This is a genomic window from Burkholderia dolosa (assembly GCF_902499135.1).
Taxonomy (GTDB): domain Bacteria; phylum Pseudomonadota; class Gammaproteobacteria; order Burkholderiales; family Burkholderiaceae; genus Burkholderia; species Burkholderia dolosa.
In genome coordinates this window covers 1-115,343 of the sequence record NZ_CABVPR010000007.1, presented here as the reverse complement: position 1 = coordinate 115,343, position 115,343 = coordinate 1, and the positions used below count along the sequence as shown (strand labels likewise).

Annotated in this window: 84 protein-coding genes, 6 pseudogenes and 2 riboswitches (1 of these 92 running past the window's edge); of the genes and pseudogenes, 48 read left to right on the top strand and 42 right to left on the bottom strand. The window is 65.4% G+C overall.

The window, feature by feature from the left end; translation table 11 throughout:
- Nucleotides 1-2,908, top strand: partial view of a YDG domain-containing protein gene (locus BUB20358_RS05635; RefSeq protein WP_006767148.1) — the final stretch only. 3,242 nt of this gene lie to the left of the window's left edge; only the last 2,908 of its 6,150 coding nucleotides appear in the window; its start codon lies beyond the left edge, outside the window; the stop codon is at nucleotides 2,906-2,908.
- Between the two features lie 162 nt (nucleotides 2,909-3,070).
- Here BUB20358_RS05635 and BUB20358_RS05630 read toward each other — a convergent pair whose 3' ends face one another.
- Complete coding sequence (locus BUB20358_RS05630) at nucleotides 3,071-3,568, bottom strand: P-loop NTPase family protein (protein WP_045552349.1); 498 nt, start codon at nucleotides 3,566-3,568, stop codon at nucleotides 3,071-3,073.
- A gap of 161 nt (nucleotides 3,569-3,729) precedes the next feature.
- Entirely contained in the window at nucleotides 3,730-4,755 is a 1,026-nt protein-coding gene (locus BUB20358_RS05625) for an ABC transporter substrate-binding protein (RefSeq protein ID WP_035976111.1), read from the bottom strand.
- A 135-nt stretch (nucleotides 4,756-4,890) separates the two neighbouring features.
- Nucleotides 4,891-5,014, bottom strand: a riboswitch (guanidine-I (ykkC/yxkD leader).
- A gap of 456 nt (nucleotides 5,015-5,470) precedes the next feature.
- A riboswitch (guanidine-I (ykkC/yxkD leader) is annotated at nucleotides 5,471-5,604 on the top strand.
- Between the two features lie 58 nt (nucleotides 5,605-5,662).
- On the opposite strand from BUB20358_RS05625, the gene BUB20358_RS05620 reads away from it, so the two are divergent.
- The 8 genes and pseudogenes from BUB20358_RS05620 (at nucleotide 5,663) to BUB20358_RS05585 (ending at nucleotide 17,189) form a co-directional block, all read left to right on the top strand.
- Complete coding sequence (locus tag BUB20358_RS05620; protein ID WP_035975563.1) at nucleotides 5,663-6,418, top strand: urea amidolyase associated protein UAAP1; 756 nt, start codon at nucleotides 5,663-5,665, stop codon at nucleotides 6,416-6,418.
- Nucleotides 6,419-6,429: 11 nt separating this feature from the next.
- A pseudogene (locus BUB20358_RS05615) lies at nucleotides 6,430-7,080 on the top strand (urea amidolyase associated protein UAAP2); the annotation flags it as partial.
- 83 nt (nucleotides 7,081-7,163) lie between these two features.
- Nucleotides 7,164-10,757: an urea carboxylase gene (uca, locus tag BUB20358_RS05610; RefSeq protein WP_035975565.1), complete on the top strand. Its 3,594-nt coding sequence runs from the start codon at nucleotides 7,164-7,166 to the stop codon at nucleotides 10,755-10,757.
- Nucleotides 10,754-12,622 carry an allophanate hydrolase gene (gene atzF, locus BUB20358_RS05605; RefSeq protein ID WP_035975567.1) on the top strand — a complete coding sequence of 623 codons (1,869 nt, stop codon included), beginning with the start codon at nucleotides 10,754-10,756 and terminating at the stop codon, nucleotides 12,620-12,622. Before uca ends, atzF begins: the two co-directional genes overlap by 4 nt.
- 49 nt (nucleotides 12,623-12,671) lie before the next feature.
- Nucleotides 12,672-13,646, top strand: a complete 975-nt coding sequence (locus BUB20358_RS05600) for an ABC transporter permease (RefSeq protein WP_006767153.1) — start codon at nucleotides 12,672-12,674, stop codon at nucleotides 13,644-13,646.
- 45 nt (nucleotides 13,647-13,691) lie between these two features.
- A complete protein-coding gene (locus BUB20358_RS05595; RefSeq protein WP_035975569.1) occupies nucleotides 13,692-14,606 on the top strand; it encodes an ABC transporter ATP-binding protein in 915 nt (304 codons plus the stop codon).
- A 446-nt stretch (nucleotides 14,607-15,052) separates the two neighbouring features.
- Nucleotides 15,053-16,351, top strand: a complete 1,299-nt coding sequence (locus BUB20358_RS05590) for an MFS transporter (protein WP_006767155.1) — start codon at nucleotides 15,053-15,055, stop codon at nucleotides 16,349-16,351.
- A gap of 55 nt (nucleotides 16,352-16,406) precedes the next feature.
- Nucleotides 16,407-17,189, top strand: a complete 783-nt coding sequence (locus BUB20358_RS05585; protein ID WP_035976115.1) for a substrate-binding domain-containing protein — start codon at nucleotides 16,407-16,409, stop codon at nucleotides 17,187-17,189.
- A gap of 40 nt (nucleotides 17,190-17,229) precedes the next feature.
- On the opposite strand, the gene dctA is transcribed toward BUB20358_RS05585, so the two are convergent.
- A complete protein-coding gene (gene dctA / locus BUB20358_RS05580) occupies nucleotides 17,230-18,591 on the bottom strand; it encodes a C4-dicarboxylate transporter DctA (protein ID WP_045552383.1) in 1,362 nt (453 codons plus the stop codon).
- 34 nt (nucleotides 18,592-18,625) lie between these two features.
- Complete coding sequence (locus tag BUB20358_RS05575; protein WP_006767158.1) at nucleotides 18,626-19,546, bottom strand: LysR family transcriptional regulator; 921 nt, start codon at nucleotides 19,544-19,546, stop codon at nucleotides 18,626-18,628.
- Nucleotides 19,547-19,741: 195 nt separating this feature from the next.
- Here BUB20358_RS05575 and BUB20358_RS05570 point away from each other — a divergent pair, with 195 nt between their 5' ends.
- The 4 genes from BUB20358_RS05570 (at nucleotide 19,742) to BUB20358_RS05555 (ending at nucleotide 24,554) form a co-directional block, all read left to right on the top strand.
- Complete coding sequence (locus BUB20358_RS05570) at nucleotides 19,742-20,761, top strand: helix-turn-helix domain-containing protein (protein ID WP_006767159.1); 1,020 nt, start codon at nucleotides 19,742-19,744, stop codon at nucleotides 20,759-20,761.
- A 79-nt stretch (nucleotides 20,762-20,840) separates the two neighbouring features.
- On the top strand, nucleotides 20,841-21,827 hold the full coding sequence (locus BUB20358_RS05565) for a SphA family protein (protein WP_035975573.1): 987 nt from the start codon (nucleotides 20,841-20,843) through the stop codon (nucleotides 21,825-21,827).
- Nucleotides 21,828-21,841: 14 nt separating this feature from the next.
- Nucleotides 21,842-23,071 carry an MFS transporter gene (locus BUB20358_RS05560; RefSeq protein ID WP_035975575.1) on the top strand — a complete coding sequence of 410 codons (1,230 nt, stop codon included), beginning with the start codon at nucleotides 21,842-21,844 and terminating at the stop codon, nucleotides 23,069-23,071.
- 40 nt (nucleotides 23,072-23,111) lie between these two features.
- Nucleotides 23,112-24,554, top strand: a complete 1,443-nt coding sequence (locus tag BUB20358_RS05555) for an amidase (protein ID WP_006767161.1) — start codon at nucleotides 23,112-23,114, stop codon at nucleotides 24,552-24,554.
- A 21-nt stretch (nucleotides 24,555-24,575) separates the two neighbouring features.
- Here BUB20358_RS05555 and BUB20358_RS05550 read toward each other — a convergent pair whose 3' ends face one another.
- Nucleotides 24,576-24,746, bottom strand: coding sequence for a hypothetical protein (locus tag BUB20358_RS05550; protein WP_165802979.1), 171 nt, complete (start codon nucleotides 24,744-24,746; stop codon nucleotides 24,576-24,578).
- A gap of 304 nt (nucleotides 24,747-25,050) precedes the next feature.
- On the opposite strand from BUB20358_RS05550, the gene BUB20358_RS05545 reads away from it, so the two are divergent.
- Complete coding sequence (locus BUB20358_RS05545; RefSeq protein ID WP_006767162.1) at nucleotides 25,051-25,713, top strand: UdgX family uracil-DNA binding protein; 663 nt, start codon at nucleotides 25,051-25,053, stop codon at nucleotides 25,711-25,713.
- Nucleotides 25,714-25,731: 18 nt separating this feature from the next.
- Here BUB20358_RS05545 and BUB20358_RS05540 read toward each other — a convergent pair whose 3' ends face one another.
- Nucleotides 25,732-26,640, bottom strand: coding sequence for a DUF72 domain-containing protein (locus tag BUB20358_RS05540; RefSeq protein ID WP_035975577.1), 909 nt, complete (start codon nucleotides 26,638-26,640; stop codon nucleotides 25,732-25,734).
- Nucleotides 26,641-26,850: 210 nt separating this feature from the next.
- Nucleotides 26,851-27,201: a BON domain-containing protein gene (locus BUB20358_RS05535; protein ID WP_035975578.1), complete on the bottom strand. Its 351-nt coding sequence runs from the start codon at nucleotides 27,199-27,201 to the stop codon at nucleotides 26,851-26,853.
- Nucleotides 27,202-27,932: 731 nt separating this feature from the next.
- Between BUB20358_RS05535 and BUB20358_RS05530 the strand changes: the two genes are divergently transcribed.
- The 6 genes from BUB20358_RS05530 (at nucleotide 27,933) to BUB20358_RS05505 (ending at nucleotide 33,605) form a co-directional block, all read left to right on the top strand.
- A complete protein-coding gene (locus BUB20358_RS05530; protein ID WP_006767165.1) occupies nucleotides 27,933-28,838 on the top strand; it encodes an AraC family transcriptional regulator in 906 nt (301 codons plus the stop codon).
- Nucleotides 28,825-29,034: a hypothetical protein gene (locus BUB20358_RS05525; RefSeq protein WP_006405746.1), complete on the top strand. Its 210-nt coding sequence runs from the start codon at nucleotides 28,825-28,827 to the stop codon at nucleotides 29,032-29,034. The genes BUB20358_RS05530 and BUB20358_RS05525 overlap by 14 nt, the downstream gene beginning before the upstream one ends.
- 44 nt (nucleotides 29,035-29,078) lie before the next feature.
- Nucleotides 29,079-29,504, top strand: coding sequence for a DUF3331 domain-containing protein (locus BUB20358_RS05520; RefSeq protein WP_006405745.1), 426 nt, complete (start codon nucleotides 29,079-29,081; stop codon nucleotides 29,502-29,504).
- 552 nt (nucleotides 29,505-30,056) lie between these two features.
- Complete coding sequence (locus tag BUB20358_RS05515) at nucleotides 30,057-31,061, top strand: chemotaxis protein CheB (RefSeq protein ID WP_035975580.1); 1,005 nt, start codon at nucleotides 30,057-30,059, stop codon at nucleotides 31,059-31,061.
- Nucleotides 31,062-31,575: 514 nt separating this feature from the next.
- Entirely contained in the window at nucleotides 31,576-32,610 is a 1,035-nt protein-coding gene (locus tag BUB20358_RS05510; protein ID WP_081293520.1) for a DUF262 domain-containing protein, read from the top strand.
- Nucleotides 32,607-33,605 (top strand): RelA/SpoT-related domain-containing protein, encoded by a 999-nt coding sequence (locus tag BUB20358_RS05505; protein ID WP_158380461.1) that lies wholly within the window; start codon nucleotides 32,607-32,609, stop codon nucleotides 33,603-33,605. The genes BUB20358_RS05510 and BUB20358_RS05505 overlap by 4 nt, the downstream gene beginning before the upstream one ends.
- A gap of 357 nt (nucleotides 33,606-33,962) precedes the next feature.
- Here BUB20358_RS05505 and BUB20358_RS05500 read toward each other — a convergent pair whose 3' ends face one another.
- From BUB20358_RS05500 to BUB20358_RS05485, 4 genes are all read right to left on the bottom strand, one after another.
- Nucleotides 33,963-34,406: a putative quinol monooxygenase gene (locus BUB20358_RS05500; RefSeq protein ID WP_223297006.1), complete on the bottom strand. Its 444-nt coding sequence runs from the start codon at nucleotides 34,404-34,406 to the stop codon at nucleotides 33,963-33,965.
- A 98-nt stretch (nucleotides 34,407-34,504) separates the two neighbouring features.
- On the bottom strand, nucleotides 34,505-35,530 hold the full coding sequence (locus tag BUB20358_RS05495; protein WP_035975582.1) for an aldo/keto reductase: 1,026 nt from the start codon (nucleotides 35,528-35,530) through the stop codon (nucleotides 34,505-34,507).
- A gap of 133 nt (nucleotides 35,531-35,663) precedes the next feature.
- The gene (locus tag BUB20358_RS05490; protein WP_006767168.1) at nucleotides 35,664-35,963 is read right to left on the bottom strand and encodes a hypothetical protein; all 300 of its coding nucleotides are present in this window, start codon (nucleotides 35,961-35,963) and stop codon (nucleotides 35,664-35,666) included.
- Nucleotides 35,960-36,520, bottom strand: coding sequence for a flavodoxin family protein (locus BUB20358_RS05485; protein ID WP_035975583.1), 561 nt, complete (start codon nucleotides 36,518-36,520; stop codon nucleotides 35,960-35,962). The genes BUB20358_RS05490 and BUB20358_RS05485 overlap by 4 nt, the downstream gene beginning before the upstream one ends.
- Before the next feature lie 158 nt (nucleotides 36,521-36,678).
- Between BUB20358_RS05485 and BUB20358_RS05480 the strand changes: the two genes are divergently transcribed.
- A complete protein-coding gene (locus BUB20358_RS05480; RefSeq protein ID WP_035975584.1) occupies nucleotides 36,679-37,635 on the top strand; it encodes a LysR family transcriptional regulator in 957 nt (318 codons plus the stop codon).
- 382 nt (nucleotides 37,636-38,017) lie between these two features.
- On the opposite strand, the gene BUB20358_RS05475 is transcribed toward BUB20358_RS05480, so the two are convergent.
- Nucleotides 38,018-38,464, bottom strand: coding sequence for a carboxymuconolactone decarboxylase family protein (locus BUB20358_RS05475; protein WP_035976122.1), 447 nt, complete (start codon nucleotides 38,462-38,464; stop codon nucleotides 38,018-38,020).
- Nucleotides 38,465-38,607: 143 nt separating this feature from the next.
- On the opposite strand from BUB20358_RS05475, the gene pdxR reads away from it, so the two are divergent.
- Nucleotides 38,608-40,068, top strand: coding sequence for a MocR-like pyridoxine biosynthesis transcription factor PdxR (gene pdxR, locus BUB20358_RS05470; RefSeq protein WP_035975585.1), 1,461 nt, complete (start codon nucleotides 38,608-38,610; stop codon nucleotides 40,066-40,068).
- 284 nt (nucleotides 40,069-40,352) lie between these two features.
- Here pdxR and BUB20358_RS05465 read toward each other — a convergent pair whose 3' ends face one another.
- From BUB20358_RS05465 to BUB20358_RS05455, 3 genes are all read right to left on the bottom strand, one after another.
- On the bottom strand, nucleotides 40,353-41,207 hold the full coding sequence (locus tag BUB20358_RS05465) for a haloacid dehalogenase type II (protein ID WP_223297007.1): 855 nt from the start codon (nucleotides 41,205-41,207) through the stop codon (nucleotides 40,353-40,355).
- Nucleotides 41,208-41,255: 48 nt separating this feature from the next.
- Complete coding sequence (locus tag BUB20358_RS05460) at nucleotides 41,256-42,464, bottom strand: MFS transporter (RefSeq protein WP_223297008.1); 1,209 nt, start codon at nucleotides 42,462-42,464, stop codon at nucleotides 41,256-41,258.
- 92 nt (nucleotides 42,465-42,556) lie between these two features.
- Entirely contained in the window at nucleotides 42,557-43,288 is a 732-nt protein-coding gene (locus BUB20358_RS05455; protein WP_035975588.1) for an SDR family oxidoreductase, read from the bottom strand.
- Between the two features lie 121 nt (nucleotides 43,289-43,409).
- Here BUB20358_RS05455 and BUB20358_RS05450 point away from each other — a divergent pair, with 121 nt between their 5' ends.
- On the top strand, nucleotides 43,410-44,321 hold the full coding sequence (locus BUB20358_RS05450) for a LysR family transcriptional regulator (protein WP_006767173.1): 912 nt from the start codon (nucleotides 43,410-43,412) through the stop codon (nucleotides 44,319-44,321).
- An 18-nt stretch (nucleotides 44,322-44,339) separates the two neighbouring features.
- Here BUB20358_RS05450 and BUB20358_RS05445 read toward each other — a convergent pair whose 3' ends face one another.
- The 3 genes from BUB20358_RS05445 to BUB20358_RS05435 form a co-directional block, all read right to left on the bottom strand.
- Complete coding sequence (locus BUB20358_RS05445; RefSeq protein WP_035975590.1) at nucleotides 44,340-45,362, bottom strand: LLM class flavin-dependent oxidoreductase; 1,023 nt, start codon at nucleotides 45,360-45,362, stop codon at nucleotides 44,340-44,342.
- 102 nt (nucleotides 45,363-45,464) lie between these two features.
- Entirely contained in the window at nucleotides 45,465-46,322 is an 858-nt protein-coding gene (locus BUB20358_RS05440) for an oxidoreductase (RefSeq protein WP_006767176.1), read from the bottom strand.
- Nucleotides 46,323-46,830: 508 nt separating this feature from the next.
- Nucleotides 46,831-47,382, bottom strand: coding sequence for a GNAT family N-acetyltransferase (locus tag BUB20358_RS05435; protein ID WP_035976126.1), 552 nt, complete (start codon nucleotides 47,380-47,382; stop codon nucleotides 46,831-46,833).
- 197 nt (nucleotides 47,383-47,579) lie between these two features.
- Between BUB20358_RS05435 and BUB20358_RS28760 the strand changes: the two are divergent.
- The 12 genes and pseudogenes from BUB20358_RS28760 to BUB20358_RS05380 form a co-directional block, all read left to right on the top strand.
- Nucleotides 47,580-47,684 (top strand): annotated as a pseudogene (locus BUB20358_RS28760) (integrase); the annotation flags it as partial.
- A 103-nt stretch (nucleotides 47,685-47,787) separates the two neighbouring features.
- Nucleotides 47,788-48,066, top strand: coding sequence for a hypothetical protein (locus BUB20358_RS05430; RefSeq protein WP_123806785.1), 279 nt, complete (start codon nucleotides 47,788-47,790; stop codon nucleotides 48,064-48,066).
- Between the two features lie 516 nt (nucleotides 48,067-48,582).
- Complete coding sequence (locus BUB20358_RS05425; protein ID WP_006767178.1) at nucleotides 48,583-51,303, top strand: TonB-dependent receptor; 2,721 nt, start codon at nucleotides 48,583-48,585, stop codon at nucleotides 51,301-51,303.
- 63 nt (nucleotides 51,304-51,366) lie between these two features.
- A complete protein-coding gene (locus BUB20358_RS05420; protein WP_006767179.1) occupies nucleotides 51,367-52,080 on the top strand; it encodes an energy transducer TonB in 714 nt (237 codons plus the stop codon).
- Nucleotides 52,081-52,140: 60 nt separating this feature from the next.
- Entirely contained in the window at nucleotides 52,141-53,040 is a 900-nt protein-coding gene (locus tag BUB20358_RS05415; RefSeq protein WP_006767180.1) for a MotA/TolQ/ExbB proton channel family protein, read from the top strand.
- 13 nt (nucleotides 53,041-53,053) lie between these two features.
- Nucleotides 53,054-53,479: an ExbD/TolR family protein gene (locus tag BUB20358_RS05410; protein WP_006767181.1), complete on the top strand. Its 426-nt coding sequence runs from the start codon at nucleotides 53,054-53,056 to the stop codon at nucleotides 53,477-53,479.
- 9 nt (nucleotides 53,480-53,488) lie between these two features.
- Nucleotides 53,489-53,917 carry an ExbD/TolR family protein gene (locus BUB20358_RS05405; RefSeq protein WP_035975593.1) on the top strand — a complete coding sequence of 143 codons (429 nt, stop codon included), beginning with the start codon at nucleotides 53,489-53,491 and terminating at the stop codon, nucleotides 53,915-53,917.
- 9 nt (nucleotides 53,918-53,926) lie between these two features.
- On the top strand, nucleotides 53,927-55,144 hold the full coding sequence (locus tag BUB20358_RS05400) for a tetratricopeptide repeat protein (protein WP_006767183.1): 1,218 nt from the start codon (nucleotides 53,927-53,929) through the stop codon (nucleotides 55,142-55,144).
- A 113-nt stretch (nucleotides 55,145-55,257) separates the two neighbouring features.
- A complete protein-coding gene (locus tag BUB20358_RS05395; RefSeq protein WP_045552387.1) occupies nucleotides 55,258-57,114 on the top strand; it encodes an extracellular solute-binding protein in 1,857 nt (618 codons plus the stop codon).
- A 7-nt stretch (nucleotides 57,115-57,121) separates the two neighbouring features.
- Nucleotides 57,122-58,168, top strand: coding sequence for a microcin C ABC transporter permease YejB (locus tag BUB20358_RS05390; protein WP_006767185.1), 1,047 nt, complete (start codon nucleotides 57,122-57,124; stop codon nucleotides 58,166-58,168).
- The gene (locus BUB20358_RS05385) at nucleotides 58,122-59,228 is read left to right on the top strand and encodes an ABC transporter permease (RefSeq protein WP_035975595.1); all 1,107 of its coding nucleotides are present in this window, start codon (nucleotides 58,122-58,124) and stop codon (nucleotides 59,226-59,228) included. The genes BUB20358_RS05390 and BUB20358_RS05385 overlap by 47 nt, the downstream gene beginning before the upstream one ends.
- Entirely contained in the window at nucleotides 59,225-60,877 is a 1,653-nt protein-coding gene (locus tag BUB20358_RS05380; RefSeq protein WP_035975597.1) for an ABC transporter ATP-binding protein, read from the top strand. Before BUB20358_RS05385 ends, BUB20358_RS05380 begins: the two co-directional genes overlap by 4 nt.
- Before the next feature lie 395 nt (nucleotides 60,878-61,272).
- On the opposite strand, the gene BUB20358_RS05375 is transcribed toward BUB20358_RS05380, so the two are convergent.
- The 13 genes and pseudogenes from BUB20358_RS05375 to BUB20358_RS05285 form a co-directional block, all read right to left on the bottom strand.
- Complete coding sequence (locus BUB20358_RS05375) at nucleotides 61,273-62,784, bottom strand: acyl-CoA dehydrogenase family protein (RefSeq protein ID WP_052688637.1); 1,512 nt, start codon at nucleotides 62,782-62,784, stop codon at nucleotides 61,273-61,275.
- Nucleotides 62,785-62,798: 14 nt separating this feature from the next.
- The gene (locus tag BUB20358_RS05370; RefSeq protein WP_052688638.1) at nucleotides 62,799-63,122 is read right to left on the bottom strand and encodes a cupin domain-containing protein; all 324 of its coding nucleotides are present in this window, start codon (nucleotides 63,120-63,122) and stop codon (nucleotides 62,799-62,801) included.
- Between the two features lie 474 nt (nucleotides 63,123-63,596).
- On the bottom strand, nucleotides 63,597-64,583 hold the full coding sequence (locus tag BUB20358_RS05365; protein ID WP_035975599.1) for a DUF937 domain-containing protein: 987 nt from the start codon (nucleotides 64,581-64,583) through the stop codon (nucleotides 63,597-63,599).
- Nucleotides 64,580-66,403 (bottom strand): tetratricopeptide repeat protein, encoded by a 1,824-nt coding sequence (locus BUB20358_RS05360; RefSeq protein ID WP_006767189.1) that lies wholly within the window; start codon nucleotides 66,401-66,403, stop codon nucleotides 64,580-64,582. Before BUB20358_RS05360 ends, BUB20358_RS05365 begins: the two co-directional genes overlap by 4 nt.
- On the bottom strand, nucleotides 66,400-67,263 hold the full coding sequence (locus BUB20358_RS05355; RefSeq protein WP_105773888.1) for a peptidylprolyl isomerase: 864 nt from the start codon (nucleotides 67,261-67,263) through the stop codon (nucleotides 66,400-66,402). The genes BUB20358_RS05360 and BUB20358_RS05355 overlap by 4 nt, the downstream gene beginning before the upstream one ends.
- Nucleotides 67,264-67,293: 30 nt before the next feature.
- Nucleotides 67,294-68,439, bottom strand: a complete 1,146-nt coding sequence (locus BUB20358_RS05350; RefSeq protein WP_006767191.1) for a DUF2827 domain-containing protein — start codon at nucleotides 68,437-68,439, stop codon at nucleotides 67,294-67,296.
- 35 nt (nucleotides 68,440-68,474) lie between these two features.
- Nucleotides 68,475-69,578 carry a DUF2827 domain-containing protein gene (locus tag BUB20358_RS05345; RefSeq protein ID WP_006767192.1) on the bottom strand — a complete coding sequence of 368 codons (1,104 nt, stop codon included), beginning with the start codon at nucleotides 69,576-69,578 and terminating at the stop codon, nucleotides 68,475-68,477.
- Nucleotides 69,575-70,717 carry a DUF2827 family protein gene (locus BUB20358_RS05340; protein ID WP_035975600.1) on the bottom strand — a complete coding sequence of 381 codons (1,143 nt, stop codon included), beginning with the start codon at nucleotides 70,715-70,717 and terminating at the stop codon, nucleotides 69,575-69,577. The genes BUB20358_RS05345 and BUB20358_RS05340 overlap by 4 nt, the downstream gene beginning before the upstream one ends.
- Before the next feature lie 164 nt (nucleotides 70,718-70,881).
- Nucleotides 70,882-71,580: an OmpA family protein gene (locus BUB20358_RS05335; protein ID WP_006767194.1), complete on the bottom strand. Its 699-nt coding sequence runs from the start codon at nucleotides 71,578-71,580 to the stop codon at nucleotides 70,882-70,884.
- A gap of 84 nt (nucleotides 71,581-71,664) precedes the next feature.
- Nucleotides 71,665-72,078, bottom strand: a pseudogene (locus BUB20358_RS28755) (YadA family autotransporter adhesin); the annotation flags it as partial.
- A 108-nt stretch (nucleotides 72,079-72,186) separates the two neighbouring features.
- Nucleotides 72,187-78,876: pseudogene (locus tag BUB20358_RS28655) on the bottom strand (ESPR-type extended signal peptide-containing protein); the annotation flags it as partial.
- A 483-nt stretch (nucleotides 78,877-79,359) separates the two neighbouring features.
- A pseudogene (locus BUB20358_RS28750) lies at nucleotides 79,360-80,169 on the bottom strand (ESPR-type extended signal peptide-containing protein); the annotation flags it as partial.
- Nucleotides 80,170-81,817: 1,648 nt separating this feature from the next.
- Nucleotides 81,818-82,219 carry a hypothetical protein gene (locus tag BUB20358_RS05285; RefSeq protein WP_123806782.1) on the bottom strand — a complete coding sequence of 134 codons (402 nt, stop codon included), beginning with the start codon at nucleotides 82,217-82,219 and terminating at the stop codon, nucleotides 81,818-81,820.
- Nucleotides 82,220-82,366: 147 nt separating this feature from the next.
- Here BUB20358_RS05285 and BUB20358_RS05280 point away from each other — a divergent pair, with 147 nt between their 5' ends.
- The 3 genes from BUB20358_RS05280 to BUB20358_RS05270 all read left to right on the top strand — a co-directional run bounded on the left by BUB20358_RS05280 (nucleotide 82,367) and on the right by BUB20358_RS05270 (nucleotide 87,334).
- On the top strand, nucleotides 82,367-82,633 hold the full coding sequence (locus tag BUB20358_RS05280) for a hypothetical protein (protein WP_035975603.1): 267 nt from the start codon (nucleotides 82,367-82,369) through the stop codon (nucleotides 82,631-82,633).
- Nucleotides 82,634-83,163: 530 nt separating this feature from the next.
- On the top strand, nucleotides 83,164-83,565 hold the full coding sequence (locus BUB20358_RS05275; RefSeq protein WP_123806781.1) for a hypothetical protein: 402 nt from the start codon (nucleotides 83,164-83,166) through the stop codon (nucleotides 83,563-83,565).
- Between the two features lie 1,060 nt (nucleotides 83,566-84,625).
- Complete coding sequence (locus BUB20358_RS05270; RefSeq protein WP_035975605.1) at nucleotides 84,626-87,334, top strand: GMC oxidoreductase; 2,709 nt, start codon at nucleotides 84,626-84,628, stop codon at nucleotides 87,332-87,334.
- A 224-nt stretch (nucleotides 87,335-87,558) separates the two neighbouring features.
- On the opposite strand, the gene BUB20358_RS05265 is transcribed toward BUB20358_RS05270, so the two are convergent.
- From BUB20358_RS05265 to BUB20358_RS05240, 6 genes are all read right to left on the bottom strand, one after another.
- On the bottom strand, nucleotides 87,559-88,299 hold the full coding sequence (locus tag BUB20358_RS05265) for an SDR family oxidoreductase (RefSeq protein ID WP_006767198.1): 741 nt from the start codon (nucleotides 88,297-88,299) through the stop codon (nucleotides 87,559-87,561).
- A 143-nt stretch (nucleotides 88,300-88,442) separates the two neighbouring features.
- The gene (locus BUB20358_RS05260; protein ID WP_006767199.1) at nucleotides 88,443-89,348 is read right to left on the bottom strand and encodes an SDR family oxidoreductase; all 906 of its coding nucleotides are present in this window, start codon (nucleotides 89,346-89,348) and stop codon (nucleotides 88,443-88,445) included.
- 45 nt (nucleotides 89,349-89,393) lie between these two features.
- Complete coding sequence (nicT, locus tag BUB20358_RS05255) at nucleotides 89,394-90,506, bottom strand: Nickel transporter NicT (RefSeq protein WP_081293523.1); 1,113 nt, start codon at nucleotides 90,504-90,506, stop codon at nucleotides 89,394-89,396.
- Nucleotides 90,507-90,578: 72 nt separating this feature from the next.
- A complete protein-coding gene (locus tag BUB20358_RS05250; RefSeq protein ID WP_174484782.1) occupies nucleotides 90,579-91,610 on the bottom strand; it encodes a DUF4331 family protein in 1,032 nt (343 codons plus the stop codon).
- A gap of 265 nt (nucleotides 91,611-91,875) precedes the next feature.
- Nucleotides 91,876-93,192, bottom strand: a complete 1,317-nt coding sequence (locus BUB20358_RS05245; protein WP_035975607.1) for an MFS transporter — start codon at nucleotides 93,190-93,192, stop codon at nucleotides 91,876-91,878.
- Nucleotides 93,189-94,508 (bottom strand): sensor histidine kinase, encoded by a 1,320-nt coding sequence (locus BUB20358_RS05240; RefSeq protein ID WP_035975608.1) that lies wholly within the window; start codon nucleotides 94,506-94,508, stop codon nucleotides 93,189-93,191. The genes BUB20358_RS05245 and BUB20358_RS05240 overlap by 4 nt, the downstream gene beginning before the upstream one ends.
- Nucleotides 94,509-94,859: 351 nt before the next feature.
- On the opposite strand from BUB20358_RS05240, the gene BUB20358_RS05235 reads away from it, so the two are divergent.
- Nucleotides 94,860-95,681 (top strand): alpha/beta fold hydrolase, encoded by an 822-nt coding sequence (locus tag BUB20358_RS05235; RefSeq protein ID WP_006405778.1) that lies wholly within the window; start codon nucleotides 94,860-94,862, stop codon nucleotides 95,679-95,681.
- A gap of 52 nt (nucleotides 95,682-95,733) precedes the next feature.
- Here BUB20358_RS05235 and BUB20358_RS05230 read toward each other — a convergent pair whose 3' ends face one another.
- Nucleotides 95,734-96,066 carry a DUF4148 domain-containing protein gene (locus BUB20358_RS05230; protein ID WP_006405777.1) on the bottom strand — a complete coding sequence of 111 codons (333 nt, stop codon included), beginning with the start codon at nucleotides 96,064-96,066 and terminating at the stop codon, nucleotides 95,734-95,736.
- 370 nt (nucleotides 96,067-96,436) lie between these two features.
- Between BUB20358_RS05230 and BUB20358_RS05225 the strand changes: the two genes are divergently transcribed.
- The 5 genes from BUB20358_RS05225 (at nucleotide 96,437) to BUB20358_RS05205 (ending at nucleotide 101,815) form a co-directional block, all read left to right on the top strand.
- Nucleotides 96,437-96,823 carry a response regulator transcription factor gene (locus BUB20358_RS05225; RefSeq protein WP_006405775.1) on the top strand — a complete coding sequence of 129 codons (387 nt, stop codon included), beginning with the start codon at nucleotides 96,437-96,439 and terminating at the stop codon, nucleotides 96,821-96,823.
- A 45-nt stretch (nucleotides 96,824-96,868) separates the two neighbouring features.
- Entirely contained in the window at nucleotides 96,869-99,061 is a 2,193-nt protein-coding gene (locus BUB20358_RS05220; protein ID WP_165802980.1) for a PAS domain-containing sensor histidine kinase, read from the top strand.
- A complete protein-coding gene (locus BUB20358_RS05215; RefSeq protein ID WP_035975612.1) occupies nucleotides 99,051-99,725 on the top strand; it encodes a response regulator transcription factor in 675 nt (224 codons plus the stop codon). Before BUB20358_RS05220 ends, BUB20358_RS05215 begins: the two co-directional genes overlap by 11 nt.
- 202 nt (nucleotides 99,726-99,927) lie before the next feature.
- The gene (locus tag BUB20358_RS05210) at nucleotides 99,928-100,983 is read left to right on the top strand and encodes an alpha/beta hydrolase (protein WP_035975614.1); all 1,056 of its coding nucleotides are present in this window, start codon (nucleotides 99,928-99,930) and stop codon (nucleotides 100,981-100,983) included.
- A 154-nt stretch (nucleotides 100,984-101,137) separates the two neighbouring features.
- Nucleotides 101,138-101,815, top strand: coding sequence for a heavy metal response regulator transcription factor (locus BUB20358_RS05205; protein ID WP_006767205.1), 678 nt, complete (start codon nucleotides 101,138-101,140; stop codon nucleotides 101,813-101,815).
- Nucleotides 101,816-101,849: 34 nt separating this feature from the next.
- On the opposite strand, the gene BUB20358_RS05200 is transcribed toward BUB20358_RS05205, so the two are convergent.
- The 3 genes from BUB20358_RS05200 to BUB20358_RS05190 all read right to left on the bottom strand — a co-directional run bounded on the left by BUB20358_RS05200 (nucleotide 101,850) and on the right by BUB20358_RS05190 (nucleotide 109,531).
- Nucleotides 101,850-103,010 carry an NAD-dependent formate dehydrogenase gene (locus BUB20358_RS05200; RefSeq protein WP_006767206.1) on the bottom strand — a complete coding sequence of 387 codons (1,161 nt, stop codon included), beginning with the start codon at nucleotides 103,008-103,010 and terminating at the stop codon, nucleotides 101,850-101,852.
- 176 nt (nucleotides 103,011-103,186) lie between these two features.
- The gene (locus BUB20358_RS05195; RefSeq protein WP_006767207.1) at nucleotides 103,187-108,796 is read right to left on the bottom strand and encodes a trifunctional serine/threonine-protein kinase/ATP-binding protein/sensor histidine kinase; all 5,610 of its coding nucleotides are present in this window, start codon (nucleotides 108,794-108,796) and stop codon (nucleotides 103,187-103,189) included.
- Between the two features lie 78 nt (nucleotides 108,797-108,874).
- Nucleotides 108,875-109,531 carry a response regulator transcription factor gene (locus BUB20358_RS05190; protein ID WP_006767208.1) on the bottom strand — a complete coding sequence of 219 codons (657 nt, stop codon included), beginning with the start codon at nucleotides 109,529-109,531 and terminating at the stop codon, nucleotides 108,875-108,877.
- A 265-nt stretch (nucleotides 109,532-109,796) separates the two neighbouring features.
- Between BUB20358_RS05190 and BUB20358_RS05185 the strand changes: the two genes are divergently transcribed.
- The 4 genes from BUB20358_RS05185 (at nucleotide 109,797) to BUB20358_RS05170 (ending at nucleotide 115,112) form a co-directional block, all read left to right on the top strand.
- A complete protein-coding gene (locus tag BUB20358_RS05185) occupies nucleotides 109,797-110,264 on the top strand; it encodes an MEKHLA domain-containing protein (RefSeq protein ID WP_035975618.1) in 468 nt (155 codons plus the stop codon).
- 180 nt (nucleotides 110,265-110,444) lie between these two features.
- Nucleotides 110,445-110,759, top strand: coding sequence for a DUF4148 domain-containing protein (locus BUB20358_RS05180; protein WP_035976153.1), 315 nt, complete (start codon nucleotides 110,445-110,447; stop codon nucleotides 110,757-110,759).
- Between the two features lie 621 nt (nucleotides 110,760-111,380).
- Nucleotides 111,381-112,040: a response regulator gene (locus BUB20358_RS05175; RefSeq protein WP_006767211.1), complete on the top strand. Its 660-nt coding sequence runs from the start codon at nucleotides 111,381-111,383 to the stop codon at nucleotides 112,038-112,040.
- Between the two features lie 87 nt (nucleotides 112,041-112,127).
- Nucleotides 112,128-115,112, top strand: coding sequence for a sensor histidine kinase (locus BUB20358_RS05170; RefSeq protein WP_081293525.1), 2,985 nt, complete (start codon nucleotides 112,128-112,130; stop codon nucleotides 115,110-115,112).
- 105 nt (nucleotides 115,113-115,217) lie between these two features.
- Here BUB20358_RS05170 and BUB20358_RS28225 read toward each other — a convergent pair.
- Nucleotides 115,218-115,343 (bottom strand): annotated as a pseudogene (locus BUB20358_RS28225) (MFS transporter); the annotation flags it as partial.

Sequence of the window (115,343 nt, the reverse complement as noted above, 5' to 3'; positions counted from 1 at the left end):
CCGAGCGGACCTCGTGCAAATCCTGAACGGCGACCAGGCGGGCAAGAACGGCTACCTGTACTCGCGTTCGGCGGTCCTGACCGGCAAGCTGGTCGGCAGCGTGACGAAGACGTATGACGGCACGACGGCCACGCAAACGGGCACGACCGTCGTCACGGATGCAAACGGTACGCAGACGGGCAACACGGTCACGCTCGGCAACGTCGCGGTCTCGGGCCTGGTCGGCATCGACGGCGACAAGGTTCCGCTCACGATCCTGAACGACGCGAACCTCGCGAACGCTCAATTCAGCGACAAGAACGCGGGGACGGGCAAGACCGTGACGCTGTCGGGCGTGAAGCTCGGCGTCGCGCAGAACCAGGGCAGCACGAACCCGGACGGCTCGAAGATCGTGCAGGTCTATGGCTATCGTCTCGCGGAAGACACGCTTTCGGGCGACATCGGCACGATCACGCCGAAGACCCTGACGAGCGCGACGACCGTGGACGGCAAGGTCTACGACGGCAACACGGCAACCACGGCTCACACGACCGTTACCGGCGTGATCGCCGGCGACAACGTGAGCGCGGCGGCAAGCGGCCAGTTTGCCGACAAGAACGCGGGTGTCGGCAAGGACGTGACGGTCACGACGTCGCTGACGGGCAGCGACGCGGGCAACTATGTGCTGTCGTCGGGGTCGCAGAACGACACGCTGCACCTGACCGCCGATATCACGAAGCGCGCGATCACCGGCACGGCTGCTGCTCAAGACAAGGTTTACGACGGCACGACCCATGCGGACCTGACGAACGTCGCGCTCGACACGGCCGGCATCGTCGCGGGCGACAACGTGTCGATCTCGGGCAATACCGGGTCGTTCTCGGACAAGAACGTCGGGACGGGCAAGTCCGTCGTCGGTTCGGGGCTGTCGCTGGCCGGCGCGGACGCGCAGAACTACGATCTGACGACGACGGTCACCGGCGCTTCGATCACGCCGAAGACCATCACCGCAAGCGCGACGGCCGACAACAAGGTCTACGATGCGACGACCGCGGCCACGATCGGTGCAATCACGCTGAACGGCACCATCAACGGCGACAACGTCGGTTCGACTGCGACGGGCGCGACGTTCGAAGACAAGAACGCGGGCATCGGCAAGGTTGTCCACGCAACGGGCCTCGGTCTGACGGGCGCCGATGCCGGCAACTACGTTCTCGCGAACGACGAGGTCGCGCACGCCAATATCGACCGAAAGACCATCACGGCCACCGCGAACGCAAAGGACAAGACCTATGACGGCAACGTGACGGCCGACCTGAGCAACGTGAAGCTGGTCGGCGTCCTCGGCAACGACGTCGTCGCCGCAGACGGCACGACCGGCAAGTTCGACACGAAGAACGTCGGGAAGTCGAAGTCGGTCAACGGCGAAGGTCTGTCGCTCGTCGGCGACGACTCGGGCAACTACGTGCTGGACACGAAGCGCGCGGTCGCTACGGCGGACATCACGCCGAAGTCGATCACGGTGACGGCGACCGCATCCGACAAGGTCTACGACGGCAATACGGTCGCGGAACTGAAGAATGCGCACGCGAACGGCGTGGTGGCAGGCGACGATCTGCGCGTGGACGGCACAGTCGGCACGTTCGCGGACAAGAACGCAGGCAACGGCAAGTCGGTGAACGGCAGCGGCTTGACGCTCGCGGGCGAGGACGCGCAGAACTACGTCTTCGACAACCGCGCGGAAGTCGGCAAGGCGGCGATCACGCCGAAGACGATCGAAGCGTCCGCGAAGGCCGATAACAAGGTGTACGACGGCAACACCAGCGCTCACCTGTCCGACGTGAAGCTCTCCGGTCTGGTCGACGGCGACGACATCCGTGTGGAAGGCTCGAACGGCGACTTCGACAACCGCAACGCAGGCAAGAACAAGTCGGTGAACGGCTCCGGTCTGGTCCTGACGGGCAACGACGCGAACAACTATTCGCTCGACACGTCGAAGGAAGTCGCGAAGGCCGACATCGGTCAGAAGGTCGTCACGGCGAGCGGTTCCGCGAAGGACAAGTCGTACGATGGCAATCCGGTCGCAGCAGTGAGCGATCTGGTGCTGCATGGCGTGATTGCGGGCGACCAGGTTGCGGTCGTCGGCAATACCGGCAGGTTCGACAACGGCAACGTCGGCACGAAGAAGCCGGTGAACGGCGAAGGCCTGTCGTTGGCCGGCGCGGATGCGGGCAACTACATCCTCGACACGTCGGCCGTCGTCGCCCAGGCGGACGTTCGCCCGGGCTACGACCCGGCTGCGGTCGTCGCCGACGCGACGGGCGTGAACGGTACCGCGCAGGCGACGAAGAACGCGGGCAAGGTCGTCAGCGACCAGGCAATCGCGAAGACGGACGCGCCGGCGCTCATCGTCGGTCTGCCGGCGAACTCCGCTCAACGTGGCGACGCAGTCGATATCGCCGACGGCGCGCTGTCGACTTCGGTGCTGCGTATGGACGGCAAGGCGAGCCTCGCGCTGAACGACGCACACGAAGAACGCGAGCAACGCAATACGCTCGTCGTGTTCCGCTCCGATCGTCCGGAAGCGCTGGACAACCGCGGCACGTACCACGTGGTCGATCGCGGCAACGCCATTGAACTGGAAGGTACGCCGAGCCTGATCAACAAGACGCCGGACCTGAAGGGCAACGGCAGCGACTGGAAGAACGGCACGGTCGTTCGTGCGGACGGCGCGGTGACGGAATACCGCGTTCGGATGCTCAACGACGGTACGCTGGTCGTCATCGTTCCGAACGGCGTCAACGACAGCGACGAAATCGCGGCGAGCTACGGTCTGGCCGTCGCGAAGAAGCAGCTCGGTATCGGTGTCAAGGCAGTGAAGGCCGTCGTGATCGAAGCACGCAGCGGTAACGGCGCGAACAACGCCTGATGCCGTCACCGCCGAACCCCGGCGGCTCTGGAAGCCCGGCGAAGTCGCCGGGCTTTTTTGTTTGATTTTTACTCGAGCGACGTCGGCGTCTGGCGCAGGCCGCGTTGGCACTACCGGCTCGATACACGCGCGTTCTGTGCAGGGCGGAACCGCGACGGCCGGCTATGTTGCCCAACGATCCAGGAAGGCCGATATAGCGCCGCGCGATCGCAGAACCTGCTTGTCTGCCCCATAGTCGTCAAACAGTTTCTGGTGGCCAATGTATGAACTCGATCCCTGACGGCTTCGATATGTCGCAGCCCAATCGAGCAACGCGGCGAATGAAGCCGCGTCTCCTCCGCGACGTATACCGCGCCGGCGAATGTTCTCGATGCATTCCCCTTCGTCGAGACACAGCCAGATCAGGGCAGTGGAGTCGGTACGGATCTCATCGACAAGCGAGCCGTAGATTCCTTCGATCACCCAGCGCTCGGCTTTCGCGGCATCCCGCAGCAGCCGTACGGCCTCGTTGCGCTCGCGGGCAACGTTGTACCCGCCCGGAAGCCAATGAATCGAATCCAGATCGATACAGGTCGATCCCATGCGGCCTGCAATTCGTTCGGCAAGCCAGCTTTTTCCCGAACCGGAATTTCCCACTATCAGCGTTCTAAGCAGATTCATATGGACGCCCGTTTCGTGGGAGCGCAGTGGCCGCTCCCGGTGTATGTGCGCGAGTCTCGCCACTGCCCCAGTGCCGACAGTACCCGATCGCCGGCGCGCCGCCGCGGACTGCGCAGCGAAGCGCGCGCCGACCGACGAGCCGCCTGTCGCGCGCGCCGCCGTCAGTGCGATTCGACGAGACGCGGATCGATATACGCGTCGATGTCCTGCGACTGCTTGTAGACCGCGTTGCGCACGTTAAACGCATTTGCGTTGCGGGTCGACCCGTAGATCGAATCGAGGCCGTCGCCCTTGCGGAACGCCTGCTTCGCGGCCGCGGCATCGAGCAGGTGCGTGCCCTTCAGCAGCGGCAGGTATTGCGCCGGCGTGAGCCCCACGCGCGCGGACATGATCTTCACTGCATCGGCCTGCGTCTTCGGATCGTTGATGTACGCGACGCAGCGATACCAGACCTTGACGACCTTCGCCCAGTCGGCGCGGCGCGCGGCGAGGCTGGCCGGCGTGACCGTGATCGCATCGTAGATCAGCCCCGGCGCATCCGCCGACGTGAAGATCGCACGCGCGCCCGGCGCGCGTTTCAGCGCCTCGCCGGCGTTCGGCTGCCACGCGGCGATCGCCGCGATGTCGGGCGATGCGCCGAGCACCTGCGGCAGTTCATTGGTCTTCGCGTTGACGAGCGTGACGTCGCCGTTCTTCAGCCCGTGCTTTTGCAGCGCGGTTTCGAGCAGCAGGTGATCGACGAGCCCGAGCTCGACGCCGACCTTCCTGCCTTTCAGCCCTTCGACGGTTCGCAGCGGCGGCTTCGCGACGATCATGTCGTTGCCGGCCGAATAGTCGGTGAGCAGGATCATCACGTTCTTCGCGCCGGACGCGCCGGTGACGAGCGCATCGCCGTTGGTGGCCGCGACCGCGTCGAGCTTGCCCGCGGAGAACGCGTCGAGCGACGCCGAGTAATCGAACCATTCGAAATCGACGTCGACGCCGGCCTCCTTGAACCACCCCTTGTCGATCGCGACCTGGAACGCGACCCAGCCGGGCCAGTCGCTGTAACCGATTTTCAGCGGCGGGGCCGCGTGCGCGGGCGCGACGAACAGCGACGCCGCGGCGGCGACGGCGGCCAGCGCATGGCGGAGGGAACGGCGAGGGGAGGACATCAGGCGGCGGAACGGCGAGTCGAGGCGGGTCATCGTTTTCTCCAGGAGACCGGGATCGGGATCGTCGGCACGGTCGCGCATGTGCGCGATCCGGCCGCGTGACCGGTTCCTGCGGATGCGGGATGAACGACCGGCCACGGAGAGGCGCGACGGCCGCCGCCATCGCCAATCTCCCGGGCTTTTGTCCCGCCGTGTAGCGCCATGCACGTACGGTCCGACGACCGTACGTGCATGGCACCGGGCTGCTCTCGGACCAGACGTTCGACGAACCGGAACCCTAGCATCCCTAAGATGCGACGCCGCCGCACCTCTCGGCATCGGAGCGAGCGAGAAGCGTGCCAGCGGTGCGAGCGGACCGCCGACGCGTGTGGGAGAACGCGCGCTTCAGCGACGCCGCGCCGCGCGCTGCAGTTCGATGAAGCGCGCGGAAAACAGCGCAGCCAGTGCGCGCCGAAGCAGGTCGAGTTTGTTCATGAGCGGGCAGCCGGCAGCGTGGAGGTGGCCGTATTCAGCAATGGCCGTGCCATTGCGATGCGACGCGGCGTGCCGCGCATCGCTGCCCTGCGCTGGTGCCGCGCCGCGTGCACGTGGTGCGCATGCTGCCCAACCGGAGGGCAGCGCGCGGCCGCGCGTCGCGCGATGCGCGATTGCGCCGGCCACGCCGGGCGGGGCGCGGCGCGTCGGCCGATGCTTCTGGCACGCAACTCGCTTATTCACCGGCCGAGAGGTGCGAAGCAATTTGCATCATCTTCAGGATCGCTAGGGTTCCGGTCGCACGGCGTCACACGCCGAGCGACGTCTGGTCCGAGAGCAATCCGGTCTTGCCGCCTGCCTTTGCGAGGCCCCGGCGAGGCTCCACGGAGGGACAAAAGCCCGGGAGGTCGCGATGTCGTTCGGTCGCCCTCTCGCGCCTTTTGTCCAACCGATCCGAGGAGTCGCCATGTCGCCGCGCCCCCCAGCCCCGCTTGCTCCGTTGCCGCACGTCGTGTGGGAAACGCTCATCCCCGCCGGAACCCACTGGTCCGGCATCCTGCGCCGCGGCCTCGCGCTGCGCGTCGTCGATCTCGACGGCGGCGCGAATCTGTCGGCCGTGTTTCACCGTCACGAAGATCCGCTCGAACGCTACAACATGGCCGACACGCTGAAGGCGCAGCACACCGCGCACCTGACGCGCGGCCACGCGCTATATACCGACATGGGCCGCGTGATCGCGTCGATCACCGGCGACACGCTCGGCTGGCACGACCCGCTCGGCGGCGTCGGCGACGCGCAATCGTTCGCGCGCAAGTACGGCCGATCGTCGTATCAAGCCGATCGCAACGCGATGATCCGCAACGGCCGCGACAGTCTCGTGCTCGAACTCGCGAAGTACGGGCTTTCGGCGCGCGACCTCGCCGCGAACGTCAACTTCTTCAGCAAGCTCGCGCCGCACGACGACGGCTCGTTCGAGTTCGTCGCCGGCCACTCGCCGGCCGGCAGCGCGTTCGACCTGCGCTTCGAAATGAACACGCTTGCCGCGTTCTCGACCGCGCCGCATCCGCTCGATCCGCAGCCTGCCTATGCGCCGAAGCCGGTGAAGCTGATCGCGTACCGCGCGTATCCGGCCGACGGCGCCGCGCCGGACGACGATCCGTGCCGCACCGCGTGCGCGGAGAACGCGCGCGGCTTCATCAACACCGACCGACTGTTCGCGTAAGGAGACCCGACATGCCGATCGTCGAAAGCCGCCTCGATCCGCGGCACGCGATTTACGACACCACGCTGAACGCCGGCGAACCGTGGCTGCACGACCTGAAACGCGGCCAGATCCTGCGCATTCTCGATCTCGAAGGCAACCAGGCCGTCGACACGCTGTTCTATCGCACCGATGCGCCCGACGAACGCTACAGCGCGCAGGACACGATCCGCGAGCAGCGCAACCTGTACCTGAGCGCCGGCAGCGTGCTGCTGTCGAGCCTTGGCAATCCGATGGTGACGATCGTCGCCGATACCTGCGGCCGCCACGACACGCTCGGCGGCGCATGCGCGGCCGAAAGCAACACGGTGCGCTACGCGCTCGACAAGCGTTACATGCACAACTGCCGCGACAGCTTCCTCAACGCGATCGCGCATTGCACGTGCGGCACCGGCGCGCGGCTGACCAAGCGCGACCTCGTCGGCAACGTCAATTTCTTCATGAACGTGCCGGTCACGGCGCTCGGCGGGCTGACGTTCGAGGACGGCATTTCGGCGCCCGGCAAGTATGTCGAGATGCGCGCGGAGATGGACGTCACGGTGCTGATCTCGAACTGCCCGCAGCTGAACAACCCGTGCAACGGCTATAACCCGACGCCGGTGCGGCTGACGATCTGGGACGCATCGAGCGACCGCGGCGCCGACGAGCGTGCGCTGCGCGGCGAGCACGCGGCCGCATCCGTCGCGGCGGTCCGGCGGGAGGCGACATGAGATTCGCGAAAGTCCTCGTCGCGAACCGCGGCGAAATCGCGTGCCGCATCATCCGTACGCTGAAGCGGCTCGGCATCGCGTCGGTCGCGATCTACTCGGAGGCCGATCGCGATGCGCGCCATGTGACGCTCGCCGACGAAGCGATCTGCGTCGGCGCCGCGCCGGCGGTCGACAGCTATCTGAACGTCGCCGCGATCCTCGCCGCCGCGCGCGCGTCGGGCGCGCAGGCCGTGCACCCCGGTTACGGGTTCCTGTCGGAGAACGCCGATTTCGCCGACGCGTGCGAGGCCGCCGGCGTGCGCTTCATCGGCCCGAGCGGCGCGCAGATGCGCGCGTTCGGCCTGAAGCACACCGCGCGCGAGCTGGCGCGCGCGCACGACGTCGCGCTGCTGCCCGGCACCGGGCTACTCGGCGACGTCGCGACGGCGCTCGCGCAGGCCGACGCGATCGGCTATCCGGTGATGCTCAAGAGCACGGCGGGCGGCGGCGGCATCGGCATGTCGCTGTGCCGCGACGCCGTGCAGCTCGAGGCGGCGTTCGAATCGGTCGTGCGGCTCGGCGCAGCGAACTTCGCGCATGCGGGCGTCTATCTGGAGAAGTTCGTCGAGCATGCACGGCACGTCGAGGTGCAGATCTTCGGCGACGGCCGCGGCGGCGTGATCGCGCTCGGCGAACGCGACTGCTCGGTGCAGCGGCGCAACCAGAAGGTGATCGAGGAAACGCCCGCACCGGATCTGACCGACGCCGAGCGCGCCGCGCTGCACGCGAGCGCGGTGCGGCTCGCGCGCGCGGTCGCCTACGCGTCGGCCGGCACCGTCGAGTTCGTGTTCGACGCGTGCACGCGCCGCTTCTATTTCCTCGAAGTGAACACGCGGCTGCAGGTCGAGCATTGCGTGACGGAAGCGGTGACCGGCATCGATCTCGTCGAATGGATGATCCTGCAGGCCGAAGGCGATCTGCCGCCGCTCGATACGCTCGCGGTCGAGCCGCGCGGCGCGAGCATCCAGGTGCGGCTCTATGCGGAAGACCCGCACAAGCAGTTCCGGCCGAGCGCGGGCGTGCTCACGCATGTCGCGTTTCCGGACACGGCGCGCGTCGATACGTGGATCGAGCCGGGCACCGAAGTCAGCGCGTATTACGATCCGCTGCTCGCGAAGCTGATCGTGCACGCCGACACGCGCCGCGATGCGCTCGCGGCATTGCGCGACGCGCTGGCCGCCACCGAGCTGTACGGGATCGAGACGAATCTCGATTACCTGCGCGCGATCGCCGGTTCCGACACGTTCGCGCGCGGCGCGCAAACGACCGCGTTCCTGTCGCGTTTCGCGTTTGCGCCGCATACGATCGACGTGCTCGACGGCGGCGTGCAGACGACCGTGCAGCAGACGCCGGGCCGCGTCGGCTACTGGGCGGTCGGCGTGCCGCCGTCCGGACCGATGGACGATCGCGCATTCGATCTCGCGAATGCGCTGCTCGGCAATCCGCGCGATGCGGCCGGCCTCGAATTCACGATGGTCGGCGCGACGCTGCGCTTCAATACCGACACGCTGTTCGTGCTCGGCGGCGCACCGTTCGCGGCGACGCTCGACGGCGAGCCCGCGCCGTTCTGGCAGGTGCTGCGCGCGTCGCGCGGTGCGGTGCTGAAGCTCGGCGGCGTGACGGGCGCCGGCGTGCGCGCATGCCTCGCGGTGAAGGGCGGGCTGCAGGTGCCCGACTATCTGGGCAGCAAGGCGACCTTCACGCTCGGCCAGTTCGGCGGCCACGCGGGCCGTGCGCTGCGCAAGGGCGACGTGCTGCACGTCCGGGCGGACGCAGCGCGCGGCGACGCCGGCAGCACGCTGCCCGAAGCCGAGCGGCCGGTGCTGACGCACGCATGGACGCTCGGCGTGCTCGACGGTCCGCACGGTGCGCCGGATTTCTTCACCGACGACGACATCGCGATGCTGTACGACACGCGCTGGACCGTCCATTACAACTCGAGCCGCACCGGCGTACGGCTGATCGGCCCGAAGCCGCAATGGGCGCGCGCGGACGGCGGCGAAGCGGGGCTGCATCCGTCGAACATCCACGACAACGCGTATGCGATCGGCGCGGTCGATTTCACCGGCGACATGCCGGTGATACTCGGGCCCGACGGGCCGAGCCTCGGCGGCTTCGTATGCCCGGTGACGGTGGTGCGCGACGAGCTGTGGAAGCTCGGGCAGCTGCGGCCGGGCGACACCGTGCAGTTCGCGCGCGTGGCCGCGACGGCCGCGCACGCGTCGCCGGCGCGCGCTTCGTCGTCGAGCGCGGCTGCGCCGGGCGACTGCGTGCTCTATCGCGATCCGGCGGCCGGCAACGGCATCGGCGTCGTGTACCGGCGCTCCGGCGATCGCAACGTGCTGATCGAATACGGCCCGCTCGTGCTCGACCTGAACCTGCGCTTTCGCGTGCACGCGCTGATGTGCTGGCTCGATGCGCACCGGCTGCCCGGCATGCTCGACCTCACGCCCGGCATTCGTTCGTTGCAGGTGCATTTCGATGCGCAGGTGCTGCCGCTCGATGCGCTGCTCGCGCACCTGCAGGCGGCCGAGCGCGAACTGCCGGACGTCGCCGACATGCGCGTGCCGAACCGGATCGTGCATCTGCCGCTGTCGTGGGACGACCCGTCGACGCGCATCGCGATCGAGCGCTATATGCAATCGGTGCGGCCCGACGCACCGTGGTGCCCGAGCAATATCGAGTTCATTCGCCGGATCAACGGCCTCGACCACGTCGACGACGTGAAGCGCATCGTGTTCGACGCGCGCTATCTGGTGCTGGGGCTCGGCGACGTCTATCTCGGCGCGCCGGTCGCGACGCCGATCGATCCGCGGCACCGGCTCGTGACGACCAAGTACAACCCGGCGCGCACGTGGACGCCCGAGAACGCGGTCGGCATCGGCGGTGCATATCTGTGCGTATACGGGATGGAAGGGCCCGGCGGCTATCAGTTCGTCGGCCGCACGGTGCAGATGTGGAACCGCCACCGGACGACGCGCGCATTCGAGCCCGGCAAGCCGTGGCTGCTGCGGTTTTTCGACGAGATCCGCTTCTACGAGGTCGACGACGCCGAGCTCGCGGCACTGCGCGCGGATTTCATCGCGGGCCGTGCGGCGCTGAAGATCGAGGAATCCGTGTTCGATCTCGGCGCGTACAACCGCTTCCTGCACGACGAGGCCGAATCGATCGCCGCGTTCAAGGCGATGCAGCAGGCCGCGTTCGATGCCGAGCGCGAGCGCTGGCGCGCCGCCGGCCACGCCGACTATGTCGGCGAAGCCGCGGCGGGCGAGGCCGGCGCCGGTGCGGCAGCCGGCGACACGCTCACCGGTGCGCAGCGCGGCATCGCCGCCGACGTGTCGGGCAGCGTATGGAAGGTGCTGGTCGAACCCGGCGCGCGCGTGACCGAAGGACAGGTGGTCGCGATTCTCGAATCGATGAAGATGGAGGTGTCCGTGGTCGCGATGGAAGACGGCGTGATCGAGACGGTCGATTGCGTGCCCGGCGCGGCGGTCGTCGCGGGCCAGCGGCTGATGGTGATGAAGGCCGGCGCGGCCGAGGAGGTCGCATGACGCCCGTCGATCGTCAACGGCTGCCCGGGCTGTGCTCGATCGCCGCGCTGCGCGCGCGGTACGAAGCGGGCAGCCTGACGCCGCACGCGCTCGTCGACGCGATTGCCGCGCACTTCGACGCGGGCGATCCGCATCATGCATGGATCCGGCCGCTGACGCGCGACGAGATGATGCGTTACGCGGATGCGCTGGCCGGACGCGACATCGCCGCGCTGCCGCTGTACGGCGTGCCGTTCGCGATCAAGGACAACATCGACCTCGCCGGCATTCCGACGACGGCCGCGTGTCCCGCGTATGCGTATGTGCCGTCGCGCAGCGCACCGGTCGTCGAGCGGCTGATCACGGCCGGCGCGATCCCGATCGGCAAGACCAATCTCGACCAGTTCGCGACCGGGCTGTCCGGACAGCGCTCGCCGTACGGCGCGTGCCGCAACGCGCTCGATCCGCGCTATGCGTCCGGCGGTTCGAGTTCGGGCTCGGCGGTGGCCGTCGCGCTCGGCGTCGCCGCGTTTTCGCTCGGCACCGATACGGCCGGGTCGGGCCGCGTGCCGGCCGCGTTTCACGGGCTCGTCGGGCTCAAGCCGACGAAGGGCGTGCTGAGCACGCTCGGCGTCGTGCCGGCGTGCCGGTCGCTCGACTGCGTGTCGGTGTTTGCGCATACGCCGGCCGACGCACGCACGGTGTTCGCCGTCGCGCACGGCGTGATCGACGGCGATCCGTACGCGCGCGCATGGCAGCCGCTGCTCGGCGCGGACGGCCGTCATGCGCGGCACGCCGCGCGGCTCGCCGACATGCGCTTCGGCATCCCGCGCGCCGATCAGCTCGAGTTCTTCGGCGACACGTCGTATCGGGCCGCGTGGCACGCGGCCGTCGAGCGCATGCGTGCGACCGGCGCGCGCATCGTCGACATCGATTTCAGCGCATTTCTCGCGACCGCGCGACTGCTGTACGAAGGGCCGTGGGTCGCCGAGCGGCGCGCGGCGCTCGGCGCGTTCTTCGCGCAGCGGCCCGACGCGCTGCATCCGGTGATTCGCGAGATCGTCGGCGGCGCCGCGCGCTACAGCGCGGCCGACGCGTTCGCCGCGTTCGACCGGCTCGCCGCGCTGCGCGTCGATGCCGCGCGCGCGTGGGACGGCATCGATGCGATCGCGATGCCGACGTCCGCGACGACCGCGACCGTCGACGCACTCGAAGCCGATCCGATCGGCATCAATGCACGCTTCGGCTACTACACGAATTTCGTCAACCTGCTCGATCTGTCCGCGGTCGCGGTGCCGGCCGGCCGCTGCGACACCGGTCCGCATGCGGGCTTGCCGTTCGGCATCACGTTCGTCGGCCGCGTGCACGACGATGCGATGCTGCTCGATCTGGCCGACGCGTGGGTCGATGCGCGTGCACACGACGACGATGGAGCGCGCGCCCGGCCGCTTGCGGTGTCGACGGGCGTCGTACGCGTGGCCGTCGTCGGCGCGCATCTGCGCGGCGAGCCGCTGAACGGGCAGCTGACGCAGCGCGGCGCGCGCTTCGTCGCCGCGACGACGACGGCACCTGCGTATCGGCTGTACGCGTTGAGCGCGGCCGTGTCGGGCGGCGTCGCGAAGCCGGGCCTCGTGCGCGTGAACGACGGCGGTGCGCCGATCGCGGTCGAGATCTGGGAGATGCCGGTCGCCGGATACGGAAGCTTCGTCGCCGGCATCGGCGCGCCGCTCGGCATCGGCACGCTGACGCTGGCCGACGGTACGCAGGTGCAGGGCTTTCTATGCGAGCCCGCCGCACTCGACGACGCAACGGACATCACGCACTTCGGCGGCTGGCGCGCGTACCGCGCAGACGGCACGAACGGTACGAACGGCACGTCGCAGTGAACGTCCGGCCGCCCGCGGCCGGCAAGCAATACCGATACGGAGATTCACCATGTCAGTGACACGCAATACGACCGACTGGCTCGCGGTGCGCCGCGAGCTGTCGACCCGCGGCAAGTGGACGCTCGGCGTCGCGTCGTTCCTGCTGCCGCTTGCCGTCTGGTGCGTGCTCAGCTACGTGCCGTTCGTCTGGCATCCGCAGGTGCGCATCACGAACCCCGGCAGCGTCGACTATTTCCAGCCGGGCATGCAGGTCGACCGCGACGTGTTCGACGAAGAGCGTGCGCATGCGCGGGCCGCGCATGCGGCCGTGCCCGAAGGCGAGCGCGCGAACCCCGTGTATCTGCCGGCGCCGCATCAGGTGCTGCGCGCGTTCTACACGGCGTTCACGACGCCGCCGGCCTCGCGCGACGGCGTATGGCTTCACGAAAGCCTGTGGCACAGCATCCAGATCATCTTCTGGGGGTTCACGATCTCGTCGGCGATCGGCGTGCCGATCGGCATCGTGTGCGGCACCTTCAGCGCGCTCGCGCGGCTGCAGGAGCCGTTCTTCGAGTTCTTCCGCTATCTGCCCGCGCCGGCGTTCGGCGCGCTGATGGTCGCGATCCTCGGCATCTACGACGCGCCGAAGATCGCGATCATCGTGATCGGAACGTTCTTCCAGCAGGTGCTGATCGTCGCGAACACGACGCGCAAGCTCGAATACGGGCTGTTCGAGGCTGCGCTGACGCTCGGCACGAAAAAGCCGGGGCTGATCGCGCACGTCGTCATTCCCGGCATCCTGCCCGACCTGTATCGCGACCAGCGGATCCTGCTCGGCTGGGCGTGGACCTACCTGATCGTCGCCGAGCTGGTCGGCACCAGTTCGGGCATCACGTGGTACATCAGCCAGCAGTCGCGTTACCAGCATTTCGACAACGTGTATGCCGCGATCCTGATGATCGGGATCATCGGCCTCGGGACCGACATCGTGCTCGCGCTGCTCGGGCGCCGGCTGTTTCCATGGGACCGCACGCTGAAGGCGTGACGGACGACGCCGATGACCTCCCGCCTCCTTCCGGAAGAGACGAACATGCACAATCCGCACAGCCTTCCCGACTATCTGCTGCAGTCCGACGCCGTTCGCGAACGCTTCGCGCGCCTGAAAGCGCGCGACGTGATCCTCGACGTGCGCCATCTCGGCAAACGCTTCCGGTCGCCGCAGGGCGAAGTGGTCGCGCTCGACGACATCAGCTTTCGCACGCACCGGCGCGAGTTCGTCTGCGTGATCGGGCCGTCCGGCTGCGGCAAGTCGACGCTGATCCGCATCCTCGCCGGCCTCGAATCGCAGACGAGCGGCGACGTGCTGCTCGACGGCAAGCCCGTGCAGGGTCCCGGCGCCGATCGCGGGATGGTGTTCCAGGGCTATACGCTGTTTCCGTGGCTGACGGTGAAGAAGAACGTGATGTTCGGGCTGAAGCGCAACGGCAGCAGCAGCGGCGAAGCGGAGCGCGACGCGCTGCAGTGGCTCGACCTCGTCGGGCTCGCGCGCTTCGCGGACGTGTATCCGCATCAGCTGTCGGGCGGGATGAAGCAGCGCGTCGCGATCGCGCGTGCGCTCGCGAACCGGCCGCGCATCCTGCTGATGGACGAGCCGTTCGGCGCGCTCGATGCGCAGACGCGCGCGAAGATGCAGGCGCATCTGCTCGACATCTGGCGCAACGTCGACGTGACGGTGCTGTTCATCACGCACGATCTCGACGAGGCGATCCTGCTCGCGGACCGGATTCTCGTGCTGAAGGCCAATCCGGGCGAAGTCCGCGAGTTGATCGAGGTGCCGGTGCCGCGTCCGCGCGATTATTCGCAGGTCACGACGCCGGAATTCGTCGCGACGAAGGCGCGGCTCGAAGCGCTGATTCATCCGCCGTCGACCGACGAAGCGGCGGACGAAGACGCGGTGCGCCCGCACATGATCCGGATGACGGACGTGACGGACAACGTCGAGTGACGCGGGCCGCGTCGGGGTGGCGCGCGGCGTGTGCGGCGCCGATGTCACGCCGTCGTCGTTCGCGGTCTTCGTGCGCGATCTCCGTGCGCCGCGCGTCGCCGGAAGCGGATCGTCGCGTTGCCGTGTCGCGCCCATCGTGGATATCGTTTCGGCCCGCGGCCTTCGCCCGGCCGATGCTCGAATGTGGATGTCCGATCGTTGCCGATCCCTTTTCCCGGCTGCGCCGACCGAATCGACGCGCGTCCGATCCGCGTCGGCATTGCGGCGGCGCCCACCCGACGTCCGCACGCCGCCGGCCGCGCACGTGAATTGATAACCGCAGAACATCAATTCTTCCAAAACTTGCACTTATCGTTTCGCCAGCGCAGCGCGAACATTGCGCCACGACAATCGACCGGCCCGCCTCGTCGCCCCGCCGCGTTTTTCCGGATTTCAGGAGACACCCGATGCATCCCCCCTCGTCCCGCCTTTCGACCGGACGCTCGAAGGCCGCTGCGGTCTTCCGCGTGACGGCCGGCAATTTCCTCGAGCAGTTCGACTTCTTCCTGTTCGGCTTCTATGCGACGCAGATCGCGAACGTGTTCTTCCCGGCGAAGAGCGAGTTCGCGTCGCTGATGATGACGTTCGCGGTCTTCGGTGCGGGCTTTCTGATGCGCCCGCTCGGCGCGATCGTGCTCGGCGCGTACATCGACGAAGTCGGCCGCCGCAAGGGCCTGATCGTCACGCTGTCGATCATGGCGAGCGGCACCGTGCTGATCGCGTTCGTGCCGGGCTATGCGACGATCGGCCTGCTCGCGCCCGTCCTCGTGCTGCTCGGCCGGCTGCTGCAGGGCTTCTCCGCCGGTGCGGAGCTCGGCGGCGTGTCGGTGTATCTCGCCGAAATGGCGACGCCGGGCCGCAAGGGCTTCTTCACGAGCTGGCAGTCCGCGAGCCAGCAGGTCGCGATCGTGGTCGCGGCGGCGCTCGGCTTCGCGCTCAATCAATGGCTGAGCGCATCGGACATCGCCGCGTGGGGATGGCGCGTGCCGTTCTTCGTCGGCTGCATGATCGTGCCGTTCATCTTCATGCTGCGCCGCAATCTCGAGGAAACGCAGGAGTTCAATGCGCGCCGTCATCGCCCGGGCATGAAGGAAGTGTTCGGCACGCTGGCGCAGAACTGGGGCGTCGTGCTCGCCGGCATGATGCTCGTCGCGATGACGACCACGAGCTTCTACCTGATCACCGTCTACGCGCCGACCTTCGGCAAGACGGTCCTGCATCTGAGCACGGCCGACAGCCTGCTCGTGACGCTGTGCGTCGGCGTGTCGAACTTCGTATGGCTGCCGATCGGCGGCGCGCTGTCCGACCGGATCGGCCGCCGGCCGCTGCTCGTCGCGATGACCGTGCTGACCGTCGCGACCGCGTATCCGGCGCTGTCGCTGCTCGCGCATGCGCCGAGCTTCGCGAACATGCTGCTCGTGCTGCTGTGGCTGTCGTTCATGTACGGCATCTACAACGGCGCGATGATCGTCGCGCTGACCGAAGTGATGCCGGTGCAGGTGCGCGTCGCGGGCTTCTCGCTCGCGTACAGCCTCGCGACGGCCGTATTCGGCGGCTTCACGCCCGCGATCTCGACGGCGGTCATCCACATGACCGGCGACAAGGCTGCGCCCGGCTACTGGATGAGCTTCGCCGCGGTGTGCGCGTTGCTCGCGACGTTCGCGCTGTATCGCCGCCGCGCGGCGACGCTGACGCCTGCGCATTGACGGACGCGCGGCGCCGCACGCTTTCGACCACCCACGACTTCGCACGACCACGATGATGAAAAACCTGCTTCTGAAACTGTGCGCGACGGCGCTCGTCGGCGTGTGCGCCGCAGCGGCAAACGTGCAGGCCGCCGAACTGCACGTGATGAGCTCCGGCGGCTTCACCGCGGCCTACAAGGTGCTCGGCCCGCGCTTCGCCGTGCAGACGGGCAATACGCTCGACACCGCGCTCGGTCCGTCGATGGGCAAGTCGCCCGAAGCGATTCCGAACCGGCTCGCGCGCGGCGAGCCGGCGGACGCGGTGATCATGGTCGGCTACGCGCTCGACGAACTGATCAGGCAAGGCAAGGTGATTCCCGGATCGCGCGTCGAGCTGGCCGATTCGCGCATCGGCATGGTCGTGCGCGAAGGCGCGGCGAAGCCCGACATCGGCACGGCCGAAGGGCTCAGGCAGACGCTGCTGCATGCGAAGTCGATCGCGTACTCCGACAGCGCGAGCGGCGTCTATATCGAACGCGAGCTGTTCAAGAAGCTCGGCATCGACGAGCAGGTGAAGCCGAAGGCGAAGATGATCCCGCGGATTCCGGTCGCATCGGTGGTCGCGAACGGCGACTACGAAATCGGCTTCCAGCAGGTGAGCGAACTGCTGCCCGTTCCGGGCGTCACGTTCGTCGGAAAGATTCCGGAATCGCTGCAGTCGGTCACGCGCTTCGCGGCCGGCATTCCGGTCGGCGCGCAGCATCCGGAGCAGGCGAAGGCGCTGCTCGACTATCTCGCGTCGCCCGGCGTGCAGGCCGACGTGAAAGCGACCGGGCTCGATTCCGTGTCGACGCGTTGAACGCAAACACGCGGGCCGGCCGAGCCGGCCCGTCGTCGCATTATCGGCGGACGTCCGTTGCGGCGTCGTCGCTGTCGCCGGTGTCGTCAGTGTCGTCAGTGTCGCCAGTGTCGCCAGTGTCGCCAGTGTCGCCCGCGCGGCCCGGCCCGCGCGCACCGAGCTTCTGCGCGACACGCGTGCGGTCGCACGCGCCTTCCCACGATGAAACGAAGATCACCGCGCACGCGTTGCTGATCACGCTCGTCAGCGCGCGCGCCTCCGACATGAACCGGTCGATGCCGACCAGCAGCGCGACGCCGGCCACCGGCAGGTCGGGCAGCACGGTCAGCGTCGCGACGAGCGCGACCAGCCCGCTGCCCGACACGCCGGCCGCGCCCTTCGACGTGACCAGCATGACCGCGAGCATCGTCGCGATCTGCGGCGCGGAAAGCGGCACGTCGCATGCCTGCGCGATGAACAGCGACGCGAGCGTCAGATAGATCGCGGTGCCGTCCAGGTTGAACGAATAGCCGGCCGGCAGCACGAGCCCGACGACGCCCTTGTCGCAGCCGAGCGACTCGAGCTTGACGATCAGGCGCGGCAGCACCGGCTCCGTGGACGACGTCGCGAGAACGATCAGCAGCTCCTCGCGGATGTAGCGCAGCAGCCGCCACAGCGAGAAGCCGTGCAGCCGCGCGAGCGGCGCGAGCACGAGCGCGACGAACAGCACGCACGCGACGTAGAACGACACCATCAGCATCGCGAGCGAGCCGACCGAGCGGATGCCGAAGCGGCCGACGGTGAACGCCATCGCGCCGAATGCGCCGAGCGGTGCGAGCCGCATGATCATCGCGAGAATCCGGAACAGCACGTCGGCGACGCCGTCGAGCAGCACAAGCACCGGCCGTCCGGCCTGCGGATACGCGTTCAGCGCGAACCCGAACAGCAGCGACAGCAGCAGCACCGGCAGCACCTCGCCTTTGGCGAACGCACCGAGCATCGTGTCCGGGATCACGCCGAGCGCGAACGCGACGAGCCCGTCCGCGTGCGCGTGCTTCGCGTAGTTTGCGACGATGCTCGCATCGAGATGACGCACGTCGACGTGCATGCCGGCGCCGGGCTGCAGCACGAACGCGGTGACGAGCCCGAACGCGAGCGCCGCGGCGGTCAGCAGATAGAAGAGCGCGAGCGCGCGGACGATCGTGCGGCCGATCGCGGGCCCGCTCGCCAGCGACGTGATGCCCGACACGATCGTGCAGAACACGATCGGCGCGATCATCATCCGCACCAGCGCGACGAACGCATCGCTGAGCGGCTTGAGCAGCGCGCCGGCCGCCGGCCAGAAGTGGCCGAGCGTCATGCCGAGCGCCATCGCGAGCAGCACCTGCACGTACAGCAGCTTCAGCGGTCTTGCCCACGTCACGATGCGGACTTCCTCGCGGTCTCTGCTGGCGCCGTCACGTCGCCGCACCGCCGGCGGCGCCGCCGCGCTTCGCCTCGACGATCATCCGGTGAAACGCATCGGCGGCCGGCGTCAGCGCCCGCCCGCGGCGCTTCACGATGCCGACGCGCCGCTTCACCACCGGTTCGACGAGCGGCACGCTGGTGAGGATAGGGTGGTCGTGTCCGGGCATCGCCATCGACGGCACCGCCGCGACGCCGAGCCCCGCTTCGATCAGCCCGAGCATCGTCGTCACGTGCCGCGTCTCGCACACGCTCGGCGCCGGCGGCGCGACGGCGGACAGCGCCTGGTCGAGCAGCAGCCGGTTGCCGGACGTCTTGTCGACCGACACGTACTCGTGCTCGTAAAGCTCGCTCCACGTCACGCGCTTCTTGCGCGCGAGCGGATGGTCGCGCCGGCACGCGGCGACGAACCGCTCCTGCAGCAGCATCTTGAACTCGATCTCGGCTTCCTGGCTGCCCATGAAGCTCACGCCGAAATCGGCCTCGCCGCTGATCACGGCGCCGAGCACCTCGTTCGCGCTCGCATCCAGCAGCTTGACGCGGATGCGCGGAAAGCGGCGGTGATAGTTCGCGATCACGTTCGGCAGAAAGTAGTAGGCGACCGAAGGCACGCACGCGATCGTCACGTGCCCGAGTCGGCTCGACGACACGTCGCGGATGCCGAGCAGTGCGGCGTCCAGATCGTCGAGCAGCTGCTCCGCGCTCGGCGCGAACACGCGGCCGACGGTGGTCAGCGTGACGCTGCGCGTCGTGCGCTCGAACAGACGCACGCCGAGCGCTTCTTCCAGCTTGTCGATCCGGCGGCTCAACGCGGGCTGCGAGATGCTGATCGCGTCGGCGGCCTTCCGGAAGCTGCCGAGCTCCACCACCGCGCGAAACGCCTGCAAGTCGGTCAGATCGAAGTTGATGCCCACGGACGGGTCTCCGCATTTCAGATGCCGCGTATTGTGCATGATTCGGCCGGCAAGCCCAACGGCGCGGGACGCGATCGATGCGCGGAGCGTTGCGCCGACCGCATCGCGTGTCGGCCCCGGGGCAAGCCCCGATTGCGCGATTATTTTCTCCGGGCGATATGCGAACCACGCACACCGATCCCGCCCGGAGCGATCATGGAATCGACCACAGCGCTGCATGCAGCATCCGCGCCCGCTTGCGGCGCCACCGAAGCACCGCCGGGCGCGTCGATCGTGAATCGGCATTTCGAAAGCGACGACGTCGACGCGCACGCGCAATTCATCGACGGCTGGGCGCTGCAGCTCGACCAGATGTCGCCAGGCCCGTTCCGCGGAACGCTTCATGAACTCCGCGTCGGCGACATGCAGCTGCTGCGCGAGCGCGTGAACCGCTCGCTGCTCAAGCGCGGCGCGACCGCCGCGTACGTGACGTCGTTCAGCGTGCCGCTGCAGACCGACGGCCCCGGCTATTGCGGCGGCGGCGCGTTGCAGGAGCGCGTGCTGCTCGTATCGAACGGCACGTCGCTGCCGGAGCTGCGCACGCCCGACCGGCACGACATCGCGGTGCTGACGTTGCCGGCCGAAGCGCTCGCGTCGCTTGCCGCGCTCGACGGGGACGACGACCGCGAGCGTTCGGCCGATTCGGTCTACCTCGTGACGCTGGACGGGCAACGCTACGACGCGCTGAAGGCGTTCCTGGTCGCCAGCTTCGACGCGGCGGACGCGGCCGCCGACGCGTTCGCGTATCCGCAGGCGTGCAAGACGCTGCACGACGCGGTACTGCTCGAGCTCGAACGGATCGCCGAAACCGGGCGGCCGCCGGTCCGGCTCGACGGCACCGCGCGGCGGCGCATCGTCAGCCGCGTACGCGAACTGGTGGCCGCGCAGCCCGACGCGCCGCTCACGGTGCTCGACGTGTGTCGCGCGGTCGGCACCAGCCGGCGCAAGCTGCAGTATTGCTTCGAGGAAGCGCTCGGCACCAACCCCGCGTACTACCTGCGCGTGCTGCGGCTCAATGCGGCGCGGCGCGAGCTGCGCCGGCAGTCGCCGGCGACCGGATCGGTCGGCGACGTCGCGTTCCGCTGCGGATTCTGGCACCTGAGCCGCTTCTCGCTGCACTACCGGCAGCTGTTCGGCGAACTGCCGTCCGATACGTTGAAGCGCGCGCCGCAATAATTACCAAAAGCGGATAACGCTCGCGATTTCGGCGTTCCCATACTCCATCGACACAATCGACGATGGATGGAACGGGACGATGGAGATCACGACACAGCGGCGCGCGAGCGCGCGCCGACGCGCGGCTGCGAAGGCGACCGCGGCGAAGGCGACCAAGGCCGTCGCGACGGCCGGCGCGCTCGCGACGACGCTTCTTTACGCGGGCACCGGCACCGCGCACGCCGCCGAGAACGGCGCGCCGATCACGCCGTACGGCGTCTTCGATTTCGGCGCCGGCATCCTGCCGCCGCCGACGCCGAACGGCACGTTCGCGACGCGCTTCGCGTACTACTCGGCCCACACGCTGAAGGACGCGGCCGGCAACCGCGTGCCGAACGACTTCGCGGTCGACGTCGCGTCGTGGAGCGTCGCGTATATCCGGATGACGAACGCGAAGCTGTTCGGCGCGAACGTCGGCTTCGGCGCCGTCGTGCCGTTTCTCGGGATGAGCGCGCATACAACCGTGCCGACGCCGGGCGGCGCGATCCCGCTGTCCGCGAATCCGGTCGGCATCGGCGACATCGACGTCCAGCCGCTGATTCTCGCGTGGTCGTCGCGCAACCTGTTCGTGAACGTCGCGCTTCAGGTGCAGGCGCCGACCGGCGCGTACCGCAGCACGCGGCTGATCAATCCCGGCTCGAACCACTGGACGTTGTCGCCGATCGTCGGCGCGACGTATATCACGCCGGGCGGGTTCGAGCTGTCGACCAGCATCGAGATCGACCAGCACACGACCAACCGCGCGACCGACTACCGCAGCGGCACCGAATTCCGGCAGGAGTTCGCCGCGGGTCGGCACATCGGGCCGTTCACCGTCGGGATCGGCGGCTACGTGTATCGGCAGCTGAGCGACGATCGCGGCCCGAACGTCGACGGCAACCGCTCGAGCGTCAACGCACTCGGCCCCGCGATCAGCTATGTCGAGCCCGGCAGGCCGGCGTTCTGGCTGCACGTCTACAAGGAGTTCGGCGCGAAGAACCGCAGCGAGGGTTACCAGATCGCGCTGCGCGCCGCCATTTCGTTCTGATCGGGGAGCTTTCGATGAATCGGCTTTCGTCGTGCAATTCCGCGGTCGCGATCGGGCGCCGCGAGCCGGGCGTCGCGCAGGGCGCGGTGCTGCTGCTCGGCAGCAGCCTGACGGTGATGGGCGCGGTGATGATCGCGCCGGTTCTGCCGAAGCTTGCGGCGGAATTCGTGCCGGCCAACCCGGCCGCGGCCGGGCTCGTGCCGCTCGTCGCGACCGGCCCCGCGCTCGCGATCGCGCTGTTCGCGCCGTTCGCCGGCTGGCTCGCGGACCGCGTCGGCCGCAAGATGCTGCTGCTGGTCGCGACGCTGATCTACGGCATCGTCGGCGCGGCGCCCGCGCTGCTCGACGGCCTGGGCGCGATCCTCGCGTGCCGCATCGTGCTCGGCATCGCGGAAGCGTGCGTGATGACGTGCTGCACGACGCTGATCGGCGATTACTGGCACGGCGACATGCGCGTGCGCTACGTGAATCGGCAGGTGGTGACGATCGGCATCGTCGGCACGCTGTTCTTCGTGATCGGCGGCGCGGCCGGCGAACACTCGTGGCGCTATCCGTTCTATCTGTATCTGCTGCCGATCCTGCTCGTCCCGGCGATCGCGCTGCTGCTGTGGGAGCCGCTGCGCACCGCGCACGCGCCCGGCGCGGCGTACACAAGCGCGCCGGAGCCGCCGTGTGGACGGCTCGGCGCGATCCTTGCGGTCGGCTATCTGCTGATCTGCATCGCGATGATCTGTACGTTCGTGGTGCCGGTGCAGATGCCGCAGCTGATGATCGGCATCGGCGAGCGCTCGTCGACGATGATCGGGATGACGTCCGGCGCCGGCCTGCTCGCGACGCTCGGCGGCTCGGTCGCATGGCCGTGGCTGCGCGAGCGCGTCGGGCGGCGCATGGTCAACGTCGTGCTGCTCGCGCTGCTCGCGGCCGGTCTTTATCTGTTCTCGCGTGCGCAGTCGGTCGAAGCGGTGCTGATCGCCGTCGTGATCCACGGCATCGGCGCCGGGCTCGCGGCGCCGAACGCGATCCTGCCGCTGATGCGCGCGCTGCCGCTCGCGCTGCGCGGGCGCGGCCTCGGCGGCTATACGGCGGCGCTGTATTTCGGCCAGTTCGTGAGCCCGCTCGTCGTGCTGGCCGGCGTCCGCGCATTCGGCGGGCTGCGGCCCGCGATCGGCGCGATCGCCGTCGGCGCGGCGGCCGTCGCGCTGATGTGGCTGCTCGCCGCGTTCACTTGTCGCGACGACGCATGACGCGCGTTCGCTTTCTCCTCGCTGAAACACCACGATACTCATGAACGACTTTCGGACACTCATCGCCACCCATGACGGCATCGCGCTTGCCGACCTCGTGCGCCGCAACGAAGTGACGCCCACGGAACTCGTCGAAGCCGCGCTTGCCAACGTCGATGCCGTAAATCCCGCGCTGAACGCCGTCGCCGAGCGGCTCGAAGCGCCCGCGCGCGAATTCGCGGCGGCCATCACCGGCCGTGAAAGCGTGCTCGCCGGCGTGCCGATACTGACGAAGGACCTGTTCACGCCGGTGCGCGGCGCGCGGATGGCGAACGGCTCGCATCTGTTCGGCGACTACCGTGCGGACTTCGACTGCGAACTCGTCGTGCGGCTCAAGCGCGCGGGCATCCCGATCGCCGGCACGACGCTGTCGCCGGAGTTCGGCACATCGTACTGCACGTCGTCGACGCGCTTCGGCACGACGCGCAATCCGTGGCACGCGGACGCGACGGCGGGCGGATCGAGCGGCGGCGCGGCCGCACTCGTCGCGGCTCGCGCGCTGCCGTTCGCGCATGGCAACGACGGCGGCGGCTCGCTGCGCGTGCCGGCGTCGTGCTGCGGCGTGTTCGGGCTGAAGCCGACGCGCGGCCGCACGCCCATGGGGCCGGCGGCCGGCGAAGGATGGGCGGGAATGGGCATCAATCATGCGATCACGCGCTCGGTGCGCGACAGTGCGGCGCTGCTCGACGTCACGGCCGGCGCCGACGTCGGCGCGCCGTACGCGGCGCCGCACGAGCCGCACACGTTCCTGTCGGCGACGCAGCGCGAACCGGGGCGGCTGCGCATCGGCGTGATCGACCAAGCGCGGCCGTGGCCGGTCGCACCCGCGTGCCGGGACGCGCTTGCGCACACTGTCGCGTTGCTGACGTCGCTCGGCCACGACGTCGAATCGCTCGACAGCCCGGTCGATTCGGCCGAGTTTTTCCGCACGGTGTTCACGATCATCGGCGCGCAGACGCGTGCGATGCTCGACGACGTCGCGCGCCGGCGCGGCCGCGCGGTGCGCGACGACGAGATCGAAGCGCGTACGCGCATCATCGTGCGCGACGTGGGCAGCGTGTCCGGCGCCGACTATGCGGCGGCGGTCGACCGGATCCATGCGCTCGGCCGCACGTTCGGCGCGCTGATGACGCGCTACGACGTGCTGCTCACGCCGACGCTCGCGACGCCGCCCAAGCCGCCGGCGGAACTGGCGATCGACGACGATACGCTGTCGATCGACGCGCTGATCGACCGGTCGCACAGCTTTTCGCCATTCACCGCGTGGTTCAACGCGACCGGACAGCCGGCGATGTCGGTGCCGCTGTTCTGGGACGGGCACGGATTGCCGATCGGCAGCCAGTTCGCCGGCGCGTTCGGGGCGGAGTCGCTGCTGTTTTCGCTGGCCGCGCAGCTCGAGCGGGCCGCGCCGTGGGCCGAGCGCGTGCCGGGTGTGCATGCGTGAGACGCGCATGCGCGCGTCGCGCTACGACCGGTCGCGATTGCGTGCGCGCGTCGCACCGGTGATCACCGCGATGCCGAACAGGATGACGGCCACGATCGCGATCACGTGTTGCGCGACGTGCAGCATCGTCAGGCCCCAGGCGACGCCGCCGATGAAAATGATCCATCCGACCAGATAGATGAGCAGGGTCATCGTTTTTTCTCCTTTGCGGTTTCGGGCTGCCGGGCCGCCGCGTGCCGTGCAGAATTTACCGCGGGCGCCGGACCGCGCTCGATGCGGGCGCTCGTTCGGCCCGGCAGACGCGTCGCGCTGCCGTCGCGGCACGATCGACGGGTCCGCGTGCATGCGTGCGTGCGTCCGATAAGCACGTTGCGCGCCCGGTCGCGACGAGTGCGCGTCGTGCGCTCGACGGGAACGGTGTTTGCTTGCGTCGGGTATCCGTCCGTCATACCCGACGGACGACGGCGAACCACCGCGCGACGAAGCGCGACGAACGATGACCACGACCCGACGCACCGTCAAACCGACGTCGGCCGCCGAACGCGAAAGCCCGCGCGTGCCCGACGTCGACCCCGATCAGCAGCCGGCGACGCTCGACGCGTGTCGCCGCTGCCCGCTATGGGCGAACGCGACGCAGGGCGTGCCGGGCGTGGGCCCGCGGCACGCGCCGATCATGATGGTCGGCGAGCAGCCGGGCGACAAGGAGGACTTGCAGGGTCTGCCGTTCGTCGGACCGGCCGGCGCGCTGCTCGACGACGCACTCGCCGAAGCGGGCATCGGCCGCGGCGACGTGTACGTGACCAACGCGGTCAAGCATTTCAAATGGACGCCGCGCGGCAAGCGGCGTTTGCACAAGACGCCCGCGCAACGCGAGGTCGACGCGTGCCGTTACTGGCTCGACAAGGAACTCGACGGCGTGGGCGCGCACGTGGTGGTCGCATTGGGCGCGACTGCGCTGAAGGCCGTGCTCGAAGATCCGAAATCGCGCTTGCAGGACGCGATCGGCAAGGTCGTTCGGCATGGCGACCGTTTCGTCGTCGCAACCTATCATCCGTCGTTCGCGCTGCGTGCGCCGGACGCCGACACGCGCGATCGCGCGTATGCGGCAATCGTCGCCGCGCTGCGCGACGCGAAGAAGCTCGCGCAGCGGCGCACATAGCGGCGTACCCGCGCGCCGTCACGCGGCTGCTTCATGCGCATGCAGCCCGAGGCGCGCCATCAGGCGTTGCGCGTCGAACGGCGCGTTCGTTTTCGCGTCGTTGTCGAAATAGCAGTACACGTCGCGCGTGCGTGCGCGCGGCGGTTGCAGCGCGGGGGCGGCGAGCCGCGCGTCGGCCGGCTGCTCGCCGCGGCTCCACGCTTCGATCCGGTTCGCCCAGCGTTCGAGCGCCGCATCCGAGTATTCGCCCGAATACTTCGTTTCGGTGCCGTGCAGCCGCATGTAGACGAAGTCCGCGCTCAGGTCTTCGAACTGCGGCCACGGTTCCGTCGAATCCGATACGACCAGCGCGGCCTTGTAACGGCGCAGCAGCTTCACGAACGCGGGATCGACGAAGCTGTCGTGACGCACTTCCACCGCGTGGCGCAATTTGCGCTTGCGGTCGATCTGCAGATACGGCCGCTTTACGCGCGCATCGTGCTGCCGAGCGAGCGCGAGTGCCGCCTCCGTATCGGGCGGCAGCAGGCTCAGGAAACGCTCCATGTGCGCCGCGTCGAAACGCAGCGACGGCGGGAATTGCCACAGGATCGGCCCGAGCTTGTCCTTCAGCGCGAGCACGCCCTGCGCGAAGAAATTCGCACATGCGACCGTGGCCGTTTCGTCGCGAAAGCGCAGCAGGTGCGTCAGATAGCGCGCGCCTTTCACGCTGAACACGAAACCCGGCGGCGTATCGGCGTACCAGTGCTGCCAGCTGTCGATCGACTGCAGACTGTAATGCGTGCCGTTGATCTCGATCGTCTGCATCAGCCCCGATGCGTATCGCAGCTCGGCGGCCTGCTTCAGGTCTTCAGGGTAGAACGTGCCGCGCCAGCCTTTGTAGCGCCAGCCTGAAATGCCGATGTGAATGTTGCCGGATGTGCGCGTCATGGTGTCGTTGCGTGCGCCGCGGACGGTATGGGAGTGTGTTGCGCATAGCAATACACGTGCCACGGTTCGGGCCGGACATTCCCGGCCGCATTTTCATCGGCGGGTGCTGGAGCCGAGCTATTCGGAAACGGCCCGTTCTCCGGCAACTCCGCCGCAACGCAACGATCCACGCGTTCCCGTCGTCGCGATGCCGCGCCGCACGGCCATGCGTCAATGCCCCGGTTCCTTCACCGACAGATGGTTGACGACCGACTTTTTCGGCGCGGCGGCCTGCGCCGCCGTTTGCGCGAGCTGGATCTGCGAGTCGTCCGGCACCGTGCCGTCGAGCGCAATCGTGTTGCCGCGCGCGACGACGCGGATGTCCGATGCGGTGAGGCCGCGCGTCGACGTCAGCGCCTTGCGGACCTGCGTTTCGGTGTGCCAGTTCGCGCGGCGCAGCTGCTTCTTGGTCGGCGCCGATACGGCCGACGCCGGAGCAGTGGTGACGTCTTGTGCAACGGCCGTGGTCGCCACCGCGAACAGCGGGACCAGGGCCAATACGGCGAGCTTGATGTTGCGCATGCTTTCCTCTCGTTGAACGTGGTGTCGGGGACGGGCGCCGTTGCGCGCTTCGTCCGGTTCCGGATACGCCCGTCGCGATGCGTCGCTACGACCGCGCATTCCGGCGGCCGTCGCGGCGAAGCGTGCGGCGGCCGCATCGGAGCCGCACAATCGACGATGTCGCGGCGTCGGGGTGAACGGAGTATCGGTCGTTCGGCCCGATTCGGATTTCCGCAGCGCACGCCGGTTTGTCCATTGGCACGAGACCAGCGCGCATGCGCACGTCGGTCGCGGTGCGGGATGCGCGATCGCGTCCGTGCATATCGGGAAACGCGCGTTTGCGGCCGGTGATTGAATGGGCATGCGCGAGCACCACGCGGAATCGCCATTCGTCGTGTGGCGCCACACGATCGGATCAACGGACTATACGAACGTATGAGTCCGGCGAACGATCGATGCATCGTGTCGATGCATGCTCGTGCGCGACAGCGCGCGAACGGGACGCCGGCGTTGCGCGATGCGCGTCGTCGCGGCCGAACGGCGGCCGCGATACACGACTAAACCTCCATATAACCCGACCCACCGATCGGCGACTTCGCTCATCCCTATGTAGGCTGGTTCGCCGGGTATTGATTCGCTACCTTTTAGTCGACGCGGCGCACCGTTGCCGCCCATGGTTTTGCGATCTCTCCCAGGTAACCACCATGATTCTTTCCTTGCCGAATCGACCGGACACCCGCGACCGCGCCGGCATGACGGATCTCCGTCCGGCCGCACGCGGCCCGATCGGCGCCGAGCGTGCATGGCGCGAGCCCGATGCGGCACCCCACGCCGACATCGCGCTGTCGCGATGGACGCGACAGGACTCGACCGCCGTCGAGGTTGCGCACGACGGCAGCGACCGCTGGCACTGCATCGCGATCAGCCTCAAGTGCACGTCGCTGACGTTCGCGCATGCCGGCCGCGTGCTGGTCGACGGCCGCGTGACCGCGGGCGCCGCGCAGGTGACCGCGCCGGGCGTGCACTGCGATGCGGCGTTTCGCGGCCCGAGCGACGTGCTTCATCTGTTCGCGTCGCAGCGCGTGCTGGCCGAATGCTACGAGGACCTGTTCGGCCGGCCGCCAGCGGGCGACATCGCGATCGACGATCCGCGCCTGATCCGCGACCCGGCACTCGAGCGGCTCGGCCAGGCGCTCGCGGTGTCGCACACGCGCGACGGCGCGCTCGGCAAGGTGTTTGCCGACGGCGTGAGCGTCGCGATCGTGTCGCGGATCATCGCGCGTCACTTTTCCGCGTCGCGGCGCGACACGCGGCGTGCGGCCGAGCTGCCGTCGTGGCGGATGCGTCGCGTCGTCGAGTACGTGGATGCGCATCTTGCCGATCCGATCGGCCTCGCCGACATGGCGCAGAGTGCGGGCCTCACGCGCATGCACTTCGCCGCGCAGTTTCGCCATGCGACCGGGCTGCGTCCGCACGAATACCTGATGCGCCGCCGCATCGAGCGCGCGCAGCAGCTGCTGCTGGACTCGCGTCACAACGTGCTCGACGTCGCGCTGAGCAGCGGCTTTCGTTCGCAGGCGCACTTCACGACCGTATTCAAGCGTTTCGTCGGCGCGACGCCGTGCTGCTGGAGGACGAGTGCTCATGAAGAACAGTGAATGGATTCGCGCGTTTCTCGCGATCAGCGAGGCCTTCCTGTGCTGTGCGGCCGGCGCGCATGACGACGCCCGCATGCGCGAACCGCAGCCGATGCACGACGTCGCATCGATCGTGGCCGGCATCGGCGCCGATGCGGCACGCGAAGCGGCTCGCCGCGAAACCGCGCCGGAATGGGATCGCGCGATTGCGCGATAGATACGCCGGCGAGCGCCGGGATTTTTACGCAACGAGAGAGGACGATGATGGATAGTCGAACGAACGTGACGGACGTCGATCCGTGGATGCAGATGCTCGGTTTGCTCACGCAGTCGTGCACGGTTCGCGACGTGTGCGCGGCTGCACGGCCTCGCGGCGGCCGGCGCACGCGCGTCGTCGTCGCAGCGGCTGCTGCGATGGTCGAACGGCGCTCGGTCGCGGTCAGCTTCCTCGAGCGTCAGACCGCGACGACCGTATCGCTCGCATGGCGCGACGCGACGCGGTGCGCGTACGGGGAACAGGTGTGGCAGACGGCACGCGCGCGCTTCGGCGGCGTGTGCGCGGTAAGCGGGCGCGCGGTCCAGCCCGGCGACGCGATTTACCGGCCTCGGCCGACGCGCCCCGTGCCGCTCAACGCAGGCGCGATGATCCTCGCATCGGTACTCGAGCAGATCGAATCGGCCGCTTGATTCGACTCGTCGTTCCAGCATCCCCTGGATCGAGGCGTTCGGCCGCGAATTGACGACTCTATTGACGGTCCCATCACCGTCGAAACGGTGTCGTCAATTCGCGTACGTCCGCATCAAGTTGGTCACCTCGCGTGGTGGACCACGCGTTCCGGCAGTGACGGCCTGAGTTCCGGACTGTTTTTCGACACACCGCACGGCCGGTCGAAGCGCCAAGGACAGACCGGACGCTGTCTATCTCAAGTTCGGTCACCTATTCTGGAATACCGTGTCGCGGGACATCGGTGGGCGACTGCGTCGGGTCGCGCTCGGCCATCTTCAGACGTTCGCGAACGCCTCGGCGGGGACAGAAAAACGCTTCATGAGCTGGGCAGAGCGGTCGTTTGTTTCCGGTTTGTGTAACGCGTGTCATCGGCCGGCGTGAGCGCTGAAAGCGCCGGAAGTGCAGGGACGACCTGTTCCGCTGGAAGCATTCGGAGTCGGAGCGGGTATGGTTAATGCGCAGGCAAAAGGCCCGGGCACGCCCGTTGACGATTCCTCCAATCAGGAACACCGATGAGACTTGATGATTCCAAGCCGAACCGCATAGTCGTATTGGGAGTTTCCACCGGAGGCCTGCCCGCGCTGCGCGCGATCCTTCCGACGCTCCCGAGCGAACTCGACGCTGCGATACTGCTGGTCATGCACATCGGAGCACACAAGAGCGTTCTCCCTCAACTGCTTGCTCCGCACACCTCGCTGTCGGTCGAGCATGCCCGTGCAGGCGATGCTCTTCGGCGCTCCGCAATCTTCGTCGCACCGCCCGATAGGCATCTCATGGTGCACGAAGGGAAGATCGCGTTAAGCGCGGGGGCGAAGGAGAACTTTGCTCGCCCCGCGATCGATCCGTTGTTCCGGTCGGCGGCGATAGAGTTCGGACCCAGGGCGGTCGCGGTTGTGCTGACCGGAGAGCTCGACGACGGCGCTTCCGGCGCCGCTGCCATTAGTGCTCGCGGGGGCACCGTCATTATTCAGGATCCGACCGACAGCATTGCTCCGAGCATGCCGCTCAGCACGGTGCGAGCCGTTCCAACCGCGCGTGTAGTGCGATTGGAGCTTATCGGCAACGAAATCATGCAGGCGCTCAACGCTCCGCTGAAGGAGACCATCGTGCGAACCAGCACAGATCCGACCGAGACGGAAGCGCGCATCGCGCTCACTGGGGTTACGTCTCCCGACGAGCTCGATTCAATCGGTCAGCGTAGTTCCGTGACGTGTCCCGAGTGCGGCGGCGTGGTGTGGCGCATCGACAACGACGCGCCCCTGCGATATCGATGCCATACCGGTCACGCGTTCTCCAGCGAAGCGCTCGCCGCAGTCCAAAAATCCGGTTTGGAGGATGCACTATGGACGACCGTGCGCCGAGCGGAGGAGTGCGCCGCGATAGCTTCGAACCGGGCGCTGCGCGCTTCATCGGACGGCGATTTGGCAGCCGCCGACATCGCACGGCGCGAGCATGCCAAATTTCAGCGCCTTGAAGAAGCACTGCGCGCGCTGGCTCGTGACAGCGATGACGAATGAAGCAGGCGGTATCGTTTGTCGCGTTAAGGTCGGATCGGGCGCAGGTACCGGCTGCGTCATTGGAGCGACGGTTGCAGGTGCTGCGGGGACTTCGTGCTCACGTGACGGGGAAAGTTGCTTTCGCTGCGCCGTTCCCAGCGGGCCGCACGGGACTGTCGAAATTCGCCATCTCGTCGGTTGTGGGCGATGGCGAGTGGCAGCTATTGACCATGAAGAGCCGTTCACTGGTTCATGCATGAAGACGCCGGAACGACCAGCGCGCTCCCGGAAGCTGCCGTTCGGTCGCGGAATGCGCAAATCACATCTTCGGTCGAGGCGGTCGGTGACCCGCTAGCGCGGGAATCGCTGGATGCTCGCAGCCTGCCCGCAGTGCCGGCAGTTTCACCGGCTTTCGGTTCCGGTAATATGTGCCATCGACATATTCCGGCAGTTCAGTTGGACCATCACGCATTACTGCCGTAGCTGGTATATTTGTGCGGTCAGACGCCACCTTACAACACCACTTTCTTAAAATATGATCCGCCGACAAAATTTTCAGAACCTAAGCTGGTTCTATGATCTCTACAAGAGATCTGCCCTTGACCTAGATCCGCCATACCAGCGACGGAGCGTTTGGAATGATGCATTTAAAGCGTACTTCATTGACACCGTCCTGCTTAATTATCCCGCTCCTGCGATATTTCTCTACGAGGAAATAAGTGCAGAGGGAACATCCATGTATCACGTTGTTGATGGTAAGCAGCGGATTACTACCATCCTCGAGTTTGTGCAAGGAAAATTTGCTGTCGGCGAGAAATCTGAGTTAACCGCGCTTCGAGGGAAGTATTTCGAGGGACTTGACGAGAATGTGCGTCGGGAATTTTGGTCGTATCAATTGCTCGTTGAATATATTCCGACGAATGATGAGGGCGTAATTAATTCGATTTTCGATCGAATTAATAGAAATGTCGCAAAACTAACAGCCCAAGAACTTCGCCACGCAAGGCTGGACGGGGAATTTATTCAGCTATCGGAGCAGTTGTCGGAGTGGCAACAGTCGGTGCTACCGGCCAACTTTCCTCGCTTCGCCGCTCAGTCCAGGAAGCAAATGAAGGATGTTGAGTTCACTGCCCTGCTTTTGTTGTTGCTCGAAGAAGGGCCGCGGGGCTACAGCCAAGATGACTTGGATAAGGCTTTTGCGGATCGTGACTCTGAATGGGAGGCGCGTGTCGAATGTGATGCGCGGTACCGTGCGGCGATTTCGTACATTGCAGGCGTGTTAGCGGCTGATGAAGATCTTGCTGTCACACGACTTCGAAATCAGGCGGATTTCTACGCCGTTTTTGGTGCTATAGATTCACTGCAACAGGATGGGCAACTCGGGTCAGCTGAGCAATCTGCGGCCGCATTGCGCAGATTTGTGGACACAGTTGACCTTCTGGAGGCTCGCGAAGCCGATCTCGCGCTTGCTAACTATTTCGATGCAGCAAGATCTGCATCGAACGACAAAGGGCCGCGCGAGACACGTGTGCGGTACATGCGATCTATACTGGCGGTGAAACAAGCGTGATCATCCCTGCGCAGCTTGTCCAAAAGCACAACCTGTATAAGCCTTACCTTGAGAAGGTTGAGCAGCGCGCTCGCGAACGAATTTTTAATTTTTGCAACGCGCACGGTTACGCATTCGTAGGGCGCCTCAAGGATACTGAGTCGCTCTTCGAGAAGATCGAAACGGGTCGTTTTGACAGTTGGAGCAAACTTGACGACCTGTACGGATGCTCCATAGTAATTCCGTTCCTCGATGAAGAGGAACAGGTGATTCAATGGCTCAAGGACCAATTTGATGTTGTTGAAATAAAATTGCGAGGAACAACTCTTAAAGATCCCGCAGTTTTTCGGTTCGATGCGACCCGCGTTGTTGCCAAACTGCGGAGCAGTGATTTCGCCGCACATAGCGAATTGACGAAGATTTCATTTGAAATTCAAGTTCGTACAGCGTTCGAACATGCATGGTCAGTAGCGACGCATTCATTAGCGTACAAAGGTGAGCGGGTCGATTGGAGTCGTTTGAGGCTGGCTGCACAGCTAAAAGCGTCGGTCGAGCAGTTGGATATGCTAGTTTTGGGCTTCGATGGCGCAGCGAATGCTATTCACAAGCAGAAATGGCCGGACGTGGCTATTCGAGCCAGAATAGAACAGGTATTTCGCTCTCGATTTGATGAAGGAACTCTTCCCCTAGAAATACGCCCATTAAGCTGGATGCGATTCTGTGAGAATGTCCAACGCCTTATCATTTCGACCAGTAAGGATGCGGTAAAGGGAGCGGTAGCTGAACGGTTCGTTGAGAAACGTTTGGAAACCATCGAGGCGGCCTTGGATCAAGTTGGAGCGGCATACCCCAAGAGCGTTTCGCTCCTTCAGTTCTGCATTGGAACCCTAGCGAACGCAGAATTGATAACAGGACCATTAAAGGGATACATTCCATACATCACGGAAGAGCTTCGCAGTCTTTTTCCAAAGACGACAATTGCAGGGATAGGCTTCAGCCTCGAGGATACAAACTAACCGATGCTATCTGCTTGTCTCAGCTCGGACGGTTGAGGCTGTTATGGTGAGAATGACAGGTGCGGGCAACTTATGGCCGCCCTGCGAGCACCGATACCTGAGCATTCGCAATGGCCGCCGAGTTGGCCGTAGCAACAGTGGGCCGTGCGGCCGTTCTACCTTGTAACCTGCCGCCGAGTCTGCGCCGCGTCGATTGTCAGCTCAGGGTCGGCTGCAGCCGACCGCGTCGGGCGGCAACCGGCCAAAAACGGTCGTGGACCAACAACAGCAACAAGACATCCGGTAGGCAGGTCGAGTTCCGACAACGGACACGCACGCTTTCATGGCGATCCATTCTTCCCATCTGGCCGGTGTTTGTTACGACCGACCTCTCAATTTCCTGAAGATGAGCGGCATTGCGTCAGCGTCCAGCCCATCCATGTCAACCAGTCGAAGGGACTTCACCATGTCCAGCGTCGAACGCTTGTACTTCTTGAAATGCGGCGACTGGATATGGGCGTCGTACGCATCGTGGCTCGCATAAATTTCCACAATCTTGATGTGCGTCGGGCTATCCTTTTGAGCCATCGGGAAAATGCACACTACCCCCGGCTCGACGCGCATCGACGCCTCAGCCTCCTCGTTCAAGATGCGCCGATACGCTTCGAGATGCTGATTGAATATCTCGATTTCGGAGATACGGACTAACATTTTTGGCTCCTGCGCATGGACGTTACCGTGCTGCCCCAACGGCAGTACCGCACACATCACAACGAGCGCGAAGAGGATAAGACGTCGGCACTCGATGAACGGGTCCTTCATATCTATTTTCGCATTCGATGTTCGTCCAGCGGCGGTACGTTCAACCGCGGCGGCGAGTTCGCAAGCTACCGCCATTGAACGTACCGCCGCTCGCGACATTAGTTCCGCGGCGCTGAAATCGTCGGCGGATGTTCCGGAAGCGGTGGCACGATGCCATCCACCGGATGGGGGACATACGGCGCTTCGAGCGCGGCGATTTCGTCCTGCGTCAGCGAGAAGTCGAGCGCGCCGATGGCGGTTGCCAGATGCTCGGGCTTCGTTGCCCCGATGATCGGCGCGGTGATCGCCGGTTTCGTCAACAGCCACGCCAGTGCGACGTGCGCGCGCGGCACATGGTGCGCCTCGGCGATACGCGCGACGACATCAACCACCTTCTGGTCCTGGGTTTCAGCGTTCCGATACATTTGCAGCGCAAAGGCATCGTTCTGCGTGCGGCGCGTGGTTTCGCTCCAGTCGCGCGTCAGCCTGCCGCGCGCCATCGGGCTCCATGGAATGACCCCGACGCCCTGGTCGGCGCAAAGAGGCAACATTTCGCGTTCCTCCTCCCGATAGAGCAGGTTGTACTGCGGTTGCATGGAAATGAAGCGTGTCCAGCCGTTGCGTTCCGCGACGTGCTGCATTTTCGCGAAGCGCCATGCCTCCATCGAGGATGCACCGATGTAGCGGGCTTTGCCTGACTTCACTATGTCGTGCAGCGCCTCCATCGTTTCCTCCACGGGCGTGCCGTGGTCGAAACGGTGGATCTGGTAGAGGTCGACGTAATCCATGCCGAGGCGGGTCAGACTGTCGTCGATCGACTGAAGCAGCGCTTTCCGCGAGAGAAACCCGGTATTGGGTGAATTGCGCCACGGAAAGAACGCCTTGGTGGCGACGACGACCTCTTCGCGCCGCGCCATGTCGTTGAGCGCTCGGCCCGTGATCTCCTCGGAGCTTCCGCCCGAATAGATATTGGCAGTGTCGAAGAAGTTGATGCCCGCCTCGAGCGCTTGCCGAAAAAACGGGCGGGAGGCTGCTTCATCGAGGGACCAGGGCTGGGGCAGGCGGGCAGGCTCCCCATAGCTCATGCATCCCAAGCAAAGACGAGATACTTTCAGGCCCGTTCGGCCCAGATTGACATATTCCATGTTCACCTTCAAAGGTCTATGGCCACACAACGCCGATAGGCAGACTGCGGCAGGCCCGTGGTTGACGATTTATCCGGCGTCAGCGCGACACGACAACCACGGACCGACACCGCGATAGACGCTGCCGAAGCGGTCAAGCGTCGCGCGACGCGAACAGCGACTCCCAGCCGACGAACGGGCCGAGCGGAATGATCTCCCAGTCGATCAGGCCGACCCTGGCCAGCGGAAACTCGGCGAGCGCCTGTCTCGCGGCATCGACCGAATCGCTTTCGGCGATGATGGCGACGCCCGGGCGGTCCTGACGGAACGAGATTTCGCGCACGAAGCCCGTTTTATACAGATGCCACGCATGGCGCACTTCTTCGAGAAGATGGGGCTGATAGGCGTCCGGGCTGGCCCCCGGCAGCGGGACGTCGAGACAAAGCAATTTCATCGTGCGGCTCCTGACATGAACTGGCTGGTCACGCGAGCGACGCGCTCGCCCAGATACGCAGCGGTATCGATATCGCTCTCGATGGGGGTGATGTCCGGTGATGCATCATCCGATTGCGCCATCGCGCCCAGCCATCCGCCGACACGATTCTTCTCCTGCGGCGACTTGCCCGGGAAGATATCGAGTCCGACCCAGATCATCCCGTGCTGGGCGGCAAACAGCGCCATCGTGACGAGGGAATTCAGCTTGTCGCCGTGCATGGCACCCGAATTCGTGAAGCCTGCGGCAATCTTGTTCCGCCACGACTGGGGAATCCACGCGGGCCGCGTCGAGTCCTCCATCACCTTTTTGAGCCTCGCGCTGACGGTGCCGTTGTAGGTCGGCGAACCGAAGATGATCGCGTCGCTCGCGGCGAGTTTTTCCCAGGGCGTATCGCCATCTGCAACGGCGATCAACTGCGCTTCGGCACCCGGCACGCGACGAACGCCGTCTGCAACGGCTTGGGCCTGTTTCGCGGTGTGACCATAGCCACTGTCATAGAGGATCGTGATGAGCATTGAAGACTCGCAAGCTTCGGACGGAGGGGCGATGTCCGCCATTGTCACCAGCGTCACTCATTACGAGAAGTTCTGGCAGGGTTGAACCACCCTCAACTGCAAGTTTAGAATCCGGCTGCGCGACGACAGGTCGGCGCGATGTCAGTCATGGAGGAAATGTGGATTCTTCGCAGCGTGTTCGAGCCATCATTTCTCTCGTCCAGGCCGTCGATGCGGGAAGTTTTGCGGCAGCGGCCCGACAATTGGGTGTCACGTCGGCTGCCGTGAGCAAGAACGTGGCGGGCCTCGAAAAAGCATTGGGTGTGCGGCTGATGAACCGGACGACCCGCACACTCAAACTCACTGAGGAAGGCGAGGCGTTTTTGCGCCACGCGCGCATCGCACTTGAAACACTGGATGCCGCGATCGATACGGTTTCCGCCCAGCGGGCCGTGCCGGCCGGGCGCGTGCGGATTTCGACGAGTGCCGCCTTCGGGCATAACCACGTGCTTCCGGCGCTGCCCGCGCTGCTCGCTCGCTACCCGGCGCTGTCGGTCGAGGTCGATTTCGACGATCGGGTCATCGATATTGTCCGGGACGGCTACGACATTGCGGTAAGAGGCGGCAACATCCCGGATTCCGCGCTCGTGACTCGCCCCATTTGTCGCTTGAATACGGTACTGGTAGCGTCTCCCGACTATCTGGCGAACCATGGCGTGCCCGAGACGCCGGATGCGTTGCACGCGCACCGGCTCATTGCACGGCGATTCCTGAGCGGCCAGGTCGCGCCATGGAACTTCACGGGCGACGACAAAAGCATCACGACGATCGACCCCTCCGGCAAGGCAATGCTGACGCTATCCGCACCGGAATCGCTGGTGCAGGCGGCGTGCGATAGCGTTGGCATCGCGGAGGTCGGGGTGCATCTTGCGTGGGATCGGTTGCGTTCCGGTGCGCTGAAGGTGATTCTCCACAGGTTTCACCATCCCGGAAGCTATGAGATGGTGATGCAGTATCCACACCGGGCGCTTGTCGCGCCACGAGTGCAAGTTACCGTGAAACATCTGCTGGAAGCGCTAACGGCGGATAGCAAATTGCATGTGCCTACGGATGCCTTGGATATCTATAGCGTGTAGCAGTTAGCCATCGTTCAGTGTTACCTCGGCTTGCATTATTAAACGTGTGGTTCCGCGTGGAAACTGCGTGCGCAGCATCGCGACGACCGGAAGTATTCATCGAGCGACCGCTGAAGATCTACAAACTGACGTTGCACGTCCGATGCGGTGAAAGGCGGCTCAGGGTCGGCTGCAGCCGACCGCGTCGGGCGGCAACCGGCCATGAGCGGCCGGTCGAGGTCGTCGTCCAGTTTGGCTGACCGAGGCCTCGTCCGCCCTCGCTCAATGGCCGGTCTTCGGTGAGCAGATCGCAGGTGGCATTGCCTCCACGCGGCCCAGAAGCGGCCTGACGACACAGCGCGGATTTAGTTGGATAGCGTCGGCGTCCGATGCCTCTGTGAACTCACGTCCTCGCGGCGACCGGGAGTCGGAATGGGGCGCCGAGACGGTTGAAGGCGTTCATCGCGGCAATCGTTATCGTGAGGTCGACAAGTTCCTTCGGCGAGAACGCCGCCGAGGCCGCCGCATAGGCTTCATCTGAAGCATGCGTTTCACTGACGAGAGTCACCTCTTCGGCCCAAGCCAAGGCGGCGCGCTCCTGATCGGAGAACAGGTGCGGGACTTCGTCCCACACCGGCACCAGCGTCACCTTGTCGATGGACATGGTCTTTCTAAGATCGCGACTGTGCATATCGATGCAATGGGCACATCCGTTAATCTGTGAAACACGGAGGAACACGAGATGAATGAGTTCCTCGGGCAGGTTGGTGCTTTTGGTCACATAGTGATGGACACCGAAAAGCGCTTTTGCGCCGTCCGGTGCGATCTCGCTCCAGTTCAAGCGTGTCATCTTTGTCCTTTGCCGTTTGGCCATAAAATAACGTCTCTTGGGTCACGGTCGCGGGTTGGTTACTTCCCCTTCGCGCGTGACTCATGACATAACGCGACGTTACTAGCCCGAGATTACGGACAACAGGCCCAAGAATTGGCGAAATGACTGAGCCAAAGACTATGCCCACGCTTGCGATCGAGATAGACCGTACTGCGGCGGCGCCCGTTGGCGAGCAGATCTACGCGAGCCTCAGGCAAGCGATTGTCGACGGCCGTCTTCAACCCGGAAGACGGTTACCCTCTGGAAGGGATCTCGCTGCGCAGCTCGGCGTCGCGCGCGGAACGATTCTGGTGGCCTACGAGCGGCTGGCTTCCGAGAAGCTAGTGGTCGGCGCAGGCTCCGCCGGCACACGCGTCTGCGCGCAACTTCCTCCGGCGCCAACCGCGACCGAGATTCCGCTCGATGGGCCACTGGATGCCTTTACACGACCGTATTCGAGCGCGCCACTACCGTTCCAGATGGGCGTACCGGCTCACGATGCATTCCCCGCCAAGGTCTGGGCTCGAATGCGAGCGCGGGCTGTCCGTGCGGACGCAACCGGATACACGACCTACGCCGACCCTCGCGGCGAGCGCGACTTGCGCGCACAGATTGCCAGTCACCTGGCCATCAGCCGACAGATTCAATGCCATCCCGATCAAGTTATTGTGACCAGTGGATACCGTCACGGACTGATGCTTACACTGATCGCGCTCAGAGTTCACGGTCGCACCGCGTGGATCGAAGAACCGGGCTATCCGATCGGAAGGAAAGCTCTGGAGCTGGCGGGCCTTACGGTTGCCCCCATCTCCGTAGATGTCGAGGGATTACGTGTCGAGGAAGGCATCGCTCGTGCTGCGCATGCCGCGTTAGCGCTGGTCACGCCCGGCCAACATGCGCCGCTGGGCGTCGCCCTCTCGCCGATGAGAAGACGTGCCCTGCTCGAATGGGCTGAAGCAAAGGATGCCTGGATCATCGAAGATGACTACCTGGGCGAACTACAGTTGGTCGGACGGGCGGCGCCTGCCCTGGCTGCGGGTGATGGCGCGCAACGCGTGATCCACATCGGCGCATTCAGTAAGACAATCAGCCCCGCGCTGGGCCTCGGCTTCGTCGTCGCGCCGCGCGCACTGGCCGAACGCATTGTCGAAACAGTTTCAGTAATGGCACCCGCTCCGAATAGGACGACACAGCTGGCACTAACGGAGTTTCTCGCAGATGGGCACTTCATGCGCCACCTCCGACACATGAAGAAGGTCTACGCTGAGCGCCGCCATCTCGCTGTTGAACTGCTCAGAAAGCGATTCACGGAGGTCGTGGAATCGGGATTGGGGTTGATTGTCAAGTTGCCTAATGGCGTCGATGACCTGGAAATCGTTCATTCCGCGCGCAAGCAAAATCTTGCACCGTCAGCGCTGTCTGCGTGGTACCTGCGGACAGAGCTCGCGAGGAACGGCCTACTTTTGAGCGTAACGAATCTTCGGCCCGACAACATCCGTGCGGCGTGTGATGCGCTCGAAGCTGTTGTTTCAGCACGCATATCGCAACATCGAGGCGTCGGTGCAAGCCATCGTTTCTTTTGATCGGCTTGGAGGGACCGGTATTGAGAGCTTAGCGGTCATCCGTCTCAGCATATCTGCGCTCCACTTCGGGTCGTGAGTACGCACTGCCGACTGGCCGCTTCCGGGAAGCGGAATTCCACTGGCCGCTTTCCGGCGATGAATTTGAAGAGCGGGCTGACGCAGCCCGACCCATTCCCGTCATCTGCCCAACCTCGGCCGATGTCTGCGACGTGACCGACAGCGGACGTCCGTGGGCCGCGTGATCGGCCCATCGAGGCTCGCGATCTTTACCGGGCTGATCTGTTTCAACCGCGATCGAGGAGCGACACGAGTTGCGGTAAATCGGAGGCGATAACATCGATGTATGACTCCGGCAACGTGTCGACCTTGGTCGCGGGACCGTTTTCAAAAGGACGCGGAACAAATGCCGTGAGCAGGCCGCTGCGCTTGGCCGCCATCAGGTCCCACTTGTGAGCAGACACCAGCATGATCTCGCCCGGTACAAGGCCGAGATACTCAGAAGCGAGTCGGTAGACACGCGGATCAGGCTTGAACGCGTGCACCAGTTCGCCGGTGAGGATCGCATCAAAGGGCAGTCCTTCGCGTTTGACGAGGCCTATCATTCCCGCCATCGACGCATTCGTCAGCGTTGCAACCACGAATGCCTTACGCAGCGATGTTAGTCCTGTCAGCGTATCGGACCATGGTGTCATCGTTTCCCAGACGTCGAGCAAGCGGGTCTTGTCCTCGTCGGAAAGCGTATTGCCGCCTGGGTAACGCGTAAGTAACGAAGGCAACACCTCGGCATAAACAGCGCGATTGGGTTGCCACGGCTTGCGCCCGGCGGCGATCTCGACGATAGCGTCATGTGCCGCAGCGCTCCACCGTCCCGCAAAAGTCGACCAGTCCTGAAGCCGCGGCGCGACTGCAGGGAGGTGGGCCAGTTCATGCATCATCGGATCATAGAAGTTGAAGACGGTGCCTTGCATATCGAAGACAAGTGCCTTGGGTCGAATGGTGTCGTGTGCAGTTGTCATTGCGGCTCCTGACGGTGACAGCGTGTGAGCGAGTGTGGCGGCGGAAACGAACGGCAGCGATGCGAGAAGCTGCACGAAACGCCGTCGTCCGGGTTGCAGTACATGAGGCTTCGATACGTTCATGATGTTTCTCGTTGCATGATTCGGTGTCGTCGAGTGGGGCGCTGGTGTTTAGCACCGTCCCAGCGCGTTTCGGGCAGGCGCGGCAGCCGGACGCTCCGACCATCGATACGTCGCGACAACTGCGATTCCCACCACCGCCAGAGCCACGCCGGCGTACACCGTCGTGAGGACGTTGACGCCTGCCAGCGTCAGTCCGCCGAGGAAGGACCCGCCAGAGATGCCGAGGTTGAACGTAGCGACGTTGAGCCCCGCCGCCGTACCGACCGCCTCCGGCGCCACATGTCGAGCCACGAGCACGACGGTAGCCTGCATGATGGGAGGAACGGCGAAGGCGAACGCGCCCCACACAAACAGGTTGACCAACACCAGCACAGGATGCTGTGCGGTAAGCCAGAGCGCGGCGACCGACGCGGCGATGCCGGCTAGCGCGATGTTTATGCTGAGCTTCGGGCCATATCGGTCGGAGAGGCGCCCGCCGCCGCTCGTCCCCACCACCGAGCCGAGTCCGAACACCATCAGCCCGAGAGTGACGCCCTTACTTCCGAACCCCGTGGTATGGACCAATAGCGGCGACAGGTAGGTAAAGACGGCGAACGTTGCGCCCATGCCGAGAGCGGTGATCGCATACAGCGGCATCAACGTATGGTCCTTCAGCAAAGCGAGCTGCGAGAGAATGGTGCCGGCACTGCGCTGAGCGGCAACCACGGGCAGAAGCCGCCAGAGGCCGATACTCGCCAGCGCGCCCATGGCAGCCACTACGAGAAACGGCAGCCGCCAGCTCATCAGATCGCCGAGCCACGTTCCGCCGGGGACGCCAGTCACCATCGCGACCGTCAGGCCGCTTACCATGATCGCCACGGCCCTGCCTGACTTTTGCGTCGGCACGAGCGCCATGGCAACGGTTGTCCCGAGGCCGAAGAACACGCCGTGTGAGACTGCCATGACGATCCGGATCGCGAGCAGCGCCGGAAAGGATGACGAAAGTCCCGCCGCCAGATTGCACAGCGTGAAGAAGGTCATCAGCGCTAGCAGCAATGCGCGGCGCGGCAGGCGCGCGGTCAACGCTGACACTACAGGCGTGCCGACCGTAATGGCAAGCGCGTAGAAACTCACCAGCAGACCGGCCGTCGACACGGAGATACCGAAAGCTCTTGCAATGTCGGGCAACAAGCCGACGATGACGAATTCCGTCGTTCCGATTGCGAACGCGGCGAACGCGAGAGAAAACACTGCTGCGGGCATGATGAACTCCTCCATGAAGTCATTCGGGCTGGCTTCGCAGTGATTGGCGCGCGGACGGGTCAGAGGCCCTCTGGCCCGTTGGCGCTCAGCCACCGCAGCGCCACGCTTCAGAAGTCCTGAACGGTGGGACGAATCACGATTTCGTTGACGTCGACCGAACCAGGTTGCTCGATTGCGTAAGCGATGGCTTGCGCGATGGCGTCAGCGGGAATCGCCATCTTGTAGAAGTCGACGACAAAATTCCGGCTGTCGTCGTGGCCCGAACCGAACTTCAGTTCAGTGTCGATCGCGCCCGGTGAAATGACGGTCGTGCGGATGTTGCCGCCCACTTCGTGCCGCAGACCTTCGGAGATCGCGCGGACCGCGAACTTCGTTCCCGAATAAACCGTGCCTCCGGGGCTGAAGACCTTCAGACCCACGACCGACGCAATATTGACGAAGTGGCCCGACTGCTGTTTTTCGAAAACCGGCAGCGCCGCGGCGACACCGTACAGGAGGCCCTTGATGTTGATGTCGATCATCCGGTCCCACTCGTCAGTCTTGCGCAGCGACAGTGGCGCGATCGCCATCAGACCCGCGTTGTTCACCATCACGTCGAGGCGGCCGTGTTGCGATACGACGTCATTGATTAGGCGGTTGACCTGCTCCTGATCCGTCACATCGACTTGATGAACCGACACTTGCCCGCCTTTCGCCACGATCTCCGCGGCAACGCGTTGAAGCTTGTCCAGGCGGCGGGCGGCCAGAGCCACAGTGGCGCCTTTGGAGGCAAGAAGTTTGGCGGTGGCTTCACCGATTCCGCTCGAAGCACCAGTAATGACGACGACTTTGTTTGCCATGATTTCTCTCCAGGAAGTTGAACTGCGTGAAGAGAAGTCTCGTCCCGACGAGCATTTTTGATTAGACTGGAATATATGGAATGTCTTTTCCACAGTTGCAAAAATCGCCACCACGCCATCCATGACCGCACTCGCCGACCTGAACGACATCGCCGTCTTTGTACGGGTAGCGCAATTCGAGAGCTTCAGCCGGGCCGCGCGTGCGCTCGGCATGCCCGTGTCGACCGTCAGCCGCAAGGTGAGCGCGCTCGAAGAAAGACTCGGCGCGACGCTGTTGCAACGCACGACCCGCAAGCTCAGCCTGACTGCGCAGGGCCGCGCCTACTTCGATCAATGCAGCGAGCCGCTGAGTCATCTGTACGACGCGGAGCGCGTGATCACTCAGACGCAGAAGAAGCCGGAGGGCGTGCTACGCATCTCCGGTCCCGTGATGCTCGAACAGGAGCCGTTTTACGCGTTCCTGTCGGCATTCTTGAAGGATTACCCGCAAATCCAGGTGGATCTGTACTTCACGAACGCGTTTATCGACCTGATCGCCGAAAACGTCGACATCGCGATCCGCTTCGGTGAATTGCAGGACTCGAGCCTCGTCGCGCAACGCGTGGGAAGAAGTGTGCGGCAGCTCGTCGTCTCGGCCGACTATGCGCGAACCCACACCCTCCCGTCGCGGCCCGAGGAATTGAGCCAGCATCCCTGCGTGCTGATCAACGCCCGCAACAACGAGACGGAGTGGCAACTGGTCAGCCGCCGCAAAGCGGTCAAGGTACACGTCAGCGGCCCCGTCGCCGCGCGCGACTTTCACATCGTCCATGCATTCGCGCTTCGCGGACACGGGATCGCGCTGCTTCCGTCGAGCTATTGCGATCCGCATATTGCCAGCGGAGAGTTGGTGCATGTGCTGCCCGAATGGTCGTCACCGGAGATATTCGTGCATGCCGTCTATCCGACGCGGCGCTTCATGCCGTCGAAGTTGAAGGCGTTCCTCGATGCACTTAAAGCGTGGGAGGGACCGCTATGGCTTCCGCTGCGTTGAAGCCAAAGCGATCTTGTACTATCGCCAGCCAAGCGCAGGGGCAACGTGCGTGAGGATCGATTCGATCACATGTGCGCAGTACTCCACGCCGAGTTGATTCGGGACGGTCAACAGTAGCGTGTCGGCTTCCGTAATGGCCTCGTCGGCTGCGAGTTGCCTGACGAGCGCGTCTGGCTCTGCCGCATAACTGCGGCCGAAAACTGTCCGGATGTTGCCGTCCAGCAGTCCGATCGTGTCGTCGCTGTTCGCATCGCGTCCAAAGTACATGCGGTCGCGATCGTTCATCAGCGCAAAGATGCTGCGACTCACCGACACGCGCGGCTTGCGCGCGTGTCCGGCTTCCTTCCACGCCTGCCGATAGGCGCGAATCTGCTCCGCCTGCTGGACATGAAGCGGACGGCCCGACTCGTCGTTTTTCAGTGTTGAGCATTGCAGGTTCATGCCCATACCGGCTGCCCAGACCGCGGTGGCGTCCGATCCCGAGCCCCACCAGATGCGATCGCGCAACCCTTCGGAATGGGGCTCGACGCGTAGCAGGCCCGGCGGGTTGGCAAACATCGGTCGGGGATTTGGCTCGGCGAAACCTTCGCCGCGCAGCACTTCGTAGAACACTTCCGTGTGTCGACGGGCCAGATCGACGTGCGTCTCACCCTCGCCCGGCGCATAGCCGAAATAGCGCCAGCCGTCGATCACCTGTTCGCCGGAGCCGCGGCTGATGCCGAGTTGCAGGCGTCCGCCGGCGATGAGGTCGGCCGCGCCCGCATCCTCGGCCATGTAGAGCGGGTTCTCGTACCTCATGTCGATGACGGCTGTGCCAATTTCGATGCGGCTGGTTCTCGCGCCCACAGCCGCCAGCAACGGAAATGGCGACGCGAGCTGGCGCGCGAAATGGTGCACGCGGAAAAACGCGCCATCCGCGCCGAGTTGCTCAGCTGCAACCGCGAGGTCGATGGATTGGAGTAGGACGTCGGAAGCCGAACGCGTGAGCGAGTGTGACGAAGCAGACCAATGGCCAAACGATAGAAAACCGATTTTCTTCATGTCATTGTCGCGAGCAAGCTTGAAAGGGCGATGACCGCATCTTGTCCGAATCGGGCAGACGCCGCTCAAACGCGCGCTGTCTGCCCGTTCTTTCTTTGCGGCTCAGGCCGGGAAGTCGGTGGATGCTGAAAGCGCCTTCCAGGTTTCCGTTTCGGCAGTTACGTACGCGTTCTTTTCCGCGAGCGCCTTGAGCGTGTCCGTGCCGAGCGGCAAACGCAGCGGTGGCGTCTCTGCATCGACGAGCCTGACCATCGCGGTTGCCAGTTTTGCGGGATCGCCTGGCTGATTGTGATTGATTTCACCCGCGAGGTGCCGCAGTTTGCCCGACGTCTCTTCATAGTCGCTAATGATCGTCTTGCCGACGACCAGCGACGACGCATCCAGAAAGTCCGTGCGAAAAAAGCCAGGTTCGATCATGGTCGCGTGAATGCCGAGCGGCTTGAGTTCGGCATGCAGTGCTTCGGTGATACCTTCCACGGCGAACTTCGTCGAACTGTACACGCCGACGCCTGCCGCCGCCTGATAGCCGACGATGGACGACGTGTTGATCACGTGACCCGAACGCTGTTTGCGCATTACCGGCAGCACGACACGTGTGACGTTGAGCAAGCCAAACACGTTTGTCTCGTAGATGCGGCGAACCTCGGCATCGCTCGATTCCTCGACGGCCGCGAGCAAACCGAAGCCCGCGTTGTTGACCAGCACGTCGATGCGACCGAACTTATCGACCGCGGCTTCGACGGCCGCCTTCGCCTGTGCCTCGTTTGTCACGTCGAGGACAACGGAGAGCAATGCGGGCGGCGCTCCTAGCCTCTCGGTGATCGCCGCGGCGTTGCGGCCGGTCGCGACGACAGCGTTGCCATCGTCGAGCGCGGCTTGCGCGATCAGTGCGCCCAGACCGCGCGATGCGCCGGTGACGAACCAGACGCGCTTGAATTGCTGCGTGGTCGTGATGTTCATGGTCCTTCTCCTTTCGCGATGGATGTCAAGTGCGTGGGGAAGACTGTCGGTCGGACGGGGACTTTTGATTAGACGGGCATGGGTGGAATGACTTTTCCGTCAATGGAAAAATCGCCCGAACGAACCGACATTCCCAGAGTCAGGCGGCGCGAATGTCGACCAAATTGGATATGGCACGTCCACGGCAACGCGGTGTCCGGTATGTGGGTGACAACGGCCGTGCTATTCACCGCGGCGGGTGTCTCTTGATGGCCGATCGGGTGAGGTCGCCAACGGCCGCTTATCGGCACTCCACTCCGCAAAACCTGGATTTGGCTGGCTGACCGGTTCGGAGAAACTTATCTGACCGGAGTGGGTCGATCTGCGCCGGTCGCGCGTTACAGGGCGGCGGCCGGCCGCGTTCGGCCAGTTCCGGTCACTGGTTGCCACCGCGTAAATTGGTGGCAACGCGATCGAACCCCTAGTGACAACGGCGCCGCATCAATCCTTGGCGGCAGCCAGTGGCTATCTACGCCCGGCGATCGCTTTTGAGCAGCCCGTACAGAGCGCTATCCGACACATCATCGCCAACAATCCAGCGTTCACGCAACAACCCTTCGCGGATAAATCCGAGCCGTTCGAGAAGACGCGCCAAGGCTACATTGCGCGGGTCGATATCCGCCTCAATTCGGCGCAAGTTCAGCGTGCCAAATGCGTGCTCGATCAACGCGGAGGCGGCCTCACTCATATAGCCACCGCCCCAATGATTACGTTGCAGACTAAAGCCTATTTCTGCACGTCGGCATTGCTCGTCGGCATAAAAGAGAGCGCAGTCCCCGAGGACTTCGCCTGTGGTCCGCAATTCGAGCGCACAAATAAGATCCTCGCCGTTAGCGGATGTCCTCAGTTTACGCGTGACGCGATTTCTCGCCTGATCCAAACAAGTCATCGGCAGAAATGGCAAATAGCGCGCCGCGTCCGCGTCCGACCAGATTGCGAACAGCGCTTGCGCGTCTTCATCACGAAGCGGTCGCAGAACGAGTCGAGGGGTAGTCAGCGTGACGGGTTCAAATAAAGGCATGTCGGCGAGCAGGCGCAGAATGTAGAGGGCCAATTAAAACAGCCGAATCTCGTACCAGCAACTGCATGCATCGAACCGCATGGTGGCGCGGCGTGCGTGAGTCCGATTTCGGGATTTGAATCGGTCTCTTCAGGGTCGACCTGCGACCGCCCGACGCGGCGCACACTCAATCCCCATTCACTTGAAAGGAGATTGTCATGGAATCCGAGAATGTTGTGGTAATCCCCCGCGTCCCGTGGAACAAGGGCAAGCTTATCGGGCAGAAGCCGCCGCTAAAGTTTCGGGAAATCTGGGCGATTCGGATGTAGCCCGACGGGGCAACCCGCAGGACCGTGCAGATCGGCTCGATCCTGACGGTGTGGCGATGCCGATCACGTGCCCGGACTGTTGCGATGCGAAGCATTCGTGCTCGCCCTGCGCGTCGCCGATCTTCCGCGACAAGAAACGCTATGTGCCGGACAAACCGTGCGGCTGGCGTACTTCAGTTTCCTCGATCGGCGGCACGTCGGACCGGTCGACGATCGAACGGCAACCCCGTTCTCGACGGCGCCCGCCTCTGCGAAACAAAAAAGTTCGGCTGACGCGCGGCGCCGTGTGCTCCATTGCGGCGCATTCGCGAGCGAGCGAGAAAAGCCGCCGAACAAGGAAGACAGGACAACGGTCGCGGCCGGTGATCCATATTGATTTTTATCCGCACCAAGCGAGTGCGCTTAATGCACCTAAACAAAGTTTTGTAGCATCAAATATTTTTTGACGCTCCGATTCTGTCCTGCTATGTTCGCGTCCAACGTAAAACTTTGGCAATGAACGGTAATGAAAGCGCCGTGCATTAAGGCTTTCAAAGCGAATACGTAAAGCAGCTCTTCGACGGGCGACTGACGTTCCCTGGTAGCGCGTACGCTCTATTTGATGAAGCGCCATGGTGCAAATGCGCCAGGGTGCAGGTCGTCTGCAGCCGTTCGATGCAGGGAAAGGCTCATCCCATGTAATTACGGATGTTAATTACGTACGAATGCATTTATTGAATTTCCGATTCTTTCTTATTGATAACGGCGGAAAGAGCATTGAAAGAAATAAGCAGGCGAATGGAATGGTTTTGAGAGTCGAATGATGAAGCGGTAATGCGGGGCAACGCTATCGAAAGGCCGGCGAATCTCCGCGCATACAAAAAGTCAGGCCTTGCGACGACAAAGGGGTGTTATGAAACCAACGGCTTTGGGATCGGCAATACGCAGCATCGCGTGGGCTGAAGTCGCGTTGACGGCGGCTTTGGGTACCTCCGCTTACGCGCAGACAACGCCTGTCGACGGGAGCGTCGCCGCCGAGCAAACCGGCAGCACGGCCGCCGCCGCGCCCGCGCCGGCATCGGGCACCGCACCGGGCGGGCAGACGGTGAAAAAGCTCGACAAGTTCGAAGTGACGGGCTCGCTGATCCGCACGTCCGACAAGGTCGGCCACACCGAAGTGCAGGTCATCACCGCGAAGGAGATTCAGCAAAGCGGATACACGACGGTCGCCGATTTCCTGCGTTCGACGTCGGCCAATTCCGCAAGCAGCTGGGGCCAGACGACGATGAACAGCTCGGCGCCGGGCGGCGCCGGCATCGCGTTGCGCGGGCTCAGCGAGAAATACACGCTCGTGCTCGTCGATGGCCAGCGCGTCGCGAACTATGCGCAGTCGGTGAACTTCACCGACACGTTCTTCGATGTCAACTCGATCCCGCTGAACATGGTGGAGCGCGTCGAGATCGTCAAGACCGGCGCGGTATCCGTCTACGGCTCGGACGCGATCGCGGGCGTCGTCAACATCATCACGAAAAAGAACTTCCAGGGCCTGCAGATCGACGGCCAGCTCGGCAAGGCGCAGCATCCGGGCGACGGGCAAGGCAACTTCAGCGTACTGGCCGGCGTCGGCGATCTGAATTCGGATCGCTTCAACATCACCGCGGCGGCCAGCTACTACCGCGATTCCGGCTCGACGCTCGGCGATCGCGACATGACGTCGGCGCAAGACTTCACCCAGTATCCGGGCGGGCTGGCCGCGCCGCTCGGGCCGAACCAGCAATCGTACTGGTCGCTGGCGGACGGCTCGAAGGTGCCGCTTTCGCCGTGCCCGCCGGGCAGCACGACGAGCGCGACCAATTGCACGTACAACCCGGCCGCGTCGACATCGCTGATTCCGTCCACGACACGCCTGAACGCGAAGGTGCGCGCCACCTTCAAGATCGACGACAACACGCAGGCCTATGCGGGCTTCTGGGTGAGCCGCAATGAAACCATCCAGTTGCAGGGACCGGCGTCGATCTCGAGCACGACGAACATCTACAACCCGTCGACCGGATCCGTTTCGCCGCTGCCGCGCACCGTTCCGGTGAGCAACCCCTATAACCCGTTCGGCGTGCCGACGGCGATCAACCTGACCTTCCCGGGCAACGTCGTCGAGGCGGACACGGTATCGACGTTCTGGATGGCGAACACGGGCGTCAAGGGCTCGTTCGACGCGGGCAGGTTCGGCGCGTGGGACTGGTCGGCCGATTACGGCCACTCGCAGAGCACGGTCGACACGACGTATCACAACCGGATCAACGTCGCGGGCCTCGAGAACATGCTCGCCAACGGCACCTACAACTTCTCGAACCCGGCTTCGACGCCGAACGGTCTGAAGGGCGTGTTCACCGACGACGATCAGCAGGCCATCTCGAAGGTCGACAGCGTGACGGCCAAGGCATCGACGTCGAATCTCTTCACGCTGCCCGGCGGCGCGGTCGGCCTCGGCCTGGGTACCGAGTTCCGCCACGAATCGTCGACGATCAACCCGCAGACGCTCGCGTCGCAGGGCGTAGCCGCGCCTGCGAACGTGCAGACGGTGGAGGGCTCGCGCAACGTCGCCGCCGCGTTCTACCAGGTCGACATTCCGATCCTGCGCAACCTCACGTTCACGCAGGCGGGCCGCTACGATCACTACAGCGACTTCGGCGGCGCGTTTTCGCCGAGCTTTGCGCTGCGCTTTCAGCCGGTGCAAATGCTGACGACGTATGCGTCGTATAGCCGCGGCTTCCGCGCGCCGACCCTCGTCGAGAACTCGCAGGCCGTCTATCTGGCACACCAGAACCTCGTCGATCCGAACGATCCGAGCGGTGTGCCGACGAAGCACTTCACGACCGAGCAAGTCGAGGGCAATCCGAATCTTCAACCCGAGCACACGAAGAACTACAACATCGGCTTCCAGCTTTCGCCCGATGCGACGACCGATATCGGCGCGGCGTTCTACAAGGTGCGCATCGACGGCGTCATCGGCACCGACGATCCGAACGCGGTGCTCGTCGCCAACGATCCGTCCCGCGTCGTGCGCAACGCCGACGGCTCGGTGCGTTACCTCGTTCAGAAGTTCGTGAACCTCGGCGCGCTCGACACCGACGGTTTCGATCTCAACTTCCGCAAAGCGGTGCGCACCAAGTACGGCACGTTCACGCTGGCGGGCGACTGGGCTTATGTGTGGCACTTCAAGCTGCACAGCCCCGGAGCCGCACCGCAGGACTTCGCCGGCAACAACCTTGCGCTGCTGCAGCCGTTCGGCGCGAGCAATCCGCGCTGGAAGGGCAATACGAGCCTGAGCTGGGACTACCGGCAACTGACCACCACGCTGACCTGGCAATACACGGGGCCCTATACGAACGCGGTGGCCGCGGAATTCGGCGACGGCGGCACGGGTTCGGTCGCGTCGTACAGCCAGTTCAACCTGATGTTCAACTACCGCGGCTTCAAGCACTGGACGATCTACGGCGGCATCACGAACCTGTTCGACAAGAAGCCGCCGTTCGACGTCGAGTGGCAAGCCGTGCCCGACATCACCGGCTATGACCAGTCGCTGTACACGGACCTCGGCCGCTTCTTCCAGATCGGGGCGACGTACCGGTTCTGACGGCGAGGAAGCCGCCAGGCGGCAACCGGTCCCGGCGCGCGGCCCGCGCCGGGACGACGAAGGATGAGTATGAAAGTGGAAGGACAACTCTCAGCTGTTACCTCGGCGCCGGCCCAGCCGCCGCGCATCGCCCGGTTCGGGCGAAAGCAGGCGAGCCCCGCGCGGCGCTTCGGCGGCATTGCGGCCGTCGTCGCGCTGCACGTGGTGCTCGTATGGGCGCTCGTCAATGGGCTCGCGAACAAGGTGGTGCACGTGATTCAGCGGCCGATCGAGACCAGGATCATCGAGCCGGTCAAGCCGCCGCCGCCTCTGCCGCTGCCGGTCGTGCAATTGCCGCCGCCGAAATTCGCGCCGCCGCCTCCGCCGTTCGTGCCGCCGCCCGAGGTGCCGGTGCAGGCGCCGCCGCAGCAGACGATCGTTCATCAGGCCGCGCCCGCACCGACTCCGCAGGTCGCGCCGCCCGCGCCGCCGGCGCCCGCGCAGCCGGTCAAGCCCGCGCCGGTGCAGACGGCCATCTCGGTCGTATGCCCGAATTCCGACCAGATCCGCGGCGCGATGGCGTATCCGAAGGAGGCACAGGAGAACGGGGAGACGGGTGACGTGGTTATCGAATTCACCGTCGATCCGCAAGGGCACATCGCCAACGAGCGCGTCGCGCAATCGTCCGATCACGAGAGTCTCGACAGTGCGGCGTTCAAGGCCGTCAAGCGCTTCAACTGCATTGCACAGGGGCAGGCCGTGCGCGTTCAGGTGCCGTTCTCGTTCAACCTGAACTGAGGCGCCGGGCCACCCGCAACCGCCGAACCGAATTTGAACTGAACTGGATTGGAGCAGAACATGAGCAAACGCATTCTTGCCGCTTTCGCCACGAGCATCGTCATCGGCGCGGCCGCTATCGGCACGACCGTCGTGCCCCGCATCGCCTACGCGCAAGGCAGCGAAGCGACGGCCGGCGCACCGGCGCAAGCCGTACCCGCGCCGCAGTCCGCGGCGGCGCAACCTGCCCCCGACGCGGCGTCGCCCGGGGCCGCCGAGACGGTCACGAACCCCTATGGACTCGGTGCGCTCTGGAAGAACGGCGACTTCGTTGCGCGCTTCGTGTTGCTGCTGCTCGTGGTGATGTCGATGGGAAGCTGGTACATCATGGTCACGAAGTTCGTCGAGCAATACCGCGCCAACCGCCGCGCGCGGCACGCCGACGACAATCTGTGGGCCGCACCGTCGCTGGCCGACGGCGTCAAGCAGCTCGACGAGGCGTCGCCGTTTCGCTTCATCGCGCAAACGGCGATCGAGGCGGGCGAGCATCACGACGAGGCGCTGCTCGAAGCGGTCGATCGCAACACGTGGATCGACGTGTCGATCGAGCGCGCGACCACGAGCGTATCCAATCGCCTGCAGGACGGGCTCGCATTCCTCGCTACCGTCGGCTCTACGTCGCCGTTCGTCGGGCTCTTCGGCACCGTGTGGGGGATTTATCACGCGCTGACCGCTATCGGCATCGCGGGGCAAGCGTCGATCGACAAGGTGGCCGGGCCGGTCGGCGAGGCGCTGATCATGACGGCGATCGGCCTGGCCGTCGCGGTGCCGGCGGTGCTCGGCTACAACTTCCTCGTTCGCCGCAACAAGTCGGTGATGGAGCGCGTGCGGGCCTTCGGCGCACAGCTGCACACCGTGCTGCTCGCGAGCGGCAAGCGTACGGCGCGCGCCGGGCTGAAAGCCGCCAACGCGGTCAACTGAGCGGGGTGACGCGATGGCCATGCGCGTTGGCGAAGCGGAAGGCGAAGACGAAGTGATGGCGGACATCAACACGACGCCGCTCGTCGACGTCATGCTGGTGCTGCTCATCATCTTTCTGATCACGATCCCGGTAGTGACCCATACGGTGCCGCTGCAGTTGCCGAAGGAAACGGTGCAACCGCTGCAGACCACGCCCAAGAGCGTCGAGATCGCGATCAATCGCGACGGCGAGTTCTTCTGGAACGAAACCCGTGTCGATGCGGCGTCGCTGCTCGAGCGCCTGAAGGCCGTGTCGGCGATGACGCCGCAGCCCGACGTGCATGTCCGCGGCGACGAGGGTGCGCGCTACGAATTCATCGGACGCGTGGTCACCGCATGCGAGCGGGCCGGCATCGGCAAGGTTTCATTTATCACGCAGCCGCCCGCGCGCGGCGGCTAGGAGGTGACGATGGGAATGAACGTATCTTCGCGCTCGGGCGGCGGCGAGCCGGAAGTGATGGCCGACATCAATACGACGCCGCTCATCGACGTAATGCTCGTGCTGCTGATCATGCTGATCATCACGATTCCGATCCAGATGCATGCGGTGAAGATGAATCTGCCGGTAGGCAACCCGCCGCCGGCCGCGCCGCCGCAGGTCGTGCAGATCGATATCGACTTCGACGGCACGATCACGTGGAACGGTGCGCCGGTCGCGGATCGCGGCGCACTCGAGACGAAGCTCGCGCAGGCGGCGGCACAGCCGGTGCAGCCGGAGATTCATCTGTTGCCGAACAAGCTCGCGCCCTACAAGGTCGTGGCCGAAGTGCTCGCGGCAGCCGAGCGCGAAGGCGCGACGAAGATCGGCCTCGTCGGCAACGAGCAGTACATGCAATAGGGAACGGGAATGCGAACGAACGCTCGACCTTTCGACCGGGCAGTCGCGGCGGCGACGGCAACCGCGGTGCTCGTCGCCGTTGCGCTCGCCGCGATGTGGCCGGCACATGCGCGCGCGGCCGATACGGTGCGGCCCGAGCTCGCCCAGCCGCTCAATGCGGCGCAGGCGCTCTACCGTGCGCGCAAGTACAAGGATGCGCTCGCGAAGCTCGACGCGGCCGCGGCCGTGGCGAACAAGACGCCGTACGAGGTTTCGGTGATCGAGCAGATGCGCGGCGCAGCGGCGATGGCCGCCGGGGACAACGCCACCGCCGCCCGCGCGTACGAATCGCTGCTGAGCGGCGGGCACCTGTCGGGCCAGGACGAGACGCGCATCGACGCGGTGCTCGCCGGCATCCAGTTTCAGCAGCACGATTACGCGCGTGCGATCGCGACCGGACAGCGGTATCTGAAGGCCGGAGGCAGCGATCCACAGATGCGGCTGCTGCTCGCGCAGGCCTACTACCAGTCCAACGATTTCGGCGGCGTCGTGAGGACGCTGAAGCCGGCCATCGACGGGATGATGCGCGCGGGCCAGGCGCCCGACGAAGGACAGCTTCAGCTGCTCGGCACGAGCGCGCAGCGCGCGAAGGACGATGCGGCCTATCGCGATGCGCTCGAAGCGCTCGTTGCCTATCATTCGAAGCCCGCTTACTGGAACGATCTTTTCGCGGCTATCCGCGCGAAACCGGGCTACTCGTCGCGGCTCGATCTCGATCTGTATCGCCTGCGCCGCGTTACCGGCTCGCTTGCCGACGCCGCCGACTATATGGAAATGACGCAGCTCGCGATCGTCGCCGGCACGCCGGCCGAAGCGAAGCAGGTGATCGGCCAGGGGTTCGCGGCGGGCGTGCTCGGCCACGACGCACAGGCCGAGCGCGAAAAACGGCTGCAGGCGCTCGCGGCCAAGCGCGCCGCGGCGCCGGACGACGGCGCGCAACCGGTCGCCGCCATCGACCGGGCATTCAATCGGGTCTTCGCGGGGCAGACCGCAGACGGGATCGCCGCCATGCAGGCGGCGATCGCGAAGGGCGGGCTCGATCACGCCGACGACGCGCAGCTGCATCTGGGTATCGCCTATTACCTCGGTGGACAGAAAGCGCGTGCGCAGCAGGCGTTCAAGGCGGTCAAAGGCACGGACGGCTCCGCCGAACTGGCGCGGCTATGGCTGCTGGTCGCGTCGAAATGATTGCGCGTGCAACGTCGGTCGACGCCCGCGCGGCGCAGCCCTTGCAGCGTGCGGCGGGGCGCTGCGCTGCGCGCACCGCGGCGGCGGGCACCGCCTTCGCTCGTGTCGTCGCGATGCTCGCGATCGCCGTGCCGGCAACTGCCGTATGGCCGGCATCGGCCCGCGCGGTCACGGCGATCGCGCAGTTCGGCAACCCGAAGTACGCGTCCGGCTTCACGCATTTCGACTACGCAGAGCCCGATGCGCCTGCGAACGGCGAACTCGTGTTCACGAACTACAACGAGCAGCAAAGCTACGATTCGATGAACCCGTTCGTCGTTCGCGGTCAACCCGCGCCGGACGTACGCAACCTCATGTTCGATACGCTGATGCAGCGCAGCTGGGACGAACTCGCCAGCGAGTACGCGCTGATCGCCGACGATGTCGAAGTGGCCGCCGACGGCCGCTCGGCGACGTTCCACATCAACCCTGCCGCACGCTTTTCGAACGGCGACGCGATCACGGCTGCCGACGTGAAGTATTCGCTCGACATGCTGAAAAGCCCCGGCGCGTCTCCGTTATACGCGTCGCAGTTCGCCGCGATCCGCCGTGCCGAGGTCGTGGACCGTCTTACCGTGCGATTCGATTTCGTCGATGCGTCGCGCGCATCGGTGCTGATCGCCGGAGACTTGCCCGTGTTTTCGCCGAAGTGGGGCGTGCGGCCGGACGGCACGCGCGTGCCGTTCGACCGGATCGCGACGGAACCGCCCATTGCGAGCGGCCCGTACCTCGTCGAGTCGCGCCCGAACGACAAGACCATCACGTATTACCGAAACCCCGCATATTGGGCATCGGCGCTGCCGTCGCGGCGCGGCATGTACCGCTTTCGCCGCATCACGTTCAAGCTGTACCTCGACCATTACACGCAGCTCGAAGCGCTGAAGGCCGGAGATTCCGACGTGAACGTCGAGTACAGCTCCACGCAGTGGGCGCGCAAATACGTGGGCCGGAATTTCGATAACGGCATGCTGAAGAAAGCGATGTTTCCGGACGGCCCGCCGCAGATGCAGGGCTTCGTCATCAATACGCGCGAGCCGAAGTTCAAGGACCGGCGCGTGCGCGAGGCGCTCGCGCTCGCGTTCGACTACGACTGGATGAACCGGATGATGTTCTACGGCCAGTATCGCCGGCTCGGCAGCTTTTGGCAGGACAGCCCGTTCGGCGCCACGGGCATGCCGAATGCCAAGGAGCTTGCACTGCTCGCGCCGTATCGCGCGTCGTTGCCGCCTGCGGTCTTCGGCCCGATGGTGCAGCCGGCCGGCACGTTGCCGCCGGGGTCGTTGCGTGCCAACCTGCGCCGCGCGCGCGAGCTGCTCGCCGACGCCGGCTGGCATTTTCGCGACGGCGCGCTACGCGATGCGAGCGGCACGCCGATGACGATCGAGATCATCGACGACCAGCCGGGCATGGACCGCGTCATCGTCCCATACACGCAGGCACTGCAGACCCTCGGCATCGACGCGCACATGCGCGAGCTCGACAGCGCGATCTACCAGAAGCGGCTCGACAACTTCCAGTTCGACATGACGACCTATATCTATCCGCCCGTGACGATTCCCGGCATCGAGCTCGAGCGCCGCTTCGGGAGTGCGGCGGCGTCGCAGCCCGGCTCCGAAAACTATCCGGGCATCCGTTCCGCGGCCGTCGACGCGCTCGTGCGCGCGGCCGTTTCCGCCACGACGCTCGACGATCTCGCGGCCGCCACGCGTGCGCTCGATCGCGTGCTCGTGAACGAGTACTACCTCGTGCCTCAGTACTACATGCCGAACGCGCGCATCGCGTACAAGTCGGCGCTCGGCCATCCGCCGGTCGTGCCCGACAGCTATCAGTACGAGGACTGGGTGATCGACTATTGGTATCGCCGCCCGTCTGCGGCCGCAAAGGTTGCGCCGGCGGCTGCGCAGCCGGCGCCGTTCACCCGCGATCGATGAGGCCGCCATGCTTGCCTACCTGTTGAAACGCCTCGTGCTGATGGTGCCGACATTGCTCGGCGTGGTGACGCTGAGCTTCGTCGTGACGCAGTTCGTGCCCGGCGGGCCCGTCGAGCAGATGGTGATGCAGCTGCGGCGCGGCGCGGCGCACGGCGAAAGCGCCGCGAGCGGCGGTTACCACGGCAGCCAGGGCGTCGATCCGCAGCAGATCGAACAGATCAAGAAGCAGTTCGGCTTCGACAAGCCGCCGCTCACGCGCTACGCGCTGATGCTCGCGAGCTACGCGCGGTTCGATCTCGGCCAGTCGTATTTTCAGCACGACAGCGTGTGGCACGTGATCCGCGCGCGGCTGCCCGTATCGCTGTCGCTCGGGTGCTGGACGATCGTGCTGACGTACCTGTGCGCCGTGCCGCTCGGCATCGCGAAGGCGGTGCGCAACGGTTCGCGCTTCGATACGGCCACGAGCGTGCTCGTGCTCGTCGGCTACGCGATTCCGGGCTTCGTGCTCGGCGTACTGCTGCTGATGCTGTTCGGCGGCGGCACGTTCTGGGACGTGTTCCCGATGCGCGGGCTCACGTCGGACGATTTCGATTCGCTCACGCCCGTCGGCAAGCTGCTCGACTACCTGTGGCACATGGCGCTGCCGGTCACGGCGTCGGTCGTCGGCAATTTCGCCGTGGTGACGATTCTGACGAAGAACACGTTTCTCGAAGAGATCGGGCGCCAGTATGTGCTGACCGCGCGCGCGAAAGGCGTGCCGCGGCGCCGGGTCCTTGGCCGGCACGTGCTGCGCAACGCCGCGATTCCGCTGCTCACGGGCCTGCCCGCCGCCTTTGTCGGCGCGTTCCTGAACGGCAACCTGCTGATCGAGACGCTTTTTTCGCTGAACGGCATGGGCCAGCTTTCATACGATGCCGCCATTCGGCGCGACTATCCGGTCGTGCTCGGCTCGCTGTTTCTTTTCACGCTGATCGGCCTTCTCACCAAACTGATTGCTGACGTCTGCTATGTCCTCGTCGACCCCCGTATCCAATTCGACAGCGCCGATCGCTGAGCGCTCGACGCGCGCCGCTTCGCCGTCGCCGTGGCGACGTACGTGGCTGCGCTTCAAGCGTCAGCGGCTCGGCTATTGGAGCCTGGTGCTGTTCGTCGCGCTGTTCGCCGTGAGCCTGATGGGCGAGCTGATCGTCAACGACAAGCCGCTCGTCGTCTACTATGACGGGCATTACTACTTCCCGATCTTCAAGACTTATCCCGAGACGGTATTCGGCGGCGACTTTCCGGCGCGAACCAACTATCTCGATCCGTTCATCCGCTCGCGCCTCGCTACGGGCGGCAATTTCGCCGTCTATCCGCTCGACAGCCACTACTACGACACGATCGATTACTTCGCGTCGCGGCCGTTTCCGGCGCCGCCTTCCGCGTCGTCCTGGCTCGGCACCGATCAGTTCGGCCGCGACGTGCTCGCCCGGCTGCTCTACGGTTTTCGCGTGTCGGTGCTGATGGCGCTCGCGCTGACGGCGTCGGGCGTCGTGCTCGGCGTACTGACGGGCGCCGTGCAGGGCTTTTACGGCGGGCGCACCGATCTCGTCGGGCAACGCCTCATCGAAATCTGGAGTTCGATGCCCGATCTCTATCTGCTGATCATCTTCGCGGCGATCTTCGAGCCTACGCTGTGGCTCCTGTTCGTGCTGTTGTCGATGTTCGGCTGGCTGTCGCTTTCCGACTACGTGCGCGCGGAGTTCCTGCGCAACCGCTCGCTCGATTACGTGCGGGCCGCGCGCACGATGGGCCTGTCGAACTGGCAGATCATCTGGCGCCACGTGTTGCCGAACAGTCTCACGCCGGTCATCACGTTCCTGCCGTTCCGGATGAGCGCCGCGATTCTCGCACTGACGAGCCTCGACTTTCTGGGCCTCGGCGTCGCGCCGCCGACGCCGAGCCTCGGCGAGTTGCTGCAGGAAGGCAAGAACAATCTCGACGCGTGGTGGATCTCGGCATCGGCGTTCGCCGCGCTCGTCCTCACGCTGTTGCTGCTGACGTTCATGGGCGATGCGCTGCGCAACGCGCTCGATACGCGCCGCGGCGGCTCGGCATTCGGAGGCGGCAAATGACGATCCCGAACCCGCTGCTGTCGATCGAAGGGCTGACGGTCAGCTTCGGCGACAAGCGCTGCGTGCACGGCCTCGATCTCACGATAGAACGCGGCGAGCGCGTCGCACTCGTCGGCGAATCCGGTTCCGGCAAAAGCCTGACGGCATTGTCGATCCTGAGGCTCCTCGATGACGCGACCCTCGGCGGGCGCATCGTGTTCGACGGGGAAGACCTGCTCGGCAAGAGCGAACGGCAGATGCGCGGCATACGCGGCGGCGACATCGCGATGGTCTTTCAGGAGCCGATGACGGCCCTCAATCCGCTTTTCACGATCGGCCGGCAGATCGTCGAAAGCCTGCGTCTGCACGAGGGCCTGGCGCCCAATGCGGCGCGCGCGCGGGCGATCGAGCTGCTGCATCGCACCGGCATTCCCGAGCCGCAGCGCCGCGTCGATTATTTTGCTCATCAGCTGTCTGGCGGCCAGCGTCAGCGCGCGATGATCGCGATGGCGCTGGCTTGCGGCCCGCGCCTGCTGCTTGCGGACGAGCCGACGACGGCGCTCGACGTCACGGTGCGTCAGCAGATCGTCGAGCTGCTGCTGGAGTTGCAGGAGGAGGCGGCACACGAGCGCGGCATGGCCGTGCTGATGATCACGCACGATCTGCACCTCGTGCAGCGCTTCGCGCAGCGTGTGGCCGTGATGGAGAAGGGCACGCTCGTCGAGACGAACGAGACCGCCGCGCTTTTCGCCCGTCCGGGCCACGCATATACGCAGCGTCTGCTCGACAGCGAGCCGGCGCGCGATATCGCGCCGGTCGCGGACACGGCCACTCGCGTGCTCGATGTACAGGCGCTTGCCGTCGATTATCGGACGCGTGCGAAAGGGCTGCGCGGGCTATTCAAGGCCGCGCGCTTTCGCGCGGTCGACGGCGTCGATTTGTTCGTGCGGCGCGGCGAGACGCTCGGCATCGTCGGCGAATCGGGCTCGGGCAAATCGAGTCTGGCGGCCACGGTGCTCGGCTTGCAGCGCGCCGCCGAAGGCGACGTGAAGGTACGCGGACGCTCGCTCGACCGGTATCGGGCTTCGCCCGGCGAATGGCGCAGGCTTTGCGCCGCGATGCAGGTCGTCTTTCAGGATCCGTTCGGCTCGCTGTCGCCGCGCATGACCATCGAGCAGATCGTCGGCGAAGGCCTGCGCGTGCATCGCCCGCAACTCGACGAGACCGCGCGCCGTGCGCGCGTGCTTGCGTTGCTCGCCGAGGTAGGACTCGGCGACGACGCGTTGCTGCGCTATCCGCAGGAGTTCTCGGGCGGGCAGCGTCAGCGCATCGCGATTGCGCGCGCGCTTGCCGTCGAGCCCGAACTCCTCGTGCTCGACGAGCCGACGAGCGCGCTCGACGTGTCGGTTCAGCGCCAGGTGCTGAGCCTGCTCGCGAGCCTGCAGAAGAAATACGGCATCAGCTATCTGCTGATCACGCACGATCTTGCCGTCATTCGCGCGATGGCGCATCGCGTTGTCGTGATGAAGTCGGGGCGCGTCGTGGAGGCGAGCGAAACGCTCGCGTTATTCGATGCGCCAGCACACCCGTACACGCGCTCGCTGCTGTCGGCGTCGTTGTCGGTGCCGCCGCGCGCGGCGACGCGATCGCTGCGGATCGTGCCCGTTTGATTCGTGGCCGTCCGCATCGAGGCTTCGCACACGGCCACACCGTGCTTCAACGCCGTCGTTCTGGATTCGGCGCACTTCGCTGAAACGCGTCGTCAGTGGGTTGCGGCTGCCACTTCGCGACGGACTTGACGATGAATGCCGCCTACTTCGTCGTGCGTTCACCGCGCCGTCGAATCGACGCCGCAGAGCTCGGCGATGGAACCCGGCTACCGAATCCGGAAAGATCGAACGTCCGACCAAGCCGCTGAATGCGGGAAGGCTTGTAAAACGCGCGAGTATCTTTCCGGATTTCCGCGGTTGGGTACGCCTTCAAGGTAGACCGGCGTATTCGGCAAGCCGAGATCAAGACATCGCCAGATGTCGGCTGCCGGCCGGAAAGGATACGACGCAGGGTCCTACAAGGCGCGCTGCAACAGCGGATCGAGCGTGTGTATCTCGCCTCCGTACGTCTGCTCGATATCGCCGATCTGATCCTCGTACGAACCGATGTGCTCCGACAGTTTCGCGGAGGCGACCACGCTGGCGTTCTCGTGGTGCGATCGCCGCATCGCATGCACTGCATCGGAAAAGCTGCGCGCGGCCCACTCGAAGGTATGCGCGCGAACTTCACCGCCTTCGTTGCGGAGCGCTGCCGCGGTCACCGCCCACGCCACGGCATTGGCCGTTCCGGCCGCAAGACGGTGCTGACGCTGTGGCGAAAGTGACGGGAACGATGCAGACGCTTCGTCAAGCGCCGACCAAAGCGGCGCAAGAAAATCCGCAGCCGGAAAGTCTTCCGTCAACAGTGTGTGCAGCTTCCCCGGGTTCTTCAGCACCGAACGCCCGAGGTAGCCGGAGATCCCGTCCGTGGAACCTTCGAAGACTCTGAGAACCCGGTAATCCCTGAAGTTTTGCGTGACGGGGTTCGAGTCAAGGAATCCGCGCCACCCCATGAGTTGCACGCAGGTGTCGATGACGCTCCACGACAGTTCGCCGCTGACGATCTTGCATACGGTGTAGTACGTGGGATCGACGACGCGCCCCTCGTCGAGGCCGTCATAGATCAAGCGGGTTACCGCATCGACAGCCTCGACGGAAGCGACGCAATCGCTCAGGATCTGCTCGATCCGGCCATTGCTCAACAGCGGGCCGGTCGCCACGGTACGACGCGACACGTAGCGTGTGGCGAGCTGCAGGCATCGTTTCATCGTTCCGACGATGCCCGCAGCGAGCATCCAGCGGCCGGCCTGGAACGCATGCGTCGCGACAGCCGCGCCATTGCCGACCCCGCCGAGGACCGCGTCGGCGTCGAGCCGCATGTTCCGCATCTCGATGTGATTCTGCGGGACGGCCCTCATTCCGACCGTCAGGGCCTCGGACACAGGCACCCACCCCGGCGTGCCGGTCGGCACCAGGAACGTGGTCAGGCTGTCGTCAAGGCGCACCGTGAGGTTGATGTACTTGGCCCACGCGCCCAGCGAAATCATCGACTTGGTGCCGTTGATGACGTAACCGGAACCGTCGCGCACCGCCCGCGACGTCATCGCCTGGAAGTTCGTGCCGACCTCCGGCTCGGTCGCCGCCACGCCGGCCAGCGCCCCGGTGGAGGCCAGGACAGGAAGCACCTTGTCCTTGGTGTCCTGGTCGGCGAAAGCAAGGATCGGGTCGATTCCCACCGCGTTGTGCACGGTCGTCAGCAGCGACACGTTGCCGTCGATTGCGCCGAGCTGCTCGAGGACGCGCGCGGTGTCGCGCGCGGACAGCCCCTGGCCGCCGTGGTCCACGCCGACCCTCAGGCCGAGCAGCCCTCCGGACGCCAGATCGGCCGGCAGCGACGCGGGCGGCCGTCGGTGTTCGTCGATGAGGCGGGAGTTGAGTCGTTCTCCCGCGTACCAGCGTAAGAACTGGATGATGTTGTCTGCGCTCATGGCACTCCCGTCAGTCAGTCGACAAAATTGATGGAGAAGACCGTGCATCCTTCGGGGCTCGCCGGAATGTGCGAAGAGCCCTTCTTGCCATACAGGATCGACCCTGCGGGATAGCTTCCAGCGTTATCGGTGAGCGTGCCGTCGAGCACGTAGACGATTTCCAGGCCGAGGTCGTGAATGTCCTCCACAGGGAGGACTGCGCCGGGAGCGAATCGAATCACGCGAACCATTACGCCCTCGTCGGTGTGGTGCACCATCTTGACGAAGATGCCGGGCGCAGCCTCGAACTCCTCGATATCGTCAATGTGGGCTCGGTCGAACATCTCTGGAGTAACCATGTTTTCTCATCTCAAGGGAGCGGATAACTATGCGGTTATCCGGTTGAAGGCATCCGGGCCACCATCGTTGGCTCGATGGCGGCCCGGCTCCAAATCCCTGGAATGGCGCGTAGTACGGATATCGCCGATCCCAGCCAAACGCGACGGTCAGAATATCCACGCCTAAATCATCTGAACATATCGGCTTCTAGAGGACATCTTCGATCCGGCGATGTTGAGATCGTCATCGAGATCGATTACTCACGAGATCGAAGGCGGCGCGCCGGCGATGTCGTTGCACCGCGCCGTGCAGGTGACGGACCACGTACGCTGCTATCCGGCAAGAACGGCGTGCAGCCGCGCGGCAGCGAAGCGCCGCGGCGTTCGTTTCGGCTACGCGCGGCGTAGCGACTGACGCAAAAAAGGCCGGCGAGGTGAGCGCCTCGCCGGCTGAAATGTCCCGGCTCGGAAGAGCGGCCGGGACGCAGGGGGAAGTTACTTGCCGGCTGTAGTCGCCGCGCCGGGCGAAATGACGCCGGAAACCAGCGTGTCGGAGCGACTTTGCGCGGTCGTACTCGTCGTCATTTGCGCGAGCGCGGACCGTACGTCGGGCCACCGATAAACCTTCGTCGACGCGAGAACCGCAATCAGTACCGCCGTCGTCGTCAGCGCGAACACCTTCCACGTGCGTCGCGATCTGGGCTGTTCGCGCTTCATCGGCCCGAACGTCGACGGTTGCATCGCACTCGTGAAGCGGATGTCGTTGACGAACACCTTGCCGATTTCGTAGCGGTTGTGCGCGGGGATCTGCGGCTGCGGCGGTTGACGTTGCGCGGGCTCCGCACGTTCGCTCACGCGCGGGCGCGGCGGTTCGAACTCGCCGGCCACCGACGTGAGGCGCACGGCCACGTTGTCGAGAAACCCGTTCACGTCCGCGTGCAGATAGCCGAGCACGTCGATCGCACCGTCGTTCAGATGCCCGGAGATCGACGGCAGCTGCGCTGCAAACAGCCCCGGCAGTTCCGACACGTCGCCTTGCTCGATCAGCACGTGATGCTTGACGATCCCGCCGACGATCGCCGCGCAAATGCATGTGAGCGCGCACGTGGCCTGTGCCGGCACGCCGACCTCGGATGCCACGTAGTCGCTCAACTCGGTCGCATCGTTGCCGGTGGCGTGCGCGACGAGCGTAAAGCCCGCGTGCTCGAGCTCCTTCAATTTGCCGGTGGAGTCGACCAGCGTCGTGCATTCGTCGCGAATGCGCGGATTGATATCGCGCGACATCAGCGCGCCGAACACGGCAATCGTTTCGTCGCGGCCTTCCGATGCACGCACGGCGAGTGCGGCAACGACGATCGAGCCGGCGCGGCTGAACACCTGTTCGATCGCCGACGCCGGCAACCCGACTTTATGCGCGATTTTTTCACGAACGACATCGTCTACACACGCGCCGAGTGCGGTCGGCAGATTGATTCGTTTCAATGGAGGCTCCCCGTTGCGTTTGTCGTCATCTGATCCTGCGTTTCCCGATTGAATGCGAGCACGGCCAGGTCGCGCGCCAGCGCCTCGAAAACGGGCGCCCACTCGCCATAGGCGGGCTGCCGATAGAGGCGCGTGTTCGGATACCACGGGCTGTCGTTGCGCTCGCTCATCCAGATCCAGTGCGGGTTCGCGTCGAGCAGCACCCAGGTCGGTATGCCGAGCCCGCCTGCGAGGTGTGCAATCGACGTGCAGACGGTAATCACCAGATCGAGGCTCCCGACGAGCGCGGCCGTATCGTCGAACGACGACAGCTCGGGCGTCGGATCCACGAGCGGCAGGCCGGCGGTCTGCAACCGCAGCACGTCGCGCTCCGCGTCCATCTGCAGGTTGACGAACGTCATGTCGCCGACGCCGGCAAACGCGCGCACGTAGTCCATCGGGTCGACCGACCGCAGCGGATTGCGCTGATGCGTTTTGCTGCCGCTCCATGTGATGCCGACGCGCAATTTCCGGCCGTCCGCGAGCGCGGCGCGCGACGCGGCGACTTTCGCCGGATCGGCCGCGAGATACGGTGCGGACGGCAGCTCGTCGAGACGAACGCCGAGCACGAGCGGCAGGCTGCCGACCGGCAAATGGAAATCGAACGCGGGCAGCGGCCGTCGATCGTGCGCGACGATCGTCTCGACCGCGGTGCCGAGGCTGCGCACGAACAGCGCGTGCAGGCTGCTGAAGCAGCAGTAGACGAGCTTGCCGCCTTGCCGCGTCACGTAGTCGGCGATGGCCGGCACGAAGCGCACGAACTGCAGCGCATCGCCGTTTCCCTGCTCGCCCCACACGAACAGCGTTTTGCCCGCCAGCGGTTCGCCGTTCCAGCGCGGCGCCGGGAGATTCGGTGAAACGTCGCGCAACTCCGGCGAGCCGGCCCAGCGCGCTTCATGATTTCGCCAGCCGTTTTCGTAGTCGCCGAGCAGCAGTTGCAGCATCGCGACGGTCCACACGATCGACGGATTGTGCGGCTCGATGCCAAGCGCGCGTTGCGCGACTTCCAGCGCCGCGTCGAACTGGCGATGTTCGCGCAGCACGTACGAGTACGTCTGCAGCGCGGTCACGTAATTCGGCGCGAGCGCACAGGCGCGCTCGGCTGCGACGAGGCCGTCGTCGATCTTGCCGGTCTTGAGCAGCACCGACGCGAGATTCGTCCATGCGAATGCGTGGTCGGGATCTTCCGCGAGCGTCGCTTCGAGCAGCTGCCGTGCCTCGTCGTGACGGCCGAGTTCCAGATAGGCGGCGCCCCAGTTGTTGCGCAGCATCGGCAGCCGGGGATTCATGCTCGCCGCGTGCCGGTAGGCGTCGAGCGCCTGAGCATGGCGGCGCGCTGCCTGCTGCGCGAGTCCGAGCCGGAACCAGTTGCCTGCGTCGGCGGCGAAATGCCGGCAAAGCCCGGTCGCGATCGCGATCGCGTCTTCGATGCGGCCGCAGCGCAACGATGCATCGAACCAGTCGATCAGCCAGCTGTCGCCGTGCGTTTCCCTGAAGCCGATGCGATGAAACCACGTGCATGCGTCGGCATCGTCGCCGACGCGAATCGACAGGCGCGCGCGTTCGATCAGCGCGTCGACGTTGTCGGGTTCGATGTCGAGCGCGCGATCGAACAGATCCTGCGCTTCGCCGAGCCGGCCGCGCAGCGTCATCAGCCGCCCGCATGCGACGAGCGCGCGCGGCTTGCCCGATTTGATCGCACGGCCGGTATCGAGCAGCCGCGACGCACCGATCAGATCGCTGCGGGTGATTCGGGTTTCGACGTCCGCGAGCCATTTCATTTCGATCCATCCTTCATCAGTTGCGCGGGGCGGATCGCCGCCTTTTGCGCGAGTTGGGCGATGAGCGCCGCGAACGCATCGTCGGCTCGCTTGCGTTCGAGCGCGTTGCGCATCGCGCCGCTTGCCTGCGCAAACGACGGGACGACCGCATCGCGGCGATCGTCCAGCCGCGCGACGATGAACCGGTCGCCGGCACGGACGGGCGTATGCGTGATGTCGCCGGCATTCATCGCCGCGATCGTCTGCGCGAGCGGCAACGGCAATCCCTGCGTTCGGCCTTCCGCGGGTGGAGTCTTGAAGCTGATCCAGTCCGTTTGCACGTCGGTCGCATGCGTGCGTGCCGCGACATTCGCGAACGATTCGCCGCTTCCGAGCAGCGCGAGCGCAAAACGGGCGGTCGGCTCGTCGGTGAACGTCATGCGGCTGACCTGATACTGGTACGGTCCGAACTGGCCGGCGATCTCGTCGTAGCGCCGGCGCACGTCGGTATCGGTCACTGGCTCGGTCGACACATGACGTGCGATGTACAGGCGATTCTCGGTATCGATCCTCGCTTTGCGCATCGCGGCGCGCACGGGCTCCGTATTGCCGAGCCCGTCACGCTCCGCTGCCTGCCGAAGCAATTCGCGCGCGACCAGCCCCTGCAATACTTGCGGCCGCATCGATTCCTGCCGGCCGATCATCGCTTCGTCCAGTTCGGCTCGATGCACCGCGACGCCGTTCACGGTCGCGACGACGTCGCCGGCGTCGGCCGACTCGATCGATGGTTTCGCCGCGAGCGCGATCGGCGCGTGCAGCGCAGCGGCAGCCAATGCCAGAAGGGCGCCACGCATGATGCGCGGAGTGCGTACGGCTTGCATGTCTGTTTTTCTCATGGCTGTTGGTCCGGGTCAGGCCGCAACGGGCACGTCGCGCGCGGCGAGCAGCTCGCCGAGCAGTTCGTCGTAACGCGCGACCAGCGGTTCGTGCGTCGCGAGGAAAGGGCGGATGGCTGCGCGCTGGCGTTCGCGATACGCTTCCCAGTCGTCGTTGTGGTGTTCGATCGCGCGCACGAGTTGCCGCGCGCCGGCTTCGATGTCGCTTTCCGCGTAGTAGTAGCCGATGTCCTTGCACAGATGCGCGTTGTGTACGAGCGCGTAGCCGTTCCACGCGACGTCGAAATAGAAGTAGTTCAGCGCGAGCCCCCATTGGTGCGACACGACGATGTCCGTATGCTCGGCGAGGAACTGCGGCGTATCGTGCCGGCCGACGAAACTGACCTTGTTGTCGCGCACGAGATCGAGGTAATGCGCGATGCCGATGAATTCGGGGCAATCGCGCGCCAGATGTTCGGCGTTCGTCACATGGACGAATCCGAGCTTGTCGCCTACCTGCCGGTATGCGCTTTCCGCGATCAGAAGCGGGTTCAGGCAGAACTTCAGCACGTCGATGTTCGGTTCCATGATCGAAACGCGTGCTGCCGTTTTGCCCGGCCGGTACTCGCCGGCAAACGGCAAATGTTTCGTGCGCATCTCCACGCACATCGGATGCCACACGAACGGCACCGGCACGACTTTCTGGCGGCGAAGCACGCCGAGAAAACCGGCGGTCGTCTCCATCACCTGAGGAATGACCCACACCTGGTCGTAGTTCTGGTTGATGAACACGTGATCGGTCAGACGACGGCCGAAGATCATCGCTTCGGTCATCTGCACGTACTCCGGCCCGCAGCAGTAGCTGACGATCTTCGTGTCGCACGCTTTCAGGTATGCGGTCTGCTCGTTGCTGATCTGGCCGCCCAGTTCGATCAGCACGTCGAGCGTGTCTTTCGCATCCTCGAACGTGCAGGTCGGGAACCGCTCCAGGTCCCACGGCAGCGCGAACGTGACCGGAACGTCGGTCGTGTTCACGAGCACGACGTCGTGGCAGAGCGGCGAGCTCTGGAACAGCATCGCGAGATACAGCGCGTTCTGCTTGATGCCGTTGACCCACAGGCTTTCATCCGCGTGGCGCAGCCCGATCGTGATGCCGATGCGCAATCCGCATGGAAACTTCATCTATTCCTCCGTCGTTCTCGTGATGAACCGATCAATCAACCGTTGACAACCGCCGCGATGGCCGCGCTGTACTGCTCGACATTGGCACGCGCGAGCGGATCGAGCGTTGCCAGGAACGCACGTGCGCTCGCGCGATAGTCGTCGACGCACGCGTCGTGCACGGCGAACGCTTCGCGCAGCGCGAGCGCACCGTCTTCGCAGTCGAAATCCGCGTACCGGTAGCCGCAGCCGCCGAGCAGATCCGAGTTGTGCACGAGCGGATAGCCGCCGTGCAGCGCTTCGTAGTAGACGTAGTTCTGCGCGTTCTCCCACGTATGCGACACGATTGCGTCGGCCTGCTGCGTGAGAATTTCGTGGACGGGCAAGCGCGGCTCGAAGGTCGCGCGGCCCTGCACGACGAGATCGAGACTGCGTGCAAAACCGACGAATTGCGCGTCGCCTTTCAGCTGCATCGTGTTGAACACGCGCAGATACTCGATGAGGTCCGGCTGTTGGCGGTGCGCGAGGTCGGCCACGAGCATCGGAATGTGCGACGTCTTCACCATGCAGATGTTCGGTTCGAGCACGGCGACACGCCAGCGCGGCCGGCCCGGCCGATAGCCGAACGCACCGTTCGCCGCGCGCTCGACGAGCGCGGGGCTCCATAGATGCTGCATCGCGGTGACCGGCGCGCGCAGTGCGGTCTCGTAGTAGCCGGCGCAGGTCTTCTCGAAGGCGGGCAGCGTCCAGATTGCGCTGTACGGCGTGCCCGACACGAGCATCCCGTGCGGCAACGCGAACATCATCCGTTCGATGTCGATCACGTAGTCGTTCGCGACGCGCATGCCGATCACGCGGCCGCCTTTGTCGCAGAACGCGCGCGCCCAGTCGGGGTTGAGCTGCGCGCTCAGCTCGATGACGACGTCGAGCGTCTGCCGCGCCGTATCGAGGTCGATCACGGGCACGGGCGCGAACTCGAGAAACTGCGCGGCCGCGGCCGGATCGCCGTCGCCGCCGTTTACCAGGTACGCGGCTTCGACGTTCGGCGCGTGCTTCAGCAGCATCGTGAGGAAATAGCAGTTCTGAAAGATGCCGTTTTCCCAGATCGATTGCTGGCCGTTGCGCAGATAGATCGTCACGCCGACCTTCAGCTTGCTCATGCCGGCACCCCCGCGTTCTCGGCCGTCAGCGCGAGCAGGCGGCGCGCGTAGACCGAGCAGTTCGCGTTCGCGCGCGGCGCGAGCGACATCAGGAAGCTGCGTGCGCGCTGCGTGTAGTACTTGTGATCCGTGTCGTGATGCTGAACGGCGCGCAGCAGTTGGACTGCGCCGGCCTCGATATCGGAGTCGGCGTAGTAGTAGCCGAGGTTCGACAGCCACGGCGAGTTGTGAATCAGCGGATAGCCGCCGTACAGCGCGTCGAGATACAGGATGTTCTGGTCGTTCTGCCATTGATGCGCGATCACGGCATCCGCGTTCTGGCTCATGAAGCCGGCGAAATCGTGGCGGCCGTCGATGCGTACGCGCTCGTGACGGTTCAGATCCATCGAACCGAGCATGAACGAGAACGACGGATGATCGCGCATGTGTGCGCTGTTGAGCACGTGCAGCGATCTGACCGCGTTCGTGTCCGCGCGAAATGCGGCTTCGCCGACGAGCATCGGGATCACGCAGCATTTCACGACGGAAATGTTCGGCTCGAATACCGCGAAGCGCAGCCCGCGCGGGCCCGTTTCGCCGCGGGCCGAACGCGGTTCGTATCCGAAGCGCAGCCCGGCTTGCTCGACCGCCTGAATGCGTTGTTCGATGAACGTGCTGTCCCACAGGAACGGCACTTCGAACACGGGGCAGCGGTGCAGCGTGCGCAGCATCGGCATCAGTGCGCGATCCTTGCCGAGAATCCAGATTTCGTCGCAGCGCGTCGCGCGCGAGAAATAGCCGTCCCGCTGAAATACACTCGGCTCGATCAAGCCGACGTACGGCTGACCGCAACAGAAGAACACGACTTTTTTTCCGCGCGCACGCGCGTAGTCGAGCCATTCGACGTCGAGCCCGCCGCCCATTTCGAAAATGACGTCCGGCAGTTCGGCGAGCTCACGCGGTGCGACGAGCGGCACGTCGCCTGCGAGCGCTTCGGCTTCCGGCGGCAAAGACCGTTGATCGCCGCAGTTCAGAAGCACGATATCGGTCACGAAAGGCAGCTCGCGCAGCAGTTGCAGGAAATAGAAGATGTTCTGACCTAATCCGTTTTCCCATATCGACTGCCCCGTGTGCGTGAGTACAGAGATTCCGATTTTCATGTTCTGGTTCTCGAGGTGCTGTGACTGCGTGACTTGACTGCTCAAAATGCGTACGTGCGTGTGGATAAAGTGCGGATCGCGGAAATGGAACGGATCGGGTCGCTACAGGCGGCGCGTCGGCGCGTCGGCGCGGTGAAGCGCGACGCGCCGACGCGCGATATCCGTCATTCGAGCGTGATGTCGACCCGGCGATTCTTCGCACGGCCCGCCGCCGTCGTGTTGGTGGCGACGGGATTGCTTTCGCCGTAGCCGCGCACGTCGAACTTTTGCGCCCGCAACCCGTGCTCGCGCAGATACTGCGCGACCGCTTGTGCGCGCCGCTCGGACAACCGCTGATTGTGCTCGGCCGTACCCGTCGAGTCCGTGTAGCCGGCGATCGCGACCGTCTGGAACGTGGTGCCGCGCGCGGCGTCGATCAGCACGTCGAGCCTGTCGCGCGCATCCGGTTTCAACGTCGCGCGGTCGGTGTCGAAATTCGCATCGCTGTCGAGCGTGATGCGCTTCGCGGGAGCCGGCGCAGCGACGGCCGCGGCGGGTGCCGGTGCCGGCTTAGCCACGACGGCCGGCGCGGATTGCGGCGGCGCCGCGCACTGGAACGTCAGGATGCGCACGTCGCGCGGATTCTGCTCGTCGCCGAGCGGCGCGACCTGCTCGAGCGGCTGTACCTGCTTTTTCCCGCAGATTTCGGCTGCCTGCGAGAAGCAGGTCTGCTGTCCCTCGAAGAGACCGTGGCAGTCGACGCGGTACGCCTGTTGCCCGTTCGGCAGGCCGACGCGATACGCATTCCACGTCGGCCCCTGCGACGACGAGCACGCCGCGAGCAGGGCGGTCGCCCAGAGAATGAAAAGTGATTTCGCTGACATTCTGATTTCCTCGGTTGTTCGTTGCGCGGAACGGGCGTCGAACAGCGCCCGTTCCGCGAGTTGCGGCGTCTACGAATTACGTCGTTACCACTGGTAGGACGCACCGACCCCGTACGATTGCCCGCCGCTGCTGATCCCGACACCGGCCCGCACTTTCAGGTTGTTGGTGATGCGCGCGGTGAAGCCGATTGCCGTCGCGCCGTAACCCTGGAAGCTCGCGCCGCCGATACCGAGCGCGAGCGTCTTGCCCTGATCGACGTCGGGAATCATCGTGAGCGCCGTCGCCGCAGCGATACCGCCGTACGCCTTGCGTGCCACCGAATTGATCGAGTTGTTCAGGTCGTTCCGCACGCTTTGCAGCTGCGACACGTTCACGCCGTCGGTCGGATTGATGCCCGGCGCCACGTTCGTCAGACGCCGCTCGTTGCCCGCGGACCCGATCGATACGGTGTTCGGTTCGTCGGCGATCGAGCCGCTGCCGAGCGCAACGGAATTCGGCGCGCTCGCGACCGCGCCCTGGCCGAGCGCAGTGGCGCCCGCCCCGGATGCGGCCGATTTCGCGCCGATCGCCGTTGCACCGACGGCCGCGGCGGCTGCGCCGTTGCCCAGCGCGATTGCACTCGCACCTGCGGCCGTGGCGTTCGTGCCGATCGCGACGGCATTGACGCCCGTTGCGCCGTCGTTGTTGTAGTTCCCTTGCTGCGTTCCGTTGTCGTTCACGCTCACGTAGTGCGGCTTCGCGGCGCCGATCGCGCCGATCGCCGTCGACAGCGACGTGATGCCGGTCGACGTCGACGTGCTCAGCGACTCGAGGCCGCTCGTGACCGTCGAGAGGCCGGTCGACAGCGAACTCATGCCGGTCGACAGCGACGACATGCCGGTCGACGTCGACGTGCTCAGGCTCGATACCGCCGTCGACGTCGAAGTCGACAACGAACTGATGCTCGTCGACAGCGAACTCGTTGCAGTGGACGTCGACGTGCTCAGCGACGTAACCGAGCTCGTCACGGTCGACAGGCCGGTCGACAGCGACGACACGCCGGTGCTCAGCGACGAAACGGCCGTACTGGTCGACGTGCTCAGCGACGAAATGCCGGTGCTCAGGCTCGAGATGCCGGTGCTCAGGCTCGAGATGCCGGTGCTGGTCGAAGTCGACAGCGAATCGATACCGCTCGTCACCGTCGACAGTCCCGTCGAGATCGAGCTGAGGCCCGTCGACAGCGAACTGATGCCGGTGCTGGCGGAAGTGGACAGCGACGACAGGCCGGTCGACAGCGACGACACACCGGTGCTCAATGACGAAACGGCCGTGCTGGTCGACGTGCTCAGCGACGAAATGCCGGTGCTGAGACTCGAGATGCCCGTGCTGGTCGACGTCGACAGCGACGAGATACCGGTGCTCAGGCTCGAAACCGCGGTCGACGTGGACGTGCTCAACGACGAGATACCCGTCGACAGCGAAGAAATGCCGGTGGACGTGGACGTGCTGAGCGAGTCGACCGAACTCACGACCGTGGAGAGACCAGTGCTCAGGCTCGATACCGCGGTGGAAGTGGAGGTCGACAACGACGACACGCCGGTGCTCAACGACGAGATACCGGTCGACGTCGAAGTCGACAGCGACGATACGCCGGTGCTCAGCGACGAAATCGCGGTGCTGGTCGACGTCGACAGCGAATCGACGCGGCTCGTGACGGTCGACAGACCGGTGCTCAGGCTGCTGATGCCGGTCGACGTCGACGTGCTGAGCGAAGACACGCCCGTGCTGAGGCTGGAGATTCCGGTCGAAGTCGACGTGCTCAGCGAGATCACGCTGCTCGTCACCGTCGAAAGACCGGTCGACAGCGACGACACCCCGGTGCTCAGACTGGAAATGCCCGTGCTCGTCGACGTGCTGAGCGATTCGATCGACTGGTTCGTCGCATAAAGCTGCGAACCGTTGATCGCGTCGGTGCTGTCCTTCGAAATCTGACCGGCCGCGACGTTCGTGATCTGGCGTTCCTTGCCCGGTGCGCCGACGCTCACGACGCCGACCGGATTCGCGCCGGCGAATTGATACGTCGTGCCGCCGATCACGGCGCTCGGCGTCGGATGCGCAACGTCCGTGATCGAGCCGGCGCCGAGCGCGACGGAATTGTCGTTCTTCGCATTTGCGCCGTCGCCGATCGCAACGGCGCTTGCCCCGCTTGCGGTGGCGTTCGTACCGGCTGCCAGCGAATTCAGGCCGGTCGCGCCGTCGTTGTTGTAGTTGCCTTGCTGCTTGCCATCGTCGTTGACGCTGTAGTAATGCGTCTTGCTCGCGGAAATGGCCGTGGACAGCGACGAAATACCGGTGCTGGTCGACGTCGACAGCGAGCTGACGCCGGTGCTGAGCGACGATACGCCGGTCGACAGCGAGCCGATCCCGCTCGTGACCGTCGACAGCGCGGTGCTCGCAGACGTGGACAACGACGAAATGCCGGTCGATGCGCTGGTGCTGAGAGAAGAAACACCGGTGCTCAGCGAGCTCGCAACCGTCGAAGTCGACGTGCTCAACGACGAAATGCCCGTCGATGCCGACGTCGACAGCGACGAAATCCCGGTGCTGAGCGACGACACACCCGTGCTCAACGAAGAGAGGCCGGTGCTCGTGGACGTGGACAGCGAGTCGACGCTGCTCGCAACCGTCGACAGACTCGTGCTGATGCTCGAAATTCCGGTCGAAGCCGAAGTCGACAGCGACGACACACCGGTGCTCAGCGACGAAATGCCGGTGCTGGCGGACGTCGACAGCGAACCGATGCTGCTCGTGACGCCCGAAATACCGGTGCTCAGGCTCGACACCGCCGTCGACGTCGAAGTCGACAGCGAATTGATGCCGCTCGCGACCGTGGACAGACCCGTCGAAGTCGACGTGCTGAGCGACGAAATGCCCGTGCTCAGCGAACCGATACCGCTCGTCACCGTCGACAATCCGGTGCTCGTCGAAGTCGACAGCGACGAAATGCCCGTCGACAGCGAAGAGATCCCGGTACTGGTGGACGTACTCAACGAGTCGATTGCCGTGTTCGTCGCATAGAGCTGCGAGCCGTTGATCGCGTCGGTACTGTCCTTCGTGATCTGGCCTGCGGCCACGTTCGTGATCTGACGCTCGGCGTTCTTTGCGCCGACGCTCACGACGCTTTGCGGATTGGCACCGGCAAACGTGTACGCATTTCCGCCGATGGTGGCGCCCGCCGTCGGGTTGGGCGCTGCGGTAACGGAGCCCGAACCCAGCGCGACGTCGCCCGCGTTCGTTGCCGCGGCCCCCGAGCCGATTGCGACGGCGCCGGCGCCGGTCGCGTTCGCGTCGCGGCCGATCGCGACACCTGCGGCGCCGCCCGCCGTTGCGCCCACCCCGGCCGCCAGCGCGTTGATGCCGGTTGCGCCGTCGTTGTCGTAGTTCGCGCCTTGCACGCCGTTGTCGTTGACCGAATAGTAGTGCGTCTTGCTGGCCGAAATCGCGGTCGACAGCGAGCTCGTCGCGCTGGACAGGCCGGTCGACAGCGACACGATTCCGCTCGTCACGGTGGAGAGCCCCGTGGAAACCGACGAGGAAACGGAGCCGATGCCGCTCGCGATCGTCGACAGGCTCGCCGACGTCGCAGTGCTCAACGACGACAGGCCGGTCGAAGCGGACGTGCTCAGAGACGAGATTCCGGTGCTTGCTGAGGTCGACAGCGACGACAGGCCGGTGCTCAGCGAAGAAACGCCAGTACTCAGCGAAGAGACGCCAGTACTCAGAGAAGAAACGCCGGTACTGAGCGACGAAACGGCAGTCGAAGCCGATGTGCTGAGGCTCGAGATTCCGGTCGACGCGGAAGTGCTGAGCGAAGACAGGCCGGTCGACAGCGACGACACGCCCGTGCTCAGCGACGAAATTCCGGTGCTGGCCGACGTCGACAGTGAGGACACGCCGGTGCTGAGGCTCGAAACGGCGGTCGACGTGGACGTCGACAGCGTGTCGATCGCGCTGTTCGTCGCGAAGAGCTGCGACCCGTTGATCGCGTCCGTGCTGTCTTGCGTGACCTGGCCTGCTGCAACGTTCGTGAGCTGGCGTTCCGTACCCTTCGCGCCGACGCTGACGACACCGGCCGGCGTCGTGCCCGCGTATGCGTACGTCTTGCCGCCGACGGTGCCGGTCGAGGTCGGAACGGCTGCGGCCGTCACCGCGCCGTCGCCGAGCGCGACCGAGTTCGGGGTCGATGCGGTCGCGCCGCGGCCGATCGCGACCGCGTTTGCCGCGGTGGCCTGCGCGCTGTCGCCGACAGCTACTGCGCTTTGCCCGGCTGCATTCGCGGAATAGCCGATTGCCGTCGCGCCGCTTCCGGCCGCCGTCGCGCCAACGCCGGCCGCGATGGCATTCACGCCGCTCGCACCGTCGTTGTCGTAGTTGGCGCGTTGCACGCCGTTGTCGTTGACCGAATAGTAGTGCGTCTTGCTCGCGGAAATCGCCGTCGACAGCGAACTCGCGACCGTCGACGTGACCGTGCTGAGCGACGAAACGCCCGTGCTCAGCGAACCGATGCCGGTCGACGCGGACGTGCTCAGCGACGAAATAGTGCTGATCGCGCCCGACACGGCCGTAGAAAGCGAGCTGGCCGTCGTGCTCGTGGACGTGCTCAGCGAAGACAGCCCGGTGCTGAGGCTGGAAATTCCGGTCGAAGCGGACGTACTCAGCGAGCTCACACCCGTGCTCAACGACGAAAGGCCGGTCGAAGCAGAGGTGGACAGCGACGACAGGCCGGTGCTCAGGCTCGATACGCCGGTCGAAAGCGACGAGACGCCCGTGCTCAGCGAGCCGATGCTGCTCACCGCGCCGGACAGCCCCGTGGACAGCGAGCTTGCGGTCGTGGACGTCGACGTGCTCAACGACGACAGCCCCGTCGACAGCGAACTCACGCCGGTGGACAGCGACGACACGCCGGTGCTGAGCGAAGCGATCCCCGTACTTGCGCTCGTGGACAGCGAGTCGACCGCGAGGTTGGTCGCATTGAGCTGCGAGCCGTTCACCGCATCGGTGCTGTCCGCACTGAGCTGCCCGGCCGCAACGTTCGTGATTTGCCGCTCTGCGCCTTTCGCGCCGACGCTCACGACGCTTTGCGGCGTTGCGCCGGCAAATGCGTATTGCGTGCCGCCGATCGTTGCGTTCGGCGTCGGATTAGGCGCCGCCGTCACGGAGCCGCTGCCGAGCGCGACGTCGTTCGCGTTCGCCGCCGTTGCGCCGGAACCGAATGCGACGCCGCCGCTGCCCGCTGCCGTGGACGTGTTGCCCAGCGCGATCGAGCCCGTGCCCGTGGCGGTGTTGGAATTGCCCATCGCCAATGCACCCGTGCCGTTTGCCGTGTTGTTCGCGCCGACCGTCACCGCACCCGTGCCGGTTGCGGAATTGGGATCGCCGATCGCGACGGCACCGTCGCCGCTTGCGGTCTGCTGGTTGCCGATTGCAACGGCGCTGCCGCTCAGTACCGCCGATTTCGACCCGATCGCGACGGAGCCTGGGCCGGCCGTTGCGGCCACCGTATTGCTGTCGCCCACGGCGACGCTGGACGCGGCCAGCGCTTGCGAGTTGTAGCCGACGGCTGCGGCGGCCGCACCGCCTGCCGACGCACCCACGCCAGCTGCGATTGCGTTGACGCCCGTTGCACCCTTGTTGTCGTAGTTCGAACCTTGCGTGCCGCCGTCGTTCACGCTGTAGTAGTGCGTCTTGTTCGCGTCGACTACCGTGCTCAGCGAGGCGACGTTGCTGTTCGTCGTGGACAAGCCCGTGGACAGGCTGCCGATGCCGGTCGATGCCGAGGTCGACAGCGAATTGACCGCGCTCGTCACGCCCGAAATGCCGGTGCTCAGCGAAGACACTGCCGTCGACGTGGAAGTCGAAAGCGACGACAGGCCCGTACTCAGCGAGGAAACGCCGGTCGACAGCGAGCTGGCGACCGTGGACAGGGACGACACGCCGGTACTCAGGCTTGAAACCGCCGTGGAAGCAGAAGTGCTGAGCGAGCTGACACCCGTCGAAAGCGACGACACGCCCGTGCTGAGCGACGACACACCGGTAGACAGGGAAGACACGCCCGTGCTCAAGGAGCTCGCAACGGTCGACAGCGAAGACACGCCCGTCGAAAGCGAAGAAATACCGGTGCTCGTGGACGTGCTCAACGAATCGACGGCCAGGTTCGTCGCATGGAGCTGCGACCCGTTGACGGCATCGGTGCTGTCCGCGGTAAGCCGGCCGGCCGCGACGTTCGTGATTTGCCGTTCCGCACCGTTCGCGCCGACGCTGACGACGCTCGTCGGCTTCGCGCCTGCAAACGTGTAGGCATTTCCGCCAATCGTTGCGCCCGCAGTGGGGTTTGCTGCTGCCGTCACCGAACCGGAGCCCAAAGCAACGTCGCCGGCATTCGTCGTTGCGGCGTTCTGCCCGATTGCAACCGAATTCGCTGCTGCGCCCGTTGCACCGTCACCCAGAGCAACAGCGCTTGCACCGGCCGAAGTCGCGTTCGTACCGACAGCAATCGCATTTACGCCCGTCGCACCCTTGTTGTCGTAGTTGCCTTGCTGCGTGCCGTTGTCGTTGATGCTCACGTAATGCGGGGCAATCGTGGAAACGAGTGTGCTGAGCGACGACACGTTGCTGTTTGTCGTGGAAAGCCCCGTCGACAGCGAGGACACGCCCGTGCTCAGGGAATTCACGCCGCTCGTGACAGTCGAAAGGCCGGTGCTGAGGCTGGAGACGCCAGTGCTCAGCGACGAAACGCCGGTCGAAAGCGAGCTAACTGCCGTCGATGCCGAAGTGGAAAGGGAATCGAGATTGCTGTTCGTGGTGGAAAGGCCGGTGCTCAGGCTCGATGCCGTCGTGCTCGTGGACGTGCTGAGCGAATCGAGGTTGCTGTTCGTGGTCGACAGGCCGGTGCTCAGGCTCGAAACAGCGGTGGAAGTCGAAGTGGAAAGCGTTTCGATCGCGGTATCCGTCGCGAAGAGCTGCGAGCCGTTGATTGCGTCGGTGCTCGTGGCGGTGACGCGACCTGCGGCGACGTTCGTGACCTGGCGTTCAGTGCCGGGCTTGCCTACGCTAACAACGCTCGCCGGTGCACCGCCCGCATACGTGTACGTCTTGCCGCCGATGACTCCATTAGGCGTCGGGTTGGCGGCGGCCGTGACGGAACCTGTACCCAACGCAAGGCTATTGGCGTTCGCAGCCGTTGCGCCGTTACCGAGTGCCATCGCGCCTGCGGCGGTAGCAACTGCGGCCCCGCCGATTGCCGCCGAATTTCCCCCGACAGCTGACGCGCCGGTTCCGAGGGCAAGGTCGTTGATGATCGTTGTGCTGCCGGATACGCCAGCTACCGCGTTCGTGCCTGCTGCGAAAGAGTCGGTGCCGTTCGCTCTGGTTCCCGAGCCGATAGTCACGGCACGCAGGCCAGACGCAACCGCCGAAACACCCACCGCCGTTGCGTTCGTATTTGACGCCGTTGAATTCATACCAACGACTGTCGCGTTCACACCGGAGGCCAGAGCACTGTTACCAACGACGAGCGAATTCGTATTGTTGCTTATCGCCGACGTACCAACTGCCATCGAGCCCGTGCCGCTCGCCGTCGCCGACGTACCGATGCCGACGTTATTCGCCAGACTCGCCGTTGCCCCGACACCGACAGCAACCGCGCTTTGTCCACTTGCGATTGACGATGCACCGAGCGCCATGCTCGATGTTGAACTCGCCAACGCGTTCATGCCAAGGGCAGTCGAGTTGGTTCCGTCTGCTTCGGCTGAATATCCGAGCGCCATCGCTTGTGCGCCGGTAGCCGTTGCCTGACGGCCAAGGGCGACGGCGTTTGGACCGGTCACCAGTGACTGTGCGCCGACGGCCAAACCAAACGTGCTTGCCGAGCTTGCGCTCGAAGTTACGCCGAGCGCCATGCTGGAGTCTCCTGCTGCGTTCGCACCGGGAGCGATGGCGACCGAGTTGTCGCCCGACGCAGTCGAAGTCGCGCCAATTGCGGTAGCCGTGTCGCCGCTCGCGTTCGAGCCAATCCCGATAGCCGCACTGGCGCTTCCGCTAGAGCGCGCACCGGGACCGAACGCGACGGAATTCAGACCGGTTGCTCGTGCGGCAGTACCGAAGGCGGATGCGCCTTGCACCGAGGCCGTCGCATTGGTACCTACGACGGTCGAGTTTGGACCCATCGAGATCGCATTGCCACCGATGGCGATCGTGCCGGACGACGCAGCGGTCGAGCCGCACCCGATGGCGATATCTTTCAGCGTGCCGGCTACGGTTGTTTCCGTACAAGCAGGACTACCCCCGGGGATATTTACGGACTGTGCATATGCTTCATCTGGCGCGCTCAGGCCGGCAACAACGGCAACGGCAGCGACGGTGAGCACGCTGAGCGCCGGCATCCCGTCGAAGAAGCCGTCTACGATGCCGGTGCCAATGGCGCCGCTATTTGTACCCGGCGAACTGACGACGACACTGCCGGCGCTTTTGCCGCGCGCAGTATCCAGTTCGGACACAGCGACCCACGCGCCGAGAGCATCGTTCCATACGGATCGATAGTTCTTATTCATTCTTGATTCCCTATTGAAGAGGATATGCGCGTGAACAGCAATGCGCCCCGTTTCTCTCCCGCGACAGCCCACGCATTCACGCATCGGGAGTTCATGCGTGTTATTTCTATTTACTCAAAAGATCGAATTGATCGTAGCGTAAACGTTTAGAAAAAAGTATATGAGTGACTGAGTAAGGGAGTTAATCATGCGTGGAATTGAGTAATTCATGATCGGGAGGATTTCACGCGTCAGGGGTCGCGAAAAATCGGCGAATCCTTGTGTGGCGGGGCGGAGAGGCGAATCGGAACGGCAGGTTCATGCCTGGATGGAAGACGAAATAAAGCGTAGACGTCAGCGAGTCGCGGTAAAAGACATATATCGCCGTAATTCGAACGTGTCTTTCTCGCCACAGAATATTAAGAATGGTTAAGGATTGAAATTTGTCTCGCGCGGTAGTGCGCACGGCTTAAAAGAACACGAAGAATCGTTGAGTAATTCGAGGGGGCGGAAATTACTCAAATCAAAATATCCAGACACTCAACTCAAATATTTGGCCCCGAGCTAGACCATGTTGCAGCGCTGTCGACGACTGAATAAAGCTGTTGCGCGCAGAGCGGGAAGGTTGCGGCAGGCACGTTGCACGACACAAGCAACGGCCGTGCGTTAATCCCGGTAGGCGCGAGCAGGATCGCCATCCGACATGGCTCGCGTCGGCGGCACTGAAAAGTGTGTCGGACGCATGGTTTGCGAATGTGTTCGCGCGCCGGTTGTCGTTACGTGTAGTGGCATGGCGATCGCCGGCGTCGGTGCGCCGGATCCGGCAAATCGTCACTCCGCGGCGTTTGCCGCGGGCTGCCGGCGGCTGAGCGGCACGCGGCCGCTCGGCCTGTCCAATACTCGCCGGACGGCATGCGGATTCAGCGGCGGCGGATGGTTAACGGCATGCGATCGCTGCGCGGGGAAGCGAACGGAAATCCGGGCGCCGGCCTGGTCGAGCAATTACCAATCCGTGTGATTTAGTAAGGGCCATTCCGGCTGGATCGTAAACTGTAAAGAATGGTTAACTTTGATGTCGAGCGAATGCCGACACGCTCCACGAGTCGAGAAAGATAGATAGACTCCCGCTTCATCAGTTGTCAGTCGACTTCGAGGAAAACGCGGGCCGACGGCAAGCATCGAAAAACGCAAAATACGACCACTGCGCGCCAAGCGCGATCGGCACACACTCGGGGAACCTCGCTGGTACACAACACTTTGGGAAGCGCCAGCCGTTATCGCGCGCCTTGACGTCGGGTACGTGCGTCGCTTTGGCGGCTGCAGGCCGCTCGGGCGGCATGCCGTCGTAGTGCGTCTGTTTGTGCAAGCCGGTCGGGAAATTCGAGGCAGGAATACGGACGTGTCCGTGAGGCGGAGAAGCTTCGCTCTATAACGGCGTGTTTTCATGAACCTGCGGTTGTGGCTGAAATTTTTATCTTCTACCGTCTGTGCGCTGGAGCGGTATCTTCCCGGAGCAGACTTGGCCGACGCTGCACCGGGGCGGTGCAAAAACTCTTGCAATAAAACTTGGGATTGTTTACGGCGCGATTGACGATGTGCACATTGTTCCTCGATACTTAACTCAACGACTCAAATGAAACTATTGAACATTTGAGTTAAATAAACAAAATTAACCGGGAATGCGATGATTGTTCTGATACGCGCTGCAAACAGCGGCGTTGCAAAATCCAGGGTCGCCGCTCAACTTGCCGAGCATCTCGCTGCTGAACAGGTCGATGCCGGCGTGCCCGACACTGGCAAGCGAGCGATCGCACGGCGGTTCTCGGATCGCCGCGACGCCGCTGCAATTCCATTGTCCTTGACAAGTACCGATCGAACCGCCGATATCGGTTGGCCGCTGCACGACGCCGGTCGGAGCCATCGAGTCACCGCCGTCAGCTCGACAAGCCGTGACTTCTTCGAATTGCCCGGCACGGCGGCTTGCCGGTCCGATGACGAACCCGTCCGCGCTCAGGAACGAGCGCGATGCGCTGCGCAAGTCGGCCGCAGGATCGTTCCGTCGACGATTCAATGCAGATCGGGATGCCGCGCCGATGCTTTCGACGGCTCCAGGTTCCCGAATTCGGCAGAGGGGTAGAATCCCGAAACGACGTGCGCTTGTGTCAAGTGCGGATGAGTAAATACACGGTTGAGTGTTTGATTAAAGGATGGAAGCGAGATGAACAAATTCCAGTTGAAGCCACGCCTTTCAGCGGATGAGAGTACGCCGGGCAATCCGATGGACTTCATGGTCGGCGCAGCGCTCGTGCAGTCTCAAGCGGCGAAGGCGCGACCGGAAAAGCCGATCAGACTCAACCTCGACATCACGCCGTCGGTGCATCGATTGCTGAAGCTGTACGCACTCGAAAACGGGATGAGCGTGTCCGAGGTCGTGCGTACGCTCATCGATCAGCTCGTTCGACCCGAACACCGACAGCAACGGTAGCGGACTGCGATGTCGCTGCGGCCGGTCCTTCAAATGTCTGACGTGAAATGATCGGCTCAGCGGTGGGTGTACGGGCTATGTCGACGAGCGCGTCGGTTTCGACGTCAAGACAAGCGAAAAGCCGCGTCACGCAAGTCGGCGAATGCCGGGATCGACGCGTATGCATCTTGACGCGCGTCGCCGCGCGCCGGCGCTGGAGAACGACTGCGTCGTACTGTCATGGAAAGCCAACAAGCCGCCTGCAAGGCGGCTTTTTTATTGGTAATGGTCACTATAACGGGCGCGCCATAAAGCGCTTTGTAAGGTTTCGCTTGCGCCGCATACTAGCTCGTAAGCCTTTGAATTTGCTCGAACAAAATGGCCGACCTGCAGCGTGACAGGGCAAGCCGCACGACGTCTTTACGAGCGCTTCCAATACGAGCAACGGCGGTGCAACGCGTGAACGCTTGCGAGAAGGACTTCCCCCGGTGTTAGCGGGCAGATGTTTCGGTTACGATGCGAGCTTCGTGGAAATCAAGTGAGTAACGCAAATGAGTACAGCAAAAACTCAAAAGCTCCGCAACGCCACGGCGCCGGCAAAGCGCGCCAAGGGCTCGACATCGAAAGCCTCCACGGCAAACCGCGATCTGTTCGGGCACGACGGCAATACGGGTTCCGAAAGCGCACCGGCGACCAAGCGGGGCCGGGCAGAGCCGGCTACGAAGAGGACGACGGCGTCGCGCGCGTCCACAGCGCAGAAGCCGGCGAAGTCCGCTCCGCGCAGCGTGGCGAATACCGGCTCGGTGCGAATCAATTTCGATCTTGAGCGGGTGGTACACAAGCGCTTGAAGATGCTCGCCGTGGAGGCGGACATGACCATCGCGGACTGGATGAGACAGCTTATTCAGAAGGCGCTCGAACACATCGACAAGACCGAGCGGCGCGGCAGATAAGCTGGCGCAAAGAAATATTGGCAATTGCGCTCGCACTGCGAGCAAATGCTCGCAGTGCGAGCGTCGAGCACGGCAGGCTGCTGCGTCGGGCCGGTAGCAACCGGCGTAACCCTAAGTGCGCCGCGCGCTGCGGCCGGCTCTGATTCGTGAGCGAGCTTTTTCCTGCTTTTGTCCGGACTGTTGCGACCACAACCTGTGCGGCGGTGGTTCAGGTGAGCGTCGGAATACATCCTGCATGCGGTGCTCGGAACGCCGTCGACGGGATGAATGCCGGGCACCGGCGATCGGGACGCGCCGAAGGCATTCGGTTTCGAGCCCGACAACGTCCATATCGACGGCGGCAACTTCGGTTCGCGGATGTATGTCCCCGATCTGCGGGGGAACGCTCATCTATGCGGCGCTGCATGCCGACACACCGAACCTGCTTCGCGTACCGCTGGACGGCGCTCTCGGTCCGAACTGGCGACCGGGCGGCGACACGCCGATGAACTTTGAAGTCGCCGACGACAAGCTCCAGCCGCAATTGAAGCTGCTGGTAGAGCACGAGACGAACCGGTTCCCGCGATTCGCTCCGGGCGACGGCCATCTTCGGTGCGACATCGCTTCAGCAGGGGAACCCGGTGGATTATGTGCTTGCGCACGGCGTAGGCCCGAACGGACGGGATGAGCGCGGTTGTCCGACTGCAACCGCACGGGCCTCAGGCTGATTCGTCGCGACATTGACGTGTGCGAGCAGCCGGATGGTCCGCTTCGATTACGGGCCGATGGACGAGGTATCGATGCGACCGTTCGTGCGGCCGGGTTTCGATACGGCTCGCAGGCGATCGGACGGCGCGCGCATCGGCGGCGAACCGGGACGCCTTCCCGACAACGGGAAGGGCCACGCGGCGTCCGGGGCTCGACGCGCGCCGTCGCGGCGAATGCCATTTATGTGCGATGGAGCACACTGCGCGCCGACGCGGACGGTATTTTGATGCTCCAACCGGAGCAATGTCGATTTTTCGAATCTGCAGATCCTCGTCGACATCGCCCGCGACCTCCAGTCAGCGGATATCGCGAGATGACGCACTTTATCGATTTTGAAGCAGACGAGTTGTCCGGCGACGAGTGGTCGGCATCGTTCGACCTCATCGTCGTCGGCGGCGGCGCGGCCGGGCTGACGATCATCCGCGAGTTGTCCGGCATCGGCCTGAAGATCCTGCTGCTGGAAAGCGGCGACGTCGAAGAGTCGGCGGAACACGAAGCGCTGAACGACGTCGATGTCGACGGTTCGCTGGAAGACGCCGCGTTGCAGCGATCGCGGCACGCGTCGCATGCGTTTCAGTTGAAATACTGGCGCGCGCAGACACAGAAGTTCGGCGTCCGATGCCGGGTGCTCGGCGGCTCCACTGCGGGCTGGGCAGGCAAGGTCGCGCCGTTCGATCCGCTCGATTTCGCTGCGCGCGAGTGGATACCCGATTCAGGATGGCCGATTGCCGATACGGACATCGCGCCGTACGTCGAGCGTGCCGCACGGCGTCTCGACGTCGGACCGATCGTCGGCGGTCAGGCCTTCTGGCACGCGGCGAAATTGCGCGAGCCTGCCGAAATGGCGCGCATGCGGCATGTGTCGTCGTTCTTCTGGCAGCTCGCGCGCTCTCATCGCAATCTCACCGACGTAATGCGCTTCGGGCCGGACTTCAGGAGCGAGTCGCATCCCGGCGTGACGGTCGTGCTCAACGCGACGGCATGCGCGATACATGCGGATGCCGCAGGCGTGACCGGCGTCGAGATCGTGTCGTCGCTGTCCGGCAAGCGGCGCCGCGTGCTCGCGTCGCGTCACGTGGTGCTGGCCGCTGGCGCGATCGAAAACGCGCGGTTGCTGCTGATGTCGCGCGATGCAGATGGTCGTGCGCTCGGGAATGCACACGATGTCGTCGGGCGCTATCTGACGGACCACCCGTGCATGTCGATCGGCACGTTTTCGCCCGACAGCCAGGCGTCGGCCGCGGCGTTGCTCGGCTTCTTCTCGCTGCAGCGGGACTATCGCGCGTTCATGTATTCGCACGGGCTCGCGCTTCGCCCGGAAGTCCAGCAGCAGCGCCGCCTGCCGAACATGGCGGCGTATGCGAACGCCCGCATTTCCGACGACGATCCCGTGGTGGCGCTGAAACGGCTGGCGAAGCGGCAAAGCAAGCGCCCGCTGGCGGACCTGCTGCTCGTGTTGCAGCGCTCGGGCGTGGTCGTCAGTTTCGTCGGACGCCGGATCGTGGGCAGCTCGATACTGCCGCGACGCCTGCGCCGCCTGATCGTCGACACCGTCATCCGGCTCGACGCCAACTTCGTCGCCCGCGACTATGTCGCGAAGGGCACCGGCAGAAAAATCGAGAAGGTGACGCTCGACGTCATTTGCGAACAACCGCCGCTGCGCGACAACCGCGTCACGCTATCGAGCCGATGCGACCGGCTTGGGCTGCCCGTGGCCCATGTGACGTGGGAGCCGGGGAGTCTAATGAAGGAAGCGGTCGTGACCTTTGCGCAATTGCTCGAAAGCGATTTGCGCGAGGCCGGCATTCGGGGCTTCGAACTACGGCGCGACATCTCGGCGGGCGACGTGTCCGGAATCGCGCTCCACGACATGGCGCACACGGCCGGCACGACGCGAATGGGACGCGACCCGGCGACGAGCGTCGTGGACGCGAACTGCCGCGTGCATGACGTCGACGGCCTCTACGTCGCAGGCGCGTCGGTCTTTCCGACCAGCGGCCACGCCAATCCGACCATGGTAATCATGGCGCTCGCGATCAGGCTTGCCGATCATCTGAAATCGAGGCTGGTCGAACGACGGATCGCCGCGCTGAAGCCGCCCGTGGCGACGGACGACGCGCGGCCGCTCGTATTGGTCACAGGCGCGACGGGCAACCTGGGCGCCGATGTCGTCGGCCAGTTGATTCGGCACGGCTACCGGGTGCGCGGGCAGTTCCATCGCAAGGTGCCGTCCGATTCCCGTGTCGAATGGGTTGCGGTGGACTTCTCCGACGCGAATCTCGCGGACGCTGCACTGGACCGGCTCGTGGACGGCGTGGCGGCTGTCGTGCATCTGGCGGGCGGCTTGCCCGGCACGCCGCATCTCGAAACGATCAACGTCACCAACCTGAAGCGCCTTGCCGATGCGTGCGTGCGCAACGGTGTCGGGTACTTCGGGCACGCGAGCTCGATGGTGGTCTACGGCTCGCCGTGCCGCCGACTCGTGGATGAAAACGCGCCGTTGCTCGACGTGAGCCGTCCGATCGAAAGACAGTATTTCGAATCGCCGCAGATGCGTGAATACGCGCGAAGCAAACGGATCGGCGAGGACGTCCTTTCCCGATACGCCGAACGCATGCACGTCGACCTGTATCGGATCGCGCTCGCGCAGCAGCCCGGCTATCTCGAAGCCTCGCTGCAGTGGAACAGGACGAAGCGGCTTTTCGCGCTGTACCGAAACAGCCACTATATTTCGCCGCGCAACGTCGCGAGAGCCATCGTTCATCTTCTGCGGCGCTCGCTCGATCGCGGCGCGCGCAGCGGCATCGAAGCATTCAACATCGCCGACACGGCGTCTCCGACGTACGAGGAAGTCTATCGGCGTGCGGGCCGCAAGCCGCTCGTGCACGTTCCGTTGCTCGCCGACGTCGTGAAAAGCGTTGCCGTCGGCAAGCGTGTCGCGAAGCGCTTCCCGATGGGCTTCTATCGGCTCGACGATCGAAAGCTGCGATCGACCGGGTTCATGCTCGACCGCGACAGCTGACCGCGCGGGCTGCCAGCCGTTGCCCGTCCTTATTGGGCGAGCCGGGAAGTTGCATGCACGGAACGAGAAAACGGCCCGAGCTTGACGGTTTCGTGCCCGACGCATTCACTTGCTGAACCGGAAAAGGAGCCGAAGGGTTGGCTCGAGAACCGCTCCAAATGCACGTCGACTGCGATGAGCGACTGCGCGGGGCGGGCAGGCCCGCAGGCCCGCCCAACCGATCGTCAGCACATGCCGCCGTTCGCGCGCACGACCTGGCCGTTGATCCACGCGCCCTCCGGGCTCGCGAGGAACGCGACGACGGCCGAGATGTCGGCCGGCTGCCCGAGCCGCTCGAGCGGATTCATCTTCGCCATCCGGTCGATGAGCTCGGCGCTCTTGCCCGCGAGAAACAGCTCGGTGGCCACCGGCCCCGGCGCCACCGCATTGACGCTGATGCCGCGGCCGCGCAGTTCCTGCGCGAGCACCTGCGTGAGCCCTTCGACTGCGCACTTCGTCGCGATATAAACCGCGTACGTCGGCAGCCGCACGCCGGTCACGCTCGTCGTCAGGTTCATGATCCGGCCGCCGTCGCGCACGCGGCGCGCGGCTTCGCGGCTCACGTTGAACGCGCCCTTGAAATTGATCGCGACCGTTCGATCGAACGTCGCGTCGTCGAACTCGGCGAGCCTGGCCTGATGCATGACGCCCGCGCTGTTCACGACCACGTCGACGCCGCCGTACGCTTTTTCCGTTGCGTCGAACAGCGCGATGGTCGCCGCCGGATCGGCAATGTCAGCCTTGACGAGCAGCGCGTCGCCGCCGCCCTCACGAATGCGGGCGGCCACTTCCTCGGCCGGTGCCGCATTGCTCGCGTAGTTGACGACGACCTTGAATCCGTCGTGCGCGAGGCGGACGGCGATATCGGCGCCGATGCCGCGCGACGAACCGGTGACGATGGCGATCTTGCCGGACGATTCGGACATGTTTGCTCCTTCAGGTGAGTGCCGGGCCGCTGCGGACGCGATGCGTCGTGCGGTCGAACCCGGGTGGGTGATGACTGTTCGGCTTGGAAACGACGTTTGACTGACGCGCGCACGTTCGTACGTTCGTACGCGCGTGCATCGCGTCAGTCGGACGTCCGAATGCGCGGCGACAGAAGGTCGGACAAGCCGACGCGATGCAGCATCTCGGCACGCAGCCGGTCGAGCACGGCAAAGCCGACGTTCGCGCCGTCCTCGGTCGGATCGATGTGGACGCGGAACGGGCGCTTGCCGGCCGGCGCTGCGACCACGTCGACGATCGCATCGGCGACGAGGCTCGCGTGCGCATCGGCCGGCACGATCGCGGCGAACGCATCCTGCACTTCGCGGCCGAAGTCGGGATACGGGCCCGCGTCGTATTCGGCCGCACGCGCGGCATCGGCGGGCGCGCTCGCATGCGCGAAGTGATTGGTGCCCTGCGTGAACGCGCCCGGCACGACGATCGACGTCTCGATCCCCCAGCGCGACAGCTCGCGCGCATACAGCACGGCGATCGCGTCCATCGCGGCCTTTGCGCCGAAGTACGGCGCGAGGTACGGCGGCGTGCCGCCGGCGGCGCTGCTGCTCGACACCCAGATCAGCAGCCCCTGACGTTGCGCGCGCAGATGCGGCAGCACCGCGCGGTTCACGCGCTGCGTGCTGAGCACGTTGATGTCGTACAGCTGCGCGTACTGCTCGGGCGTGAACGCTTCGGCCGGGCCGAACGCCATGTGGCCGGCGTTGTGGATCAGCACGTCGATGCGGCCGGCTTGCGCGACGAGCTGTTCGACCGCGCGATCGATCGATGCGTCGGACTGCACGTCGAGTTCGAGCGGGCGCAAGTCGACGTGTGCGTCGCGCGCGAGCGCACGCATTTGCTCGACCACCGGCGCATTGCGCGCGCCGGTGTCGCGCATCGACGCGTAGACGGTGTGGCCGGCGTGCGCGAGCGCCTCGGCGGTGAGCCGGCCGAAGCCGCTGGACGCGCCGGTGACGAGTATGACTTTGCTCATGATGGATAGCCTCCGTGGGCGGGGTGAACGTACAGTGGTGCGACGCTATGCGTCGGGGCCGGCGGCCCAGCGCTGTTCGATGCGGCCGAACTTCCATATCGCGACGGAGATCGCCCATGTCGCGACGAACAGCCCGACGATCGCGAAGCCGACATCGTTCAGATCGAGCGCCGACAGCCATGCGCCGAACGCGCCGTGCATGCCGAGTGCATGGTTGAGCAGGCCGAGCATCTCGATCGTGCCGATCACGAGCGCGACGCCGATCGACAGGCCCGTGACGACGAGGTTGTAGTAGATCTTGCGGACCGGCCGGGCGAGCGCCCAGCCGTACGCGACGTGCATGAACGAACCGTCGATCGTGTCGAACAGCAGCATGCCGGCCGCGAACAGCACGGGCAGACACAGAATCGCGTACCACGGCAGGCCGGACGCGGCGCCGGAGCCGGTCAGCACGAGCAGCGCGATTTCCGTCGCCGTATCGAAGCCGAGACCGAACAGCAGGCCGACGAAATACATCTGCGCCGGCTTGCGCACGATGCGCATCAGCGGCGCGAGCACGCGCGCGACGATGCCGCGCGATTCGAGGCGCCGTTCGAGCTGCGCTTCGTCGAAGCGTCCCGTGCGCATCGCGCGGAACGCGCGGTACAGGTCGTAGAATGCCGCGACGTTCAGCGCCGCGATCGCATAGAGAAAGACGCTCGATACGGTCGCGCCGAGCACGCTGGTCAGCGCGCGCAGCGTCGAGCCCGCGTCGACGACGTGCGTGGACACCGAGTGCATGCCGAGCGAGATCAGCACCGCGAGCCCGAACACGACGCTCGAGTGGCCGAACGAAAACCAGAATCCGACGCTTGCCGAACGCTGGCCTTCGCCGAGCAGCTTGCGCGTGGTGTTGTCGATCGCGGCGATGTGGTCCGCATCGAACGCATGGCGCATCCCGAGCGAATACGCGGTGATCCCGGCGCCGATGCCGAATGCGCGCGACCCGACGCTCAGATGCTGCGGAACGATCAGCGCGATCAGCGTGCCCCAGCCGACGACGTGCAGCAGCACGATGAACGCGACGATCCAGAGCGCGGACAGATCGATGGACCGGACGCGCGCGTGCGCGGCCGGGGCGACGCCGGTCGCCGGCGGAAGGTGTCGACGTGCAAGCATGGGAGCCTCGAAGAAGGGGGCAGCGCGCACCCGGCAGCGCGTGGCCGCCGGGTGCGGCAGACACCGGCCGGGTCAGGCCTTCGGAACGTACGGGAACGTCGACGTCGGTTTCGACGTGACCGATTCCTTGCCGATGCCGAGCCGGATCGGCGTGTTCGATGCGATCGTGAACATCACGTCGGGCGCGTTGTCGGTGAGCGACCGGCCGTTCCACTCGGCCATGCCGAACACGGCCGGCGTGCCGATCGTGTACGGCAGGACGTTCGGCAGGAAGCGGTGAGCGACGGCCGTCGCATAGCCGACCGGATCTTCCGCGGTGCCGTTCGCACGCACCGCGCCGGCCACCGACGCGATCACGGTTTCGCCATAGGTCGCGAAATCGTCGGCGGGGCAGCCGGCATTGAGCCGATCGCCGAGGTCTTCGTTGTATTGCGTGAACAGCGGATGAATCATCGGCAGCCCGACGCGGTTGATCGAGCGCCAGCCGCCCGCGTCCGTCGCGAGCGTCGCGACCGCCCATACGCCGACCTTGCGGTTCGTCGCCGCGTTGCCGACGAGATCGGCGTCGGGCACCTCGAGCACGATCGAGTACACGGTGTGGCCGGCGAACAGGTTGCGCGCGTGGCTCGGCTCCCACGTGCCGAGGTCGAGCGGCGTGCCGTCCTGGAACGCGTGACCGACCGCATGCAGCACGTCCGGCTCGATCCAGAACGGATCGCCGGCCTTGCCGGCCCATACGCGCACGCCGGAACCGGCGCCGGCGGTTTCGTCGGTGCGGCCGCGCAGCACGAGCTCGCCGTCCGCATGCGGGTCGGTTGCCGCCGCGCCGGCGATGCGGCGCAGCTCGAAGCGCTGCACGCCTGCTGCGTCGCGTGCGTCGAAGCGGATCCGGTACGTGACGTCTTCGATCGCGTCGCCGTCCAGATCGAGCTTGAATTCGTAGAATCCTTCCGGGTGATAGCCGGGCGTCGGCACGTCGCCCGCAATCGAGTGGCAGACGTTGATCACGAGTACCGTGCCGATCTCGCCGCGAAAGCAGTAGAGGTCGGTGATGTCGAGGCGGATGTCCTGCCGCGCGAGCGGGGAGTCGAGATGGTGTGACATGGTTCGATCCTGTCCGAAGGGTGGCTGCGTTGGTCGAGACGTGCCGTTCGGACGATCGCGCAGGTGCACGTTCGCGTACGACATGACACGTCTTCGGTCGCTTTTCAGCGGTACGTCGGACGCTTCGAACGAAGACGCACCGGACGACAGGCGGATTCTGGACGGACGCCCGTACGGGCGCTGTCGGCAAACGGCGGGCGTTTGCCGAATCGCACGACGGCGATGCGCGGATCGGGAATATTGCCGCGGTTGCGGGAAGCGGCGCTCAGCGCCGGGCGGTGGACGTCGGTTCGCCGGCCGCGCGCGCGGCGGCGATCGCGATCAGCGTGACGGCGGCCGACACGAATACGTACCAGCCGGCCGCGCGGTGCGTGCCGGCCCACACGCCGACGGACGCGACGACGAACGGTGCGGTGCCGCCGAACAGCGCGACGCCGGTCGCGTAGACGACCGACAGCGCGGCCGCGCGGCCGCGGGCGGGGAACATGTCGAGGATCGCGACGATGCTCGGCGCGCCGGCGAGCGCCGACAGCCCGGCGAACAGCGCGACGACACCGAGCAGTGCGAGCGGGTGCGGATGAACGGCAGCGTAGTAGAACGCGGGCAGCACGACCGCCATCGTCAGCGCGCGGGCGAGCACGATCGTGCGGATGCGGCCGATGCGATCGGCGGCGCAGCCGCCCGCGATCGACAAGACGAGCGTGACCGCGCCGACGGCCGCCGTCGTGACGAACGACGCATACGCGGACGGCGGCGGGCCTGCGACGCCGAACGTCGTCGCGTAGGTCGCGACGTACGTCGGCACCGTGCCGCCGAAAATCAGCGCGATCGCCAGCAGCCATCGGCCGCGATGGCGTCCGAGCAGCGCGCCGAATGCGAGCGTTGCGCGGCGCGCTTCCCACGTTTCGTCGATGTGACGGCGCAGATAGATCTGCACCGGAATCAGCGCGGCCGCGAGCGCGAACGGCACGCGCCAGCCCCAGCGCTCGATCTGCGCGGCGCTCAGCGTCGCGTGCAGTGCGACGCCGCAGGCGCCCGCGGCAACCAGCGCGAGTCCTTGCCCGGCCATGAGCCAGCCCGCATACGTGCACTTCCGGTCGGGCGGACATCGCTCGATCAGCAACGCGCCGGATGCGCCCATCTCGCCACCGATCGCGATGCCCTGCAGGATCCGGCACAGCAGGACGGCGATCGGCGCCGCGATGCCGAGCGTCGCGTAGCCGGGAATCACCGCGAGCCCGAACGAGCCGGCGGTCACGAGCGCGGCGGTGAGCAGCAGCGCGGGTTTGCGGCCGGCCGCATCCGCGTGCACGCCGATTGCGAGCGCACCGATCGGCCGCGACAGAAAGCCGGCCGCGAACGTGCCGAGCGACAGCAGGGTGCCGTAGCCGTCGGCGACGTGCGGGAAGAACGTGCGGGTAATGAACGCCGCGAAAACGGCGTACGAGAAATAGTCGAAAAATTCGAGCGCGTTTGCGATGACGATCGTCGCGAGGATCCGGCGCTCGGGCGTGCGGCGATCCGTGTGACCGGCGATCGCTGGCGCGACGTCCGCATCCGGCACGACGGGCTCGCGCTTCACTGTGCGCCCTGGCGACGATCGCGCTGCGCGGCGTCGGCCGTGCTGCCGTTCGCGCGCGGCGCCGAAGGCAGCGTGAAGCAGAACCGCGTGCCGTGCGCGCCGGTGTCGCCGATCCAGATCGCTCCGCCGTGCGCTTCGACGATCGATTTCGAAATCGGCAGCCCCATGCCCATGCCGTCGCGCTTCGTGCTCGAAAACGGCTGAAAGATCGCATCGGGCGGCGTGCTCGCGATCCCGCATCCGGTATCAGCGACCTCGAACAGCGTATGCGTGTCGTCGTAGCGGCCGGCGCGTACGTGCAGCCGCCGCTCGCGACCGTCGTCGCGCGTTGCGTCGATCGCGTGAATGCCGTTGATCAGCAGGTTCGTCAGCACTTGCTGCAGCTGGATGCGGTCGGCATGCGCGGTCGTGCCGGGCGCGACTTCGCTGCCGAGCGCGATGCCGTGCGTGCCGGCTTCCGACGCGATCAGCTGCATCGCCGACGCGACAACTTCCGCGCAATCGAGCGCGACCGCTTCGACCGGCGCACCGGCGAGGAACCCGCGCAGCCGGCGGCAAATGTTCGCCATGTCGTCGGTCCATCGCGACGCATGACGAAACGCGGCGGTGGCCTCGGCGACGTTCGGCTCCGCGCGGTCGAGCCAGCGGACGGCCGCGTCGAGCGCGGTGCGGATCGCGCCGAGCGGCTGGCCGATCTCGTGCGTGATGGACGCGACGAGCTGCCCCATCATCGATGCACGCGCGGTGCGCGCGAGCTGCGCGCGCAGCGCGTCGAGCCGCTCGCTGTTCTCCTTGTACTCGGTGACGTCGAATGCGTAGAAATGGAGGCGACGGTACGCGTCGTCGTCGGCCGGCAGCGCGCAGCGCCATACGATCGGCACCTTCCTGCCCGACAGTGTCGCCAGCGTGCGTTCGCCCTGGCATGACGAACGGCCTTCGAACATCGCGTGCAGGACCTGCGAGTTGCTGAGCCGGCTCGCCGGCAGCAGCCGCTGTGCGGCCGCGAAGAACGCATCCTTCGATTGCGCATCGAACAGCGCGAGCGTTGCGTCGTTCGCGTCGACGAACGCGTGCAGCCGGCGAACTTCGTCGATCACGTCCGGATGCGCGTCGAGGTACGCCTCGAGATCGGTCACGCCGCGCGCTTTCAGCGTATCGATCCAGCGCTTGATGCCGGACCAGTCCTCGATCAGGATCGGGATCGGCGCGGACCGGAACAACGCATCGACGCGTGCGTCGTCGGCCGCCGCGCGATCGTCGGCTGCGCGGGTCTCGCGATCGCGGATGCTGCCTGTCGCTGCGTGAGGTTCGTTCATTGTGGGAAAGCCACGTTGGCCGTGTGTCCGAGCGACTCCCGCGGCACAGGGCATGCTATCTCGCGGAAAAATGCGCGCCGATTATACACAGACAAAATGGCCCGGACGTCGTCCGGCGCCGCCGCTGCATGCGGCCGGTGCGCCTCGCACGGCTGCGGCGCGCGCGGCGCAGCGATCGTGCGGAGCCGAAATGCAGCGGGCCGCGCGGAAAGCCGGCCCGTTCCGCGCCGTCGAGAATGCGACCGATGCACGACAGCGCGACCGGCACAGGGCCGGCGCGCGAGCCGTGCGAACCGCCGCTTTTTTCCTGCGACCGGCGGGCGCAAGCGGCATTCTCGAAGGAGCATGAAGATGGCAAAGCTCGTACTGAAAGACGGCACCGAACTGTTTTACAAGGACTGGGGCACGGGGCAGCCCGTGGTGTTCTCGCACGGATGGCCGTTGAACGCGGACGCGTGGGACGCGCAGATGATGTATCTCGCCGAGCGCGGCTATCGCGTGATCGCGCACGACCGCCGCGGGCACGGCCGCTCGAGCCAGCCTTGGAACGGCAACGACATGTCGCGCTACGCGGACGATCTGGCCGAGCTGATCGAGCATCTGGACCTGAAGGACGCGGTGCTCGTCGGCCACTCGACGGGCGGCGGCGAAGTCGCGCGCTACATCGGCCGGCACGGCACGCAGCGCGTCGCGAAGGCGGTGCTGATCGCGGCGGTGCCGCCGCTGATGCTGAAGACGGATGCGAATCCCGGCGGGCTGCCGCTTTCCGTGTTCGACGATATCCGCAGCGGCGTGATCGGCAACCGCTCGCAGTTCTTCAAGGACCTCGCGGTGCCATTTTACGGCTTCAACCGCGACGGCGCACGACCGTCGCAAGGCACGGTGGACGCGTTCTGGTATGCGGGCATGCAATGCTCGATCAAGAGCGCGTACGACTGCATCAAGGCATTTTCGGAAACCGACTTCACCGACGACCTGCGACGCATCGACGTGCCGACGCTCGTGCTGCAGGGCGACGACGACCAGATCGTTCCGCTCGACGATTCGGGCAAGCTGTCGGCCGAGATCGTGCGCGATGCGCGTCTGACGATCTATCCCGGTGCGCCGCACGGGCTGTGCACCACGCATGCGGACCGCGTGAACGCCGATCTGCTCGCGTTCATCCGCGCGTAAACGAGCGTCCCGCCGCGCGCGTGTCGCGCGGGCGGGCACGCGCCGGCACGGTTCAGCTGCCGAAGTACGGGTTGCAGAAGCTGACCGGGCCGACGCAGCTTCCACCTTTCGCGACGGTGCGTGCGGCGCGCGCGCCGGCCGCGCTGCTGCCCGTTTCGGCCACGCCGCCGTATCCCTGCGCGGCGGCGACCTTCGCTTCGGCCGCCTGGATGTCGGCCGGATAGTCGTCGTTGGCGCCGCGCGACGGCAGATAGCCGGCCTGTTCGATGCGGGCCAGATCGGCGCGCACCTGTGCGCGCGTGACGGGCGCGGCGGCTTGCGCGAATGCGGCGGCCGGAATCAGCGCGCCTGCGCTCAGGATCAGTGAAACGACGATGCTCTTCATGATGACGCTCCTTCGGTTGTCAATGCGGATGGTGAGAACGCGTGCGGGCACGCGGACGGCGATCTTTTGCGTAGCGATCGACGCCTGCAATATAGAGAGCGCGCGTCGTGCGTCGTTACGCGAACGCACGCCGCACAGCGAATTCGCCGGATCGCGAGCGATGCCGCGGGTCGCGCGACGGAACGGGGGAAGGCCGCGGGCCGCGTCTGCCGGTGCGTTGGCGGCCGCGGGCGGTGGGAACGCGCAATGCGTGTGCAGCGACTATACGTACATATGATTTCCGCGGACCGTCGATTTCTCTAATATGGCTTCGGTTCGGGCGGCCGATGTCGCGTCGCCCACGGTACGATTCCGGCCGAGGGCCCGAGGTTTGCAGAAAAATCCGATCGTTTCGATTGTCGACGACGACGAATCCGTCCGCGTCGCAACATCGAGTCTGGTCCGCTCGCTGGGCTGGGCGGCGCGCCTCTATGCGTCCGCGGAGCAGTTCCTCGCATCGGGCGGCATGGAGGACGTCTGCTGTATCATCTCGGACGTCCAGATGCCCGGCATTTCCGGCCTGGAGATGTATCGGCGCCTGGTCGACGGCGGCGTGACGTTGCCGATCATTTTCATCTCGGCGTTCGCGTCGGATTCGGTCCGGCGGCAAGCGCTCGACATGGGCGCGATCTGCGTGCTCGGCAAGCCGGTGGACGCCGCGGAGGTCGCGCGCCACCTGGAGTCGGTGAAGGCGGGCGGGGCCGATGCAGCACGCTGACCCGTTTTTCTTTTTCTTCGCGCGGCGCGCCGCAGAACGACGATGATGCTCAACCGAAGCACAGGCAGGCCCTGGCGCGAGGACGCGCGCGTGCTCTACACGTTGGCCGGTGCGCTGGCCGCTGCGGTCTTCGCGATCGACGTGACGCCGCTCGACATCGCGATCGCGGTGCTGTACGTCGCGGTCGTGCTGCTGGTCGCGTCGGCCGGCTCGCGGCGCGCGACGTCGATCACCGCATGCGCGTGCGTCGCGCTCACACTGCTCGCGCTCGCGCTGTCGCACGACGAACGCTATTCGGCCGGCGCGCTCGCGCGCTGCGGCGTGAGCCTGCTCGCGATCGTCACCACCGCATTCCTCGCGCTGCGCAATCTCGCGAACACCGCGATCCTGCGCGAGCGGCTTCAGCTGCTCGATCTCACGCACGATGCGATCGTCGTCTACGACCTGCAGGACCGGATCGCGTTCTGGAACCAGGGCGCGGAAGCGCTTTACGGCTGGACCGCGCAGCAGGCGATCGGCCAGCCGATCCACGTGCTGACGCAGACGCATGCGTCGGTGCCGCTCGACGAGATTCGCCGTACCGTGCTCGAAACCGGACAGTGGCAGGGCGAACTGCACCGCGTGCGCAAGGACGGCAACACGGTCATGATCTCGAGCCGGCTCGCGCTGTGGCGCGATGCGGGCGGCAAGCCGGTCGCGATACTCGCGACGAGCAACGACATCACCGACCGCAAGCGGATGGAAGGCGAGCTGCGGCGTCAGCAGAACGAGCTGCGCGCGATGATCGACGCGATTCCGGGGATGGTGTGGAGCTCGGACGGCGACGGCAGGATCGGCTACGTGAACCGGCGCTGGGCCGAGTTCGGCGTATCGATGGCCGAGAACGGCGGCGACATCTGGCGCGCGGTCGTGCATCCGGACGACTTCGACATGCTGCACGCCGCGTGGCAACGCGCGGTCGCGAGCGGAGCGTCGTTCGAGAACATCGCGCGAATCCGCCGCCGCGACGGCGTGTACCGGTGGGTGCACATCGGCGCCGAGCCGCTTCGCGACGACGGCGGGCGCGTGGTGCGCTGGTATGGCGTGAATACCGACATCGAGGCGCGCAAGCAGGCCGAGCACGCGCTGCGCCGCAGCGAGGCGTTTCTGTCCGACGCGCAGCGGCTCAGCCATACCGGAAGCATCGCGATGCGGCTGCCCGACGGCCCGATGTGGTGGTCCGACGAGACGTACCGGATCTTCGAGCTGCCGCGCGACACGATGCCGAGCGTCGAGCTGATCGTGCTGCGCGCGCATCCGGACGACGTATCGCACGTGACCGACGCATGGCGCCGCGTGATGGCCGGCGAGCCGTATCTCGACATGCAGTTCCGGCTGATGATGCCGGACGCGCGCGTCAAGCACGTGCATTACGTCGCGCATCTGATGCCGCACCAGACGGATGCCGAATACGTCGGCGCGCTGATGGACATCACCGAACGGGTCGTCGCGCAGGACGCGCTTGACCGGTCCACCGCCGAGCTCGCGCACGCGACGCGCGTGACGATGCTCGGCGAGCTGGCCGCGTCGATCGCGCACGAGGTCACGCAGCCGCTCGCGGCGATCGTGACGGCCGGCGACGCCGCGCTGCGATGGATCGACCGGCCGGAACCCGATCTGGCCGAAGTGCAGCAATCCGTCGGCCAGATGATCCGCGACGCGAAACGGGCGTCCGACGTGATCCGCCAGATCCGTGCGCTGGCGCGCAAGCGCGCGCCCGAACAGACGTCGCTCGATCTGAACGCCGTTGTGCGAGAATCGCTCGAACTCGTGCGGCGCGAGCTCGAAAATCAGCGCGTCGACGTCGAAACGGACTATGCGGCGTCGCCGCAGCGCGTGTGCGGCGATCGTGTGCAGCTGCAGCAGGTCGTCATCAATCTTGTGATGAATGCGGTGCAGGCGATGTCCGGCGTGGCGCCCGGCGCGCGCCGTCTGCGCATCCGCACGCGCGCGTTCGATGACGACCACGCGCACGTCGTCGTGGAGGACAGCGGAACGGGGATCCGGCACGCGGATTTCGACCGCCTGTTCAGTGCGTTCTTCACGACCAAGGAGGACGGCATGGGCATGGGGCTGTCGATTTGCCGGTCGATCGTCGAAGCGCATGGCGGCCGCATCTGGGCGGACCTGCGCGACGGCCCCGGCGCGGTCATGCAGTTCGTGTTGCCAGTCGATGAGGAAATGTGTAATGAGCACTGACGCGCAGGACTCGGCCGAGCAGTCGATCGTCTACGTCGTCGACGACGACGAATCGATGCGCACGGCGGTCGACATGCTGCTTCGGTCGGTCGGACTGCGCGTCGAGGCGTTCGCGTCCGCGCACGACTTTCTCGCGTTCGAGAAGCCCGACGTGCCGAGCTGCCTGATTCTCGACGTGCGCCTGAAAGGCCAGAGCGGCCTCGCGGTGCAGGAGCAGATCGCGGCCGCCGACTTGCAGCTGCCGATCATCTTCATGACCGCGTACGGCGACATCGCGATGTCGGTCAAGGCAATGAAGGCCGGCGCGATGGATTTCCTCGCGAAGCCGTTCCGCGAACAGGACATGCTCGATGCGGTCGCCGCGGCGCTCGCGCGCGACGAGCGCTGCCGAAGCGCGCAGCGCGCGCTCGGCGATCTGCGCAGTCGCTATGCGACGCTGTCCGCACGCGAGCGCGAAGTGATGGCGTTCGTCGCGAGCGGACTGATGAACAAGCAGATCGCGGCGGAAATGAACCTCAGCGAAATCACCGTGAAGATCCATCGCGGGCAGGCAATGAAGAAGATGGACGCGCGCTCGCTCGCCGACTTGGTGCGCAAGGCCGAAGCGCTCGGCATCAATCAGCCGCCGGAGCCCGCCGCGGCGCCGAAGAGCCGCGGTACCTGATCCGCCGGCCGTCGCGACCGCGATACGGCGATGCGACCGCGTCGCCGTTCGAATAGAAAAGAACGCTTCGGTCGCGACAAGATCCCCTGCATTCGACTCGGCATGATGGCTGCGCCTGCGAGCGCATCCGCTCGCGGCACGCACGTCGCGCACGGTGCGCGACGCGTCGTCCAGTCACATCCGGAAAAGCGAAGGGGATCAAATGAAAATGGAATTCAGGAAGATGGTGGTTCTCGCGGCCGTCGCCGCCTGCGCGACGCTCGGCGTGGCGAAATCGTCGATCGCCGCTTCGCCGGCCGATCCCGCGACGGATCCGCACATCGACCCGCAGATCCGGTCGTTCCTCGTGGCGCTCGACAAGGACAGCAGCCCGTTCTGGGAGCTTCCGCAGCCGAAGCCGCAGGAGATTCTGACCCAGCTGCAGGACCAGACGCCGGTCGACATGTCCGGTATCACGACCACCGAGCGCACGATCACCGAAGACGGGCGCACGGTGAAGCTCTACATCGTGAAGCCGGCTCACGTCGAACGCAAACCGGGCGTGCTGCTGTTCATTCACGGCGGCGTGTGGATCGTCGGCAATTTCGCGAATCACCAGCGCCTGGTTCGCGACCTCGTGATCGAGTCCGGCCAGATCGGCGTGTTCGTCGAATATACGCCGCTGCCGCAGGCGAAATTCCCGACGCAGCTGGAGGAATCGTATGCGGCGCTGAAGTGGGTCGCCGCGCACGCCGGCGAGTTCGGCGCAGACGGCTCGCGCATCGCGGTGGCCGGCAACTCCGTCGGCGGCAACATGGCCGCGGCATTGACGCTGATGGCGAAAGACCGGAACGGCCCGAAGATCAGCTACCAGGCGCTGCTGATTCCGGCGACCGACGCGAGCGTCGATACCGCTTCGTACCGCGCGTACGGCACCGGCCGGTTTCTCGCGCGCGCGTTCATGAAGTACGGCTGGGATCTGTATGCGCCGGACGCGAAGACGCGCGACAACCCGTACGTGTCGCCGCTGCGCGCGAGCATCGACGAGCTGAAGGGTTTGCCTCCGGCGCTCGTGATCACCGCGGAGAACGATCCGCTGCGCGACGAGGGCGAAGCGTATGCGCGCAAGCTGAAGGAGGCGGGCGTCAGCGTCGCGGCGGTGCGCTACAACGGCACGATTCACGACTTCGTGCTGCTGAACGCGCTGCGCCACGTGCCGTCGACCGAAGCGGCGCTCGAGCAGATCAGCGCCGGTATTCGCGAGCACATCGACAACTAGTGTCTGACGCACGTCGCGCTCGCTCGACGCTGCCGGCTCCGGTTCGCTTCGCGAATCGCGAGCCGGCCGGTAGACGCGCCGAGCCCGCGCCGCGCGCGAACCTCGTGCGCGATCGCGTGAATCTCTACATCGATCGCACGCTTCGGAGCCGGTCATGCGCATCCTGATAGTCGAAGACGAACCGAAGACCGGCGCGTATCTGAAGAAGGGCTTCGAGGAATCGGGCTTCTGCGTCGATCTCGCGAAGGACGGCGCGCAAGGGCTGCTGCTCGCGCAGGAGGAGTCGTACGACGTGATCGTGCTCGATGTGACGCTGCCCGTGCTCGACGGCTGGAGCGTGCTGAAGCGGCTGCGCGACACGCATACGACGCCGGTGATGTTCCTGACTGCGCGCGGCGACGTGCACGATCGCGTGCATGGGCTCGAACTCGGCGCCGACGACTATCTCGTCAAGCCGTTCGCGTTCGTCGAACTGCTCGCGCGCGTGCGCACGCTCGCGCGTCGCGGGCCGCCGCGCGAGACCGAACGGCTCGCGGTCGGCGACCTCGAAATCGACGTCGTGCGCCGTCGCGTGAAACGCGGTTCGGTGCGCATCGATCTGACGCCACGCGAATTCTCGCTGCTGCAGCTGCTCGCGCGCCGGCACGGCGAAGTGCTGAGCCGCACGCAAATCGCGTCGTACGTATGGGACATGAATTTCGACAGCGACACCAACGTCGTCGAAGTCGCGATCCGGCGCCTGCGCGCGAAGGTCGACGACGCGTTTCCGCTGAAGCTGATCCACACGGTGCGCGGCGTCGGCTACGTGCTGGAAACGAAAGACCGCGCATGACGCGCGGCCTTTCGCCGGCCGTGAAGCGCAGGCGCTACGTCAGGCTGTACGACGCGGCGCCGGCTCCGGCGAGCTTGCCGCCATCGACGATCAAGTATTCCGGACGAATCGGCCGGCCTTCGAGGAAGCACTGCAGGATCTCGAGCGTGCCGGCCGCGTAGCGCGCCTGCGCGGACAGCGACGTGCCCGAGATATGCGGCGTCATGCCTCCGTTCGGCATCCGGCGCCACGGATGATCGGCCGGCGCGGGCTGAGGAAACCACACGTCGCCGCCGTAGCCGGCGAGACGGCCCGACTCGAGCGCGCGTACGACCGCGTCCGTATCGCACAGCTTGCCGCGCGCGGTGTTGATCAGGTAGGCGCCCGGCTTCACGTGGCTGAACATCGCGTCGTCGAACAGATGCTCGGTGGACGGATAAAGCGGACATTGCAGATTGATCACGTCGCAGACGCGTACCAGCGATTCGGCGCTCGCATGGTAGGTCAGGCCCAGCTCGCGTTCGAGATCGGCCGATAGACGATGGCGGCTGTGGTAGTGCAGATGTACGTCGAACGGCTTCAGCCTGCGCAGCACCGCGAGGCCGATGCGGCCCGCGCCGATCGTACCGAAGTGCATGCCTTCGAGATCGTAGCTGCGGCTCACGCAATCGGCGATATTCCAGCCGCCGTCGACCGCGAAGCGATGGGCCGGCAGGAAATTCCGGACCAGCGCGAGCACGGTCATGACCACGTGCTCCGCCACGCTGATGCTGTTCGAGAACGTTTCCTCCGCAACGACGATGCCGCGCTCGGTCGCCGCTTGTAGATCGACGTGGTCCGATCCGATTCCGGCGGTCAGCGCGAGCTTCAGCTTCGTTGCTTTCGCGATTCGTTCGCGCGTCAGATACGCAGGCCAGAACGGCTGCGAAATCACGACGTCGGCGTCCGGAAGGTGCTGTTCGAACACGGAGTCCGGGCCGTCCTTGTCGCCCGTTACGACCAGTTCGTGACCGTGCGCTTCCAGATACGGCCGCAGCCCCAGCTCGCCCGACACGCAGCCGACGAGCTCGCCGGGCTTGAAACCAAGCGGCCCTTGCGGCGAAGGCAGCCGCTGGCCGCCCGGATAGGCGCCGATCGCCGGTATGTCGTCGCGCACGTAGTGCGGCGGATAGCCGGTGGACGGATCGGGGTACAGAACGCAAAGCACTTTCGCCATTCGTCTTCTCCTGTTCGCGAGTTCAATCGTCTGCGGGATGGGTGCTCGTCGCAGATTAGGAGAGGTGTCCGGCGTGTCGTTCTATCGAGGCACGGATTTTTCGGAATCGCATGCAACCGCATCGCGATGCCGGCAAGCGCTCGCACGTGGCGATGGACGAAACGCGTACGGTGCCGTCACGCGCCGGCCGACGGCAGCGTGACCTGGAACGTCGTGCCGGACGGTTCGTGAACCGTCGCGCGCAGCTGGCCGCCGTGCGCATGCACGACCGAATGGGCGATCGCGAGGCCGATGCCCATTCCCGTGTCCTTCGTCGTGAAGAACGGTTCGAAAAGCCGCTCCATATGCGCGGCCGGCACGCCGGGCCCCGAATCCGTCACGTTGATTTCCACGACGCGGCCGTCGGCGTTCGACGTGGAAATCGACAGGCTGCGGCGCCCTTCGTTGACCGCGTGCATCGCCTCGATCGCATTGACGATCAGGTTGACGATGACCTGCTGAAGCTGCACGCGATCGCCGAGCACGCGCGGCGACGGCGTCGCGAGCACCGTGTCGATACAGACGCCGTTCTTTTCCGCATCGCGCCGCGTGACGAACAGGATGTCGAGAATCGCGGCATTGACGTCCACGACCTCTTGCCGCACCGGCGATTTACGAACGAAGTTGCGGATCCGGTCGATGATGTCGCCCGCTCGCAGCGCGTCGCGGACGATCAGCTCGAGCGCGCGCGACGCGCGGTCGACGTTGGCCGGCTGCGCGGACAGCCATCGCAGCGCGGCGTCGGCGTTCGCCGCCATCGCGGCGATCGGCTGCTTGACCTCGTGACCGATCGTGGCGGTCAGCTGGCCGACCGCGGAAACGCGATTCGCGTGCGTGAGCTCCTGCTGCACTTCGCGGAAACGGCTCTCGCTTTCCCGCGCGCGCGCCTCCGCGCGCTTGCTTTCGCTCAAGTCCAGCACGAATGCGACGCCGTCCTGACCGCCGGGCGTGAACATCGCCGCACCGACGAGCACCGGCGCGCGGCTGCCGTCCTTGCGGAAGTACTCCTTTTCGATCGGCGGCAGCACGCCGGTCGAGCGCAGCAGCGGCTCGTGGATCTGAAAATCGGCGTCGATCCATTCCGGCGGCGTCAGCGCTTTCCAGTTCAGCTGCCCGCGTTCGAGTTCGTCGCGGCCGTAGCCGATCAGATCGAGCAATGCGGCATTCGCTTCGACGATCGTGCCGTCGGGCGCGTAGATAAAGATGCCGATGATGTTCGCATCGACGAGCCGGCGAATCCGCGCTTCGCGGTCGGACAGTTCGCGATACAGGCGCGCGTTTTCGAGCGTGATCGCGACCTGCGACGCGAGCACGCGCAGCGCGGCGAGCCGCGCCGGCGCGAACACGCCGGCCGCGAGCCGGCTCTCCAGATACAGCGTGCCGGTGAGCGCGTCGCGGCGCACCAGCGGAATGCACAAAATCGAGCGCACGCCATGTGCGACCGTATACGGGTCGGCCGCGCACAGCGGATCGTTCAGAGCGTCGGGGCTCGATACGACCTCGCGCGTGCGCAGCACGTAGTTGATCGCCGTCATCGGCAGGCGGCGGGCATCGAGCGGCGAGCTTTCCTGTTCGACGGTCACCGCGCGGTCGCGAACCGTGGCTTCCGCGTGGATGCTCGCGTGGCCGTCGGACGTCAGGATCAGCAGGCCGCGATCGGCGCCGGAGTGCGTGAGCGCGGCCTTCATGAACGTGTCGATCGCGTCTTCCAGCACGAGTTCGGACGATACGCGCTGCGACACGTCGATCAGCATCGCGTAATCGACTTCGCCGGCCGTCGATCGTATCGTGTCGCGTCGATCGCCGCCGTGCACGTCGTCGCCCGGACGAGCGCCGAGCTCGTCGAGCTGCTGCACCTTGCCGAGCGCGCCCCAGCGCACGTAGCCGTAGCGCGCGTTGCGCAGATACGCGTCCGCGACGATCGCGAAGCCGCGCGCGCGGTAAAAACGCGCGGCCAGTTCGCTCGCGATCGCCTCCTGATGCGGAAAGTCGTTCGCGCGCGCGGAAGCGATTGCGCGTTCGTACAGATGCTCGGCATCGAGCGTGCGCGATTCGATGCGCGCGAGCTCGGCGCCGATCAGCGCGGCGCGATCGGCGAAGTTTTCGGGGAACCGGCTTGCGAGCACGTCGATGCGCGCGCGATGACCGGCCGCGCGCTCGAGCAGGCCGGCACGCGCGTCGGGCGCCGCACGATCGATCGCGGCGGTCAGCGTGAGCGCCGCATAGAAGTGGAACTCCGCTTCTTCCAGAAACATCGACGAAGTCCACATCAGCGGTTCGGCTCGATGCAGCGCGTCGAGTGCCGACGCGTAGTCGCCGCACAGGTAGCGCGCCTGCATTTTCCGCGTCCAGTACCAGCATGCGGCGATCGCGAGGCTGCGGCTGCTCGCCAGCCGCGCTTCGACCGCGCGTTCGTCGAATTGCGCGTCGTCGAACGAGCCGAATCGCCGCGTTTGCCCGCGCAGCGTGCGAACGAGTGCGCGCTGGGTCGAGATGATGTCGACGACGAGGCCGTGTTGTGCGTTGCGCGCGAACGCGAGCCCGCGTTCGGCTTCGTCGTGCACGGATGCGAGCGGGTCGCCGGCAAACAGGAAATTCGTGTTCAGGCAGTTCAGCGAATACGACGCGTACAGCAGATCGCCCGCTTTGTCGGCGGCTGCGAACGCACGTCTGAGCACCGGCTCGGACAGCCGCACGTGCATCGTCCAGCGCATCGTGAAGATCGCGAACACCATGCACGTGCTCGCGTGGAAGCGGTGCGCTGCATTCAGCTCGGCGATGCGATAGCCGGCCTCGCCGAACCGGATGCCGATTTCGAAATCGCCGAAGCGCGGCCCGGCAATCCGGCTCAACGTGCCGTACGCGACACAGGACGCCTCGCAATTTCCGCTCGCGATGCTGATGTTGATCGCCTTGCACGTGATCAGCGAATTCAGGTTGAAATCGGTGAAGCACGCGGCGGACAGAAGACGCGTCAGGACTTCTAGCGTGGTCAGCGTTACCGGGTCGGTCATCGACGGCAGCCCGGCGATGTCGTCGATCGTCAGGCGGGCCGCGCGCCGGCGAAGTTCGACGTATTCGTCGCGGACTTCGTCGTCGGACGGGCGGGCCGGCACGTCGATCCCGACGCAGCGCAGATAGTCGAGCGCGACCGAGATCGCGTCGTCGCTTCGATCGAGCGCCGTATAGACCTCCATGCGACGCACGGTCACGCGGCCCAGCGCGATCGGATCGCGCGTGTCGACGCGCAGCGCGGCAAGACGACGCTCCGCTGCAGCGAGCTCCCCGGTCAGGAACTCGCATTCGGCCAGTTCGAGTTCGAACCGGAAGCGGGCGTCGTCCGATCGCGCGTCATGGCCGGGCGGCAGCAATGCCGCTCCCGCACCGAGGTAGCGCAACGCGGCATCGTATGCAGCCGACAGCTTCGAGCGGATGCCGGCCCGCAGGTTGAGCATCGCGACGGCGTGCCGTTCGTGCGCCGCGACCACGTAATCCGCGGCCCGATTGAACTGACCGACGACGTCGAACAGCAGCGCATCGTCGTCGCCGTCCGACAGTTGCGGCAACAACGAGCGGCCGATCTGCAAATGGGTGTCCGCGCGTGCGTCGTCCGGAATCAGCGCGTAGGCGGCTTCCTGAATCCGGTCGTGTGCGAACCGGTACGTGTCGCCTGTGCGTTCGACGAGCTGCTGCCGGAGCGCGAACCGAAGCGTCGCGTGCAGCGCATCTTCGGTGCTGCCGCAGACGATCGCAAGCTCGCGCGCGGCGGCGCGGTAGCCGACGCACGCGAGCTTGCAAAGCGCGTCCTTGCATGCATCCGGCACGCGCGCGAGTCGCGTTGCGGTGAGGTCCGCAACGTTGTCGGTGTACCGCGCGCCTCTGACCGCCTGCACGTCCCATGACCAGCGCGCTGCGGCCCGGTCGATCTCGAGCAAGTTTTCTTCGGCGAGCGCGTGCAGAAACTGCACGACGAAGAACGGGTTGCCGGCGGTCTTCGAATGCACGATGCGCGCGAGCGGCTCCACGAGCCGGCTGTCGGACCGCAGGACGTCGCCGACCAACGCGTTCACCTGAGGTGCGGTCAGCGGCGTCAGCCGGATGTCGTCGACGGCGATGCCGGCCGACTTCATCCGTGCAATCGTCGGCGGCAGCGGATGCCCGGCGCCGACTTCGTTGTCGCGGTAGGCGCCGATCAGCAGCATCCGCGGCATGGCCGACGCGCCGGTCATGCGTTCCATCAGGTCGAGCGTGGCCGCGTCGGCCCACTGCAGATCGTCGATGAACAGCACGAGCGGCGGCTTGAGCTGCGTCAACGCGTCGATGAACCGGCGCAATACCCGCTGAAAACGCGTGTGCGCGTGCTGCAGCGGCAGGTCGGGCACGCGCGGCTGCTCGCCGATCAGCGCGGCGAGCGACGGCACGAAATCGGTGATCAGTTTCCCGTTCGGCCCGAGCGCGTCGCGGATCGCATCGCGCCAGCGGCACAGTTCGTGTTCGGGCTCGGTCAGCAGCGAGCGGATCGCGCTCGTCAGCGCGACGGCCAGCGCTGCATAAGGCGTCTGCGTGTTCTGCCGGTCGCACTTGCCGACGGCGAACGTGCATCGCGACGGCCCGACTGCCGTTTGCAGCTCGCGGACCAACGAAGATTTGCCAATGCCGGCATAGCCGGAAATCAGCACGAAGCCGGCCGGCGCGCCGTCGGCGGCGTTCTCGAACGCGCGCGTCAAGCGTGCCAGCTCACGCTCGCGACCGTAGAGCCGGACCGGTCCCGACAGTCGATCGGGCAGATCCGCGTCGCCGAGATCGAACGGACGTATCGTCGCGTGCGCGGACCACTCGGCCAGGCAGTGCCGCAGATCGTTCTCGAGTCCGGCCGCGCTCTGGTAGCGTCTCGCCGGCTCCTTCTCGAGCAGTTTCATCACGATCGCGGACAGCGCGGGATCGACCTGCTCCGCACGCCGATCGGGTGCGACGGGCTTGCGTGCGGTGTGGCAGTGAATCCACTCGGCCGCGCTCGTCGCGTCGAACGGCAGCGTGCCCGTCAGCATCCGGTAGAACACCACGCCGATGCCGTACAGGTCGCTGCGCGCATCGACCGCGCAATTCAGCCGGCCTGTCTGCTCCGGCGCCATGTATGCCATCGTGCCGGCGATGACGTCGGGCGGGCTCGCTGCTTCATCGCCGCGCGGCGCGTCGGATGCGATCCCGAAGCCGGTGATTCTGACGCGAGCATCGGCTTCGTCGACGTACAGGTGAGCGGGTTTCAGATCGCGATGCACGATATCGCACGCGTGCATTCGGCGAACCGCGGCGGCAATCGCGATCGCCAGATTCAGGAAGCGCGCGGTCGGCAGCCGCTCGGTCAGCAGATGTTCGAGCGGAATGCCGCCGGCGTCTTCCAGAACGAGCGCGACGCTGTCGCCGCGCCTTTGCAGATCGAGCGGCCGCATCGCCCATGCGCGGTCGAGCTTGTCGCGCATCCGGTATTCGTTCAGCAGCCGCTCGAACGCAGCGATGTCGGACGCGCCGCGTCTCGACTGCGCGACCAGCACCGCGATGCGATGGCCATGCCGGTCCGTCGACAAAGCGTGTGAGCGCAGCAGGTCGCCGTCGTCGTAGACGGCAGGGGAGGCGACGCGCGGTGCGAGCGGGGCGGTGTCGGGCAGCGAAGACATGGGCGGCAGCCGGGTTTGCTCCGAACGGTCGGCGCGGTCGGGAAAGCGCCGCAGATTCGGTGCGTCGTTCATGGCCGGCGGAGTTTTCCGTCGGATTGCGATGCCGTCGGACCGCCGTCGCGTCCGATGCAAGAGCGCGGCGACGCGCGCTCACGCATGTTCGATCAGACGGTTGTCGCGATCGACGAGGCCCAGCGCTTCGGCCTTCAGCACGAAATCGGCGAGCGACGGCGATTTCATCTTCTTCATTGCCTGGCCGCGATGCAGCTTCACCGTGATTTCGCTCAGGTTCAGCTCGGTCGCGATCTGCTTGTTCAGCAGGCCGTTGGCCACCATCGTCATGATCGTGCGCTCGCGCGGCGTCAGGGATTCATAGCAGGTGCGCAGTATCGCCGCGGATCGCTCGACTGCGCGGCGCCTGCGATCGCGTTCGAGCGCGCTCGTGACGGCGTCGATCATGTCCTGGCCGCGAAACGGCTTCGGAAGAAAATCCGCGGCGCCGGCCTTCATCGCCTGAACCGACATCGGAATGTCGCCGTGCGCGGTCATCAGGATCACCGGAATGCGCAGCTCGCGCATGATCTGCTCCTGCACCGCGAGGCCGCTTTGCCCTTTGAGCCGAACGTCCAGCACGACGCAGCTCGGCGCGTCCGGCAAATCGAGCGCGAGAAACGCGTGCGCGGTCGCAAACGACCTGACCTGCAAGCCGACGGAGTCGAGCAGCGTTTCGACGGCTTCGCGCATCGCGCTGTCGTCGTCGATCACGAAGACGACCGGGTCGGTCGTATCGGCGGTCATACCAGTCATATCGCCTCCGCGCTTGAAATTCCGACGGGCATCGTATCGACCCGATGTTTCTGTTTAACGACCCGGTACGGATAGCCCCGCATTTTAGAGCCAAACGCGGGCCGGCACGATGCCGTCAAAAAGGCCGCGCATGGCGCCGCGCGCGGGTGTTCGGCTGGCTCGCGCCGCGGCTTCGACGACAGCGCGCGACGACCTCTCTATAATCTCCGCTCGCGAACGATCGATCGTTCGTTCGCACGTCCAGCCGATTGCAGGAGCCTTACCGATGTCGTTGAGCACCGATGCCGACTTCTTTCTCCTCCTTGCCAACAGCTACCGCCGGCTTCTCGGCCGACCGCTCGCGCCCGACGGCATGAGCGCATCCGACGGTGCTGCGTGGCTGTACGAAGCGGCGCCGTTCGGCGTGCTGGCGCACGACACGTCGGCCGACCCCGTGTTCGTGTACGGCAACAAGCGCGCGCAGGCGATTTTCGGCTACGACTGGGACGAGCTGACGGCATTGCCGTCGCGTCTTTCGGCCGAACCGATGGAGCGTCGCGAGCGCCAGCTGTTCCTCGACCAGGTCGCGCGCGACGGGTTCGTGTCCGGATATCGCGGCGTGCGCGTGACCAAGTCCGGCACGCGCTTCTGGATCGAGCATGCGACCGTATGGCAGCTGACCGATCGGGACGGGCATTACCGCGGGCAGGCCGCGATGATTCCCGAAGTACGCCCGATCGACGCGTCTGCATGATCCGACTGCGGCCCGCGCCGTCACACGGGCGCGCTGCATGACAAAACCGTAATCGAACGCTCACCTTCCGGACAGTGCCGGACACCCAGAATACGTACCAACTCTTCATCGCATCGAATGGAGAGCGAAGGTCCGGCTCGTTCTGCGGACACGGTCACGTCATTTCGAAAGGTGAACATCATGAAGAACTGGATTCGTGCGGTACTGCTCTGCTGTGCATTTGGCGCTCCGGTCGCCGCGTTCGCGCAAACCGTCGACGGCTCGCTCACGCGTGCCGACGTGCGCGCCGATCTCGTGCGCGTCGAGAAAGCCGGCTATCGGCCGGTCGCCAGCGACCCGTACTATCCCGACGACGTCCAGGCAGCGGAAGCCAAGGTCGCCGCACGGGAATCGGTGGCAGCTCAGCCGGACGCGGACGCCCGGACGTCCGGCCACGTCGCAGCCGCAACGTCACTCGCGTCGAACGACACCGAGCGGCTGTTCGAGCACCACTGAGCATTGCCGTCCACGGGCAATGAAGATGGAAGTCGTCCTGCGCGGCGCCGGGTGATCCGTCAAGGACCGGCGTCGCCGCTTGTCGCGCTCGTCGCCGTGCCCGACGGTATTCGGAAGCGCGCGCTTGCATTGCGCGACACGAATGCGGCAGTGCGGCTGCCGTCTCGATGACAGGGCTGCGTGAAGCGGACACCGGCATTCGAACGTCGAACCGGTGAGCGATCGTGTCCGTGGTCGACACGTCCGCACAGTACCGGACCCGAATGATCACGATCGACGGACTGGCTCGGCGCCCACGCGTTCAGGATGCCGTTGCACGCGTCAGCATCGTGACTGTCGTCGACGGCGCCAAATGACTGCGATATTGCGCGGCACGTCTTTACCGCGATTTTCAGTTTCAACGCTGGATAAGCACAATCCGTGTCCCCGTTTTTTTGAAGATAATATGCGGTGCGATGGCATTTTTTATATGTCGAGAAGATTCCGTCAATTAGCGGTAATTCCGACCGTTGCAGTCGTTTGATTCATGGAAATCGATATTACTGAGATATAATTCCGGCCGGTTCTTCGGATAAGAAGACACATAACGTAACCGCGCCACGGCTTTGAGCAGGAGGTCCGATGAGCGAATTCCTGGTGAGGGTGATCGTGGCGGACGATCATCCGGTGACGGGCCATGGTATTTCAGAAACGTTGAGTCGTGTGGCGACGATCGAGGTGGTCGCGATGGTGGCCGATACCTCGATGCTGATCGAGAAACTCGATACGTCGCCGTGCGACGTGCTCGTGCTCGATTATGTGATGCCGACCGGGCAATATGGCGACGGACTGACGCTGCTCGCATTCTTGCATCGGCGCTACCCGAAATTGCGCTACGTGACGGTGACGATGCTCAATTCGCCGACGGTTTTTCGCGCGTTGCAAAAACTCGGCGTCCAGTGCATCTGCAGCAAGTCCGATGCGTTGTCGCATTTGGTAGTGGCCGTGCATGCCGCCTATTCGGACGGACAGTATCTGTCTCCGTCCATTGCCTCCGTCCTGCGGAAAATCGATGGCGTCGACGTCATGTTGTCGGATCGCGAATCGGAAATCGTCCGCTTGTTCCGCGAAGGGTACAAGGTGTCGGAAATCGCCGAAAAACTGCATCGCAGCAAGAAGACGATCAGCGCGCAGAAACTGTCGGCCATGAGGAAGCTCGGCATTACCCGCGACGCGGACCTCATTCGCGACGACGCAGTGCTCGGCGTGCCGGGGCCGGACGATGCATCGCCCGGTGCCTGAGCGCCGGATATGCAATTGTTCGTGAGAGGACCGGCAAGACGGCTGCGGCTCCGACTGTCGCGACGGCGCGAGTTCGACCCGCAGTGGATGCGCGCATATCAGCGCGCGCTCGTGTATGTCGGCGGCATCGTGCTCGGCGTGTTCATGGTGTTGTGCGGCGCGGCGGTCGCGTGGCTCGAGATTGCCGACTACCAGGCTGCGATGCGTGCGCATTTTCTGAGCAGCAGGGCGCTCGTTCTGGTCGGGATGGCGGAGAACAGCGTGCTGCTGCGACGCCTGGTGTCGGCGTCCGATACGGCATGGGATCCGGACGGGCGTGCATCGAAGCCGGTCGAGGATGCGTTCCTCGCGCAGCAAGGTTATCTGCGCTACGAAGAACCGGGCACCCATCATACGTACGCGGCGACAGCGGTCGTCGATGCCGATCATCCCGTGACCGATTACCGACCGCTGCTTGCGCTGAGCGAGCGGCTGCTGGCATCCGCGATGTGGCGCGATCGCGCGCAGCTGGCACCGAGCCAGGTCTATGTGATCGGTGCGAGCGGTCGATATATGGCGGTCTCGCTGTACGCGATGTCGGGCATCGGACCGCCGCTCGAGCGCTATCGAAATCTGCTGACCGCGCTGCCGCACGAATGGCCGGACGTGATGGCGCTCGTGCGGGACGCCGACGCGAATCCCGCTGCCGCGCCCGCCGACATCGTATGGTTGCCGCCGCGCTTCGATCCGGTTTCCGGCCAGCTGGTGCTGCGTCTTGCGCACTGGACGTTCGATCAACGGCAACGGCCGGTCGCATTGATCGTGCAGACGATGCGGCCGTCGCGTTTCCTGAACGGCATCCTCGACGCGGACAACGGCGAATTCGCGGTAGTCGATCATGAGCAGCGCGTGCTGCTGACACCGAGCGGCAATCGCAGCGACGACGTGATGAGCGCGGTGCGCGCGCCGGGCGAGCCGGGCGCGCGTCACGCGACAGCCGTCACGCAGCAGTTCCACGACGGCCGGTACGTCGTTCGCGGCCCGCTTCCGCATACACAGTGGGACGTACTGTTCGTCTATACGCGCGGCATGTTGCTGCGCGCGATGGCGCCGCGGCTGATCGGCATCGCTGCCGGCACGTTGTTCGGCGTCGCGTTGCTGGTCGGCGCGATCGTGCTCGTCACGCGGCGGGTGCTCGATCCGTCCTATCTGCGCGCGACGCGTCTGGTCGACAGCGAGCGCTTGAACCGCACGTTGATTCGTACCGCGCCGGTCGGTCTTGCGCTGATCGCCGAATCGACCGGCGCGGTGTTGCTGCGAAACGAGATCATGGTTCGTCATGACGGCGGTGCCGAGCACGCGTTGTCGCGCCGGATCTGGCAATCGCTCGCCGGCGCGCCCGATGCGAATCCAACGCTACGCAAGCGGCTGATCGGCAGCCGTGAGATCACGCTGCCGGCCGGCGGCGAGCGTACGACCGATACGCATCTGCTCGTCAATCTCGTCCGCGTCAAATATGGCGGCGAGAGTGCGCTGCTTTGCACGGTCGTCGACATCACCGCGCGCAAGCTGACCGAGCAGTCGCTCGACGCAGCGCGTCGCGCAGCCGACCAGGCGAACCGCGCGAAGTCGGTGTTCCTGGCGACGATGAGTCACGAGATTCGCACGCCGCTGAACGCGGTGATCGGCAACCTCGAATTGATGAAGCGCGGTCCGCTTGCCGACGCGCAGCGCCGGCGCTTGCATGCGGCCGATACGTCGTCTACCGCGCTGTTGCATATCCTCAACGACGTGCTCGACCTGTCGAAGGTCGAAGCAGGGCAGTTGCGCATCGATGCGGTGCCGTTCGACTGCGCGGCGCTGCTGGACGACGTGACGGAATCGTTTCGACCGCTTGCCGAGCGCAAGGGCTTGAGCGTCATCTGCGACGTTGCGCTGGAGCCGTCTCCATACCGCATCGGCGATCCGATCCGGATTCGGCAGATCGTGTCGAACCTGCTGAGCAACGCGATCAAGTTCACCGACGCCGGTCATGTCCGCGTGGCCGCGCATGCGGCGTCGGACGCCGCGCACGGTACCGGTCGGACGGCCGGCGGCGCGCCCGTCGTGGAGATCGTCGTCGCGGATACCGGCATCGGCATTCCCGAAGCCGCGCAAGCGGCGATCTTCGGACTGTATCGGCAGGCGGACGATTCGATTCATCGGCGATACGGCGGCACCGGGCTCGGCCTCGCGCTTTGCCGACGCCTGCTCGACGCAATGAGCGGAGACATCGCCGTGTCGAGCGCGCCCGGTGCAGGCAGCACGTTCCGCGTGCGGATTCCGCTGCCGGTGTGCGACGACGAGCGCGGCGACGCGTCAGCCGAAGTGTCGGATGTATCGCATGTCGCGATCGCCGGTACGGGGCTCAGCGTGCTGGTCGTCGAAGATCATCCGGCGAGCCGGCTGCTGTTGGCCGACCAGCTTCGCGAGCTGGACGTCGACGCGACGCTCGTCGAATGCGGTGCCGACGCGCTGGCCGCAGTCGAGCGAGCGCGCTTCGACATCGTACTGACCGACCTCGGGCTGCCCGACATGGACGGCTGGTCGCTGGCGAGCGAACTGCGCGCGCGCGATCCGGCGCTCCGTCTGATTGCGATGACCGCGCATGTCGGCTCGGACGACGAGCGTCGCTGTGCCGACGCCGGCATCCATGCGCTGCTGCGAAAACCGCTGACGCTGCGCAAGCTGTCGCATGCGTTGGGTCGCGCGGCCGACACGCAGGCGGGCGGCCACCGACCGTCGAGCGGGCTGCCGCAGACGGTTCTGTTCGCGATGCGGCAGGTCACCCACGCGTCGATTGCGTCGATCGACCGCGCGGTGACGACCGGGGACGGCGATACCGTTCAACGTGAGCTGCATTCGATGAGCGGCGGTTTCGTCGCGGTGGGCCAGCACGTGCTCGGCGAGCTCTGTTCCGGATTGCAGCAGGTCGTGCACGACGAGGGGCTGCAGGGCTTTTCAGTACTTTGGCCGTCGTTGCGCGACGAGATAACGAATGCGATCGCGGCGATCTGCAAAGTCGATGTGCGTGCGCGCGATGTGAGCGTCTAGGCGCCGGTGCCGCCGGCGCAATGTGCGGGTCGTGCCGCATTCGGCCGGCGCCGCACCGGCACGGGCGCGAACCGATGCGCGTCGGCGATCCGCGCGCTTCGGCGCTTACCGTGCGTGTTCAGCGCGAATCAACCGGCGCGCGGCCAGCAGCGCCAGCACCAGCAGCACCGCGACATACGCGGCGACGCCTTCCCATGCACCGCGTTGCCAGAACGTGCCGCCGACCGAGCC

Excerpts from the sequence above, each read along its gene's own strand:
- BUB20358_RS05520 (WP_006405745.1), top strand. The coding sequence starts at position 29,079 with ATGATGGATAGTCGAACGAACGTGACGGACGTCGATCCGTGGATGCAG.
- BUB20358_RS05560 (WP_035975575.1), top strand. The coding sequence starts at position 21,842 with ATGAATCGGCTTTCGTCGTGCAATTCCGCGGTCGCGATCGGGCGCCGC.
- BUB20358_RS05540 (WP_035975577.1), bottom strand. The coding sequence starts at position 26,640 with ATGACGCGCACATCCGGCAACATTCACATCGGCATTTCAGGCTGGCGC.
- BUB20358_RS05620 (WP_035975563.1), top strand. The coding sequence starts at position 5,663 with ATGTCGCCGCGCCCCCCAGCCCCGCTTGCTCCGTTGCCGCACGTCGTG.
- BUB20358_RS05380 (WP_035975597.1), top strand. The coding sequence starts at position 59,225 with ATGACGATCCCGAACCCGCTGCTGTCGATCGAAGGGCTGACGGTCAGC.
- BUB20358_RS05395 (WP_045552387.1), top strand. The coding sequence starts at position 55,258 with ATGCTCGCGATCGCCGTGCCGGCAACTGCCGTATGGCCGGCATCGGCC.
- BUB20358_RS05230 (WP_006405777.1), bottom strand. The coding sequence starts at position 96,066 with ATGAAGAGCATCGTCGTTTCACTGATCCTGAGCGCAGGCGCGCTGATT.
- BUB20358_RS05510 (WP_081293520.1), top strand. The coding sequence starts at position 31,576 with ATGATCCGCCGACAAAATTTTCAGAACCTAAGCTGGTTCTATGATCTC.
- BUB20358_RS05360 (WP_006767189.1), bottom strand. The coding sequence starts at position 66,403 with ATGAAATGGCTCGCGGACGTCGAAACCCGAATCACCCGCAGCGATCTG.
- BUB20358_RS05265 (WP_006767198.1), bottom strand. The coding sequence starts at position 88,299 with ATGTCCGAATCGTCCGGCAAGATCGCCATCGTCACCGGTTCGTCGCGC.
- BUB20358_RS05205 (WP_006767205.1), top strand. The coding sequence starts at position 101,138 with ATGCGCATCCTGATAGTCGAAGACGAACCGAAGACCGGCGCGTATCTG.
- BUB20358_RS05260 (WP_006767199.1), bottom strand. The coding sequence starts at position 89,348 with ATGAGCAAAGTCATACTCGTCACCGGCGCGTCCAGCGGCTTCGGCCGG.
- BUB20358_RS05400 (WP_006767183.1), top strand. The coding sequence starts at position 53,927 with ATGCGAACGAACGCTCGACCTTTCGACCGGGCAGTCGCGGCGGCGACG.
- BUB20358_RS05390 (WP_006767185.1), top strand. The coding sequence starts at position 57,122 with ATGCTTGCCTACCTGTTGAAACGCCTCGTGCTGATGGTGCCGACATTG.
- BUB20358_RS05485 (WP_035975583.1), bottom strand. The coding sequence starts at position 36,520 with ATGCTCATCACGATCCTCTATGACAGTGGCTATGGTCACACCGCGAAA.
- BUB20358_RS05545 (WP_006767162.1), top strand. The coding sequence starts at position 25,051 with ATGACCACGACCCGACGCACCGTCAAACCGACGTCGGCCGCCGAACGC.
- BUB20358_RS05270 (WP_035975605.1), top strand. The coding sequence starts at position 84,626 with ATGACGCACTTTATCGATTTTGAAGCAGACGAGTTGTCCGGCGACGAG.
- BUB20358_RS05500 (WP_223297006.1), bottom strand. The coding sequence starts at position 34,406 with ATGAAGGACCCGTTCATCGAGTGCCGACGTCTTATCCTCTTCGCGCTC.
- BUB20358_RS05190 (WP_006767208.1), bottom strand. The coding sequence starts at position 109,531 with ATGACTGGTATGACCGCCGATACGACCGACCCGGTCGTCTTCGTGATC.
- BUB20358_RS05550 (WP_165802979.1), bottom strand. The coding sequence starts at position 24,746 with ATGACCCTGCTCATCTATCTGGTCGGATGGATCATTTTCATCGGCGGC.
- BUB20358_RS05410 (WP_006767181.1), top strand. The coding sequence starts at position 53,054 with ATGGCCATGCGCGTTGGCGAAGCGGAAGGCGAAGACGAAGTGATGGCG.
- nicT (WP_081293523.1), bottom strand. The coding sequence starts at position 90,506 with ATGCTTGCACGTCGACACCTTCCGCCGGCGACCGGCGTCGCCCCGGCC.
- BUB20358_RS05450 (WP_006767173.1), top strand. The coding sequence starts at position 43,410 with ATGACCGCACTCGCCGACCTGAACGACATCGCCGTCTTTGTACGGGTA.
- BUB20358_RS05280 (WP_035975603.1), top strand. The coding sequence starts at position 82,367 with ATGAACAAATTCCAGTTGAAGCCACGCCTTTCAGCGGATGAGAGTACG.
- BUB20358_RS05210 (WP_035975614.1), top strand. The coding sequence starts at position 99,928 with ATGAAAATGGAATTCAGGAAGATGGTGGTTCTCGCGGCCGTCGCCGCC.
- BUB20358_RS05175 (WP_006767211.1), top strand. The coding sequence starts at position 111,381 with ATGAGCGAATTCCTGGTGAGGGTGATCGTGGCGGACGATCATCCGGTG.
- BUB20358_RS05385 (WP_035975595.1), top strand. The coding sequence starts at position 58,122 with ATGTCCTCGTCGACCCCCGTATCCAATTCGACAGCGCCGATCGCTGAG.
- pdxR (WP_035975585.1), top strand. The coding sequence starts at position 38,608 with ATGACTGAGCCAAAGACTATGCCCACGCTTGCGATCGAGATAGACCGT.
- BUB20358_RS05345 (WP_006767192.1), bottom strand. The coding sequence starts at position 69,578 with ATGAGCAAGCTGAAGGTCGGCGTGACGATCTATCTGCGCAACGGCCAG.
- BUB20358_RS05340 (WP_035975600.1), bottom strand. The coding sequence starts at position 70,717 with ATGAAAATCGGAATCTCTGTACTCACGCACACGGGGCAGTCGATATGG.
- BUB20358_RS05465 (WP_223297007.1), bottom strand. The coding sequence starts at position 41,207 with ATGAACGTATCGAAGCCTCATGTACTGCAACCCGGACGACGGCGTTTC.
- BUB20358_RS05565 (WP_035975573.1), top strand. The coding sequence starts at position 20,841 with ATGGAGATCACGACACAGCGGCGCGCGAGCGCGCGCCGACGCGCGGCT.
- BUB20358_RS05250 (WP_174484782.1), bottom strand. The coding sequence starts at position 91,610 with ATGTCACACCATCTCGACTCCCCGCTCGCGCGGCAGGACATCCGCCTC.
- BUB20358_RS05460 (WP_223297008.1), bottom strand. The coding sequence starts at position 42,464 with ATGGAGGAGTTCATCATGCCCGCAGCAGTGTTTTCTCTCGCGTTCGCC.
- BUB20358_RS05435 (WP_035976126.1), bottom strand. The coding sequence starts at position 47,382 with ATGCCTTTATTTGAACCCGTCACGCTGACTACCCCTCGACTCGTTCTG.
- BUB20358_RS05585 (WP_035976115.1), top strand. The coding sequence starts at position 16,407 with ATGAAAAACCTGCTTCTGAAACTGTGCGCGACGGCGCTCGTCGGCGTG.
- BUB20358_RS05445 (WP_035975590.1), bottom strand. The coding sequence starts at position 45,362 with ATGAAGAAAATCGGTTTTCTATCGTTTGGCCATTGGTCTGCTTCGTCA.
- BUB20358_RS05335 (WP_006767194.1), bottom strand. The coding sequence starts at position 71,580 with ATGTCAGCGAAATCACTTTTCATTCTCTGGGCGACCGCCCTGCTCGCG.
- BUB20358_RS05495 (WP_035975582.1), bottom strand. The coding sequence starts at position 35,530 with ATGGAATATGTCAATCTGGGCCGAACGGGCCTGAAAGTATCTCGTCTT.
- BUB20358_RS05375 (WP_052688637.1), bottom strand. The coding sequence starts at position 62,784 with ATGAGCGCAGACAACATCATCCAGTTCTTACGCTGGTACGCGGGAGAA.
- BUB20358_RS05530 (WP_006767165.1), top strand. The coding sequence starts at position 27,933 with ATGACGGATCTCCGTCCGGCCGCACGCGGCCCGATCGGCGCCGAGCGT.
- BUB20358_RS05595 (WP_035975569.1), top strand. The coding sequence starts at position 13,692 with ATGCACAATCCGCACAGCCTTCCCGACTATCTGCTGCAGTCCGACGCC.
- BUB20358_RS05590 (WP_006767155.1), top strand. The coding sequence starts at position 15,053 with ATGCATCCCCCCTCGTCCCGCCTTTCGACCGGACGCTCGAAGGCCGCT.
- BUB20358_RS05180 (WP_035976153.1), top strand. The coding sequence starts at position 110,445 with ATGAAGAACTGGATTCGTGCGGTACTGCTCTGCTGTGCATTTGGCGCT.
- BUB20358_RS05455 (WP_035975588.1), bottom strand. The coding sequence starts at position 43,288 with ATGGCAAACAAAGTCGTCGTCATTACTGGTGCTTCGAGCGGAATCGGT.
- BUB20358_RS05200 (WP_006767206.1), bottom strand. The coding sequence starts at position 103,010 with ATGGCGAAAGTGCTTTGCGTTCTGTACCCCGATCCGTCCACCGGCTAT.
- BUB20358_RS05240 (WP_035975608.1), bottom strand. The coding sequence starts at position 94,508 with ATGAACGAACCTCACGCAGCGACAGGCAGCATCCGCGATCGCGAGACC.
- BUB20358_RS05535 (WP_035975578.1), bottom strand. The coding sequence starts at position 27,201 with ATGCGCAACATCAAGCTCGCCGTATTGGCCCTGGTCCCGCTGTTCGCG.
- BUB20358_RS05355 (WP_105773888.1), bottom strand. The coding sequence starts at position 67,263 with ATGCAAGCCGTACGCACTCCGCGCATCATGCGTGGCGCCCTTCTGGCA.
- BUB20358_RS05415 (WP_006767180.1), top strand. The coding sequence starts at position 52,141 with ATGAGCAAACGCATTCTTGCCGCTTTCGCCACGAGCATCGTCATCGGC.
- BUB20358_RS05370 (WP_052688638.1), bottom strand. The coding sequence starts at position 63,122 with ATGGTTACTCCAGAGATGTTCGACCGAGCCCACATTGACGATATCGAG.
- BUB20358_RS05425 (WP_006767178.1), top strand. The coding sequence starts at position 48,583 with ATGAAACCAACGGCTTTGGGATCGGCAATACGCAGCATCGCGTGGGCT.
- BUB20358_RS05570 (WP_006767159.1), top strand. The coding sequence starts at position 19,742 with ATGGAATCGACCACAGCGCTGCATGCAGCATCCGCGCCCGCTTGCGGC.
- BUB20358_RS05630 (WP_045552349.1), bottom strand. The coding sequence starts at position 3,568 with ATGAATCTGCTTAGAACGCTGATAGTGGGAAATTCCGGTTCGGGAAAA.
- uca (WP_035975565.1), top strand. The coding sequence starts at position 7,164 with ATGAGATTCGCGAAAGTCCTCGTCGCGAACCGCGGCGAAATCGCGTGC.
- BUB20358_RS05420 (WP_006767179.1), top strand. The coding sequence starts at position 51,367 with ATGAGTATGAAAGTGGAAGGACAACTCTCAGCTGTTACCTCGGCGCCG.
- BUB20358_RS05185 (WP_035975618.1), top strand. The coding sequence starts at position 109,797 with ATGTCGTTGAGCACCGATGCCGACTTCTTTCTCCTCCTTGCCAACAGC.
- BUB20358_RS05525 (WP_006405746.1), top strand. The coding sequence starts at position 28,825 with ATGAAGAACAGTGAATGGATTCGCGCGTTTCTCGCGATCAGCGAGGCC.
- BUB20358_RS05350 (WP_006767191.1), bottom strand. The coding sequence starts at position 68,439 with ATGAAGTTTCCATGCGGATTGCGCATCGGCATCACGATCGGGCTGCGC.
- atzF (WP_035975567.1), top strand. The coding sequence starts at position 10,754 with ATGACGCCCGTCGATCGTCAACGGCTGCCCGGGCTGTGCTCGATCGCC.
- BUB20358_RS05220 (WP_165802980.1), top strand. The coding sequence starts at position 96,869 with ATGCTCAACCGAAGCACAGGCAGGCCCTGGCGCGAGGACGCGCGCGTG.
- BUB20358_RS05555 (WP_006767161.1), top strand. The coding sequence starts at position 23,112 with ATGAACGACTTTCGGACACTCATCGCCACCCATGACGGCATCGCGCTT.
- BUB20358_RS05275 (WP_123806781.1), top strand. The coding sequence starts at position 83,164 with ATGAGTACAGCAAAAACTCAAAAGCTCCGCAACGCCACGGCGCCGGCA.
- BUB20358_RS05625 (WP_035976111.1), bottom strand. The coding sequence starts at position 4,755 with ATGACCCGCCTCGACTCGCCGTTCCGCCGCCTGATGTCCTCCCCTCGC.
- BUB20358_RS05215 (WP_035975612.1), top strand. The coding sequence starts at position 99,051 with ATGAGCACTGACGCGCAGGACTCGGCCGAGCAGTCGATCGTCTACGTC.
- BUB20358_RS05235 (WP_006405778.1), top strand. The coding sequence starts at position 94,860 with ATGGCAAAGCTCGTACTGAAAGACGGCACCGAACTGTTTTACAAGGAC.
- BUB20358_RS05440 (WP_006767176.1), bottom strand. The coding sequence starts at position 46,322 with ATGAACATCACGACCACGCAGCAATTCAAGCGCGTCTGGTTCGTCACC.
- BUB20358_RS05195 (WP_006767207.1), bottom strand. The coding sequence starts at position 108,796 with ATGAACGACGCACCGAATCTGCGGCGCTTTCCCGACCGCGCCGACCGT.
- BUB20358_RS05475 (WP_035976122.1), bottom strand. The coding sequence starts at position 38,464 with ATGACACGCTTGAACTGGAGCGAGATCGCACCGGACGGCGCAAAAGCG.
- BUB20358_RS05170 (WP_081293525.1), top strand. The coding sequence starts at position 112,128 with ATGCGCGCATATCAGCGCGCGCTCGTGTATGTCGGCGGCATCGTGCTC.
- BUB20358_RS05600 (WP_006767153.1), top strand. The coding sequence starts at position 12,672 with ATGTCAGTGACACGCAATACGACCGACTGGCTCGCGGTGCGCCGCGAG.
- BUB20358_RS05405 (WP_035975593.1), top strand. The coding sequence starts at position 53,489 with ATGGGAATGAACGTATCTTCGCGCTCGGGCGGCGGCGAGCCGGAAGTG.
- BUB20358_RS05490 (WP_006767168.1), bottom strand. The coding sequence starts at position 35,963 with ATGAAATTGCTTTGTCTCGACGTCCCGCTGCCGGGGGCCAGCCCGGAC.
- BUB20358_RS05515 (WP_035975580.1), top strand. The coding sequence starts at position 30,057 with ATGAGACTTGATGATTCCAAGCCGAACCGCATAGTCGTATTGGGAGTT.